The 115,343-nt window shown below is 64.0% G+C and carries 89 protein-coding genes, 1 tRNA gene and 7 pseudogenes (1 of these 97 running past the window's edge); 26 read left to right on the top strand and 71 right to left on the bottom strand.

Annotated features, from left to right (window positions below; translation table 11 throughout):
* Both ACXAJV_RS12070 and ACXAJV_RS12065 read right to left on the bottom strand, forming a co-directional pair.
* Nucleotides 1–550 carry the 5' portion of an ABC transporter ATP-binding protein gene (locus ACXAJV_RS12070; RefSeq protein ID WP_475085600.1) on the bottom strand. Its footprint begins 152 nt before the window's first position, so only the first 550 of its 702 coding nucleotides appear in the window; its start codon is at nucleotides 548–550; its stop codon lies off the left edge, out of view.
* On the bottom strand, nucleotides 547–939 hold the full coding sequence (locus ACXAJV_RS12065; RefSeq protein ID WP_475085599.1) for a ZrgA family zinc uptake protein: 393 nt from the start codon (nucleotides 937–939) through the stop codon (nucleotides 547–549). Before ACXAJV_RS12065 ends, ACXAJV_RS12070 begins: the two co-directional genes overlap by 4 nt.
* 299 nt (nucleotides 940–1,238) lie before the next feature.
* Here ACXAJV_RS12065 and ACXAJV_RS12060 point away from each other — a divergent pair, with 299 nt between their 5' ends.
* On the top strand, nucleotides 1,239–1,610 hold the full coding sequence (locus ACXAJV_RS12060; RefSeq protein WP_475085597.1) for a MerC domain-containing protein: 372 nt from the start codon (nucleotides 1,239–1,241) through the stop codon (nucleotides 1,608–1,610).
* Nucleotides 1,611–1,640: 30 nt separating this feature from the next.
* Here ACXAJV_RS12060 and ACXAJV_RS12055 read toward each other — a convergent pair whose 3' ends face one another.
* Complete coding sequence (locus ACXAJV_RS12055) at nucleotides 1,641–3,095, bottom strand: S41 family peptidase (protein WP_475085595.1); 1,455 nt, start codon at nucleotides 3,093–3,095, stop codon at nucleotides 1,641–1,643.
* A gap of 217 nt (nucleotides 3,096–3,312) precedes the next feature.
* Between ACXAJV_RS12055 and ACXAJV_RS12050 the strand changes: the two genes are divergently transcribed.
* The 3 genes from ACXAJV_RS12050 to ACXAJV_RS12040 all read left to right on the top strand — a co-directional run bounded on the left by ACXAJV_RS12050 (nucleotide 3,313) and on the right by ACXAJV_RS12040 (nucleotide 6,334).
* Entirely contained in the window at nucleotides 3,313–4,530 is a 1,218-nt protein-coding gene (locus ACXAJV_RS12050) for a helix-turn-helix domain-containing protein (protein ID WP_475085594.1), read from the top strand.
* Nucleotides 4,531–4,731: 201 nt separating this feature from the next.
* A complete protein-coding gene (locus ACXAJV_RS12045; protein WP_475085592.1) occupies nucleotides 4,732–6,009 on the top strand; it encodes an FAD-dependent oxidoreductase in 1,278 nt (425 codons plus the stop codon).
* Complete coding sequence (locus ACXAJV_RS12040; protein WP_475085591.1) at nucleotides 5,969–6,334, top strand: RidA family protein; 366 nt, start codon at nucleotides 5,969–5,971, stop codon at nucleotides 6,332–6,334. The genes ACXAJV_RS12045 and ACXAJV_RS12040 overlap by 41 nt, the downstream gene beginning before the upstream one ends.
* Before the next feature lie 27 nt (nucleotides 6,335–6,361).
* On the opposite strand, the gene ggt is transcribed toward ACXAJV_RS12040, so the two are convergent.
* The 7 genes from ggt to ACXAJV_RS12005 form a co-directional block, all read right to left on the bottom strand.
* Nucleotides 6,362–8,128, bottom strand: coding sequence for a gamma-glutamyltransferase (gene ggt / locus ACXAJV_RS12035; RefSeq protein WP_475085589.1), 1,767 nt, complete (start codon nucleotides 8,126–8,128; stop codon nucleotides 6,362–6,364).
* Nucleotides 8,129–8,165: 37 nt separating this feature from the next.
* On the bottom strand, nucleotides 8,166–9,407 hold the full coding sequence (locus ACXAJV_RS12030) for a dicarboxylate/amino acid:cation symporter (RefSeq protein WP_475085587.1): 1,242 nt from the start codon (nucleotides 9,405–9,407) through the stop codon (nucleotides 8,166–8,168).
* Between the two features lie 3 nt (nucleotides 9,408–9,410).
* A complete protein-coding gene (locus ACXAJV_RS12025) occupies nucleotides 9,411–11,012 on the bottom strand; it encodes an N-acyl-D-amino-acid deacylase family protein (RefSeq protein WP_475085585.1) in 1,602 nt (533 codons plus the stop codon).
* Nucleotides 11,013–11,021: 9 nt separating this feature from the next.
* Nucleotides 11,022–14,078: a TonB-dependent receptor domain-containing protein gene (locus tag ACXAJV_RS12020; protein ID WP_475085583.1), complete on the bottom strand. Its 3,057-nt coding sequence runs from the start codon at nucleotides 14,076–14,078 to the stop codon at nucleotides 11,022–11,024.
* 168 nt (nucleotides 14,079–14,246) lie between these two features.
* Complete coding sequence (locus tag ACXAJV_RS12015; protein WP_475085581.1) at nucleotides 14,247–15,167, bottom strand: LysR family transcriptional regulator; 921 nt, start codon at nucleotides 15,165–15,167, stop codon at nucleotides 14,247–14,249.
* An 80-nt stretch (nucleotides 15,168–15,247) separates the two neighbouring features.
* Nucleotides 15,248–16,123, bottom strand: coding sequence for an alpha/beta fold hydrolase (locus ACXAJV_RS12010; RefSeq protein WP_475085579.1), 876 nt, complete (start codon nucleotides 16,121–16,123; stop codon nucleotides 15,248–15,250).
* Between the two features lie 58 nt (nucleotides 16,124–16,181).
* A complete protein-coding gene (locus ACXAJV_RS12005; protein WP_475085577.1) occupies nucleotides 16,182–18,518 on the bottom strand; it encodes a TonB-dependent receptor in 2,337 nt (778 codons plus the stop codon).
* Between the two features lie 152 nt (nucleotides 18,519–18,670).
* Between ACXAJV_RS12005 and ACXAJV_RS12000 the strand changes: the two genes are divergently transcribed.
* A complete protein-coding gene (locus ACXAJV_RS12000; RefSeq protein WP_475085575.1) occupies nucleotides 18,671–19,396 on the top strand; it encodes a TetR/AcrR family transcriptional regulator in 726 nt (241 codons plus the stop codon).
* A gap of 251 nt (nucleotides 19,397–19,647) precedes the next feature.
* Here the strand turns inward: ACXAJV_RS12000 and ACXAJV_RS11995 are convergent, their stop codons facing one another.
* Both ACXAJV_RS11995 and ACXAJV_RS11990 read right to left on the bottom strand, forming a co-directional pair.
* The gene (locus tag ACXAJV_RS11995; RefSeq protein WP_475086000.1) at nucleotides 19,648–20,532 is read right to left on the bottom strand and encodes a formyltransferase family protein; all 885 of its coding nucleotides are present in this window, start codon (nucleotides 20,530–20,532) and stop codon (nucleotides 19,648–19,650) included.
* Nucleotides 20,522–21,457 carry a glycosyltransferase family 2 protein gene (locus ACXAJV_RS11990; RefSeq protein WP_475085573.1) on the bottom strand — a complete coding sequence of 312 codons (936 nt, stop codon included), beginning with the start codon at nucleotides 21,455–21,457 and terminating at the stop codon, nucleotides 20,522–20,524. Before ACXAJV_RS11990 ends, ACXAJV_RS11995 begins: the two co-directional genes overlap by 11 nt.
* 59 nt (nucleotides 21,458–21,516) lie before the next feature.
* Between ACXAJV_RS11990 and ACXAJV_RS11985 the strand changes: the two genes are divergently transcribed.
* Entirely contained in the window at nucleotides 21,517–21,945 is a 429-nt protein-coding gene (locus ACXAJV_RS11985; protein WP_475085571.1) for a GtrA family protein, read from the top strand.
* 26 nt (nucleotides 21,946–21,971) lie between these two features.
* On the opposite strand, the gene rffA is transcribed toward ACXAJV_RS11985, so the two are convergent.
* The 18 genes from rffA to ACXAJV_RS11895 form a co-directional block, all read right to left on the bottom strand.
* A complete protein-coding gene (gene rffA / locus ACXAJV_RS11980; RefSeq protein WP_475085570.1) occupies nucleotides 21,972–23,099 on the bottom strand; it encodes a dTDP-4-amino-4,6-dideoxygalactose transaminase in 1,128 nt (375 codons plus the stop codon).
* Between the two features lie 249 nt (nucleotides 23,100–23,348).
* Entirely contained in the window at nucleotides 23,349–24,431 is a 1,083-nt protein-coding gene (gene rfbB, locus ACXAJV_RS11975) for a dTDP-glucose 4,6-dehydratase (protein WP_475085568.1), read from the bottom strand.
* A 135-nt stretch (nucleotides 24,432–24,566) separates the two neighbouring features.
* The gene (locus tag ACXAJV_RS11970; RefSeq protein ID WP_475085567.1) at nucleotides 24,567–26,276 is read right to left on the bottom strand and encodes a hypothetical protein; all 1,710 of its coding nucleotides are present in this window, start codon (nucleotides 26,274–26,276) and stop codon (nucleotides 24,567–24,569) included.
* Nucleotides 26,277–26,866: 590 nt separating this feature from the next.
* Nucleotides 26,867–28,144 (bottom strand): 4-aminobutyrate--2-oxoglutarate transaminase, encoded by a 1,278-nt coding sequence (gene gabT / locus ACXAJV_RS11965; protein WP_475085565.1) that lies wholly within the window; start codon nucleotides 28,142–28,144, stop codon nucleotides 26,867–26,869.
* A 17-nt stretch (nucleotides 28,145–28,161) separates the two neighbouring features.
* Nucleotides 28,162–29,619, bottom strand: a complete 1,458-nt coding sequence (locus tag ACXAJV_RS11960) for an NAD-dependent succinate-semialdehyde dehydrogenase (RefSeq protein ID WP_475085563.1) — start codon at nucleotides 29,617–29,619, stop codon at nucleotides 28,162–28,164.
* A 66-nt stretch (nucleotides 29,620–29,685) separates the two neighbouring features.
* Entirely contained in the window at nucleotides 29,686–30,915 is a 1,230-nt protein-coding gene (locus tag ACXAJV_RS11955; RefSeq protein WP_475085561.1) for an MFS transporter, read from the bottom strand.
* Nucleotides 30,912–33,032: a serine hydrolase gene (locus tag ACXAJV_RS11950; RefSeq protein ID WP_475085560.1), complete on the bottom strand. Its 2,121-nt coding sequence runs from the start codon at nucleotides 33,030–33,032 to the stop codon at nucleotides 30,912–30,914. Before ACXAJV_RS11950 ends, ACXAJV_RS11955 begins: the two co-directional genes overlap by 4 nt.
* The gene (locus ACXAJV_RS11945; protein ID WP_475085559.1) at nucleotides 33,029–34,594 is read right to left on the bottom strand and encodes a sulfotransferase family protein; all 1,566 of its coding nucleotides are present in this window, start codon (nucleotides 34,592–34,594) and stop codon (nucleotides 33,029–33,031) included. Before ACXAJV_RS11945 ends, ACXAJV_RS11950 begins: the two co-directional genes overlap by 4 nt.
* Before the next feature lie 52 nt (nucleotides 34,595–34,646).
* Nucleotides 34,647–37,031 carry a TonB-dependent receptor gene (locus ACXAJV_RS11940; RefSeq protein WP_475085557.1) on the bottom strand — a complete coding sequence of 795 codons (2,385 nt, stop codon included), beginning with the start codon at nucleotides 37,029–37,031 and terminating at the stop codon, nucleotides 34,647–34,649.
* Between the two features lie 62 nt (nucleotides 37,032–37,093).
* On the bottom strand, nucleotides 37,094–38,014 hold the full coding sequence (locus ACXAJV_RS11935) for a carbon-nitrogen hydrolase family protein (protein ID WP_475085556.1): 921 nt from the start codon (nucleotides 38,012–38,014) through the stop codon (nucleotides 37,094–37,096).
* 148 nt (nucleotides 38,015–38,162) lie between these two features.
* On the bottom strand, nucleotides 38,163–40,004 hold the full coding sequence (locus ACXAJV_RS11930; RefSeq protein WP_475085555.1) for an aminotransferase-like domain-containing protein: 1,842 nt from the start codon (nucleotides 40,002–40,004) through the stop codon (nucleotides 38,163–38,165).
* Between the two features lie 219 nt (nucleotides 40,005–40,223).
* Complete coding sequence (locus ACXAJV_RS11925; RefSeq protein WP_475085553.1) at nucleotides 40,224–41,657, bottom strand: glycosyltransferase family 2 protein; 1,434 nt, start codon at nucleotides 41,655–41,657, stop codon at nucleotides 40,224–40,226.
* Nucleotides 41,648–42,331 (bottom strand): HEAT repeat domain-containing protein, encoded by a 684-nt coding sequence (locus ACXAJV_RS11920; RefSeq protein ID WP_475085552.1) that lies wholly within the window; start codon nucleotides 42,329–42,331, stop codon nucleotides 41,648–41,650. The genes ACXAJV_RS11925 and ACXAJV_RS11920 overlap by 10 nt, the downstream gene beginning before the upstream one ends.
* Before the next feature lie 10 nt (nucleotides 42,332–42,341).
* Entirely contained in the window at nucleotides 42,342–43,118 is a 777-nt protein-coding gene (locus tag ACXAJV_RS11915) for a YaiO family outer membrane beta-barrel protein (protein WP_475085551.1), read from the bottom strand.
* Entirely contained in the window at nucleotides 43,115–43,495 is a 381-nt protein-coding gene (locus tag ACXAJV_RS11910) for a response regulator (protein ID WP_475085550.1), read from the bottom strand. The genes ACXAJV_RS11915 and ACXAJV_RS11910 overlap by 4 nt, the downstream gene beginning before the upstream one ends.
* 82 nt (nucleotides 43,496–43,577) lie before the next feature.
* Nucleotides 43,578–44,537 (bottom strand): hypothetical protein, encoded by a 960-nt coding sequence (locus ACXAJV_RS11905; protein ID WP_475085548.1) that lies wholly within the window; start codon nucleotides 44,535–44,537, stop codon nucleotides 43,578–43,580.
* Nucleotides 44,534–45,400, bottom strand: coding sequence for a CsgG/HfaB family protein (locus tag ACXAJV_RS11900; RefSeq protein WP_475085547.1), 867 nt, complete (start codon nucleotides 45,398–45,400; stop codon nucleotides 44,534–44,536). Before ACXAJV_RS11900 ends, ACXAJV_RS11905 begins: the two co-directional genes overlap by 4 nt.
* A gap of 1 nt (nucleotide 45,401) precedes the next feature.
* Entirely contained in the window at nucleotides 45,402–45,761 is a 360-nt protein-coding gene (locus ACXAJV_RS11895; protein WP_475085546.1) for a hypothetical protein, read from the bottom strand.
* Nucleotides 45,762–46,009: 248 nt separating this feature from the next.
* On the opposite strand from ACXAJV_RS11895, the gene ACXAJV_RS11890 reads away from it, so the two are divergent.
* From ACXAJV_RS11890 to ACXAJV_RS11880, 3 genes are all read left to right on the top strand, one after another.
* A complete protein-coding gene (locus ACXAJV_RS11890; protein ID WP_475085544.1) occupies nucleotides 46,010–46,558 on the top strand; it encodes a heme NO-binding domain-containing protein in 549 nt (182 codons plus the stop codon).
* Nucleotides 46,559–46,722: 164 nt separating this feature from the next.
* The gene (locus ACXAJV_RS11885; protein WP_475085543.1) at nucleotides 46,723–48,207 is read left to right on the top strand and encodes a hybrid sensor histidine kinase/response regulator; all 1,485 of its coding nucleotides are present in this window, start codon (nucleotides 46,723–46,725) and stop codon (nucleotides 48,205–48,207) included.
* A 68-nt stretch (nucleotides 48,208–48,275) separates the two neighbouring features.
* The gene (locus ACXAJV_RS11880) at nucleotides 48,276–48,881 is read left to right on the top strand and encodes a response regulator transcription factor (RefSeq protein WP_475085542.1); all 606 of its coding nucleotides are present in this window, start codon (nucleotides 48,276–48,278) and stop codon (nucleotides 48,879–48,881) included.
* Nucleotides 48,882–49,278: 397 nt separating this feature from the next.
* Here ACXAJV_RS11880 and ACXAJV_RS11875 read toward each other — a convergent pair whose 3' ends face one another.
* Nucleotides 49,279–53,340: an Ig-like domain-containing protein gene (locus ACXAJV_RS11875; protein ID WP_475085540.1), complete on the bottom strand. Its 4,062-nt coding sequence runs from the start codon at nucleotides 53,338–53,340 to the stop codon at nucleotides 49,279–49,281.
* Nucleotides 53,341–53,568: 228 nt separating this feature from the next.
* Nucleotides 53,569–54,099 (bottom strand): annotated as a pseudogene (locus ACXAJV_RS11870) (IS6 family transposase).
* Nucleotides 54,100–54,448: 349 nt separating this feature from the next.
* Here ACXAJV_RS11870 and ACXAJV_RS11865 point away from each other — a divergent pair.
* The 4 genes from ACXAJV_RS11865 (at nucleotide 54,449) to ACXAJV_RS11850 (ending at nucleotide 58,776) form a co-directional block, all read left to right on the top strand.
* On the top strand, nucleotides 54,449–55,441 hold the full coding sequence (locus tag ACXAJV_RS11865) for a GlxA family transcriptional regulator (protein ID WP_475085999.1): 993 nt from the start codon (nucleotides 54,449–54,451) through the stop codon (nucleotides 55,439–55,441).
* A gap of 106 nt (nucleotides 55,442–55,547) precedes the next feature.
* A complete protein-coding gene (locus ACXAJV_RS11860) occupies nucleotides 55,548–57,473 on the top strand; it encodes an autotransporter domain-containing protein (RefSeq protein WP_475085539.1) in 1,926 nt (641 codons plus the stop codon).
* Nucleotides 57,474–57,503: 30 nt separating this feature from the next.
* On the top strand, nucleotides 57,504–57,884 hold the full coding sequence (locus tag ACXAJV_RS11855) for a YMGG-like glycine zipper-containing protein (protein WP_475085538.1): 381 nt from the start codon (nucleotides 57,504–57,506) through the stop codon (nucleotides 57,882–57,884).
* Nucleotides 57,885–57,909: 25 nt separating this feature from the next.
* Nucleotides 57,910–58,776, top strand: a complete 867-nt coding sequence (locus ACXAJV_RS11850) for an SDR family oxidoreductase (protein ID WP_475085537.1) — start codon at nucleotides 57,910–57,912, stop codon at nucleotides 58,774–58,776.
* A gap of 201 nt (nucleotides 58,777–58,977) precedes the next feature.
* Here ACXAJV_RS11850 and ACXAJV_RS11845 read toward each other — a convergent pair.
* From ACXAJV_RS11845 to ACXAJV_RS11835, 3 genes and pseudogenes are all read right to left on the bottom strand, one after another.
* Nucleotides 58,978–59,085, bottom strand: a pseudogene (locus tag ACXAJV_RS11845) (IS6 family transposase); the annotation flags it as partial.
* An 87-nt stretch (nucleotides 59,086–59,172) separates the two neighbouring features.
* Nucleotides 59,173–59,955 (bottom strand): SDR family NAD(P)-dependent oxidoreductase, encoded by a 783-nt coding sequence (locus ACXAJV_RS11840; protein ID WP_475085536.1) that lies wholly within the window; start codon nucleotides 59,953–59,955, stop codon nucleotides 59,173–59,175.
* Nucleotides 59,952–61,271, bottom strand: a complete 1,320-nt coding sequence (locus ACXAJV_RS11835; protein ID WP_475085534.1) for an MFS transporter — start codon at nucleotides 61,269–61,271, stop codon at nucleotides 59,952–59,954. The genes ACXAJV_RS11840 and ACXAJV_RS11835 overlap by 4 nt, the downstream gene beginning before the upstream one ends.
* Before the next feature lie 165 nt (nucleotides 61,272–61,436).
* Here ACXAJV_RS11835 and ACXAJV_RS11830 point away from each other — a divergent pair, with 165 nt between their 5' ends.
* The 3 genes from ACXAJV_RS11830 to ACXAJV_RS11820 are packed head-to-tail and all read left to right on the top strand — an operon-like array spanning nucleotide 61,437 to nucleotide 64,357.
* Nucleotides 61,437–61,940, top strand: a complete 504-nt coding sequence (locus ACXAJV_RS11830) for a MaoC/PaaZ C-terminal domain-containing protein (RefSeq protein ID WP_475085532.1) — start codon at nucleotides 61,437–61,439, stop codon at nucleotides 61,938–61,940.
* 33 nt (nucleotides 61,941–61,973) lie between these two features.
* Nucleotides 61,974–63,605, top strand: coding sequence for a class I adenylate-forming enzyme family protein (locus ACXAJV_RS11825; RefSeq protein WP_475085530.1), 1,632 nt, complete (start codon nucleotides 61,974–61,976; stop codon nucleotides 63,603–63,605).
* Complete coding sequence (locus ACXAJV_RS11820) at nucleotides 63,602–64,357, top strand: enoyl-CoA hydratase/isomerase family protein (protein ID WP_475085528.1); 756 nt, start codon at nucleotides 63,602–63,604, stop codon at nucleotides 64,355–64,357. Before ACXAJV_RS11825 ends, ACXAJV_RS11820 begins: the two co-directional genes overlap by 4 nt.
* Nucleotides 64,358–64,359: 2 nt before the next feature.
* Here the strand turns inward: ACXAJV_RS11820 and ACXAJV_RS11815 are convergent, their stop codons facing one another.
* The 9 genes from ACXAJV_RS11815 to ACXAJV_RS11775 all read right to left on the bottom strand — a co-directional run bounded on the left by ACXAJV_RS11815 (nucleotide 64,360) and on the right by ACXAJV_RS11775 (nucleotide 76,907).
* Nucleotides 64,360–66,228, bottom strand: coding sequence for a CocE/NonD family hydrolase (locus ACXAJV_RS11815; RefSeq protein WP_475085527.1), 1,869 nt, complete (start codon nucleotides 66,226–66,228; stop codon nucleotides 64,360–64,362).
* A gap of 10 nt (nucleotides 66,229–66,238) precedes the next feature.
* Entirely contained in the window at nucleotides 66,239–68,446 is a 2,208-nt protein-coding gene (locus tag ACXAJV_RS11810) for a TonB-dependent receptor (RefSeq protein WP_475085525.1), read from the bottom strand.
* A gap of 166 nt (nucleotides 68,447–68,612) precedes the next feature.
* Nucleotides 68,613–69,371, bottom strand: a complete 759-nt coding sequence (locus tag ACXAJV_RS11805; RefSeq protein ID WP_475085523.1) for a TetR/AcrR family transcriptional regulator — start codon at nucleotides 69,369–69,371, stop codon at nucleotides 68,613–68,615.
* 152 nt (nucleotides 69,372–69,523) lie between these two features.
* Nucleotides 69,524–70,357 (bottom strand): M55 family metallopeptidase, encoded by an 834-nt coding sequence (locus tag ACXAJV_RS11800; RefSeq protein WP_475085522.1) that lies wholly within the window; start codon nucleotides 70,355–70,357, stop codon nucleotides 69,524–69,526.
* Between the two features lie 4 nt (nucleotides 70,358–70,361).
* Nucleotides 70,362–70,889, bottom strand: a complete 528-nt coding sequence (locus ACXAJV_RS11795; RefSeq protein WP_475085521.1) for a TRAP transporter small permease — start codon at nucleotides 70,887–70,889, stop codon at nucleotides 70,362–70,364.
* A complete protein-coding gene (locus tag ACXAJV_RS11790; RefSeq protein ID WP_475085519.1) occupies nucleotides 70,886–71,887 on the bottom strand; it encodes a TRAP transporter substrate-binding protein in 1,002 nt (333 codons plus the stop codon). Before ACXAJV_RS11790 ends, ACXAJV_RS11795 begins: the two co-directional genes overlap by 4 nt.
* Nucleotides 71,884–73,161: a TRAP transporter large permease gene (locus ACXAJV_RS11785; RefSeq protein WP_475085518.1), complete on the bottom strand. Its 1,278-nt coding sequence runs from the start codon at nucleotides 73,159–73,161 to the stop codon at nucleotides 71,884–71,886. The genes ACXAJV_RS11790 and ACXAJV_RS11785 overlap by 4 nt, the downstream gene beginning before the upstream one ends.
* A gap of 18 nt (nucleotides 73,162–73,179) precedes the next feature.
* Complete coding sequence (locus ACXAJV_RS11780; protein WP_475085516.1) at nucleotides 73,180–75,357, bottom strand: TonB-dependent receptor; 2,178 nt, start codon at nucleotides 75,355–75,357, stop codon at nucleotides 73,180–73,182.
* Nucleotides 75,358–75,416: 59 nt separating this feature from the next.
* Nucleotides 75,417–76,907, bottom strand: a complete 1,491-nt coding sequence (locus tag ACXAJV_RS11775) for a M81 family metallopeptidase (RefSeq protein WP_475085514.1) — start codon at nucleotides 76,905–76,907, stop codon at nucleotides 75,417–75,419.
* A gap of 127 nt (nucleotides 76,908–77,034) precedes the next feature.
* On the opposite strand from ACXAJV_RS11775, the gene ACXAJV_RS11770 reads away from it, so the two are divergent.
* Genes ACXAJV_RS11770 through ACXAJV_RS11760 form a run of 3 tightly spaced genes read left to right on the top strand, consistent with a single transcriptional unit; the run spans nucleotide 77,035 to nucleotide 80,445 of the window.
* Nucleotides 77,035–78,195 (top strand): DmpA family aminopeptidase, encoded by a 1,161-nt coding sequence (locus tag ACXAJV_RS11770; protein ID WP_475085512.1) that lies wholly within the window; start codon nucleotides 77,035–77,037, stop codon nucleotides 78,193–78,195.
* Nucleotides 78,196–78,217: 22 nt separating this feature from the next.
* Nucleotides 78,218–79,645: a serine hydrolase domain-containing protein gene (locus ACXAJV_RS11765; protein WP_475085511.1), complete on the top strand. Its 1,428-nt coding sequence runs from the start codon at nucleotides 78,218–78,220 to the stop codon at nucleotides 79,643–79,645.
* Nucleotides 79,646–79,650: 5 nt separating this feature from the next.
* Nucleotides 79,651–80,445: a phytanoyl-CoA dioxygenase family protein gene (locus ACXAJV_RS11760; RefSeq protein ID WP_475085510.1), complete on the top strand. Its 795-nt coding sequence runs from the start codon at nucleotides 79,651–79,653 to the stop codon at nucleotides 80,443–80,445.
* 12 nt (nucleotides 80,446–80,457) lie between these two features.
* On the opposite strand, the gene dgcA is transcribed toward ACXAJV_RS11760, so the two are convergent.
* Nucleotides 80,458–81,438, bottom strand: a complete 981-nt coding sequence (gene dgcA / locus ACXAJV_RS11755) for an N-acetyl-D-Glu racemase DgcA (protein ID WP_475085508.1) — start codon at nucleotides 81,436–81,438, stop codon at nucleotides 80,458–80,460.
* Entirely contained in the window at nucleotides 81,435–82,451 is a 1,017-nt protein-coding gene (locus ACXAJV_RS11750) for an N-acetyltransferase DgcN family protein (protein WP_475085507.1), read from the bottom strand. Before ACXAJV_RS11750 ends, dgcA begins: the two co-directional genes overlap by 4 nt.
* Nucleotides 82,452–83,040: 589 nt before the next feature.
* Between ACXAJV_RS11750 and ACXAJV_RS11745 the strand changes: the two are divergent.
* A pseudogene (locus tag ACXAJV_RS11745) lies at nucleotides 83,041–83,624 on the top strand (transposase); the annotation flags it as partial.
* On the opposite strand, the pseudogene ACXAJV_RS11740 reads toward ACXAJV_RS11745, so the two are convergent.
* The 4 genes and pseudogenes from ACXAJV_RS11740 to ACXAJV_RS11725 form a co-directional block, all read right to left on the bottom strand.
* Nucleotides 83,574–83,699: pseudogene (locus tag ACXAJV_RS11740) on the bottom strand (IS6 family transposase); the annotation flags it as partial. The pseudogenes ACXAJV_RS11745 and ACXAJV_RS11740 sit on opposite strands and share 51 nt — an antisense overlap.
* A 153-nt stretch (nucleotides 83,700–83,852) precedes the next feature.
* Nucleotides 83,853–87,128: a TonB-dependent receptor domain-containing protein gene (locus ACXAJV_RS11735; protein WP_475085505.1), complete on the bottom strand. Its 3,276-nt coding sequence runs from the start codon at nucleotides 87,126–87,128 to the stop codon at nucleotides 83,853–83,855.
* Nucleotides 87,129–87,477: 349 nt separating this feature from the next.
* Nucleotides 87,478–88,323: a LytR/AlgR family response regulator transcription factor gene (locus ACXAJV_RS11730; protein WP_475085504.1), complete on the bottom strand. Its 846-nt coding sequence runs from the start codon at nucleotides 88,321–88,323 to the stop codon at nucleotides 87,478–87,480.
* Between the two features lie 12 nt (nucleotides 88,324–88,335).
* On the bottom strand, nucleotides 88,336–88,587 hold the full coding sequence (locus ACXAJV_RS11725) for a hypothetical protein (protein WP_475085502.1): 252 nt from the start codon (nucleotides 88,585–88,587) through the stop codon (nucleotides 88,336–88,338).
* A gap of 447 nt (nucleotides 88,588–89,034) precedes the next feature.
* On the opposite strand from ACXAJV_RS11725, the gene ACXAJV_RS11720 reads away from it, so the two are divergent.
* Complete coding sequence (locus ACXAJV_RS11720; protein ID WP_475085501.1) at nucleotides 89,035–90,117, top strand: FG-GAP repeat domain-containing protein; 1,083 nt, start codon at nucleotides 89,035–89,037, stop codon at nucleotides 90,115–90,117.
* Between the two features lie 154 nt (nucleotides 90,118–90,271).
* On the opposite strand, the gene ACXAJV_RS11715 is transcribed toward ACXAJV_RS11720, so the two are convergent.
* The 11 genes and pseudogenes from ACXAJV_RS11715 to ACXAJV_RS11665 form a co-directional block, all read right to left on the bottom strand.
* A complete protein-coding gene (locus ACXAJV_RS11715) occupies nucleotides 90,272–91,585 on the bottom strand; it encodes a PDZ domain-containing protein (RefSeq protein WP_475085500.1) in 1,314 nt (437 codons plus the stop codon).
* Between the two features lie 130 nt (nucleotides 91,586–91,715).
* Nucleotides 91,716–92,489 carry a LytR/AlgR family response regulator transcription factor gene (locus ACXAJV_RS11710; protein WP_475085498.1) on the bottom strand — a complete coding sequence of 258 codons (774 nt, stop codon included), beginning with the start codon at nucleotides 92,487–92,489 and terminating at the stop codon, nucleotides 91,716–91,718.
* The gene (locus ACXAJV_RS11705) at nucleotides 92,486–93,562 is read right to left on the bottom strand and encodes a sensor histidine kinase (RefSeq protein WP_475085496.1); all 1,077 of its coding nucleotides are present in this window, start codon (nucleotides 93,560–93,562) and stop codon (nucleotides 92,486–92,488) included. The genes ACXAJV_RS11710 and ACXAJV_RS11705 overlap by 4 nt, the downstream gene beginning before the upstream one ends.
* 180 nt (nucleotides 93,563–93,742) lie before the next feature.
* Nucleotides 93,743–93,901: pseudogene (locus ACXAJV_RS11700) on the bottom strand (IS6 family transposase); the annotation flags it as partial.
* Between the two features lie 54 nt (nucleotides 93,902–93,955).
* Nucleotides 93,956–94,651, bottom strand: a pseudogene (locus ACXAJV_RS11695) (IS6 family transposase).
* A 177-nt stretch (nucleotides 94,652–94,828) separates the two neighbouring features.
* Nucleotides 94,829–95,188, bottom strand: a complete 360-nt coding sequence (locus ACXAJV_RS11690) for a hypothetical protein (RefSeq protein ID WP_475085494.1) — start codon at nucleotides 95,186–95,188, stop codon at nucleotides 94,829–94,831.
* Nucleotides 95,189–95,228: 40 nt separating this feature from the next.
* Nucleotides 95,229–96,089, bottom strand: coding sequence for an RHS repeat-associated core domain-containing protein (locus tag ACXAJV_RS11685; protein WP_475085998.1), 861 nt, complete (start codon nucleotides 96,087–96,089; stop codon nucleotides 95,229–95,231).
* A gap of 34 nt (nucleotides 96,090–96,123) precedes the next feature.
* Nucleotides 96,124–96,575, bottom strand: a pseudogene (locus ACXAJV_RS11680) (IS6 family transposase); the annotation flags it as partial.
* Between the two features lie 106 nt (nucleotides 96,576–96,681).
* Nucleotides 96,682–97,257 carry a DUF805 domain-containing protein gene (locus ACXAJV_RS11675; RefSeq protein ID WP_475085492.1) on the bottom strand — a complete coding sequence of 192 codons (576 nt, stop codon included), beginning with the start codon at nucleotides 97,255–97,257 and terminating at the stop codon, nucleotides 96,682–96,684.
* 66 nt (nucleotides 97,258–97,323) lie between these two features.
* Nucleotides 97,324–98,232, bottom strand: coding sequence for an RHS repeat-associated core domain-containing protein (locus ACXAJV_RS11670; RefSeq protein ID WP_475085997.1), 909 nt, complete (start codon nucleotides 98,230–98,232; stop codon nucleotides 97,324–97,326).
* A gap of 3 nt (nucleotides 98,233–98,235) precedes the next feature.
* A tRNA-Ser gene (locus ACXAJV_RS11665) sits at nucleotides 98,236–98,325 on the bottom strand.
* Nucleotides 98,326–98,464: 139 nt separating this feature from the next.
* Between ACXAJV_RS11665 and msrA the strand changes: the two genes are divergently transcribed.
* The 3 genes from msrA to ACXAJV_RS11650 all read left to right on the top strand — a co-directional run bounded on the left by msrA (nucleotide 98,465) and on the right by ACXAJV_RS11650 (nucleotide 100,734).
* Nucleotides 98,465–99,118, top strand: a complete 654-nt coding sequence (gene msrA, locus ACXAJV_RS11660) for a peptide-methionine (S)-S-oxide reductase MsrA (protein ID WP_475085491.1) — start codon at nucleotides 98,465–98,467, stop codon at nucleotides 99,116–99,118.
* Nucleotides 99,119–99,207: 89 nt separating this feature from the next.
* On the top strand, nucleotides 99,208–99,882 hold the full coding sequence (locus tag ACXAJV_RS11655; RefSeq protein ID WP_475085489.1) for an HAD-IB family phosphatase: 675 nt from the start codon (nucleotides 99,208–99,210) through the stop codon (nucleotides 99,880–99,882).
* A gap of 120 nt (nucleotides 99,883–100,002) precedes the next feature.
* On the top strand, nucleotides 100,003–100,734 hold the full coding sequence (locus ACXAJV_RS11650; protein ID WP_475085487.1) for a DUF4386 domain-containing protein: 732 nt from the start codon (nucleotides 100,003–100,005) through the stop codon (nucleotides 100,732–100,734).
* A 53-nt stretch (nucleotides 100,735–100,787) separates the two neighbouring features.
* On the opposite strand, the gene serA is transcribed toward ACXAJV_RS11650, so the two are convergent.
* From serA to ACXAJV_RS11600, 10 genes are all read right to left on the bottom strand, one after another.
* Nucleotides 100,788–101,996, bottom strand: coding sequence for a phosphoglycerate dehydrogenase (serA, locus tag ACXAJV_RS11645; RefSeq protein WP_475085485.1), 1,209 nt, complete (start codon nucleotides 101,994–101,996; stop codon nucleotides 100,788–100,790).
* 119 nt (nucleotides 101,997–102,115) lie between these two features.
* On the bottom strand, nucleotides 102,116–102,643 hold the full coding sequence (locus ACXAJV_RS11640; RefSeq protein ID WP_475085483.1) for a peroxiredoxin: 528 nt from the start codon (nucleotides 102,641–102,643) through the stop codon (nucleotides 102,116–102,118).
* Nucleotides 102,644–102,727: 84 nt separating this feature from the next.
* Entirely contained in the window at nucleotides 102,728–104,536 is a 1,809-nt protein-coding gene (lepA, locus tag ACXAJV_RS11635; protein WP_475085481.1) for a translation elongation factor 4, read from the bottom strand.
* A 290-nt stretch (nucleotides 104,537–104,826) separates the two neighbouring features.
* Nucleotides 104,827–105,228 (bottom strand): F0F1 ATP synthase subunit epsilon, encoded by a 402-nt coding sequence (locus ACXAJV_RS11630; protein WP_475085480.1) that lies wholly within the window; start codon nucleotides 105,226–105,228, stop codon nucleotides 104,827–104,829.
* Nucleotides 105,229–105,259: 31 nt separating this feature from the next.
* Complete coding sequence (gene atpD / locus ACXAJV_RS11625) at nucleotides 105,260–106,699, bottom strand: F0F1 ATP synthase subunit beta (RefSeq protein ID WP_475085478.1); 1,440 nt, start codon at nucleotides 106,697–106,699, stop codon at nucleotides 105,260–105,262.
* 18 nt (nucleotides 106,700–106,717) lie between these two features.
* Complete coding sequence (locus ACXAJV_RS11620; RefSeq protein ID WP_475085477.1) at nucleotides 106,718–107,605, bottom strand: F0F1 ATP synthase subunit gamma; 888 nt, start codon at nucleotides 107,603–107,605, stop codon at nucleotides 106,718–106,720.
* Between the two features lie 32 nt (nucleotides 107,606–107,637).
* Nucleotides 107,638–109,170, bottom strand: a complete 1,533-nt coding sequence (gene atpA, locus ACXAJV_RS11615; protein WP_291890002.1) for a F0F1 ATP synthase subunit alpha — start codon at nucleotides 109,168–109,170, stop codon at nucleotides 107,638–107,640.
* A 4-nt stretch (nucleotides 109,171–109,174) separates the two neighbouring features.
* The gene (locus ACXAJV_RS11610; protein ID WP_475085476.1) at nucleotides 109,175–109,714 is read right to left on the bottom strand and encodes a F0F1 ATP synthase subunit delta; all 540 of its coding nucleotides are present in this window, start codon (nucleotides 109,712–109,714) and stop codon (nucleotides 109,175–109,177) included.
* A gap of 271 nt (nucleotides 109,715–109,985) precedes the next feature.
* On the bottom strand, nucleotides 109,986–110,708 hold the full coding sequence (locus ACXAJV_RS11605) for a TerC family protein (protein WP_475085474.1): 723 nt from the start codon (nucleotides 110,706–110,708) through the stop codon (nucleotides 109,986–109,988).
* Between the two features lie 219 nt (nucleotides 110,709–110,927).
* Entirely contained in the window at nucleotides 110,928–113,084 is a 2,157-nt protein-coding gene (locus tag ACXAJV_RS11600) for a primosomal protein N' (protein ID WP_475085472.1), read from the bottom strand.
* A 165-nt stretch (nucleotides 113,085–113,249) separates the two neighbouring features.
* Between ACXAJV_RS11600 and ACXAJV_RS11595 the strand changes: the two genes are divergently transcribed.
* Nucleotides 113,250–113,939, top strand: a complete 690-nt coding sequence (locus ACXAJV_RS11595) for a DUF484 family protein (protein WP_475085470.1) — start codon at nucleotides 113,250–113,252, stop codon at nucleotides 113,937–113,939.
* Complete coding sequence (locus ACXAJV_RS11590) at nucleotides 113,918–114,856, top strand: tyrosine recombinase XerC (protein ID WP_475085469.1); 939 nt, start codon at nucleotides 113,918–113,920, stop codon at nucleotides 114,854–114,856. Before ACXAJV_RS11595 ends, ACXAJV_RS11590 begins: the two co-directional genes overlap by 22 nt.
* Nucleotides 114,857–115,343 lie beyond the last annotated feature (487 nt).

Genomic DNA, 115,343 nt, shown 5'->3' with positions numbered 1-115,343 from the left:
CCTGGTCGAGCGCCGAAGTCGGCTCGTCCGCGATCACCAGGCCCGGCCGGCCGATCAGCGCCCGGGCGGCCGCCACACGTTGCTGCTGGCCGACACTCAACGCCGTCACGCGACGGGTCAGGCTATCGGCATCCAGCCCCAGCGCGTCGAGCAGGCGGCGCGCCTCGGTGTGCGCATCCGTCCCGTCCTGTTTCAATCGGGCAGCGCGCTCCGCCGAGAAACGCAGGGGCAAGAGGACATTCTCCAGCGGGCTGAGATAGGGCACGAGATTGAACAGCTGGAAGACGATACCCAGCTGCGCCGCACGCAGGGCGTCGCGCCGCGCAGGACGGTCCGGGTCCATGCGGGTTCCCAGAACGGAAATCTCACCCTCGCGGCAAGGCGTGATCCCGGCGATCAGTCCAAGCAGCGTGCTCTTGCCGCTACCCGAAGCCCCGGCGAGAAAAACCGCTTCTCCAGCCGCCATCTCGAACCGGCCGATCTCCAGCACCGGCGACCCGTCCGGCCAGGCGAAAACCAGGTCGCGAATGCGAACAGCCGGTACCGTCATGGAGCCAGGCGATAGTCCGGGGCTGACGACGTCAGATCGAAACCGGCCTGCCGGTCCGGCGACACCAGGACGGCCTCGATCGTCTCGAACCGTTCGAACACCTCGAAGACACCCGTACCGATCCGGCGCAGACGCTGGGGTTGCGCGCACTCGAAGCGGTAGGTCACCCGGATATCGTGATAACCGGTATCTGCGATCTCACCGCCCAGATAGGCGCAGCCCGCATCGCGATCGAGCCGCAGGACGACGCCTTCGGCCAGCAGGCTGGACCGGGCCTCGCTGACAAGGCGCGCCTCGACCGCATCGCGCGGCTCGCGTTCGAAACCGAAGAGATTATAGCCCGGCGTCTCGAACTCGGCCTCGACCCGTCCGCCGGCCTCGATGGCCACGCCCAGATGCCCGACACCGTGGACATGCGCTGCGTGTTCATCGTGCCCGCCATGATCCTCGTGATCATGGTGCGCATCGTGATCTTCATGTGCCGTCTGTGTGGCACCTGCGTCGGCCGTATGTAGCCCGAATGAGGCCATTATGACGCCGGCAAGCAACAGAGTACTCGGTCCCACTGCACATCTCCCTGCGAATTCGCGACGAGCGCCGTTGATCGCTCGCTTTTACGTTATTATGTAACATATCGCGTGCTCAAGGGGGCCGCTCATGTCTTTTTTGTCACCCGGGAGGGAAATGCATGCGCCGCAGCCAGGATGCCGTCGGGATTGCCCTCTCAGGACTGTGCCTCGTGCACTGTCTCGCCCTGCCCCTCCTCGTCTCTCTGGGACCGGCGCTGGTCTGGATGGAAGATGAGCGTATCCACCTCGCCCTGGCAAGCCTGGCGCTTCTCGTCAGCCTCAATGCCATGCGCAGCTGGCCGGGCGGCATGCGCGGCATCGCTCTGCGTGGCCTTGCGATCACGGGGCTGGCGCTGCTCTTCTTCGGCGCGCTGGCCGAGGTCTCCGAAATGACCGAACGCGTCATCACTGTCGTCGGCGCCAGCGGCCTGGCCCTGTCGCACGGCGCCGCCTGGATGATCTCAGCCGGCCGCCCCGCACACCGGCACTAGCGGCGCGATGAGTGCGACTAGGAGAAGGGCTCAGCGCCCGCTGCGCCCCGCCTCCTCGGCCATGACCGCTTCCATCGCCGGATCGCGCCCCGCAATGAACGCCATCCAGTCAAGCGGGGCGGAAATGTCGACATCGAGATCGTCGATGAGGATCGGGAAGATGTGCAAGCTGCCCCAGGCGCAGCGGAAAAACCCCGTACAGCCGTTCTGGAGATCGTAATAGCCGGTCGAATACCGCGCCCGGAAGCCACTGTTGGGCAATTCATAAGCCCAGCCTTCCGCCCAGAATTGCAGCCGGTCGCCGATCGGCTCGCCGACCAGAAGGACGCGGTCCGGCGCCGTCTCCTTGGCCGAGGCCAGATTGACGATCGCCGCGGAAAACGTATTGCCGCTTGTCAGCAGGTAAACCCGGCCATCCGGACCGACGAGTTCGGGCAAAGCCGCCATCATTTCATGGGTGATGGTCAGGTCGCCGCCGCCGCTGAAACGCTGATCAACGACAACCGCACGCGCCGGATGCTCGCTCAGCGTCTGCACAACCCGGCTGGAGAAGGCAGCAAGGCTCTCCTCCCCGCCATCGTCGAGATTGGTGCGCAGGGCGATGTAGACGACCCCGGTATTTTCAATGCGCTCCATCCAGTAGCCGCGCCCGGGCTGCTGAAGATAAAGCGGAAAGCCCTCCGGCTCCGCCGCCATCCAGCCGTCAGCGACATGGATCCAGGGCTGCGGAAGATCGCCGGGGAAGGCCCGCTCGGCATCCGGTGCAGCAGACTCGGCATCCAGCATTACTTGCACTGCGTCACCCCTGGCCAGCGTCAGGTCGAGCCGGACAGGCGCGTCGGCTTCACCGGCGTCGACCGCTGCCAGAAAATCCGGCGCATCGAGCAGCGCCGGAGCCTGGGTGAGATAGAAGGCATCGTTGCCGCCATAAGCTTCGCGGAAGCGGGCAAGGACGTCTTCAACCTCGCCCCCGTTGATCCGGTCGACACGGGCGCCGAGCAGCGGCTGCTGGCCGGTCCGGACCCTAAGAATGCGGATTTCGCCAGCCATATCCGCCATGCGGACGGGCAAGCGGGGGAAGCGCGCCACCAGGCGCGTGGCCGGCGTGTTGGAATGCCCGTTGTCGATTTCGGCCTGTGCCCGGGCGAGGCCCAGCATGAATTCGGCATCGGTCAGCGACCCCGCATTGGCTTCCAGATGTGCGACCCGGGCGTCGAACCGCGCCCGCATCTCATCGGTCATCGAGCGCTCATTGCGCCGGACATGATGGAAATGACGCAGGTCCTGCAAGCGCGCTTCGGCACGGGTTTCAGGCTCACCCTGGAAAAGCGGAGGAAGCGGGATCGGGTGAAATGCGATGATCGTGGCAATGATCAGCAGGATCGACCGGCCGAACCAAGCAGCGACCGCGACCGCTGCGAGCCACAGATACCAGGGGATCAGGCGAAACGGTGCCGTGATCAAACGCCAGAACTTGCGAAACATACCCGATACCCTCAACCGCGCCCGGAACAGTACAGCGAACCTGCCGCGCGGCGCATGCGGTCGCGATAAACTTGATGGAGACTTTCATCGCCCGACCGCCGAGAGCGCGATAAACTGCACCGGATTTTACCTCCGGCCTGGAAAAGCGCGTAGGCAGGCCGATGCCTTCGGACGGTCCGGAGGACGCGGCGGAGACATGCCGCGCCGGAGACATGCCATGCCGCACGCCGTACTCAGCACGCTCTACTTCATGGCATTCAGCCACGCCTTGCTGCTGACGGTCGTTCTCTGGCGGCGGGCGCCGTCCGGTTCACCGGCACGGCTGCTGGCTATCGCAATGGCGCTGCTGGCCTACAAGCTGTTCGAAGGTGGTGCGGTCCATTCCCAGCTCTATCGCTACATACCCCACCTGCTCGATCTGCTACCCAACATGGTTCTGGTGCTCGGGCCCGTTCTCTACGCCTATGTGCGCCGGATGACCGGGCAACGGGCCTTCACGGCCGGCAACTGGGTCCTGCATCTCTTGCCCGCATTTGCGGTCTGGCTGCTCAGTGCACCGGACGTGCTCCGCGGCGGCGACGTGAAGGTTACGATGTGGGCTGCGCTGCAGCAGGACCAGGCGCCCTATGGCATTTCAATGCTGCTGACGATCAAGCTGGTGGCGATGAAGGTGCATCTGGCGAGCTATCTCGCTCTGGCCTGGCGGCGCCTGGATGCGTTCGCACCTGCACTAGACCAGCTGCGAGCCGACAACAGCCGCAATGTGCTGCAGCGGCTGCGCCAACTGATGATCGCTTTCATCCTCCTGGAAGCGCTGTGGGTCGGCCTGTTCCTGGTGCAGCAGACCACCGGGCTGATCACGCTTGGCACGGTAGGCCAGGCCTGGCTGCTTTTCCTCTCGGCCATCGTTGTGCTGATAGCGCTGCAGGGTCTGCAGAAACCGGACTTCCTGATCACCGAGGAGGAGCGCGCGCTCACGGGGACCCCCACCCCGCCGGCGCCGGACCCGGCAGCGTCCGGAACCGGGGCCGGGGCCGGAGCGACGATCAAATATCTCCATTCAGCCTTGCCGGACACGGCGGCTGCAGAAGTCGCGGCCCTGATCGAACAGCAGCTCGAGGACGACGCCCTCTACCTCGACGAGGGCCTGTCCCTCACCAAGCTCGCCAAGGCGATCGGGCACAAGTCGCACACCGTGTCGCAAGTGATCAACCAGCACATGAAGAGCAATTTCTACCGGCTGATAAACAGCTATCGCATCCAGTACGCGCTGACCCTGATCGAGGACCCAGAGCGGCACTGGTCGCTCGAGCGGATCGCGATCGAGTCCGGCTTCACCAATCGCGTCACCTTCAACAAGGCGTTCAAGGAGCAAATGGACTGCACGCCATCGCAGTATCGCGCGGAACGCCGGACCACATCCGGGCAGGCCTGAGCAGACAGTCCTCCGGGGGGTATGCACCGGCGTTATGGCCCCCGCCCGAATATGAAGTGGCCGAAGACCCGGCGCGCTTTCTATGGTCGGGACATGCGTTAACTCCGTGCCGGAACGTACCATGCCTGCGTGCCCATGCCCTGACAGCCGGCCCACCGGACCGGCCCCTGCCCGCACAAGACAAGCGGGACCAAACGCGGCATGACGCGCACGCTGAAATCCGTGGCTATCATCGGGGCTGGCGTGGTCGGTGTTGCGACAGCCTATGCCCTCGCCAGGCGCGGGCTGGATGTCACCGTGATCGACGGCCGCGAGTCTGCCGGCCGCGGCGCGTCCTACGCCAACGGGGCCCAGCTGAGCTATCTCTACACGGATGCCCTAGCCAATCCCCGCCTGTTCCGCGACATGCCCGGCCTGCTGCTCGGCCGCAGCGATGCCTTCCGGATGCGGTTGAGCCTCGACCCGGACTATCTGTGCTGGCTGTTGGCCTTTCTGCGCAACTGCACCGCCGTCCGGTTCAAGCGCAATACGTTGGCCGCCCTGGAACTCGGTCTGGAGTCCCGGCTGCAGATGGCCAGCCTTCTGGCCACGCACGATCTTGATTTCGGCTATGCGGTGCGCGGCAAGATGCACCTCTATCACTCCGAAACCGCCTTTACCGCGGCGCGGCGCGTGATGGGGATGAAGAATGTCGGGCCAGCCGCCCAGCAGGCCCTGAGCTATGACGAAGCCCGCGCGATCGAACCAGCGCTCGATGCGGCGCCGGACCGCCCGGTCGGCATCATCTACACACCGGACGAAGCCGTCGGCGACTCGTTCCGGTTTTCCAGCAACATGCTTGAGCTGCTGCAGGCGCGTTACGGCGTGCGGGTGATCTTCGACGCGACCGTCAGCGAGGTCAGCACCACATCGGACCAGGCGCTTCTCTACACTGACGGTCAGGCTGTGACAGCCGACCTGGCCGTCGTGTGCGCCGGTGCCGACGCCCGCCGCCTGCTTCGCCCCTTCGGTGTGTCGATCCCGGTCATGCCGATGAAAGGCTACTCGTTGACCGCCCCACCCGGTGACGCGGCGCCGACGGTCAGCCTCACAGACACGACACGGCGGCTTGTCTTTACCCGGCTCGATGGCCGCATCCGCGTCGCGGGACTGGCCGATCTCGGCTGGCGCTCGGCCGATCCGGATCCGGACCGGCTCAACACGCTGTTACAGCACGCAAGGGCCGCGCTGCCTCAGGCGGCCGCCTTTGACGATGCATCAAGCTTCTGGGCCGGCCTGCGCCCGATGACGCCGAACTCATTGCCCTGCATCGGACAGGCGGGCCCGGCGCTCGCCTATAATGTCGGGCACGGCATGCTGGGCTGGACCCTGGCCATGGGATCCGGCGAGCGGCTGGCCCGCCAGATTGCACCCGATTTCGACCCGGTATCAGAAGGACATGCCGCACATGACGTCAAAACCCTTGCCGCCACCCCTTAGCCCTACACGTGAAGCAGCGGGCCTGTTGTTCATATCGGGCCAGTTGCCGCGCGGCGATGACGGAAGAATGGTCGCCGGCGGTATAACAGAACAAGCGAGCCGGGCGATCGACAATCTGGCGGCGGTTCTCGCGCGGCATGACATGACGCTGGACAATGTCGTGAAGACCACGGTCTGGCTGACCGATGCCGCACTGGCAGGTGAGTTCAACGCTGTTTATCGCGCGCGCTTCGCTGAACCCTTCCCGACCCGCTCGACGGTAGTGTCCGGCCTGCTGGCCGGCGATGCGCTGATCGAGATCGAAGCCATCGCCCACAAGGGCTGATCCCCGACCCTCCCGCCTGTCGGCGCCCTACCAGCGATAGCCTGGCAGGGTGCCGACATTTCTTACCCCGGCCGCCCGGGCGTCGGGGCGCCGCGGATCCGCCGCCCCCTCGAACACACCGTCCGCGATACGGATACACTGGGCGCTGCCGATCGTGTCGGAGAACTCGATCTCGTGGCCCAAGCTGCCCAGCAGGCGCAGCGTGTCGATCGACAGGCCGGGCTCCACTTCCAGCTCGTCCGGATACCAGTTCTGGTGAATGCGCGGCGCCTGCACGGCCTCGGCAATATTCATATCGTGGTCGATCACGTTCAGGATCACCTGAAGCACGGTATTGATAATGGTAGAGCCACCCGGCGTGCCGACGACGAGATAGGGCTCGCCATCGCGGAACACGATGGTAGGTGTCATGCTGGACGTCATGCGCTTGCCCGGCTCCAGCCGGTTCGCGACATTCGACTGCATGCCGCGCACATCATTGAGATGGGAGCGCAGGGCGAAGTTCTTCATCTGGTTGTCCAGCAGGAAGCCGGCCCCTTCGACCAGGGCGCCCGATCCGAAGGACGAGCCGAGCGTATAGGTGTTGGAGACGACATTGCCGGCGGAATCGGCGACCGAGAAGTGCGTGGTATCCGGGCTTTCGAAGGCGAGTGGATCGCCCGGCGAGACGGCACTGGCCGGCGATGCTGACGTACGCGAGACGTGGCTGACGCGTTCCTCGGCATAGGCCTTGGAGATCAGCGTCTCGACCGGCACCTGCACATAGTCCGGATCGCCCAGATACTGCGTGCGGTCGGCATAGGCCAGCTGCATCACTTCTGACAGCGTGTGCAGCGTTGCGGCACTGTTCGCGCCCATCGCCGAAAGATTGAAGTGCTCCAGCATGTTGAGCATTTGCAGCAGGGCGATCCCGCCCGAGCTCGACGGCGGCATGGTCACGACCTCATGGCCGCGATAGGTGGTGCGGATCGGTTCACGCCATTGCGCTTCATACGCCGCGAGGTCGTCCATCGAGATCAGCCCGCCATTGCGCTCCATGTCTGCGACGATGCGCCGGGCGATCTCACCTTCGTAGAAATCGCGCGGGCCTGCTGTCATCAACCGTTGCAGCGTCCAGGCGAGATCGGGCTGCACCAGCCGTTCCCCGAACTGATAGGGACGGCCATCGGCATGGAAGAAGGCGGCGCGGGCGGCATCGGAACTGGACAGGCGCCGCTCGCCCCATTGCAGGGCCTCGGAGAGATCCCTTGAGACGACAATACCGTCCTGTGCGAGTGACATAGCGGGTGCAATAAGGTCCGCCCAGGGTAACACCCCGTACCGTTCGTGCACCGCAGCGAAGCCGGCGACGGTTCCCGGGACGGCGGCGGCGCGATGGCCATAATTGGCCTCGTCATTGATCCGTCCCCGGCGATTGAGAAACATCTCCACCGTCGCATCAGCCGGTGCGGCCGAACGGTAGTCGAGGGCCAGGACCCGGTCTTCCTCGGCGATATAGACCAGCATGTAGCCGCTGCCGCCCAGATTGCCGGCGCGCGGCAAGGTGACGGCCAGCGCGAAACCGGTGGCGATGGCCGCGTCGACCGCGTTACCGCCCGCAGCGAGAATTTCCGCACCGACGCGGCTGGCGATCTCGTTCTGGCTGACCACCATCCCGTCCTCGTCGACGACCGGATGGACGATGCTGTCATAGTCGAGCAGCGAGGACTGGGCCGCCAGTGGCCCGGTCGCGGCCGGAAGGAGGGTCGCGGCACACAGGGTGGCGGTGCAGAGCGTGCGAAGAAACGGCATCATGGCGGTTGTCCCCTGGATTGTGGGTTTTGGTGCGCGGTTATTCGACCGGCTTGGCCCGGTAGACCTCTTCGTCGATCTCGCCTTCCCAGCGGCCGACGACGGTGGCGACGCAAAGGTCGCCGGTGACGTTGGTGACGGTGCGGGTCATGTCGAGAATCCGGTCGAAGGGCAGGATGAAGCCGACCACAAGGGCGATCTGCTCCGGGGTCATGCCGATCGTCTGCAGCACGGCGGCGATCAGGAAAAGCGAGGCGGACGGCACCGACGCCGTGCCGATCGACACCAGCGTGGTGGTCAGCGCGATCAAGAGATAGTCCTGCAGCTCCAGCGGAATACCGAAAGCCTGGGCCGCGAAGACCGCCACGATGGCGACGTAGAGCGCCGTGCCGTCCATGTTCACGGTCGCGCCCAGCGGCAGGATGGAGGAGGCGACGGCAGGCCTGATGCCCAGATTGTGCTCGGCCGCCGACAGGGTCGAGGGCAGGGTCGCCGAACTCGACGAGGTGGAGAAGGCGACCAGCTGGGCCTCGCGCACACCGCCCAGGAAGGGAATGACGGGCAGGCGGGCGAGGAATTTCACGAACAGGGCGTGCGTAATCACGATGTGCAGGAGGCAACCGGCCACCACGGTCACGGCCAGAACGAAGAGGTTGGCAAAGGCGCTGAGCCCGCTCGTACCCATCACCCAGGCGACCAAGGCGAAGACGCCGAAAGGCGCGAATTCCATGACGATGCCGGTGACGTTCAGCATGGTCTCGGCGCCGGCGTCGAAGGCGGATTTGAGCGCTTTCGTCTTTTCACCACCGATCAGGATGCCCGTTCCGGTCATCAGCGCGAAGAAGATGACGGCCAGGAGGTCACCCTGGGCGAAGGCGGCGAAGGGGTTTTCCGGCACGATCGCCAGCAGGCGCTCGGTCAGCCCGATCGGTTCGGACAATTGCTGCGGCGTCGCGCCTGACAGGTCGATCCCGTCACCCGGCCGCAGGCCGGCAGCCAGTGCCAGGCCCAGCAGGATCGCGAACAAGGTCGTTGCCAGATAGAGCGCGATCGCCTTGCCGCCGATCGAGCCGAGCCGTTTGGGGTCGCTCATCGCGGTCACGCCAGAGACCAGGGTGACGAAGACGAGCGGAATGATCAGCATCCGGATCAGCCGGATGAAGAGATCGCCCACCCAGCGCAGATGCTCGACGGCATCACCGGCGAAATAGCCGGCCACGGCGCCGAGCGCGAGGGCCAGAAGAATGCGTTTCCAAAGGACGATATTGAACCAGAAAGACAAGGTTTATTCCTCGCACAGATCGATATGGCTGGTGTCGCGCAGGACCGGCTGACCGGCCAGCGCGCCGGTGGTCGCGCCATTCTCGATGGCCAGCACGCCATTGACGAGCAGATAGCGCACGCCTTCGGACAATTCTTCCGGCGCGGCATAGCCGGCGCGCGGTGCAAATGATTGCGGATCGAAGACCACGATATCGGCGATATGGCCTTCACGCAGATAACCGCGCCCGGCGAGGCCGAACGTATCGGCAGTGAGGCCGGTGCTGCGCCGGACAAAGCGTTCCAGCGGCATCATCTCACCATCCACGACGAGATCGCGATAGGCCTTGGGGAAGGTCGCAAAGCGGCGCGGATGCCCGGTTGACCCGTCGGACGCCGTCACCACCCAGTCCTGACCGGCAAAGGCTTCGATATCCGCCCCGTCCATGACGAAGGACGCAACGCGGTAACCACCGGAGCGGATGATGGCAATCGCGGTTTCGACCGCGTCCTCGCCGCGCTGCCCGGCGACGGCCGCCAGCGTGTGACCGCCCAGCGCCGGGTCGGCCCCGCGCAATGGCCGGGTGAGCAACAAAGCATCGGCCCCGGCACGGCGGCGCAGATTGTCATGCATTTCGGCTACCAGGCGCGGCCGCACCTCAGGGTCGTCCAGCCGGGCCAGCAGACCCTCGCGGCCACCATCCAGCGCCCAGCGCGGCACCAGCGCATTGGCCAGACGCGTGCCCGAGGCGCGCCAGGGATACTGGTCGGCCGTGACACGAAGTCCGTTCGCGCGCGCCGCCTCGACCTGTGCGATCACGGCCTGACTCTGCCCCCAGACATCGGGACCCAGCGCCTTGATATGGGCGATATGGACCGGCGCACCGGAGCGTTCGCCGACGGTGATGGCCTCCTCGATCGAGGCCACAAGTCCCTGGGAATAGCTGCTCTCGTCGCGAATGTGGCTGTCATAGAGGCCGCCACGTTCGGCGGCGACGGTGGCCAGCGCCACCACTTCGTCCAGCGGCGCGAAATTCTGCGGGGTGTAGTGAAGTCCGGTGGAAAAACCGATGGCGCCCTCGCACATGCCACTGGCCAGCATGCGCTCCATGCGAGCGAGTTCTTCCGTCGTTGCCGTGCGGTTCTCTTCGCCGATCACGGATGTCCGGAGCGGCCCCAGACCAACCAGGAAGCCGACATTGGGACCGATGCCCCGCGCCTGCAGGTCTTCAGCCAGACTGCCAACGGCCGGTTCGCCGCCGCCATCATTGCCGACGACCACGGTGGTCACGCCCTGGAAGAGGATATTGTCGCTGCGGCGGCGGCCGGCATCATCAGCCGCCAGATCGGCCAGCGCATGCGTGTGCGGATCGATGAAGCCCGGCGCGACAACCAGCCCGTCCACCGCGATGACCCGGTCAGGTATCAGCCCGCTCTCGTCGAGCGCCCCCATGAACACGATCCGCCCGTCTTGCGCGACGATATCCGTAATCCGGCCGGGAGCGCCGCTTCCGTCCACAACGGTCCCGCCCGTGAAGGCAAGCGTCTGCATTGCTGCGGCCGGAGCAGCCGGGGCCAGGACGGCCAGTGCAAGAGCACCGGCCGCCTGAAGCGTCTTTGCAAGCATGGTTCTGCCCTAGAAGGACTTGCGGACCGAAGCGTAGAGGAAACGTCCCCGCGCCGAATGCAGCGTTCCCAGATAGTTGAACGTGCTGTCAGCGACGGGCGGCTCTTCATTGGTGAAGTTGCGCGCCCCGACCCGGACCCGGGTATTATCCAGCACGTCTTCACGGTCGAATGTGTACTGGACATAGACATTGCCATAATACCACTCGTCGACCTCGAACTGGGTACCGTCTCCGAGCGTCGCCCCGGTGTCCAGCACGGAACTGGTATAGCGGCCGAACAGGCCGGCACCCCAATTGCCGTTGCGCCAGGTGATCGAGGTCGTTGCCCGCCATTCCGGATTGCCGTCCTGGCGCAGCAGGCCAGCGGCACCGTCGACCACGAAACCGCTGAAGATATCGCCGGCATCCTGGGCATCGATAATGGCCTGGGCTTCCGGCGACGGTTCCTGGTCAAACGTGATCAGATGGGCTGCCGTGACGGAGACCCGGAAGTCGCCGAGCGGCGTGTCGTCGATATCGTAGAGAACGGTGACATCGACACCCTCGATCTGCCGAGGCAGGAGGTTCTGATAGGTGTCCTGTACCTCGATCACCTCGCCAACCGCGTCGAGACCGGTCCCGGCAAAGTCGGCGATATCGTCGGCGCTGGGCGCCTCGCGGATCACCGCCGGGTTGAAGGAGCCCTGGGTGCGCAGCAGGTAGTCATAGGCGAGATGGTTGTCGTCACCGAAAATGCCGATGACATTCTCCTGCTCGATATTCCAGTAGTCGACGGTGACAGTCAGATCACCGAAGCGACTATCCCAAAGCTGCGGCTGGAAAACAAAGCCATAGCTGTAGGTCGTATTGGTTTCCGGCTCCAGCGTGCTGGACCCTTCCCGCACACTGACCGTCGACTGAGCCCGCAGGCACTCGTCAACATTGGCAATACGACCAGCGCGCAAGTCGGCCTCGCAGAAGACATAGTCGAGCCGGGTATTGGAACGCTCCACGCCGCGCTCGTGGATCTGCGGCAAGTTCGGTGCCCGGAAGCCTTCCGAATAGGAACCGCGCAGCATCAGCCAGTCGGTCACCTCCCAGCCGATCGCCGCCTTCGGCTTCAGCACGTCGCCGACATCGGAATAATTCTCGTAGCGCGCCGCCAGCTGGACATCGACAGCCTGCATCAGCGGGATATTCATGTCGCGGCTGACCAAGGGCACCGAGAGTTCGGCATAGGAGGAGACAACCGAACGGTCACCGGAGGAGTCGGGCGTCGGGCTCGACCCGAGCACATCGGACCCGAAAAAGTCGCCGCTGATCGGGTTGGTGAAGGTGATCGTGCCGTCCAGGCGATCGTCGCGATCGTCCTCGAAGCCCTCATGCCGCAACTCGACCCCCAGCGCGACCCCGACACCGCCGCCCGGCAGCTGGAACAGGTCCGGACGCGAGGTCTTGAAGTCCCACAGGCCCAGCTCGGTGGAGTTTTCCCGCGTCACATCGACCATGAAGCTGTCGATCGTCGACTGCGGGTTGGGTGTGCTGTCGCCGTTGGAGAAGTCAGCCAGATTGCCGCCGTTGAACGGGTTGTAGGCGTCCGGCGTTTCCAGCGCGAGCGACTCCTGGAGCAGCGTGTTGGAGATGCGGTTGGTGCGGTCTTCCGTGGTCGCCTCGGACCACACCATCGCCGATTCCCAGTCCCAGGCGCCGAACGAGCCGCGCAGGCCCGCCAGCAGGCGGTAGCTGGTATTCTCGACATTGATGACCCGCGGCCCGGCATCGACGAAACGGTAGTCATTGATGATGTTGGCTACGCCCGCATCCGGGATATTCAGGCCCGGAAGACGGTTCGGATTGGCGCTGCCATCAGAGAAGGTCACCGGACCGAAGGGATTCCAGTAATTGCCCGCCGGCACGATGATGTCGGCCGCGCTGAGCGGCGAGGCCTGCTCGCGATGGGTCATGTAGTCGGACAGGTAGAGCCCGGCTTCGGCGAAGAATTCCAGGCCGTTGCCGAAATCATGGTTGAAGAAGGCGAAGCTGTTGAACCGCTCATTGTCGCCATAGATCCAGCGGTCGAAGTTGGAGTTATAGCGATAGACCCGGTCCGACGTGGAATTCTGGGTGCTGTTGTCGATGCAGAGCCCGGCGCCCAGATCGGCCAGACAGCCGGTCACGCTGTCCGGCTGGATGTGCCAGTAGTCGCCCGACGAGGTCAGAGCCCTGCCGTTCTGGCGGATGGTGGGCGTGTAGTTCCAGGTCTGGAACTCGCCGAAGGGCGAATTGGTCGAGCGATTGTCGAAATCGGTGTCGCCTTCGAAGGGCGTGCCCTCCACTTGCGGACGCGCATCATAGCTGGCCGCATAGTCGCGATCCGTTGCCGGCATGCCGGCACGATCCATATAGTCGATGAAAATCGACAGGTTGGACTGGCCGTTGTTGAAGTCACGGCCAAAGGCGATGCTGCCCTCGAGCTCGCGCAGCGAGGTGCCCTCGGAACCGCCATATTCGATCTCGGCGGTCAGCCCGTCGAAATTGTCGCGCAGGATCGTGTTCACCACGCCGCCCACAGCATCCGTGCCGTAGATCGCGGCGGCGCCATCGCGCAGCACCTCGACCCGGCGCACGCCGTTGTTGGGGATGGAGTTCACGTTCACCGTCGTCACCGGTACCAGGTTCTCGGTCTGATAACCCGGGTGCAGGACCAGGCGGCGCCCGTTCAGCAGGACCAGCGTATTGCCCGAACCAAGCGAGCGCAGATCGACCGAAGCGACATCACCGCGTGCGTCATTGACGCCGCCTGCCGTGCGGCCTTCCTGGAAGGCGACATCGCCGGCTTGCGGGATGGAGCGGAAGAGCTCGTCCATCGACGAGGCGCCGATCGCGTCGAGATCGTCCGAGCCTATCACGGTGACCGGCAGCGCCCCGGTGATCGGCGTGCCGGCAATATTGGAACCGGTGACGACAATCACTTCGGTTTCATCATCGTTCTGCGGCGGAGCCTCGGCCTCCTGGGCATGGGCCACCTGCGAAAACAGAACGGTTGAACTGAGCAAAATGAGTTTGGAAACCCGCCCGACGGTCATAGCAATCTCCCCTGCATGACGGCGCCGACCCGCTCGTCCCTGTGACGAGGCAGCGCCCTGACCGCAAAAGGTTTCAGATTATGACGCGCCCGTGAAGGCGCGCAGCCGTAGTCTGTTTTTGTGCGGCTATAGACGAAGGTTATGCCCTCAATGCGTGCTGCACGGCACTCAGTGCGCTGAGTGATTTCGCGAAATCACAGCCCGGAGCACTTCAAGGAAGCCACCGACCAGCTCCGCCTGGTTGGCCCGGTCGCCCGTACCCGTGTTGACCGAGTCCGCCGTTACGGCGTTCACCGAGTAGCGGATCGGGTCCTGGAAACGCAGAAGACGGATCTCGGGATCCTCGTTGAAGGCCGCCGTAAAGCTGTCGACGACAGCGACACCGACACCGTGCCGGACAAGCGACATCGCGACGTAGTAGGTGCGCGCAGTCACGACTTCCCGCAGGGAGACCCCCGCTCTCGACAGCTGATCACTGAACAGATCGCCGCACGGCCCGCTGTCTCCGAGGCCGATGAACTCCACCCCGTCCAGATCAGCGAGCGAAACACTGTCTCGTCCCGTGAACTGGTCGTGGCGGGCAACGAGCAGCAATTCGCTGCGACCGAGCTCCTGCGTCGAGAGGCGCGCATTCATCGGCGCCCCGTATCCGATCGCGATGTCGCACCCTTGCTGGAACAAGGCCTCGGCGATCTCGCTGGAATGCAGCGTATTGATCTCGAAGCTGACCTCCGGCTGGGTCTTGCGATAGGTCGCAATGGCCTCGGGCACGATGCTCAGCCCCAGCGACGGCAGCACCCCCAGACGGATATGCCCGCCCCGGCGCTCGCGAATATTCTTGGCCAGCTGGTTGAGCGCCCGGACATCGCCATAGACATCCTTGGCCTTGTCGAAGAGCTCGTGCGCCGCCGCGGTCGGGATCAGGCCGGAGCGGCCGCGCTCGAACAGGGGATAGCCCAGCTGGTCTTCGGCATGGCGCAGCACCTTGCTGACCGAGGGCTGGGATACATTCAGCTCGCGCGCAGCAGCGCTGATCGACCCGCAACGGTAGACGGCATGGAAAATCTCGATATGGCGCAGGCGTAACACGATGACGGGTCCGGAAGTTGGCAGGCGCCAATAGGACCGGGCTTTTGCGGGCCGGACAAGTCCGCCGCATGCAGATTGATCTAGTCGACCGCGTCGAAGAAGTCTGCCAGCGCGGTCCGGCAAGCCGGTTCAGACAGGTCGGGCGTGTGCCCAGCACCCGGGATTTCGCACGTTCCCACTGTGGACGCGTGCGCCGCCATGCGGTCGAGTGTTCCGGAGGACAGGATATCCGAGTTTTCGCCGCGCAGGACCAGCGCCGGACGATGCCGCGCCAGCTGCCGGAAATTCCGCCACATCACGACGCGCGCCAGCGGCATCAGCCAGGACGGTGCCTGCCCCGCCACGGCGGGATCATAGGTTGGCTGCAAGGTCCCGTCCGGCGCTTCGACGAACATCCGCGCCGCGAATTTTTCCCAGTCCTGGCCGGTATAGTGCGGGAAGACATCGCCCGCGATATGACGCGCATAGGCCACCGCCCCGCTCCAGTCGGAAACGGCGGGCGCGCTGGAGGCGTAGCCCGAGATCCGTGCAATTCCGGCCTTTTCGATCGTCGGGCCGATATCGTTCAGCACGGCACCGGCAAGGCGGGGCAGATGGGAACGCGCCATCTGCATCGCCACCATCCCGCCCAGCGAGGTTCCCAGAATATGGAAGCGCCCGAACTCCAGCCGGTCGGCCAGTGCAATGACGTCCTCGACATAGACCGGAAGCCTGTAGCGGCCGGGTTTGCCCCGCGCCGAACGTCCCCGTCCCCGCAGATCAACAGCAATCGTCCGCCGCCCGCGGCTCGCGAGCCACGGAGCCACATCTTCATAATCCAGGCTGTTGCGGGTCAGTCCGGGGATGCAGATCACCGGCAGGCGCTCGGCATGTTCAGGACCGTAGTCGCGCGCGAACAGGTCGAGCCCGTCCGCAGAGGTCCAGCGGATCCCGGCCGGTTCAGTCTTTGAAGGCATGATCAGTCCTGTAGCGGGACCGGCCGCCGGTTGGCATCGGCGGCCGGTCCTTTCGGGGTCAGTAGCGGTATTCCAGCGAGGCAAAGACCGTGCGCGGCGGTCCGTAGAAGCCGATGATGCTGTCGCCATAGGCCAGGCCGGGGAAGTAGTAGCCGCCCGTGCGATAGCGCTCATCGGTGAGGTTGCGGGCATGCAGCCCGGCGCGCCAGCGGCCGGAGCCGGACGTCCACACCGCGCTGGCATCGACAAGCGAGTAGCCCGGCTGGTCGATTTCAGGCGCCGGCGTCTCGAACATCGAGCTGTCGCTCCGCCAGGACACCGCCGCCCGCAGATCGAGCATGCCGCCGATCACATCGTCGGAGTGGTGACTGAGCGCGAGCGATCCGTTCCAGTCCGGCGTGTTCTGGAACTGGCGTGCATCGGAGACGTCGGCCAGCACATAGGCCGGCGGCGGCGATCCGTTGGGCACATAGGCCAGATACTCGTCGAACTCGGCATCGACATAGCCCAGCGCCAGATCAAGGCTGAACCCGCCGCCCAGACGGGCCTGCGCTTCCAGCTCGGCGCCGCGAATGGTCGAGGAACCGACATTGTCGATAAAGCTCACCAGGCCGCTGCCCACCGTATTGACCTGCTGGCTTGTCACCTGCTGGCCGTCATAGGAGGCGTTGAACACGGCAGCGGAGAAACGCACCCGGTCGTCGAACAGATAGCCTTTCAGGCCGATCTCCAGCGAGTCGACGGTTTCCGGATCATAACCATCCATTGTCGCTGGCGTTGCCGCGGCATCGCCGCGCATGTCGAACCCGCCCGACTTGAAGCCCCGGCCATAGCTGACATAGGCGTTCAGCGTATCGCTGATCCGGTAGCTGAACCCGATCCGCGGCGTGAATTCTTCAAACGTGCGCTCGGCTGTGTAGTCGGTGAGGATCTGGATCGGCGTATTGGGCGTGCCGGAAACCGGCGATCCCAGACCCAGATAGTTCGCCTTGAACACGCGGCCGGTCTTTTCGTCGCGCGTCCAGCGGCCGCCGAGCGTCAGCGTCCAGCGGTCTGCGAGATCGAAGTCGAACTCGCCGAACACCGCAAGCGATGTCGTATCGACATGCCCGCTCGTGCCCTGGGTGAAGTTGGGCGTCGGCGAGCCGGGAATGGCGGCCGCGCCGATGCCCAGCACCGTGTCATAGCCGCCGCTGGCATAGGCATCGAGATAGTAGACGCCCGCCACACCGCGCCAGCGGTCATGGTCGAACAGGAGCTGGAATTCCTGCGAGAACTGGTCATCATCATAGACCGTGTCCGGCGCCAGCACGTCGAGGATCGGCGCTGGCGTGCCGTCGAAGTCGATGCCCTCACCATGAGTCTCTCCATCGCGCCAGGCCGTCACGGTCTTGAAGGTGAGATGATCATTGATGGTCCACTCACCGGTCAGCGAGACGCCCTGGTTGATCACTTCATTGGTCTCGTCCACGCCCGCCCAGCTGTCATAGACATCGTCGGTCACCGGGAAGGCGCCGGCCGGCACATTGATCCCGAAAGGCGTCGTGATAGGCGGCGCACCGAAGGCGGCGGGGACGGGGAGTTCGCGATGCCCGGGATTGGCATTGCTGTCATCGTCCAGCCGGTCGGCCGTGAGGCGGAAGAACCAGTCCGGTGCCGGTTCGAACTCAACGGTGAGGCGGGCGGAGAAGCTCTCGCGATTGCCGATATCGGCCCCGTTCCACAGATTGGTGCCATAGCCGTCGCGCCGGTAGACCCCCAGCGCACCGCCCACGCGCAACCTGTCAGACAATGGTGCTGAGCCGGAAACGATCAGATCGCGCTGATTGTATTCGCCCAGATTGGTTCGTACGGAGAAGGTCGGCTGGTCGTCCAACCGCGCCGTAACGAATTTGATCGCCCCGCCGATCGTGTTGCGGCCATAGAGCGTGCCCTGCGGACCGCGCAGGACCTCGACCCGCTCGATGTCCAGGATATCCAGGATCGCACCCTGCGGGCGGGCGACATAGACATCGTCGATGTAAAGACCGATCCCCGGCTCGAAGCCCCACAGCGGATCCTGCTGGCCGATGCCGCGGATGAAGGCCGTCAGCGTGGAATTCGTTGCGCGTGCGACCTGAAGCGTCAGATTGGGCGTGTTGCGCTGGAGCGCGGTGATGTCCGTTGCGCCGGACAGATCGAGCGCCTCGGCGCTCTGTACCGTCATCGCGACCGGGACGTCGATCAGGCTTTCCTCACGGCGGCGGGCCGTGACGACGATGGTATCGACCGCGCGTTCACCCTCGCCGGCCGGCGCGCCCTCCTGGGCGGTTGCCGCCGCGCTCGCCAGCAATCCTGCCAGCGCCGCACACGACATCAAATAGGCCCGCAGGCGCGAGCCGGTCCCCTTGTTCATGCTCTCCTCCCTCGGCGCATTTTTGCGCTTGCCGGCGCATCGGCACCGGATCGGGAGACATACTCAATATATTTATTTATTGGTCAATAAATTTGTTGATCTGCAGGCTTGAGCCTTGGCGGAGCAGGAAAAACCGTGCAAGACGGGAGGCCATGAACAAGAGCATGATCGCAAAGCCGGACACAGGCACCGCGGACCCGGCCCGACGGCGACGGCGCCAGGCCGACCGGCGCGAGGAGTCGCGCGAACGCATTCTCGATGCCGCCGAAGCGCTCTTCGCCGAAGCCGGTCTGGAAGCTGTTTCAATGCGCCAGATCGCCACCGAGTCAGGCGTCGACACGGCTCTGATCCACTATTATTTCGGCACCAAGGCCGGTGTTATCGACGCTGTTCTTGAACGCCGCGCCGACATGGTGAATGCCCGCCGGACCGCATCGCTGGACGCCTATGCCCGCGAGCAGGCTGGACGGATGACCGGCCCCGGACTGGTGCGCGCCTATCTGGAACCGACCTTCAGCTTCATCCTCGACGGCACACCCGGCCATCGTCACTACGGCGCGCTGATCGCCCGCCTCAACAGCGCCCCGGTCCCCGCCGAGATCGGCCATGATTCCTCACCCTTCGATGCCGTAACCCAGCGTTTCGTGGAGTTGTTGCAGGAAGTCCGGCCGGACTGCGCGCTGGCCGACCTCTACTGGTTCTACCACATGATGTCCGGCGCCATCACACTGTCGCTGGCCCAGACCGGCCGCATCGACCACCTTTCCGGCGGGCTGTGCAACTCCGCCGATGCCGCAACCATCCTGGAGCGGATGTGCGAGGTCTTCGGCCAGGGGATCGAGGCCCTGCCTGCATCAATAGACAGGCCCTCCCCTTGAACGAAGTCGAGTCGGAGTGACGGCCCTTCCGGCTTGATCCGTCGGCAAAGACCAGGCTCGGACTGACCGGTCCCGGTGCGGCACCCGGAGTCGACAGGAAAAACAACCGCCGCGCCCTGAAGTTTGTGCCGCGTGGCAAGCGGCGTCTTCGCCGCGTTCTCAGTCCGCTCCGGGAAAATGTCGTGAACACGCGGCCAATAGGCGCTGCCAAAGACTCCTGCGCGCTCCGTACCAATCAGAGCGAAACGGCTTCACGGGCGCTCAAACCGCAGTCTGAGCCGAGGCGGCGTCCAGCGCACCCCGGACGAGTCTCGAATGTCGGTGAACTTTATCATGCCCTCCCCGCAGATCACGACCGGCCCATCATGATCAAGCGTCCAGACCTTGCCAGCGTCGCGGATCGCGAAATTCATCTCGCCCATCTCGATTGCATCGAGCACGGTAAGAACTTCGTCGCCACACCTGATCGCCGCCCCGCTATACGGGTGCCCCAACGCATAAACGCGGCGGACGATTTCCTCCGCGGGCATTGCCGGGTCGAGACCGAAGTCCAGCGAGTCGCGCCAAATACTGTGGATCGCACCCTCGTCGTTCTGCGGGACCGGCCTTATGGGCGCGCCCGCCGCGTCTGCAGCGAGGATCCGCCCGGCGAGGGCAGCCATTAATGCCGCCTGGCGGTTCAGCGCATCTGCAATCCTCATCGGATGGTCCACGTCGAACCCGTCCTGTAGAAGGACTGGCCCAGTATCAACACCCTGGTCCGGCCGCAGCGCTGTCACCCCAATCCGCGGCCGCCCCACAATCAATGCCGTCGCCGTCGGGGCGAAGCCGCGCAGATCGGGCAGAAGAGAGTCGTGAAAAACGACGACATCGTCTGTCGGCGCATTGATGAGATACTGCCAGCCAACAAAAAAGGTTCGGACGCCGGGCTCTACCGAAGGCCGGCGCTGCTCCGTCAACGCTACGGAATGCGCTTCGCAGAACGCAGCAATTTGGGAAAACGCTTCGGAGTAATCGTCTTTTTGAGCGTAGCTGAACACCCGAACAGGTGTTTGGCCCAACCGGTGCAGGTCCGTCAGGAAGGAAAGACCCTTCAGCCCCGCTGCGGCGACATGGAAGCGAGGATCACCGCTCATCGCGTCCAACAATATCTTCAACAAAAAAGTTCGGACGCCCTTTAGCCTCACGCATTGCCTGGCCGACATACACGCCGGTCACGCCAATCGCGGAAAGTATGAGGCCCGAGAACAACCAGACAGACACAATGATCGACGCCCAGCCCGGCACGGAAAACTCGCATACGAGCGCCACCGAAAAATAGCCGAGAGATACGAGTATCGACAAGCTTGCAACGACAAGCCCGACCCCGGCGATAATTCTCAGCGGCTGATCGGAGAACGACACGATGATGCTCATCGCCAGCGAAAATAGCTTCTTGAAATTATAGCTTGATTTGCCGTAGGCGCGCGCCTGGTGCTGAATATCGACGTCGGACTGCGTGAACCCGATCCACTGAATCGCCGCTGGGAAGTAGAGGTGGTTCTCATTCCACGACAGTAGCGCGTCTATGACCGAACGGTCGTAAACTCCGAAATTGGCAACCTCCGCCGAATGCCGAACACCGGTCAACGCGCTGAGCGTGGCATAGAAGGCCCAGGATACGAAGCGACGAAAAGGATTGTCCTGTCGCTGTTTACGTCTGGCACGCACCACGCGCGCGCCAGCCTCGGCTTCACGCAGCAGCCGCGGTATTTCCGAGGGCGGGTCCTGAAGGTCGCAGTCCATCACAACAACGCGGCGTCCCGATGTACGGCGCAGCCCCGCATAGATCGCGGCGTGCTGACCGAAGTTTCTCGAGAGACGCAGCGCGACAACTTCCCGATGAGCTTGAGCGAGCGATCTGGCCACATCCCACGACCCCTTGGGGCACCGATCATCGACGATAATGAGTTCGTAGCTCAGATTTTCTGCCTTCATCACGACATCGACCTGCTCGCGCAACTCGGGAAGCGACTGGGGGGAGCCGTATGCTGGCGTGACGATGGAAATATCAATTGACATGCATGCTCCTTAAACCAGACAAGCTCCCCTTGCTCGCAGCGTTCAAGGGCGAAGGGTAAATGCAAAACCGGCACCGGCTTATCCAAAGCGGCATCGTCACGCGAGCCGCCCGGTATATTATGGTTGGTGGCTCAGTCAATGCGGGTCTCTACGCACTGTATTTGATGCTGACGACCTGGGTTTTTCTCCCCCCCCTGGCCGCAACATCTGTCGTCTACGCGACCGGCGTCATTCTGACCTATCTGGGCAATGCGCTGTGGGCGTTTCAGCGTTCCAGATCACACCTGGACAGCGCCTGGCGCTATATCGCGGTATATTTTTTGGGATACCTGGTTCAGGCAGGTTCCCTCATCACCCTGACTGGACTGACGCCCGTCCCGCACCAGTTCGCTCAGCTGCTTGCAATGGCAGCCGCGGCGGCATCAATCTTTCTTCTGCTCAATTTCTGGGTCTTTGCCTCAACACAAACCCACACCGAGCAGGAATAGCGGCAAGGCGATTTGTTCAGAGGCCATCACCCCAAAGCCCCCCGAACGGCATCGATAGTCTTCTCGATTACCGCCTTCACACCGTAGTATACCGGGAGGCGCACCAGACGTTCGCTGAGCTGATCGGTCTGCAGCATCTGCCCGTGAACACGTCCGAACTTCCGGCCCGCAGGCGCCGAATGAAGCGGTACGTAGTGGAAGGGCGTCATGACACCGGCCTTCTTCATCGCGTCGATGAAGGCCGTCCGCTCCTCCATGCTGTCCAGCAACATATAAAACATATGGCCGTTGGACTTGCAGTGCGACGGCACCACGGGCAGACGGACGCGACCTTGCTGTTCAAGATCGGTGAAGGCCTCTCGATAGGCGTCACAAACGTCGAGACGATATCGCGTTATCGCCTCGGCCTGCTCCAACTGCGCATAGAGAAATGCCGCCACAAGCTCGCCGGGAAGGTAGGACGACCCCAGATCCACCCAGGTGTATTTGTCGATAGTGCCGCGGAAAAACTGGCTCCTGTTGGTCCCTTTTTCCCTCAGTATCTCTGCGCGGTGAAAAGCGGGCTCGTCTCGCAGGATCAACGCGCCGCCCTCACCTGACAACACGTTCTTTGTTTCATGAAAACTGAACGCCGCTGCATCAGAAAGCGTCCCAGCCTGCCGCCCGTGATACGTCGAGAACAGCGCCTGAGCAGCATCCTCGATCACAAACAGACCGTGACGCTCTGCAATCTCGTTGATCGTGTCCATCTCCGCCACCACCCCGGCGTAATGAACCGCAATAATGGCCTTCGTCTTGTCAGTGATGGCGCCTTCGACCAGGCTCTCATCGATATTCAGTGTGTCCTCACGAACATCCACAAACACCGGCACAGCCCCCCGCAAGGCTACGGCATTCGCTGTCGACACAAAGGTATAGGACGGCAGGATCACCTCGTCGCCCGGCTCGAGCTCCGCCAGCAGACAAGCCATTTCCAGCGCGCCGGTACATGAATGCGTGAGCAGCGCCCGTCCGCCTATTTGGCTGGAAAACCACGCATGGCATTTCTTTGTGAAGGGGCCATCCCCCGAGAGATGCCCTTGTTCAAGCACCTCCTTGAGATACTCCTCCTCACGCCCAACAGTGTTCGGAACATTGAATCGAATAGTGCTCACGTCATTCCTCTCCGGCCGACTGCGCCACGGGGCCAAAGTCAAAACCTTGTCAAACACGCGCCTTGTCTGCCCTGAAAAGGCTCGTTTCCGCACACATCAAAGACCCGTCCACAATCCTGCCCAGGCAATCCTGGGCTCAACTTAGATGTCCGGCGACTTGCAAGAGCCGGCAAAAGCGGGAGCCGCGCCTGTTGTGCGGGCCTGGTCTTGATCGAAACGGCGTACCGAGACGCTGACCAGGCCATACCTTCACACCCCGTCGCCCGCCGTACCCGCCTCGCCCTGCGCAAGGCCAAGGCGTTTTGCTCCACCGGTTTGCTCCAGCAAACCCCGCCACCATGCCTCATTATCAAGATACCAATTCACTGTATCAGGAAGCCCTTGCTCGAATGTGCGCCGCGGCCGCCATCCGAGTTCCTTTTCGATCAAACCGAAATCGATCGCATAGCGGAAATCATGGCCTGGCCGGTCGGCGACAAAGCTGATCAGGTCGGCATGCGGCGCTGCGTCGGGGTAGCGGGCATCCAGTGCAGCACAGATTGCGTGCACGACCTGCAGATTTGTCCGCTCGGCCTCTCCGCCAACATTATAGCTCTTTCCTGGGCGGCCCTTCAGCGCGACCAGAACGAGCGCCTCCGCGTGGTCGTCCACGTGAAGCCAGTCGCGGATGTTCTCGCCTTTGCCGTAGACGGGAAGCTGCAGACCATCGCGCGCCTTCGCGATTATCACCGGGATCAGTTTCTCGGGATATTGCCAAGGGCCATAGTTATTCGAGCAGTTCGACAAGACCACAGGCAGCCCGAAAGTCTCCCCCCAGGCACGCACCAGATGGTCAGAGGCGGCTTTCGACGCCGAGTATGGAGAACGCGGATCATAACGTGTGGTCTCGGTAAACGCGGGATCTCCCAACGAGAGCGAGCCGAAAACCTCGTCTGTCGAGATATGGTGGAAGCGGAACCGGTCTCGGGCTTCCCCCGCGAGACTCTCCAGATGCGCGCGCGCGCCCTGTAGCATGTTGAAAGTGCCGACAATATTGGTCTGGATGAAGTCGCCCGGCCCATCTATCGACCGGTCGACATGGCTTTCAGCAGCGAGGTGCATGACCAGGTCAGGCTTGTGAGCCTCAAAGACCGAGCGAACGCGATCGGTATCGCGGATATCCCCCTTCTCAAGACAATAACGCCCGCTTCCGGCGCAGTCCTCTACCGCTTCGGGCAGCGCTGCGTAGGTCATTGCATCAAGCACGACGACCTCGTGCTCAGTGCTCCGGATCAGCCGGCGCACAACTGCCGAGCCGATAAAGCCCAGACCACCGGTGACAAGAATTTTCATGGGGTCCCCCGGGAAACCAGACTACCGCGCCCGGCTGGGCAATACTGACGGCTGTGTTGCCCCACCCTGCGCGTTTTCATTGCTTTATCACGGCCAATTAGACCATTGCACTTTCGATGACCAGCCTACTCGCCGCTACAAGCCGCAACTGAATGCGATTTGGTGAGGCTCAAGCCCGCGATCGATCAACAAGGCTTCAAGAGCTTCACGTCCACTGCCCTGACCGAGCTGACGCGCACCGAAGTGTCCCGCCTCATAGAGCACCCATGGCGCATCGAGGTCCTCTCCCTGTGTCGAAAGCAAGTGAGTCAGCTCCGTCCCGTCTCCGTTCGGGCCGAAGAAGCTCACAATGCGGATGGGCCGCTCCTCCGTGAACCCCCCAGGACCATACGCCCAGAAACTCTCCCAAGGGGAGAAAGGGTCAGCGCATTGTTTTCTTTGTCCCGCATAGCCCACAACATTGTTGTCGGACGTGACAAACCGCAGGTAGCCCAGCGCCGGCCCCCTATGCGGGTAGAGATACGGAAAATTGCTCTCCGCAACAAGAATGAGCTGATCCTGGGGCCGGATATCAACGCCCGCCCGGATTGGCCCGACCGCTCCATAATGCAAATAGTCCGAGACCAGTTTGGTCCTTCTCGAAACCGTGTCGATGTGCTGCTCGATATGCGACGCCTTCTGAAACCCCAGAAGAAGCATGCCCACCAGAACCAGGCCGGCTGTAAACGAGAAACTCCCGGACGTCGGTTCGCGACCTGTCAGCGGCCAGGTTATTCGGCCAATGAACGCACTGGCGACATGGAAAAGAACTCCGGCAAAGCAGGCCAATCCGACCACCGGAATAAAGCTGTACCGGTTCGGAAAACCGCTACGCCCGACCGAGTAAATAACAATCGGGACGATATACAGCGCCGCAGCAAAGCCGACGACGGCGACCAACCAGTAGGCCTTGTGGCGGATCGATATGTATAGCGAGGCCAACCCGGCCATCCCGACAGCAAGCAGAAGCACCAACGCGCTGAACTCTCCACCTGGCAACACCGTGTCGATGGGCGCCGTGATGTTGGAAAACACGGCATTCCAGGGATCAGAAGCCCATTGAGCCCGACCAAGCGATGCCTGCTCACGGACGACCTTGACCGTCGCCGCAATCACGGACGCGAGGATCAGCGCACTTTTCAGGAGCGATTTAGGTCGAATGAAGAGCGCAGCCCAGAATATGGCCGGCGCAAGGAGTGCGCTGGAAAACATGCCGTCAGAAATACTGATCGCGATCAGCAAGGACGCAACAACTGTTGCAATCCAGCTGTCAGCCTTGCGCGAGAACGACAAGACCAGAACGCAGGCAAAGCAGAAGATCGCGTCGAAAACCACATAACTTAGATTGATGCCGACGAAGACTTCCCATTGACCGGCAAGCAAAAGCGGCAGGCCTGCACCGAGTGCTGCGGCACCGGAGGTGAGCATAAAGCCGCGCCTGAGAGCAAGATACGCAATCAGGAAGAGCGGTACACCACCCACAGCGATCAGAACCAGCCGCGCCACAAACGGCGAGACGTTCGCCATGATCTGCGCAAGGAAGTTGTCGACAATCAGGTGGCGGGTAACCGTCGCCCCGCCCCGCATCATCATGTGATTGTTGATCGCATGAAAGTAGGAGGTGACGTCATCATGCCAGAGCAGATAGAGCCCGGACACATAGTTCGCGTTGGCCACAAATATTATCAAAGAAACGATACCAAGCAGCCCCCAGTCCTCGCGCGTCAACGAGTCCGCATTGCTGTCATCCGCCGCGCCGAACGCGGCGAGACCGGAACCGCCCCGAAAGCCCTTTAACCACTGCATCTTAACTGCCCATCACCAAGTCGCGCCCCTCAGAAAGATGTAAAGCCTGTCCGTCTAGCGACGGCAAACTTCGCCATGCGACGTGTCTAGCCGGATTTACCCTGCTTTTGCCAGCTCCATCATTGCTCCCCGATTGGACAGCGCCTCGATTGCATGCTGACTGGTTGTCGCTTCCAAAGGCTGATCGGCGGTATGAGCCTGTCGCTTGGAAGCACTCCCCCGAAACAGCAAGGAGCGGGTCCGGCCGGACCCGCTCCCTTCTTTGACGCTTTGCTCAATTATCGTCCGGCGCTAAGCGGGACGAGGAGATTGCTCCGCGTGGAGTTGGCCTCGAACTCCCCGCCTCCGATGACGGACGCGCTGACTTCCGAACCGAACATCGCACGAGCGGCGAAGAACGGTCCGAACCGGTTCCACCGGGACCGCGCCGCCTCACCCGCCCCTCAAGACTGGCGTTCGTGCCATGACCTGCGTGGTGCCTATGGCAAAGTCCGGAGCCTGTCTCTCACCGCGCCGTCCGGTTACCGCAGGCGTACACGCCTTGCGGTGACCGGTATCTTGAACGCTCGACACCCGACACAATGAAGCGATCAGCCTGCTGTGGCCTTCAGGGCCTCAGAGAACACATCCAGACCCTCGTCGAGTTGTTCCATGGGGATCGTCAGCGGTGCCAGGAAGCGGATGACATTTCCCCGCACACCGCAGGACAACAGGAGCAGGCCGCGTTTTCGGGCTTCGGCCACCAGCGCTGCGGTTCTCGCGGCATCCGGCGCACCCGCATCACCATCCACGACGAGCTCCACCGCCGTCATCGCGCCCAGCGTCCGGACTTCGCCGACACCTCGGTCTGACTGACGCAGGGCCTCGCAGTGACGTACGATCTTGTCGCCGATCTCGATCGCGCGCTGACACAGGCTTTCGCGTTCGATTGTCTCCAACACGGCCAGGCCGGCAGCACACCCCAGCGGCGAACCGCCATAGGTCCCGCCCAGCCCTCCGGGGCCGGCGGCATCCATGATCGCCGCCTTGCCGATGACGCCGGAAATCGGAAAGCCGCCGGCCATCGCCTTGGCGACCGTCATGAGATCCGGCTCGATGCCGGCTTGCTCCACGGCGAACATCGCCCCGGTGCGCGCGAAACCGGTCTGGATTTCATCGGCGATCAGGAGGATGCCGTGCGTGTCGCAGAGGCTACGCAGGGCCTGCATGAAGGCCGGCGATGCCGCATAGAAACCGCCCTCGCCCTGCACCGGCTCGATGATGATGGCCGCGACCCGCGAGGCTTCGATGTCGGACTTGAAGAGGCGCGCGATCGCATCCAGCGAGGCGGCTTCGGAAATGCCCAGATAAGGAGCCGGGAAAGGCACGTGGTAGATGTCTGACGGGAAGGGGCCGAAACCGGTCTTGTAAGGCACGACCTTTCCGGTCAGCGCCATGCCCATCATCGTGCGGCCGTGAAAACCGCCGGAGAAGGCGATCACGCCGGGCCGCCCCGTTGCTGCACGCGCAATCTTGATCGCGTTCTCGACTGCCTCGGCACCCGTGGTCAGGAAGATGGTCTTCTTCGGCGTGTCGCCGGGGGCCAGCGCATTGAGCTTTTCGGCCAGCGCCACATAGGGCTCATACGGCGTCACCTGGGCGCAGACATGGGAGAAATTGTCCAGCTGGGCCGCCACGGCGGCCTTGATGGCCGGGTGATTATGCCCGGTATTGGTCACCGCAATGCCGGCCGCAAAATCGATATAGCGGCGGCCTTCCGCGTCCCAGATTTCGGCATTGCTGGCGCGTGTCGCGAAGACCGGGTGCATCATGCCGAGACCGCGCGGAATGGCGGCTTCACGGCGTTTCCAGAGCGTTTCGTTGTTCATGCGTGTGTGCCGCCGGATTAAGCCGACAGGCCTCCCATCAAGGTGTATTTCATATCCAGATAGTCATCGAGGCCATGGCGCGACCCCTCGCGGCCAAAGCCGGATTGCTTGACGCCGCCGAACGGCGCGGCGGCCGAGGACAGGATGCCCTCATTGACACCGACCATGCCGTAGTCGAGCGCATCGCTGACCCGCCAGGCTCGGCCCAGATCGCGGGTATACAGATAAGCGGCCAGGCCATATTCGGTGTCATTGGCCATGGCGATGACGTCAGCCTCGTCATCAAAGCCGATCAGCGGCGCCACCGGACCGAAGATCTCCTCCTGCATCACGGACATGTCCGGCGTCACGCCATCCACCACGGTTGGCGCATAGAAGAGATCCCCGGCGGCATGCTTGGCTCCGCCTGTCACCAACCGCCCGCCCTTGGCCAGTACATCCGCGACCAGACGTTCGGTCTTGGCAAAGGCGGCCTCGCTGATCAGCGGACCGATCTCCACACCCGCCTCGTCACCGCGGCCGACCTTGAGCGCCCTCACCCGCTCCGCCAGACGTTCGGCAAAGGCTGGCCGGATGGCATTGTGGACGAAGATCCGGTTGGCACAGACGCAGGTCTGACCGGCATTGCGGAACTTGGACGCCATCAGCCCTTCGATTGCAGCGTCCAGATCGGCATCATCGAACACAATGAAGGGCGCATTTCCGCCCAGCTCCATCGACAGGCGTTTTACCGTCGGCGCGCACTGGGCAATGAGCTTGCGGCCCACCGCGGTCGACCCTGTGAATGAGAGCTTGCGAACCGTTGCGCCGGTCGTCAGCACACCGCCGATCGCCGCCGCATCGGTACCGGTGACAACATTGAAAACGCCCGCCGGAACGCCGGCGTCCACGCTCAGCCGGGCGGCAAACAGCGCCGACAGCGGTGTTTCCGCCGCCGGTTTGGCGACCAGCGTGCAGCCAGCCGCCAGCGCCGCCGCGGCCTTGCGCATCAGCATGGCATTGGGAAAATTCCACGGCGTGATCGCTGCACACACGCCAACCGGCTTGCGGGTCACAAGGATGCGCTTGCTTTCGGAGGGGGCGGGAATGATTTCGCCATAGACCCGGCGGGCTTCCTCGGCGAACCAGTCCAGATAGGAGGCGCCGTAGAGTATTTCGCCGCGCGCCTCGGCCAGCGGCTTGCCGTTTTCAAGGGACAGCACCAGCGCGAGGTCGTCCGCCTGTTCCACCATCAGGTCGCGCCAGTGCCGCAAGCGGGCCGCCCGCTGGTCCGCCGGAAGGGCGGACCAGGCCGCAAGCGCCGCGGCGGCGGCATCGATCGCGGTCTGTGTTTCCGCCTCGCCGCAATCGGCGACCGACGCGATCACACGTCCGGTGGCGGGATCGTACACATCGAAACGACGTGCCGTAGCCGCGTCACACCATTTTCCATCAATGAAGGCCTGCGTCGGCCAGTCCGGGCCCACATCCAGCATGGAACTATCCCCTGTCACTGCTATGGGGCCAGATTGTCGGCTTGCACACCCGCACGATAGGGCCAGTTATGCGCGATCCGTCGAACCAGTTTCCAGGTCCTGCTCGCTTGCCTGTCCACGCGCCTCATCGAGGCGCCGTGCCGGCCAGAGCATGAAGACCAGGCTGAGGAACAGACCAAGGATGGCGACGTTGACCAGCATGCCAAAGCCCGCCCCGCCCCCGAGAATGCTCCCCGCAATCATCGGCCCGGACGCCAGTCCCATTTTCGAGATGAAGCCGGCGAAGGCTGAGGCCCGCCCTGCGGCATCGAACTCGGCCGTCATACCGAACAGGTAGGCGATAACAAAACCCCAGGTAATGCCGGTACCGCAATTGGCGATCATATAGGCGGCCGGATGACCGCTGAAATGGAACAGCGCCGTGCCGGCAAAGGTCAGCAGCATGGACGCCCCCAGCAACCAGAACCGGCCAAAACGCAGACCGCACACCATCACCAGGAGGGGCCCCGCCAACGCGACCCAGGTCGCCAGACCCAGCGCGGTCGACACGTAGGACCGGTCCAAGCCGTAGTCGATGCCCAGGCGGATGATATAGGCGAGCAAGCCCATATTGGCCGCCTGGAACAGGAAGATCGCCACATAGGTCAGCGCGAGCGGCGGCCAGTCGATGCGGCTGCCCGCCTGCTTGTCAGTCTCGCGCGGCGGGTATTCAGCCAGGAAAGGCAGCATCACGAGCGTTGCGACGCTGAACAGCGCCAGGGCGATAAACAAGGCCTGCGTTCCGAAGACCGGTGCCAGCGGCGGCAGGACCATCACGGCAAGCCCGCCCAGGCCGAACTGCACGAAAAGCAACATGCCGAAGGTCCGGTCCGGATTGGCGGTGCGGGCAATAACGGCGAAGGCCGTACCGGTGAGCACGCCCCCGACAACCCCATGGGCAAGGCGCACCGGCAACAGCACCTCGAAACTGGCAATCCAGATCGAGGCTATGTCCACGGCAATCAGGATGACAAGACATATCCAGGCCATACGCCGCCACGGCCAGCGCTTCACCAGGAATACGGCCGCCAGAGCCCCGATGGCCGCACCGTAGATATTCGCCGACCCGATTTGACCGGCCTGCTCGTCAGACAGGCCAAGACCACTGACGAGACCGTCGACGATGGCGGCCATGATGTTGACGTAAAACAAGCCCGCCGTTGCCAGGAAGGCCAGCATGACCGCCGCAATCAGCCCGTCGGGCGCGGCCGTCAGATGCGGGAAGGGCATGCGCGGCGTCTGGCTGTGAGCGGTCATCTTGCGTCCTCGCAATAGGGTTGGATGGCATGGGATGCGACGGCTGCGCGCCGCCAGGCGAACTCGCGGCCGTCGCTGACATAGGCATAGACATGACCATTGGGGATCAGTGCGAGGGTTATGCCGCCATAGCCGGACAGCGCCGGGATCCACACGTCCGACGCGCAGCCCAGCGCCGGACCGGCATTCCAGGCCCAAAATCCGTTCTGATAACGTTGGACATCACTTCCGGCGGTCAGGCCCCGGTCGGCCGGATCACGCTGCAGCGCCGCGGCCAGCATAGCCGGATCGGCCCATGCATCCCCCGCGACCTGACCACCCTCCTGCAGGAAGCGGCCCAGCCGCATCATGTCGTCTAGCGTGAGGGTCAGCCCCCAGCCGCTGACCGGTTGGCGGGTTGCGTCATAGCTTCTCCGCGTGCTGTCCATCAGCGGCGACAAGCCCAAGGATCGCCACAGCGGCACCAGAAGGTCGTCGTAGAAGTCGGCATCTTCCCGGCCGCTCTGCACGCTCCAGTAATTCTGCATCGCCGCACCCAGAACATAGGTGTCAGTGGTGTGGTAGACCCAGCGCTCTCCCGGTTCGGCCTGACGCGGATGTTGGCGGCAGGCCAGATCGATGCGTTCCGCATGAGTCGAACGGGACATGAATTCCCATAGCTCCGGCGCCCCTTCATCAGCATCAAAGTCCGCCGACGTGTACAGCCCGGTGGCCATATCCAAAGCGTGCTCGAAAGTGACGCCGGCCCAGCGCTCCGCGTCACACGCATCGACATGATCCGAGATCAGCGCCGAGCGGGCGCCAGGGTAGAGCCGTTCCAGGCGCATCAACGCGAGACCAGCCACGACAGATTTAGCGAGCGAATAGGACGGCAGCGCCAAATCTTCACAATAGGGATCCAGCCCGAACCGCGTGTCACAGCCGCCAGCATAAACCGTGTCATCGATGAGCACGCCGAACACGCTCATCGCATCCGGTGAAACTTCGAGCGGCGAACCGAATTCGGCTTGATCATCTGGAACGAAATTGGCGGACAGTTGCGCAATATCGCGGCGCTCCAGGCGCACATCACCACGCGGCAGATCGGCCGGCATGTCCATCTGTTCGACCGCGACATCCAGACGGGTCCAAAGGTCGAACTGGAAATAGGCACACGTCTCGGCGCCCATCTGCAAGACGCCTTGCGTCTCTCCAGAGACCGTGTCTGCACTGACCGCGAGCCAGCCCGTGTGGATGCAATTGGCATTGCGCTCCTGCAGGGCGACCGGGAAACGCGCCTCCCAACCTTCAGGCTCCAGCCACACGCGCCCTGGCTGGACCACCCACTCCCAGTGTTCGCTACTGCCCGGGCGGGGCCCCCTTTGCAGCGGCAAGGCGCGCCCGCCCTGGCTGACCCAATCCAGCTGCAGCGCCGGAATGGCGGCAATGCCGGGCTCGGCGCCGTAGTCGAACTCGTCATGGACAATCCGGTAGCCATCCGGTGCGTCCCGGCCCGCCACGTGGATACGGGCGGCGATCGCCATTCGGGGTGGCTCTGCGTCAGCCGGAGCTGCAAAGGCTTGCGACGCCAGAGGTGCCGTCAGCGCGCCGGCGTCTTCGGGAATCCCCGGAGCCAGGCCGGTCAGCGGCCGGGACCAGCTGACTTGAAGGTTATCAGCCCAGCACGTGTCATTGCTGGCATTGCCATCGACGCGGAGACGAACCGCGATCCACGGGCGGCCGGCAGCGTCGGCAACCTCCGCCGCAACACGATGCAGGCTGACAGCATCGTCCAGGCCATCGCCGATCTGGCCCATCAACGTCCAGGTCTGTCCATCAAGCGAGGCTTCAAGGCGACAGGCGTCCGACCCTTCCAGATCATCGGCGGCAAAGCTCACAGCCACGCGTACCTGCATGGCGTCTTCCGGCAATGCGACAACCGTCGCCGCCCAGGCATCGCGCTGAAGCCGCAAGGAATGGTTGCCAGCGTATGCCGTCAGGCGGATATCGCCCCGTCCGGGGTCGCCTCGCCACCGCTCGCCCAAGCCTGACTCGAAGTCCTCTTCGAAGCCAGACTGGGCCCAGACCGGCTGCCCCAGCAAGGCGACCACCGCGAAACAAAGTACCAACAGCCTCATGAGTCACCCAATTGGCGGGCCAGCGGAGCGAGCTCTTTTGCGTATCGCCGCCACAGCCCGACCGAACTGCTGTAGAGCGGCTGGCGGACCTGCGCCGCGCTGTGTGTAGCGGACGGGCTGGCATTGCGATGGAAGTCGAGACAGGCCGGCTCGAAGGCCACCCCGACGGCCTCCAGGAGGCGGCGGGTCTCGCCCTCCTGATCGGCGATGATGTCCTCGTACCGCACATCGTGGATGCGGCCCGGCATCACGGCGTGCCAGTGCGCCATCAAGCGGTCCTTGGCCTGCATGTAGGCGGCCAGATCGGCGAAATCGTAGGAATAGGGATACCCCATCCGGAACAGCGCCTTGTACAGCGAATAGGCATTGTCCATCGGGTCGCGGTGGACATGGATGATGCGGGCGCCGGGAAGGGCCGCCGCAATCAGCCCGATATAGAGGAAGTTCGCCGGTGCCTTGTCGATGAAGAAACGGGCATTGCCCCGCCGTCCGGCAAGACGTGCGAGATAGGCCTGTCCCAAAACCGCCGGGTCCAGCGACGCGGCGGCATCGACCAACTGCGCCTTTCCGCCAGCCTGCCGGCACAGCCCGGTCAGGGCGAGCGGAAAGTCATTGAGTTCACCCAGGCTCTCGATATCGCTGTGTGCGCTGAGGATACGATCCGTCAGCGTGCTGCCGCTGCGCGGCAAGCCCAGGATGAAGATCGGACCTTCTGTTTCAACACCTGTCCCGGCCCCATCCAGCCAGGTCCGGTCGAACCGTTTTGCAAGCGCTTCCATGATCGCGACGTCGCCACGAACATCGTAACGCATCATGGCGCGCCGGGCGTCCGCCCCGGCCTTCAGGGCTTCGAAACTTTCGGCGTCTCGGCCGAGATCCTCCAGCTCCTTGGCAAGCGCAAAATTCAACTGCACCGGCGCCAGCGCGGTGCGATGCGGCGCCCGCAGCATGCGGCGCAATTCATCGACATGATTGCGGGCGGGTGTCTGCTTTCGCACAGTCGAGCGATTGTAGTACGCGTCGTAATCGTGCGGAGCGCGCTGGATAGCGGTGTCGAAAGCCTGCTCGGCCTCGTCCAGCCGGCCCACGGCAATGAGGTGTGTGGCCCGCGCATAGTAGAGCTCTGCGGCGGACGGTTTCAGCGCCAGCGCCTCGTCGAGGCAGTCCAGCGCCGCATCCGGATCACCGCACTGGCCCAGCCCCTCTCCGATCCGGGCCAGCCAGTTGGCATCCGCGTGTGCATCGGTCTGCATCGCCCGGAAGGCGGCCGCGGCCGCCTTCACCTGCCCGAGATGGACAAGGGCTTCGGCATCCATCAGCCGTGCCAGGGGAGAGGCCGGGTCCAGCTGCAGCGCCGCCCCCAGCGCCTCGCGCATTCCGGCATGATCGCCGGCCATCTGAAGGCAGCGGGCCAGCGCCAGCCAGCCATCGATAAAGTCGGGAAAATCAGCCGTCAGCGCCCGCGCTTCGGGCAGGCCCGCATCCAACCGGCGGGCCCGCAGGGCTTGGTCGATCCGGGCGAGCCGGGCTTTCGGGTCAGCGGAAGAAATGGCGGCATCCATCTTCAGAAGTCGGGGCGGGGCGGTCCGGCCGGACCGCCCCGATCCTATCCGATCAGAAGGTATAGCGCAGGGTCGCGCCCAAGGTTCGCGGCAAGGCAATCATTTCCTTGTTGCCGTTGCCGAAATAGCCCTCGCCCGGAGCCGTGCCCATATAGGCTTCGGTAAACACGCCGGTGACGCCTTCCTCATTGGTGATGTTCTTGACCCACAGCGACAGGTCCAGATTTTCGCGCGACAGCGTGGTGGTCAGATTCCAGATTGAGAACCCGTCCAGCGGCACGTTGAAGGTCGGCGAGGTCGACACCGCATTGCGCGTCTCCGACTGGTAATAGCCATCGAGGCGGGTGAAGGAGACCCAATCCCCGAGGCTTCGGGTGTAGTCGAAGGACCAGTTGAGCTGATGCTCTGGCGTGCCGGGCAGCATCGCGCCTTCCAGCGCGATCGGCAGAGCCGGTGCCGGCCGGTCGGGCGCGTGGAAATCGGCGCTCAGCTCGGCATCGATATAGGCGTAGCCGAGCGCATAGTGCCAAGCATCCCCCACAAAGCCCTCCAGCGAGGCCTCCAGACCGTAGGTGCGGGCCGCATCGCCATTCTGCACGGCGAAGAAGCCCCAATTCGTGGTCGAGGTGTTGAATTGCGGGTCCGACCAGTCGACGTAGAACAGGCTGACATCATAGATGAAATCGCCATGATCCCCCTTCACCCCGATCTCGTAGTTGATCACGGAGTCCGATGAATACATCTGCCAGCGCGGGTCCTCGGCATAATAGCCGGAAAGCGGAACCGCATTGGCGCCACCCCGGCGGTAGCCTTCGGAGATGGTGGCATAGAGCATGTCCAGCTCACTGAAGCGCCAGGAGCCGTTCAGCTTGAACAGGATGTCGTCCTCGGAGGTTTCGAAATTGGCGTTCACATCCGGGAAAAGGCCGGTCCACAAGGGCAACGCCATGAAGGTGTCGTTCTCGGACTCATTGTCGAAATAGCGGCCGCCGAAGGTGATATCGAGATCGTCAGTGGCATGCCAGGTCAGTTCGCCGAACAGGGCTGTTTCGGTGAAATGCTCGGTCTGGCGATAATCCCAGTCCTGGTCGCCGCTGACTGCACCGGCCGCTCCCGGAAGCAGGGTATCCCACCAGTTCTTGAAACCGACCAGATAGCTCTGCTGGGTCATCTCGCGTTGCTGGCTGCGATAGAAAGCCCCCACGACATAGTCGAAATTGCCACCATCATCCGACACCAGGCGCAATTCCTGGATCACGGCTTCGTCGGCATAGGAGCGCACAGCCTGAGCCATCGGGCGCGGGTAGTTATAATAGAAGCCCAACCAGCCGGCCTGGGCGTAGAAGCCGGTGTTTTCGCTGATGCTGTCGCCGGAATGGTCGTAGTGCGAGGTCGAGGAGGTCAGGGTCGCAAAGCCCAGATCCACTTCGGCCTCCAGCGAGGTCATGTTGATGTCGCGGCTGGACGGCTCCAGCTGGATCGAGCCGTTCTCATACTCGTCATAGGCATTGCCAAAGCCGTCAAAGCCAACGGTTTGCTGCCGGCGGCCGCCGACTTCGTCAGACTGGCGCGCATGCACGATACGGATCGACGCATTGTCCGTCGGTTCCAGCAGGAGCGTGGCCCGACCCATCCAGGTGTCGAACGTGTCTGCATCTTCTTCGACACGATACGAAGCAGCCGGGTCCAGCACGCCATTCGGCGCGACCGGAACGCCATTCGCGTCGAGTTCGTAGAGATTCACATAGTCGGTGATGCCCGGATAATCACCGAAACTGCCCACAAGACGCAGCGCCGCGCGCTCTCCCAGAGGGATATTGAGCACTGCATCGGCGGCAACACCAAAATCGTCCGACCCGTTGACGTGTGACAGCGAGCCGGTGACCGAGCCGCCAAACTCACCCAGTTCCGGGTCTCGCGTGATATAGCGGATCGTGCCACCCAGGGCGCCGGAGCCGTAAAGCGTGCCCTGCGGTCCGCGAAGCACTTCCACACGCTCCAGATCCCGCAGTGCGAAATTGGCGAAGATCGGTGTGTCATTAACATAGGTCGAGACCGAGGCGACCGACGAGACGGCGTAGTCGCCGAGTGCATTGCCGTCGACTGCAAGCCCCCGGATCCGCGCCGCATTCATCGTGCCGGAATTGCGTGCACCGCGGTCCACCACGGCCACCCCCGGGATGGAGCGCAGCAATTCCGCCTCATCCAGTATTTGCCCAGCCTCGATCGCAGCTCCGCCGACTGCGGAGATATTGTAGGGGACGTCGGACACGGTTTCCTCGCGACGCGTCGCCGTCACCGTAATCACATCCCGCCCTGTAGAGTTTTCCTGGGCGAGCGCTGCGCTGCCCAGTCCGGCGGTTGCGAGCGCTGTTCCGCCCATCAGCAGGGCCATCAGCCCGCCTTGTGTCGAGATTTTCATATCTGTCTTGCCCATGATGCTCCTCCGGCCCGAGCCGGTCCCCTTTTGTTTCCGCGGCCCTGTCCGGCCGCCCGTCACTAGTCGATGATCGTCAGCCTGGGCTTGCGATCTCCTCCCGCGTCCACCGCGTTTTCGGGTGGGTTATTGCGTTGCTTTTTCGGCATTTCGAGCGGCCCCATCGCCTGCATTCCCTGGCGCCGGGCGCTCGCGGTCTCGTGCAACGGGAAGCTGACATCGCTGTCGCGGAAGCTCTTGAGCACCTGGCCCAGCCCTTGCCAGCCCCGATCCCGCATGCGGCTGACCTGGTCGAGATCAAGATCGAGGGCGATAACTTCGCGGCCGGCGCCGGTTTCGCAGATCACATCGCCGCCTGGGCCATATACGGCCGACCGGCCCACGCCGAGATCGCCCGCCATGTTGATGTCGACGAAATAGCATTGGTTGATCGCGGCGTTGGCCCGCGCGATCGACAGTTCGACATCGCGATCAATCGTGTTGGTCATGGTCGGCAGGAGGATGACTTCAGCCCCCATGCCGGCCAGCGTCCGGATCATTTCCGGGAACCACATGTCATAGCAGATGGCGATACCGACCCGGCCCGCACCGGGGATGTCGAACACGACATAGTCGCGGCCCGGCTCAACCCCCGCCTCGTAGGGCAGAAACGGGAACATCTTGTCGTAGCGGGCCACGACCTCGCCAGACGGATTGAAGACCGGGGTTGTATTGAAGATCGCGTCGCCACGGCGCTCATAAAGGGAACCCGGCACCAGCCAGAGACCTGTCTCCACAGCGAGCGCAGCCAAACGTTGTTCGGTCTCACCGCCCGCAGGCTCGGCGCGATCCAGGCTGACCCCGTGAACAGCAAGCTCTCCGATCACAACCAGATCGAGCCAGGGGAACCGCTTCGCCACGGCGCGCACTTCGCGCTCCACCAGTTCCAGATTGCCTGTCGAACCAGCGGCCAGTTGCAGAGCAGCGACTCCGAGTGATGCCATGAATCTGTTTCCTCCCGCGGCCTCCCGCAAGCAGGCCCTATTTATTCAGTGACGGGAGCATGACAGTCGGGTCGGGCCGCGGTTAGAACCAGTTGATCGCGCGATATAGGGCCAGATTAGGCACAAAACTCGCCCTGATGAGGCCAGGTCACACTGTTGAGGACGCTGATGCCAGTACGGCTTTATCGACGACATGCCCTGCCTGATCGAGCCAAAGCAGAAGATCGCCCTCGATCGCCACGGAGAACCCGAGCACTTCGCCGAAGGCCCAGTTTCGCCACTGGCGCACCCATTGGTCTCCGTCCACCCACCAACGGCCTGCATCGCGATCTTCTCCGGCATAGCCGGCCTGGCCGGTCATGCGGCCGTCCGGATGCAGCTCGATCGTGCAGGGATCGCCGTAGACCGTCTTGTAGAGCAGGGTCGCTCCGGCGAGGCGGTCGTGCAGGTCCACACCGGCGAGCACGTGGAAGGATGGATGATCGTCAGACCCCGCTTCGGCCAGAGCCCGCATCGCCATAGACAGCTCCGCAATACCCTTGCGGATCGCCGGCGCGGCCAGCGATGTGACGCCCAGCCGGAACATGGTTTGTGCCTTGGGAGTCTCGGCAAACCAGTGGTCGGCTGGTTCGATCAGAATGCCACGGGCTTCCGCTGCACGGATCACTGCCTGTGCATCCATGCCTTCGGGGCCGCGGACCCAGTAGGAGGTTCCCCCTTCTACCGGTGCGACGGCTATGGACAAGGGGCGGTAGTGGTTCAGCGCATCGCGCAAGGCGATCAGCCGCTCAGCGCAAACCCGGGTCAGGCGCCGCATCATGGCATCGTAGTGCCCAAGCGACAGGAAAAAGGCTGCCGCGCGCTGATTGTTGGGGGACGGCCGGCGCGTCGTCAGGTCGCGCAGCCGGCGGGCCTCGGCGATGATCTCTGGCGCTGCCACCATATAGCCAAGCCGCACGCCCGGTGCGAGCACCTTGGAGAGAGACGCGACGTAGACCACACGCTCTCCGCCGTCGAGACTGCGCAGCGCCGGAACCGCGCTGCCCAGATAATTCATCTCGCACTCGAAGTCGTCTTCCAGGACCATAAAGTCCCGGGCTTCAGCCATGTCCAGCAAGGCCCTGCGACGATCCTGGGACAAGGTCACGCCGGTCGGACGCTGACGGCTCGCGGATACGCAAACGAGTTCGCAGCCTTCGAGCCTCGAATCGACGAGAATTCCCTTGTCATCCACGGGTTGGTGGACCAACTCCGCTTCTCGCATGGCCAGCAAGGCGCGCAGCTCCGGAAGGCCGGGCTCCTCCACTGCGACACGGCTTGCCTTGTTGACCAGCAACTGGGCGGCCAGGAACAACGCCTGTTGTTCTCCAACCGTGATCAGCAGCTCGTCCGGTCGCGCCGTAATTCCGCGTCTCGGCAGCAACTTGGTCCGGATCTCTTCGACAAGCGCCGGATCATCGACCTCGCCATTGTCCAGGGACCACTGATCCACCTCCGAAGCTGCCAGGGCCAGCCGGCTGGCTTCGCGCCATTCGGCGATGGGAAACAGCGAGCGATCATACCGGCCTTCAATGAAGGGATAGCGGAATTTCTGCCAGTCAGGCGGACATTGAAACCCGGGTGAACCGCCCGTCTGCTTTGGCAAGCGTCGCGCGATCGCGCTGGAAAGGGCTGGCGTCCGCGTCTTGTTCGGCTGTGAAGGGGCGACCAAGCGACGGGCCTGGGCGGCCTCCGGCACATATAATCCGGATCGCTCACGCGCTTCGATATGGCCTTCCGCGATCAGCTGCTGATAGGCCAGGAAAACTGTGTTGCGCGACACATCCAGCTCGCTCGCGAGCTTGCGGGACGAAGGCAACCGCTTTCCGGGCGGAAACACCTCCGCGTAGATCGCTTCGATCACCCGCCGCCGGATCTGCTCCTGCATCGACATCTGGCTTCGCTTGTCGATCCGGAAGAGCGGAGCAAGTGATTGGGAGTGTTTGGCCACGGCGCGTCCGGTCCATCCAAGATCGCCCTCATCTCACAAGAGAACCTTCTGGCCAGCAAGCCTGTTCCTGCATCCGGCAGTCGCGGCGCGGCATTGCCGGCCATCGAAGCACGGGTTGACGTGCCGATCGCGACGATCTGGGACAGGGGTTGCCAGACTCACGCGGCCGCGTCTGCCCGACGATGCGGCTGGTCGTTTCCCGCCCATGCGCAGATGCGGCTACGAGCCGGTTTCCGTCGTTTCGAACGCCAGGCGCTCGATATGCCCCCAACCGCGACTGCCAATGAGGAAATCGATGGTTCCGGCAAAGCGCCACAGATTGCTGAGCTGCCGATAGCCGAAATTCTCGATCGCCGCCGCGAACAGCAATTGCGCGATCGCCTTCAGCGAGGCCGTGCGCCGCAACTCGATCTCCTGCAACAGGATGGCGGAGGCCGACAGGAAGAAGCCGAAACTGCACACCAGGGCGAACAGGGCTGCAAACCAGCTCCAGGAAATATGACCGGTCACAGCGAGCATCAGCGCCAGCGCATAGCCCAGCACTTCCAGCGTCGGACCGACCACATCGATGATGATCATGCTGCCCAGGCCCAGGGTTCCGGGAACCCCGTAATCGGGCCGCAGCGCCGCATCGCGATGCCGCCACAGCGTTTCCAGCGCACCCCGCTGCCAGCGGCGGCGCTGGCCGGCGAGGTCGGACAGGCGCTCCGGAACCTGGGTCCAGCAGACCGGTTCGGGGATGAAACGCACCGCGGCCGGCCAGTCATTGTCACGCCCGGCCCGGTGCAGGCGCACGATCAGTTCTGCATCCTCCCCCACCGTGCGCGGATCATAGCCGCCGACCTCGACCACGCGGCTGCGGTCGAACATGCCGAAGGCGCCGGAGACGATCATCAGCGCGCCCAGCTCGCTCAACGCGAAACGCGCCACCAGGAAGGCCCGGAGATACTCCAGAGACTGGATCAGCGGCAGGAAACGCCGCGGCAACGCCGCCTTTTCCACAGCGCCGTCCCGCAGGCGGCACCCATTGGCGACCCGCACCGTGCCGGCAACCGCGGCCGTGTCCGGATTGTCCAGAAACGGCTGGCTGGTGCGGATCAGCGCATCCGCCTCGAGCAGGGAATCGGCGTCGATCGCACAGAACAGCTCGCCGGAGGCGTAGGCAATGCCGGCATTGAGCGCGTCGGCTTTGCCGCCATTCTCCTTGTCGATCACCCAGAGCGGGATCGCGCCGGCACCCTGATAGACACCGCGAACGCGGCCGAACGCCAGACGGTCGGAACAATCCCGCTCGGCGGGCTTGAGGTCAAAGGCCTTGATCAACCGCTGCAGCGTGGCGTCGCTCGACCCGTCATTGATGACGATAACCTCGTAGTTGAAATAGTTCTGCCGCAGCAGGGCCCGGGTGCAGTCGACCACGGTCTCCGCCTCATTGTAGGCAGGCGCGAGGATGCTGACCCGGGGGGCGTTGCGGCCGATCAGCCGCACCATGCGGTTGGCGTTCGGCTCCAGCTCGCGGCGCAGCAGGGTGATCGCGGCGATCGCGATCAGCACCGCATAGAGCACGTCCTGGAAAACGGCGCTGCCGATGATGAGAAAAGTGACGGGAAAGGTGATGTCGGGCCAGGTGAAAATCGTGCTGATCAGATCCATTGGACCACTCCCGATTGCGAAGCTTGCGGCGGCTGCTCGGCAAGCTGGGTGAAGGCGCGGCGGGCAGCATCGCGCACCCGCCAGGACGGATCATCGACCATTTCGGCGATCCGGTCGGTTGCGCCGGAGGCGCGTAAATCGGCAAGGCCGGCCAGCGCCAAACAACGGCATTCCGGGTCAACATCTCGAAGCGCTACGAGCAGGGTCGAGATCGCGTCGGGGTGGCCGAGCGAGACCAGGGCCCGCAGCGCCTTGCGCCGGTCTGGCAGGTCAATCGAACGTGCCAGGACATTGAGTTGGGGAATCGACAGGTTCAGCCCGCCATCACCGCCGGGGATCCGCAGCCTGGCTGGCTGGTGACTGCTCGGAGAGAGCTTCCCGTACTTGTCCGCCAGCTGACCGAGGGCCTCACCTTCGGTCCCGGCCAGAATCTCCGCCAAGCGCGCGGATGTATGCGCCCAGGCGCGGGCCGACCGGCGGCTTTTCACACGCGGCAGGGGCGCGCCTGAAGCCACGTGGTCGAGCAGGCAGGCCGTCCGGTAGGCGTCGCGGCTGGCCCGCACGGGCTCGCGCCAAGCCTGGAAGACAACGACCACGGCGGCGCTGGCGATCAGCATGATCCCGAACGCCCCGAAAACGGCGGCTGCCATCCAGATTGCTTCGACCGTTGTCATGATACTGGCCTCAAAATCTCTGCCGCAGGGACAGCGTCAGCTGCGTGCGCGCATAACTGTCCTGGCGGTCTTCATGGGTGAGCGTTCCACCGACCTCGCGGCCGGCACCGAAACGGCGGCGCAGACCGGCCTCGAAGCCGCGCGTGCGCGCCACACGGCCGGCATCGACCTCGGGCGCCCAGCTGATGCCGCCGCGGATCCGCCAATTCTCGCCGAGTGCAGTGTCGGCACGCATCGCCAGACCGCCTTCCCAGCGCCCGCCGGCGCCGCGCACAAAGACCGGAGCCACGGAGAGCCAGGCGTCGCGAGCGCGGGTATAGTGAACCAGGCCGGGTGCCAGCACGGTGACGGCCCCCTCGCCATAATCGGCAATCCGCATGCTGAGATCGAAATCCGTACCGCCGGCCCCTTCGGCCGGACGCCAGGCCGGACGCGTCCAGGCCAAGCGCAGATCGACGTCTTCGCGAAAATCGCCGCCGAAAGCGCTGCCCAGCGCCAGGGAGCCGGTCCCGCCCGCAATCCGGTTCTGCAATCCGACCTGGAAATAGGTGTCTTGCATACCGAAGCGGCGGTCGTGTTCGACACGCCCCCAGACCAGGCGGCCGGCCTCATTCCGGTACCCCAGCTGAGCGGACGCGGCGGACCAGTCCCCCAGCGTCGTGCGCGACAGCGCGGAATAGCCTGCGGCAAGATCGGCCGTCCAGCCCGGCGCGGGCTGTGCAGACGCGGGTCCGCACAGACACGCCGTGGCCAACATGCCGGCCTGGATGCAAGAGCGCAGGCTCATGCCGCGACCTTCTGGCGGGACAGCGCCCCGGCAATGCGCGCGACCAGTTCGCGCGGCTGGATCGGCTTGACCAGGCAGTCATGCGCACCGCCTTCCAGGGCAGCAACCGTTTCGGACTCGCTGACATAGGGCAGCAACATCATCACCGGCACATCCGCCGTGGCCGCTTCGGCCTTCAGACGCGCCAACACTTCCAGTCCCCGCATGTCCGGCAGGACCATATCGACCAGGATCAGCTTGGGCCGGGCCCAATCGACCAAGTCGAGTGCCGAGCGGCCGTCGACGGCCGTCAGCACGGAATGGCCGTGCATGGTGAGACGGTGGCAGAGCAACGTGGTCATCAGCGGTTCGTTCTGGACGATCAGGATCGGTTTCATTGTTTTTCCTCCCGGAGGGATGGTTGAAGAAAAAGGGCGCCGGGCTCGAGGACAGGGGGATGGCCCGGCGCCCTTCACCGGCTCAGTCGACGTCGATGCTGACGGAGTTGCCGATAGCGGCAGCCGTCGCAGCGGCTTCGGCGCCGTAGCCGATCGTCGCGTTGAGCACGGCCAGCTGGCCGGCGGTGTTCCACTGGTTGACCGAGCTGGACACATTGCCTGCAATGGCGCTGTTCAGGCTGGTCAGGCTGTAGGAGTTGCCGATCGAGGCCGCCGTCGCGGTGGCTTCGGAGAAACCGGCGAGCGACCCGTTGAGCTCGGCGACCATCGTGCCCGAATTGCGCTGGGCCGCGGCGATGGAGCTGCCACCCGGCATTTCGACCGACAGGGAGTTGCCGATGGACGCCGCCGTCATGGTGGCTTCGTCCAGGTCGCGGACCACAGCGTTGAGCTGGCTGGTCATGCCACCACGGTTGTTCTGGTCCGTGGTGATATCGATCAGCGAGGCTTCGGATGCGACCGAGGCCGTGTTGCCGATGGAGGCGACCGTGGCAGTCGCCAGGCGAACATCGCCGATCGCGGCGTTGGCGCGGGCGGTGGCGTTGCCCTCATTGCCCTGGGTGAGGTCGGCGGAAACATTGGCCGCAGCGTCCAGGGAGTAGGAGTTGCCGATTGCCGCGGCTGTTCCCGTGATGTCGTCCATGGCGCCGGAAACGAGGTTCATCACCGCGTCCTGGTTGCCGCCATTGAACTGGCCGGTGGCGTAATCCACCGCATTGGATGCAGCATCGCTGGCACCACCGAGATCGACATTGGCATCGACCAGGCTGTCACCGCCCAGATCAACGGTGGCGTCGAGGACATCGGTGCCGCCCAGATCGACACCCGCGTCGATCAGGCTGTCACCGCCGACATCGACGGTGGCGTCGGCGAGACCGCCCAGGCCCAGATCGACGTCGATGAGCGGATCGGTCGTTTGGGCGAAGGCCGCAGGACCGGACAGGACCACCACAGCGGTGGCGAGCAGAACAGACCGTTTCATGAGTTATCTCCTGGATTGAAGGTCTGGTTGGAAGCAGGGGCACCGGTAATGGCGGTCCCTGCGGCGGAACAGGTTTGCGCGGCGGTGCCGGCAAGGCCTGAGACGAGGTCGAAAACAGCGCTTTCGACAATCGTTCGGATGGCGGTGTGGACGGGCTCCTGGACGCGTTCGCCCAGACCGATGTCCAGCGTGGTGTCACCGATGAATTCGAAGACGCCAGCGCGGATCTCGTGACCGCGGATCACCTTGCTCTGGCTGACCACATCGATGACCCTCAGGTCGGTGGCATCCACCAGGCGCAGATCCAGACCGACCGTCATCGCATAATGGCGACGGCCGCCGACAACCGGCCCGATGCGCGCTTCGGCGACACCTGAATGCAGGTTGAAGTTCAGCTCGGTGATACCGCCCAGCACGATGTAATCGCTGCCGGCGATCGATCCGGCGAACACCCGGCGATAATCCTCGGTCGGCACGCCGTCGGGACCGATCAGGCGGCTATTGGCGTAGTCCAGCTCGAGCTGGGCGACCCGCGTATCCAGCCGTTCGGCCAGCGGAAAGCCGGCGCGCGCCAGGGCGGACATCACCATCAGGGCAGCGCCCTGGGTGGCCACCGTCCCGTCCAGGGAGGAGAAGCGCCCGGTCAGGTCGCCGACCTCGCCGACCGCAATACGCGGGCGGCCGGCGGCGGCGGTGCGGGCCAGGCAGTCCAGCCCGCCGGAATAGGCGGTGGAATTGTCCACGACCTCGGCGCCATTATAGGCTGCCATGCGGTCGTGCAGATCGCCGGCCGTGCTGGCGCAGCCTGCCGTCAGCAGGGCGAGCGCCGAAACGCCGGCAGAGAGGGGGGTCGACCAGCGCATCCTAGCCTCCCGCGCCGGACGGCAGCTGGCCGATGATCGCGGTCTGGTCGCCCATATTGATCTGGGTCGTATCCAGAATGACGGTGTTGTTGTTTCCGGTAATGGTCACGCTGACCAGATTGCCGATGGCGGTGGCCTGCCCCTGGGCAGCGCGCTGGCCCCAAGAGGGCATCAACCCATCGGAAAATCCGGATGTACGCGTCGTGGACGATGTCGTGAACTGACTGGCACCGGACGCGACGACCCGATTGCCATAACCGTCCTGCTGGAACGCCATCGACTGGTTCATGGCAAAGCCGGAGTCCATGCTGACCGGCGCGGCCACCTGGAAGGCGGCGAGGGTGATACTGGCGAACGACATCCCTGTCTCCTCGGATCGTTTGCAACTTGATCCTGAGACTGACGGGGAAAATCGCCGGCCGATATTGACCAGGCGGTAGGGCCGGAACGGCAGATGGAGGAGCGGACCTGTCCTTTCGGTCAGGGTGCCTGACCCTTCGGGCGGCACGGCGTGCACAACCGGCCAGATCGCACCCTACCTGTCCGAATGGTCAGGTTGTTTTCACAGGCCAGCCGGGGAGAATGCCGCGGGTTTTGCGAGGACATGTCATGAAGGGTGTGGTTTTCCGGGAATTTCTCGACCATGTGGAAACCGGCTATGGCGAGGCCATGGTCGACCGTCTGCTCGACGAGACGGACCTGCCATCCGGCGGCGCCTATACCAGTGTCGGCTATTACGATCATGAGGAAATGCTGGCCCTGGTGGGCAAGGCGGCCGAGCTGACGGGCAAGCCGCCGCGCGACCTTCTGGTCGGGTTCGGCCAGAGCCTGTTCGGCACGCTGATCGCCAGTCATGCCCAGCAGGGCGTGGCGCACCCGTTCGACCTGTTCGAGCGCATACACGGGGTCATCCACCGCGACGTCCGCAAGCTTTATCCCGACGCCGAAGTACCGGAGATCATTGTGGCCAGCCGGGATGGCGAGCACCGGATCGATGTTGAGTACAGCTCCACAAGGCCGATGGCCGACCTGTGCGAAGGCATGATCCTCGCGACGCTGGACCATTACGGCAAAGCCGCCGATTATGAGATCGTACGGACCGACAATCCCGATGCGCGCCTGCGCGAGGCCCGCTTCCAGATCTCGACCAGGACCTGACCCTGACCAACCCCGACGCCGAAATCGCCCGCCTCAAACGCCGGCTCGGCCGCGAGACCGCGGCGCGGGAGGAGGCCGAACGCCTGCTTGAGGAGAAGTCCGCCAGCCTGTTTGCGGCAACCGAGCGGCTCAGCGAGGAAACGGCGCAGGTCCGCCGGCTCAGCGTGGCCATTGACGTCTCTGCGGACGGCATCGCCATCACCGATGCCGACGGTCACTACACCTATATGAACCCTATGCATGCCAGCATGTTCGGCTATGGCACGGTGGAGGAATGCCTCGGTCATCACTGGACGGAATTTTACACAGAGCCAGTGCTGGCCGCGTTTCAACGCGATGTGCTCCCCGCCTTCACCCGTGACGGCTACTGGCGGGGCGAAGCCACCGGGCGGGCGAAGGACAGTTCGCCGGTACACCAGAACCTGTCGCTGACGGCTCTCTCTGATGGCGGCATCTTGTGCTCCACGCGCGATATCGCCATCACCAAGCGGCGCGAGGCCCAGCGCGAGCAATTGCAGCAGATGCTGGCCGATGCGGAACGCCGCGACGCGCTGGGCCGCATGGCCTCCTCCGTCGCGCACGACTTCGCCAACATCCTCACCACGATCAACGCGTCCGCCCGTCTGCTCGGCGACAAGGCGACGGCACATTCCGCAGACACGCTGATCGGCCGCATCCTCACCTCCTGCCGCCAGGCCAATGCGTTGGTCGATGATCTGATGACCTTCGACCCGAACCCGGTGCGCGAAGCCTGCGCCATAGATGAGATCGTTGGCGATGTCGGGGAGATGATGGCCAACCAGTTCGGCTCGGCGCAGACCCTCCGGGTCGAGCGCGGCGACCGCCGGCTGGTCTGCGAGACCGACCCGACCCTGTTTGCCCGCCTGGTCGCCAATCTGGTCAAGAATGGCCGCGAAGCCCTGGGCGAGACCGGCACCGTAACGGTGTCCGCATCGCGCATAGAGGCGGAGACGCCGGTCGATCTGCCGTTCCAGCCGGCCGCAACACTGCGGCGCGGCGAGTTGCAAACCTATCCCGCCGCCCGGCTGGTGATCCGGGACGACGGCACCGGCATGCCACAGGAAGCCCTCGACAATGCCTTCACCCCTTTCCAGTCTACCAAGGGCCGGGGTCGAGGCCTGGGCTTGGTCACCGTCGACGCACTGTTGACCGGCCAGGAAGGTCAGGTTTCGGTCTATAGTCGGCCGGGACAGGGCACGATTTTCGTGCTGGACCTGCCGCTTCAGGAGGCCGTCTATGAACCGCTGGCCCGCACGGAAGCCGGTGATACCGAGATTCATGCGAGCGGTGCGATCGTGGTTGATGACGACGCGCTGCAAGTGGAATTTGTCTGTGCGGCGATCCGCCAGTGCGGCTGGGATGCCGTCGGCTTCACCGACCCGACCGAGGCGCTCAAAGTGTTCCGCGCCGCGCCGAAAGCCTTCGGGCTTGTCGTGACGGACCGCCGCATGCCGCAGATGAGCGGCGATGACCTGGTGAGGGCGATACTGAACATCCAGGCGGGCACGCGCATCCTGATGTGCTCCGGTGCGCTACAACCGCCCTTGCCCGCAGGCCTCTCCGGCACACTTCCGAAGCCGGCCGCGCCGGAAAGCATCAAGCAGCTCGCGGGGCCGCCACCAGAGTAAGTCGCCTGCGGGCTTTCGCCCGCCTCATGGATTTGCCACCTTTCCGGCCAACAGACAGGAAAACACGAATGAAGATCCTGATCGCCGACGATCACGACCTGGTGCTCGATGCCGTGCGCTCACTGCTGGAAAACGACCTGCCCGACGTCGAGGTCGAGCTGGCACGCTCCGGGCACGAAGTCGAGGAACGGCTGGGTCAGGGGCAACGCTATGACCTCGTCCTTCTGGACCTGCGCATGCCCGGTATCGCCGGGGCGCAGGACGTGAAGGAGCTGATGAAGCGGCATGCCGATCAGCCGACGGCCATCCTCTCGGGCATGGCCGCGCGCATGGAAGTGCAGATGCTGCTGGAAAACGGAGCCCGCGGCTTCATTCCCAAAACCATGCCGGCCGACGGGCTGGTCGCCGCGGTGCGGCTCATCCTGGCCGGTCAGGTCTTCTCGCCCATGCAGCAGGACGCGGAGGACGGACAGACCTCCGCCTCGCTCACACCGCGCGAGCGTGAAGTCCTGTTCTGCCTGCAGCGCGGCGAGTCCAACAAGGAAATCGCCCGCAGCCTCGACATCCAGGAGACCACCGTCAAACTCCACCTGCGGTCGCTGGCCTTGAAGCTGGAGGCCCGCAACCGCACCGAGGTGGTGGTCAAGGCCATCCAGACCGGCCTGCTGGCGTGAGCGGCCCTCTGCCAAGCGATCCCGTCAGAAGGGCAAGCTGAGCTCGAACCCGGCGCCGCGGACACACCGTGGCCTGGCTTGGTCGGTGCAGTGCCAAAGAAATCCGCGGTACTGTCAGACCAGCGCGGAGAGGGCTCGATGGAGCGGGCGTTCGCCGATCAGCCTTGCTGAAAACCGGCCGGGACCGCTCCACCTGAACCGCGCCATCTCTTGCGCGGCGTCGATGTCGCGTTCGTTGAACAGGCCTTCGGCGTTCCGGAGCAAGAACGGGAAACGGGCATACACCAACACCGGGCGGATGATCTCGCGCGGGGCCTTGAAGTCCCGGAGGGGACATTCACGGCGGCTATGAAAAGCCCCTCCCCCTCAAGACCTCGCGTCTCTGACAGAGCCTTTCCTACCCCCCGAACGGCAGTCGTATCTCGAAGCGAGCACCGCTGGCTTCAAAATCGTCCTCGCCAATGCCGGAAATATTGACTTCGAAGCTGGCCACGGCGCCGTTGCCGAATTGACCGCGAACACCCAGCCCGGCATCCGCCCGGAACTGACCTGTGTCGAACATGCGGCCTGTGGCATCCATCAGGGTTGCCGGATCATAATCAAAATTGGCATTGAGCTGTCCATGAAACTCCCAATAACCGCCATCCGCCTTGTCTGTGCGATAAGCGACTTCTGGTCCGACCGTCAGACGGCCGATCGAGACGGACTGTTCCGGGATCGCCACGCCGAGACTGTCGGTATAGGCATCCTGGGTTTCCTCGAAATGGCTAAGCGAAGCGCTTGGCCGGACCCGCCAGGGGCCGTCCGCCCACTCGCCTGAAATATTGGCGCGGACAAGATAACGGTCGGTCTCGAAACGGTCAGTATAGAAACCGAGCGGATTGATATCATTGTCAGACTGGCCGAACAGAGCCAGCACATCGACAATGATTCCGCTCTCCAGTTCGCGTGCGGCATAGGGGCCTGCCATCCAGCCGGCACCATCGATCTGAGCCGGGGAGACACCGCCCGCAGCGGTCGCAACGGTTTCCTGAGTTTCGTCCATCCAGTCGTGTTGCACCATGAAGCCGACAATGGTGTGGTCATCTAGGGCGTAGTCGACGCCCAGTTGCACAATGCCGAATTCACTTTCTGCGCCGTCGCCGGCCCGGTTGTCGGAAACGCTGGAATAGTCTGCTGCGAACCAGACATCGAAGCGTTGTTCGTCATCAGTCGTCTCGCCCGGCATTCTCGGAGCATTCGCCTTGGCATGGTTGATCATGCCTGAAAGGCTGCCATTCATAGCCACACGGACTTCGCCGCGTGTCGCATCAGCGGAAACACTGCCAGGTCGCATCGCGTCCCGGCCGCGCAAACGAGCGGCGATGTCAGGCTGGGCACTGACAATCCGGTCGCCGCGACGAACGAGATAATTGTTGATTGCCCGCGTCGTGGCCAAGCGCACGGCTGCATCGTCACGGGAGTTCGCAAAGGTACAGACGATGGTCTCATTTGCATCGAGATCAACGTCCGCGCGCCCTGCGGACAGGTCAATGACCGAGCCCCCGTCCGTATCACCGGTACAAGACAGGCTGTCGAGTTCCCAACCGGCAGGCAGGCTCTGAGTGATGTCATACGTACCGAAACGTTTGGTGAAGCTGGCCGACGATGCCGCGCCGCTGGCGGTGACGAGGCTGAGCCCGTTCAGGTCGCTATCCGCCGAGGCATAGGTGAAAGTCGCATTGCCTTGCGTTCCGCCCGGCGTCGTGGCGACGATCTGGATCGAGCCAAAGCGCGGCGCGACGGTCAGCGTGACCGGGATGGTGGCGATGGTTGCCGCCGGGGTCGTGCTGGATACGGTGATCGTGCCGTTATACGTGCCGGCGGCAAGCTGGTCAGCGGCGGCGGTGAGGCCAATGGTCAGGTTCAGTGAACCGCTACCCGGGATTGTACCGGAGGCGGGTGTTGCACTGACCCAGTCCACATCGGCGGCAGTGGTATAGCCAATGGCCTGGCTGCCCGGGTTGTTAAGGGCGACCTGGCTGCTGATGCCGGTTGGATCGACGACTGCGCTGCCCAGATTGAGCGAGCTGTTTGTGGTTGGGAAGACGACGTCCAGACTGGCATTGGCGGCTGTCGATGCGTTGCCAGCACCGTCCTGTGCAGCGTTTGCTGCGAGGGTGATTGTCAGTGTGCCCACCGTGTCCGGCGTGATCGTTGCCGAATAGGTGCGGGCATTCGTGGCGGTAAAGCCGGAGGCCGCACCATTGGTGACGGCGATGTCGGACGCGTCGAACCCGTTGACATCCTCGTCAAAGGTAAAGGTGGCGGTGAAGGCGCCTTCCACGGTCTGTCCGGGCAGGCCGATGGTCGGGGTTGGCGTGCTACTGTCAGATGTGAAGCTCAGCTGCGCGGCAGCCGTGCTCTGGTTGCCAGCCGCATCCTGCGCTGCGCCGGCGGCGACATTGACCGTCACCTCGCCATCTGCTGTTGGGGTGAGGAGGGCGGAGAACAGGGCTCCTGAATCACCTGCGAAAAAGTCCGACAGCGTGCCATTGGTGACAACGAAGTCGGTAATCTCGAAACCGGTAACGACTTCAGAGAATGTCGCGGTGACTTCAACGGGGCCGGACAGTGGATCAGCTATCAGGCCGCGTGACAAAACGACACTCGGCGGCGTTCCATCGAAACGGGTTTCGATCTGGTTTGAAACCGTGCTCTGGTTTCCAGCCGCATCCTGAGCCGCCGCGGGTGGAATGATGACCGCGACCCGCGCCTCTACCCCCGGAGTGATGGTAGCGGTGTAAACCGTGGCAGACGCCGCATTGAAGTTCGAGGCTGTGCCGTTGATGATCTGGAAATCGGAAACATCGAAGCCGTTTACCGGCTCGGAGAATGTCGCCGTGACCTGGAAGGGCGCCGTGACGAAGGCACCGACCGTAGAGGTCAGTGTAACATCCGGCGGTGTCGCATCGGAGACTTTCGTAACGCTGAGCTGGGTTGCAGCGGTGCTGTTATTGCCCGCCGCGTCCTGTGCCGCATTTGCGGCCACGTCAATCGTCACCTGGCCATCTGCCGCGGGCGTGATAACGGCCCTGTAAGCGCCGCCACCAGCCGATACGAAGTCAGAGGCCGCACCATTGCCGACCGAGATGTCGCCTACGGTAAACCCGGTGACCGTTTCCGAGAAGGTGAAGGTGACTTGGAACGCTCCGCCGACCGTCTGGCCTGAATCTGAGGTGATGACGACGGCAGGAGCGGTGGCGTCATAAGTGACCGACAACTGTGTCGCCGCCGTGCTGGCATTGCTGGCGCCATCCTGCGCCGCCCCGGCCGCGACATCGACAGTCACCGGACCGTCCGCCGCAGGCGTCACGGTCGCCGAGTAGACGCTGGCCGAAGTCGCGGAGAAGTTGGACGCAACGCCGTTTGCGATCGACAGATCGCCGACTTCAAAGCCCGTCACATCCTCCGAGAATGTGGCAGTAACCGTGAACGGCGCGTTGGTTGGAGACCCGGACGACGACGCAAGCGTCACGGTCGGCGAGGTCGTGTCGACAACATTGTTGACCGTATAGGTCTGGTTTATCTGGGTGGGTGTCGTATTCGCCAGAGCATTGCTGGCAGTGTCCTGAATATTCTGACCGCCCGAAAAGCCGAGAGATACGACCGTGTTGACGAGACCGGCGAGATCGCCCCCTGAGACTGTCACGTCATAGGATGCCGCGGTATTTTGCTGGACATTGGTCGGTGTCGCGGTCGAACCGGACACGGCAAAGTCGGCCGCATCGACATTCTGGACATCCTCGGAGAACAACACGCGCCAGGTCAGGGTATCGGCGTCAGTCGTTTCGACAGCCGGATTGTTGCGCATGACTGCGGCGACGGTCGGCGGGGTGATATCCGCCGGTGCCCCGCCGGGGCAATCGGCGTCCAGCGCATTCATGTCGAAGGAATAGGTCGCGATGACCTGCGGCGAGCTGAGGTCCATCGTGTCACCGCCGTCGAAATCAAACGCGGCTGTCCCATGATTGGAGTCCCAGATCACAGCGGTGTAGGGCCCGGTTGCAGGCGTTGCGACAATGCGGGTGAACGCGTTCACATTGCTCGTTTGACCAATGGCGGTGCTGTGTGTCGTGCCCGACCCGGTGTGGCGCGAGACAACCGTATTGTTGCCATCAAGGTGATAGATCTGGACGAAGTCCTCGCCATTCGCATCGTCTGTTGCGCCCGTATATTGGGCCGATGTTCCAAATGTGGTGGGCGAGGCAGCCGTGCAGGCACCATCGAAGGCGAACTGGACACGGCTAATGGCGGCATTGCCGGCCGCTTGCGCCGGCGCAACAAGGCCGGTCACGGCCAAGGAAGCGATCACCACAGCGCCCAGCGCCTTGCGCCCACGGCCGACCCAGGCTGACGTTGAAAAAGCCGCTTCCAACGCACAGGAAGGCCCATACGCGTGCTCGCGATTATCTGACATGCATACCCCCAACGTGGCTGTGTCCGCAGCCACCCAAACAACAAGCACGACCTCACCACAAAGGGGCACGCACTTCCAATCAGTTAACAATTTATTGCTTCGCCAGCTCCGTTTGGCAAGTGTGAACGATGGCGCGAGGCGAAACGGACGGTCTCGCATGACGGAATCCATGCCCGCTTCACGCCACGAGTTGATTAGTTCGGTGGAGCGCTTTTTCTTGAAGTCGGATCATGAACAGAGGCGACGTTCAGGGTTGAAGTGATTGCGTATCGGGCCGGATGGCGACCAACTTCTGCCGGCTTCGCATTGATCGAAGCCCGGTCATGATTTTGCCCTGGTGCCGCAACAACGTTAGGGTTTTCAGCTCGGCTGCTGAGCCACACCCCCGTCTGCCGCTGGCTTGTATTCCCGAGATTCCGAAGCGCGGACCTGAAGCTGCGCAACTTGTCGGTCACGACCGTTTCAGCGCCGCCTCGCGATCTCGAAATTTGGTGACGAAAGCTTCGAGCCCTTCGCCCTCGCGATCGACTGCGTGCGATAGGTAGTGGAGCTCACCCTTGATCCGGACGAAAACCTTGTCGAGGTGCCAGGCCCGGTTCGAATACCCCCCGTTCTGAACCCTGCGCTTTCGGCTCGACTTCGCGAAGACCGTCACAAACCGGTCCCTCCAGAACCGAACCGTCCATGCGTGATATCGATCCCGCGCTCGTGAAGCAGATCCTCGACGTTCCGAAGCGACCGCGGGAACCGGACATACATTATAACCGCAAGACGAATGCCCTCGGGCGAGGTTTTGAATTAGCGGAGCGCGTTGGTCGTCCCAGCAGCGTGGACGCGAACCAGACAAGAGAGCGTTTAACCTGGCACTACCCCTCGCAAGCCGATGACTTCGAATCAAGCCTTTAAGAACCCGCATAAGGTGCATAGCCCGAGACATCGCAACTCCCGGGACACAAGCGCAAGGCCACCCCTTGACGAAACCCTCCGAGATATTGGCGGGAAAGGTGGGGTCATTGCCCTAACGGTCGCCGTCCGAAACTCGTAATGTCTGACCATGACAAAGGATCGAAACATACACACAGACGCTCGAACACCGCGCCAGGTCGTGATGGTTGTCTATCCAGATGCCCATATCCTCGATGTGGTTGGTCCGCTTGAAGTGCTCACCGGCGCCAAGCTGTTCCTGCCGGAAGAAACTCGACCCTATGATGTCCGTGTTGTCGCTCATAAAGCTGGCAAGGTTTCCACCACAAGCGGCCTGACGATCGAGGCCGATCAGTCGTTCGAAGATGCAGCGCGCGATACACGAGCGATTGACACACTCATGATCACCGGTGGCCACGGTACGGTTCGGGCGCTGGAAGACAAATCCCTGCTCGACTTCGTCGCGCTGGCCGCGGCCCGCTCATCCCGAATTGTTTCGATCTGCACCGGCGCCATGATCCTCGCCGAGGTTGGCCTGCTCGATGGCAAGCGCGCGACAACCCATTGGTGGTGGTGCCCCATCCTGTCAAAGAAATACCCGAAGGTTCAGGTCGAGGCCGATGCGATCTATGTCCGTGACGGGAACACCTGGACCTCTGCCGGCGTCACCACAGGCATGGATCTAGCCCTCTCTCTGGTCGAGATGGACTGGGGACATGACGTCGCCCTTCAGGTCGCCCGCTACAATGTCATGTACATGATGCGCCCGGGCGGGCAGTCGCAGTTCAGTGCCCACTTGGTAGCGCAGAAGGCCAAAAACACGGTAATCAACAATACGCTTACCTATGTCCTCGGCCACCTGAAAGATGGACTATCCGTCACCGCGCTCGCGGCTCGCGCGGCAATGTCCGAGCGCACATTCGCCCGAAAGTTCAAGGACGAGACCGGCATGACGCCGGCCGCCTATGTTGAAGCGGCACGAGTACAGGCCGCGCGTGTCGAACTTGAACAGTCTGATACCGGCGTCGAACAGATTGCTTTGCAGACAGGATTTCAGAGCGCCGAACGGATGCGACGTGCCTTTCAAAGGCATGTCGGCGTCTCGGCCTCGGATTACCGTGAGCGGTTCCGGCCAATCGCCTCGCCCATCACGCAGACTTCGGAGGGGGATGAATGATCAGATGAGTCCAGCCCTCTAACGGATAAGCGCGCCCGCGCACCAGAAAATCTCAAATAATTCCCAATCTTGACAACGGCCCACCCGGACCGAACAGGAGAGTTTTATGCCGAAATTGCTCAAGGCGTGTGCCCGCTCGCACACATTGTCCCTCGCCGCCACCCTGATGACAGGCGTCGCCGTTCTCGCCTTCTGTCCCATGCCCGCTCACGGGCAGGCCAATCGAAATGCAGGCGCCGGCCATTACTATTTCTTTGGTGACAGCGCCACCGGCCAGGGGAATTACTCCGCAATTCTCGGCGAGCAGGGCGAAGACCATTCGCCTTACTCCTCCAACAACGGTTTTCAGCGCGAATCCAACGGTCTGATCTGGGCGGAAATGCTGGGACGGGACGTCGATATCGTGCTCGACCCGGACGCTGACTCGCCGAACCTCAATTTCGCGATCTCTGGCGCTCACATGACCCGTGGAGGCGACCTCGCTGAATACGGAATCGAAACCGGCGTCAGAACCCAGACCGAGCTGTTCGGCGCTTTAGTCGACAATGGCTCGCTTGCCGTCGGCGACAATGATGTCGCCTTCATGCTGGCTGGCGCCAACGATTATCTGGATCGGTTGCAGGAGAATGATCCTGCAAACGAAATCATGGCCGACATTGCCGAGGCCACCGGTGCGAATGTTCGAGCGCTGGCAGATGCCGGGGTGAAGACAATTATCCTTTCGGAAATGCAGCCCATTCAGTATGCGCCAGAATTTGCCAATGCACCTGAAGTCCAGATCGCACTTGCCGATCTCGTTGACGACACCAATTCTGCCATGTTGGCGGCCGTCGCGGACGCAGGCCTTCCCACCGACGTCAATGTCGTCACCATGAAGTATGGCGACATGGTCGCTTACATGTCCGATCATGCAAGCGCACTTGGATTCACCGATGTAACAACCCCCTGCTTCGACAGCGAGACAGATGAAATCTGTTCGGAGGCCCCGGATGTTCAGAACGGACATCTCTTCTTTGATGACCTGCACTTTACCGAGCGGGCTCACCGCCTCGAAGCGCAGTGGTGGATGGCAACGCTCGCAGGGGCGAACGGTCAGGCCGCCCGGCAGACCGCCCGCCTGCCACGCGTCGTCTATGAACAGGCCGATCAGCATCGCAGGTTTGTCCGGCCCGGCACATTTACCGATGGAACAGAACGGTTCAGCGCGTGGCTGGCACCGGTCTCTTCATCACTTGACCTGAAGGCTGACCAATCTGCCCCCGCGGCGCGCTTGTCGCTTGAGGGCGCTGCATTCGGCGTGGAAAGACGGTTTTCCCGGCATTTCCTGATTGGCGGGGCGCTCTCGGCTGGCGAGACGGTGGCCAGTTTTTCCGATGGCGGTCGCTATCGCCTCGAAGGCGGGGCGCTCTCGCTCTACGGTGCACTGGATCATCAGACCCTGGGGCGCGTCAGCCTGACAGTAACAAAAGGCGGCCATGAAGTGAGCGAGATCGTCCGCGCAACCGGCGTCGATCTCCTGTCCGCCAGTGGACAAACAGACACCCGCTACTGGGATATCGAACTGGCAGCGCGGTCGACGCATGTCCTTGGCCCCATCGTGATTGATCATGGGCTGGCTCTGTCGGCAGGTCGCATCGAGGCCGATGGCTATTCTGAAACCGGTGCGGATGGTCTGGCCCTCAGCTTCGAAGATCAGGCTTTCAACTACCGCCGCCTGTCCATCGATGCGGAGGTCCGCGGCCCCACCTTTGAACTGAGTGACAGGGTCGTCCTGACGCCGCTGGCGGACGCCGAATATGCTTGGCAGTTCGGTGATGATGACTACGGCGTGACCTCCCGTCTGACCGAAAACACGGCCCAACCCGTCACGATTTGGAGTGCCGCTCCGGACGACAGCCGGTTCTACGCCGGCCTCGGCGCTGAGCTTGGAATCGACGGGCGCTGGTTCGTCTCGGCCCGATACGCCCGGCAGTGGTCAAGCGACATCGACCATGCCGATGAAGGCGCGCTCACGGTGCGCATGACGTTTTGATCCCGACCCATACCCTGAAGAGGCACCTCCATGACCCATTTCATCTCCACGACAGCGGCCATCGCCAGTCTCGCCCTTGCAGGCTGCGCCAATACCGGCGCGTCCTATGATCCCATCGCGGACGGCGCCGTGAGTGAGACTTATGCCGACGACCTGCAAAGCTGTCAGCAACTCGCCACTACGCGCGGTTATGCCAATGACGACACGAAGACGAGTGCCATGATTGGCGCCGGTCTCGGGGCACTCGCCGGGGTCGCCGACGATGATGTCAACGACACCGAAGGCGCCATCACGGGAGCTGTGGTCGGCGCCTTGGCCGGGGGCGGCGCAGGCGTGATGGAGACGCACGAGCAACGTCGCCAGATCGTCATCAATTGCATGATGGGGCGCGGCCACCGCATCGTCGGCTGACGCCAATCACAAGAGAGAACCGGATATGAAGACCAAACGTTCATCCGTCCTGATCGCAGGCGCGACAGGCTATCTGGGCCAATACCTGCTAAGGGCCTACACCGAGGCCGGATACACGGTGAAAGCCCTGGCGCGCAGCCCCGAAAAACTAGCCCCGAGCGACCGCTGGATTGATGAGGTTTGTGTTGGTGAAGTGACCAAACCCGAAACGCTCAAGGGCTGCTGCGCAGACGTGGACCTTGTCGTCTCTGCTGTTGGAATTACCCGGCAGAAAGACGGCCTCACTTATGACGCGGTCGATTTTGGGGGCAACAGAAACTTGCTCGATGAAGCAATCTCGGCCGATGTCAAACGCTTCGCCTATGTACACGTGTTGCATGCCGAGAAACTGCCGGGCGTCGCAATGGCGAAGGCGAAAGCCCGATTCGCGGCCGAACTGGAAAGCGCGCCAATCCCATCAACAATCCTGTGCCCCAGCGGATTTTTCTCCGATCTTGAAGCCATCTGGCATATGGCGGAAAGGGGCCGTGTCTACCTCTTTGGCGACGGCGAGTCCTTGATCTCGCCGATTCACGGCGCAGACTTGGCCAAACTCTGTGTTGAAGCCACGCAAGCGGGCCTGCCTTATGTGGATGCGGGCGGGCCAGAGGCATTGACCCAGAACAAGATCGCCGAGCTGGCATTCGCTTCTCTCGGCATGGAACCCCGCATCACCCATCTGCCGCTCAGGCTCGCACGCACCTGTGTCGCCGCCGCCAAGGTGTTCGGCTTTGCATCTACTGTCGGGCCGATCGCTTTTTTTCTTGCCGCTTCAAATATCGACATGAGCGCGGCCCCATACGGCTCCCTGGACCTCGGAAGTTATTTCGAACGCCTCGCGCGCTGCAATTGAACGGCCGCTTCTGCTAACCCGTCAAAGTCGATATGATCATGCGCGTTTGGTCTCAGAACCGGTGAGCTGGTGCGAAGCCACGACAAATTCAGGAGAAATTTCGGAGTTCAGGGCCCCAGACCAGAATTCGGGATCTGGGTGGCGGTGGTGGGAGACTAACGCGGACGGGTCTCGGAATGGTGTGTTTTCCCGTTTCCCTACGAGCAGGTCCTCCACGATCTGAAGCGACAGCGGAAAGCGGACATACATCATCACCGCCAGGCGAACGACCTCTGGCGACGTTTTGAAATATTTGAACGGGTTACCCATACGCGGAGGCTACGAAACCGCCACCCCAGTCACAAGGCGAGGTTCCTCTGACACTGTCTGGTCATCGGACCTCCGAGTGTTGCAGGATCAGTCCTTGTGCATCACGCCGGCGGCCAGGAAACCCCCGTCAACGGCCAGCACATGACCATTGATGTAACCGGCTTCGCGGCTGGCGAGAAACAGGGCGGCCGCGGAGACTTCCTCCGGCGTGCCGTAGCGATCGGCCGGGATGGCCCGGCGATAGACCTTGCGGGTGGTGTCGCTGTGCATGCGCGCCACCAGTTCGGTCTCGATGGCGCCCGGCGCCAGCGCGTTGACCGTGACACCGGCAGCCGCCAGCTCGACGGCGAGGACGCGGCTGAGCATGATCACGCCGCCCTTGGCCGCGCCGTAGGCGGCCCGGCCGGTGCCCCCGGCGATGCCGGCCGTCGAAGCCAGATTGACGATCCGCCCGTAGCCGGCCTCCGCCATGACCCGGCCGGCCGCCCGGTTGATGGCGAAAGTCCCTGTCAGGTCGGTATCGATGACGCGCGACCATTCCGCATCGGTCGTTTCCAGAAACGGCCGTTCGATGCCGATCCCGGCACTGTGGACGAGAATGTCCAGACGGCCATCCCCGGCCTCAAGGCATTGTGCGACCACCGCATCGCAGCGGGTACTGTCGGTGACGTCGAGTTCGACGCCGTCCACGGGGACCGACGTCAGGGCCTGAAGTTCGGCCACGGTCTCGCACAGGCGGTCCGAGTCGCGGTCCGCCACGATCAGCCGCGCCCCGGCGCGGGCAAGATCGCGCGCGACGGCACGACCGATACCGCTGGCACCGCCGGTCACCAGTGCCGTCTGGCCGGTAAAGTCGGCGATCAGGGTCATGAAACTGGATCTGCGGCGGCGGGCCGCGGCGTGCCGGCCCGGTATTGCAGCACGACCGGCACACTGAGCAGGGCCAGCGCCGAGGGGATCAGGGCCACGGCGATACGGATCCAGAACAGGGCGCGGTCGGACTGTGCCTCGGCACCGGAGACGAAGCCGCCGATGCTCAGGACCAGTCCGACCACGAGCGGGCCGAGGGCAAGTCCGCCCTTCTCGACAGCCGTCCACACACCGGTAAAGGTGCCGGCGGCATCGCGGCCGTCCTCGCGAGCGTCATGGATGATGTCGGTGAGCATGGCGAAGGGCAGGAGCTGGAGCCCGCCGAAGCCCATGCCGACCACGCCGGTCATGGCGATGACCAGCGTCCAGTCTTCGGGCCCCGTAGCCAACCACAGCCCGGCCAGGCCGACGACCGTGATCAGCGCCGCGGCCAGATAGGCCGGCACTTTTCCGGTCAGGCGCGAGATCGCCGCCCAGGCGAACATGGACAGGATGGTGCCGCCCAGCAGGGCGAGAAAGACGGTCGAGATCGCCCCTTCGCTGCGGCTGGCGATCTGGGTGACGTAGAAGGGCGTCGAACCGGTGAACACGCCGAGGCCGCCGAGCTGGATGATGTAGGCCAGCGCCAGCATGCGGAAGCGACCGTCGCGCAACGCGTCGAGGAAATGGGCCTTACCGGCGGTCTTGGGCGCGGCAATCACCGGGGCCCGGGCGGTGCCGAAGAAGGCGACCAGCATGGTCGCGGCGCATGCGCCGCCGAGCACCCAGGACATGGCGGCAAATCCGCCGCGACCGCCGCCGAACGCCTCCAGCAGGGCCGGCGCCGCGGCCGATCCGGCCAGCACGCCGGCCATCGCGAAACTCATCCGGTAAGCCATGATCGAGGCCCGCTCGTCTGGGTCCGCGCTCATCTCGGCAGGCATGGACAGATAGGGCACGGCGAACACGGTGTAGGCCGTAGCGCTGAGCACATAGACAATGGTGACGTAGAGGAAGTTCCAGCGCTCGCCCGGCAGGTCCGGTGCGCTGAACAGGAAGACGAAGCTGAGCGCAGTCAGGATGGCGCCGGCCAGCAGATAGGGGCGCCGGCGCCCCAGCGGGGAGCGGGTCCGGTCGGATACCCAGCCCATGAAGGGATCGGTTATCATGTCCCAGACCCGGGGCAGGAAGACCGCGAGACCGGCCAGGGCCGGCGAGACCGAGAGAATTTCGGTAAGATAGTAAAGCAGGAGGACGCCGGGCACCGTGAGATAGATTCCGGTGCCGATAGAGCCAATGCTGAAGGCCAGAACTATACGTCGGGGCGTTCTCTGCACTGCGTCCTCCCGGAATGGCCCCGGACGACTGGCGGCCGCTCAAGGTGGGAGAGAACCTTGAATGCGTCCAGACCGGACATCCGCCGCCCCTGTCCATTGACTAAAACTGAAAATGACGCCAACCTCATATTTAGTCAATACGAAGCTTCCGGACAGGATGTGAGCATGAGCGAAGCCGCACGCGAAATCAGCACCTTCTCCAACTTCGCCGCGGGCGACGAGGTCGGAGTGTCCGCTTGGATACCGGTCGACCAAACCATGATCTCGGACTTCGGACGGGTCACGATCGATCCCGATCCGATGCATATCGATCCGGACTGGGCTGCGGCCAACGGTCCCTATGGCGGCACCATCGCCTTCGGCTTCCTGACCGTCTCCCTGCTCACCCACATGCTGCACGACGCGATGGGCAGCGATCCCCAGCGCGCAACGGGCGAGAACGGGCATTTCCTCAACTACGGCATGGACTACATGCGCCTGCTCTCGCCGGTGAAGGTGGGCAGCCGTGTGCGCGGCAGGTTCAAGGTGCTGGAAACGCGGACCGACGCGAAGGGGCGCGACATCGTGAAATTCGGCTGCGAGATCGAGATCGAGGGCGGCGAGCGCCCCGCACTCGTTGCCGAATGGCTGTCCATCTGGATGCCGCCCGAGGCCGCAGCCTCCGCCTGAGCCCCTCCCTCACGCCATCCGGATATCCATGCCATGACAGCACCGTCCCGTCCGCCGCACACGCTTCCGCCGACCTTTCCGCGCATCAGCGACTATGTCGCCCACTACGCCGAGCACACGCCCGCCGCCGAGGCCATGGTGCTGGACCATGAGCGCATCAGCTATCGCGTCTTCAACGACCGGATCGATGCTCTGGCCAGGGCGCTGATCGCGGCCGGCGTGAAGAAGGGCGACCGGGTGGCGACGCTGTCCACACCCAGCCCTGACTACTTCCTGGCCTTCCTGGCCACGGCGTCGATCGGTGCGATCTGGGTCGGCATGAATCCGCGCTATCAGCTGGAAGAACTCGCCTATGTCGCCGGCGACAGCCAGCCGGTCATCCTGCTCGCCCGCTCGCGGATGGACGGGCGCGACTATGCCGGAGACCTGCTGGAGCTGAAGGCGCGCACACCATCGATCCGGCAACTCGTGATCTTCGAACGCGACAGCAATCACATACCGGACGGTGCAGTCGCATTCGGGGACTTTCTGGAGGCGGCCACGTTGATTTCCGGTGACGCCCTTGCCGCGCAAAGGAACGCAAGCGGCGGCCGCGATGCGTGCATGATCGTCTACACGTCCGGCTCGACCGGGAAACCCAAGGGCGCGCTGCTGCATCATGAGGGGATTGTCGGCTTCAGCGTCGAACAGCACGGCATCTGGCCCATTCGGCCCATGCGCGCACTCAACTATTTCCCGATCAATCATATCGGCTGCGTGGTCGACGTCTCGACCCCCACTCTCACCGCGGGCGGCACGATCGTGTTTCTCGAGCACTTCTCGCCACGCCGCTCGCTGGAGCTGATGCAGGACGAGAAAGTGTCCTTCTGGGGTTCGGTGCCCAGCACCTTCCAGCTGCAGTTCGCCGATCCCGAATTCGACAGATTCGACCTGTCCGCCGTGCAGATGATCATGTGGGGCGGGGCGGTGATGCCACGCGAGCTGATCGAGCGCCTGCTGAACTACAATGTCCCGCTGGCCACGAATTACGGACTTACCGAATCCGGCAGCGCCATCACGATCGTGCCGCCGAGCCGCGATATCGACCTGTTGTCCGCGACCGTGGGCTATCCCTTCCCCGGCACCGAAGTGCGCCTGGTCGATCCGGACGGCAACACCGTTACCGACGGCCAATCGGGCGAGATACTGGCCCACTCGGTCTACAACATGCTGGGCTACTGGAACCGGCCCGAGGCCACGGCGGAGACGCTGCTGCCGGGCGGTTGGCTGGCGACCGGCGATATCGGCCGGCGCAATCCGGACGGCAGCTACTCCATCGTCGGGCGGGTGAAAGAGATGTACAAGTCGGGCGGCTACAACGTCTATCCGCGCGAGGTGGAGACCGTCCTGGAAAGTCATCCGGCCGTCGAGATGGCCGCCGTGGTCAGCACCGCCGACCCAGTCTGGCAGGAAGTGGGTGTCGCTTACATCCTGCCCGGGGGTGATCTCGATCTGGACGACCTCAAGGCCTTCTGCCGCGGCCGCTTGGCCAATTACAAACAGCCCAAGCGCTTCGTTGTTCTCGACGAACTGCCGCTGCTGCCGATCGGCAAGGTCGACAAGGTTGCGCTGAAGAAGCGGGCCGCCAACGACTACCGGCCGGCGGCCGAAGGAGCGACGGCATGAGCCCGGTTCTCTACGAGACCGGCGGCCGCGTCGCGCGGATCACGTTGAACCGACCGGCCCGTCTCAACGCCATCAACGGAGCCATGCTGGACGGACTCAACGCGGCGCTGCAGCAAGCTCATGACGACGCGGAAACAGACATCATCCTGCTCGCCGGATCGGGCACCGCCTTTTGTTCCGGCGACGACCTGGTCGAGCTGGCGTCCAACCCACCCCGGCGGGAGGGGCTGGAAGTCGCAATCGACCGGTTGCAGACAATCACCCGACTGATCATGTTCGGCCCGAAAACCGTGGTCTGCGCCGTGCGCGGCTGGGCAATCGGCGGCGGCGCCTCCTGGCCGCTCAATGCCGACATGGCGATCTGGAGCGAAACGGCCGGCATCCGCTTTCCCGAAGGCCTGCACGGCCTCTTTCCCAGCGGCGGCGCAACGGTCCTGCTGGAACGTTTCTGTTCGCCGCACCGGGCGAACGAGATCCTGATGCTGGGCCGACCGCTGAAAGGGCCCGAGCTCGTCCGCGCTGGACTGGCCACCGACCTGGTTCCCGCCGCCGATTTCGACGACCGCGTCTCGGCCTGCCTGCAAGGGCTCCTGGCCCTGCCGGGCGACACGCTGGCCCGCTACAAGACGGCGCGCATCGCCTCCCTGCGCGATCCGGTCGAATGCGCGCTTCAGGCGGAAACCCGTCAGCTGGCGGACGCGATCGATGCCCTGATCGCGTCCGGCCAATTCCCGGATATCAAGAGAGCCTGAACCTACTCGTCCGACCAAGGCCGCATCGGTACGGAGACGCGGCTGGCGGCCTCGCCCCCGCGCGCGATCTCGAACACCTCGTCCTCGCCGTTGGAATAGCGCCGGAAGTAGGAGGCGTCGGTCCCGGCGATGGCCACGCGTAGCCGGTGGCCTGCCTCGATCCGGGCCGCGACGGGGAAGAGCGCAAACTCCACCGTCATCTGCTCGCCGGGTACGACCGGCAGGGCGTCCTCGCGGCGATAGGAATGCGGGGCGGGGCCCATGTCGTAGGGCAGGGTCTGCGGATCCGCCGGTGCCCGGTGGATGGCGCGGAACTGGCCCTCGGTGAGATAGGTCACGCGGCCGTCCGGCGCGACATCTTCGAGATAGACGTGGAAGACGGGATCGTCGGTCGCGGTGGCGACGTGCAGTTCGATCACCGGCGTGCCGGCGACCTCCATGTCCGACTCGAAGGCCGCCGTATCGAAGACGATCAGCTTGCCGTCTTCCTCGCGCCGGTCGGGATAGGCCGGCGCGGTGCCGAACTGGGTGGACCAGCGGGTGCGGTCGCCCGACTGGGCGGTGAAGTCGACATTGTAGACATCGACGCCGGTCTCGTCCGGCCGGGCGGTGCCGAGCGTGTTGCCGGCGGCGAGGAAGAAGTCCATCTCGGCGACGCCCGCCGGCGGCCAGTCCGCCGTCTGGCGGTATTCGCCAGCACCCATCACATAGTAGTGGATGATGCGGTCGTCGTATCCGCTGTTCATGATGCGGCTGTAGAAACCGTCCATCACGGCGAACTGGTCGGCCGGGCCGGGACGGGGTTGCTCCACGTCCGGCAGGAAGGGATCGGCCAGCACGCGGTTGGAGTGGTCATTGCCGGTGAGCCAGATTTCCATCGGCACATCCGGTGCCGAGCGCCAACGCGCCAGCGCCGCCTCGGCGGTGCCGCCATCGACCCAGCTGCCCCAGACCTGGGCCGGCGTCGCCTCGCGGCGGATGCCGTCCAGATGGGCGGCCGGTGCCGACTGAAAGAAGACATAGCCGTTGAGCCCGGCGTCGTCGTGGAACTCCATCTGGATATAGTCGTCCGGAGCCCAGCGCTCGCGCCCGGCCAGCGCCTCGCGCAACAGGGCATAGTCGTCATCCCCGTCTACCGGCGCCAAGATCGGCCAGAGCGGCGCGCAGTCCTCGGCCCGGGCCAGGCAGTCATAGTCCTCGCCCGGCCGCGGCGAGCGGCCCTCGTCGGCGGCCTTGGTCGCCCCGCCCCAGTTCTGCAGGAACCACTCATTGGCTACGCCGCCGGGGAAGAAGAGCTGCAGGAAGACGTCGAAGTCCACCTCGCGGATGATCGCCCCCTTCAGCGCCGGCGCCGGGCGGCTGGTGGCGATATCGGCCGTGTCCGCCATGTAGGACGTGCCCTGGGCGAAGACATTCCCGTCCGACCATGGCTGTGCCGCGATATGGCCGATCAGCACGTCCATGTCCGCGATTTCCACCGGCCCGATATCCACCCGCCGGGGACCGAAGGAGGAGGTCGAGCCGCGCGTATCGACCGAGGCCAGCACGTAGCCAGCCTCCACGAAGCGTTCGAAGCTGCGGATCATGCCCTCGCGCCCGTAGCGGGTCTGCACCAGGATTGTCGGACGCGGGGTCTCGGGCTCGACCCCGCCGGGATAATAGAGGCTCATGGCCACGCGGACGCCATCCGCCATCTCGACATAGTACGACCGGTCGGAGCGTCGGACCTCGGCCTCGGCGGCCAACTGTGCCGCGTCTTCAGCGCCCTCGCCCGCCGGCTCCGTGCCCGGGGAACAGGCCGTGAGCAGGAGGACGAGAGCGGTCCCGGCCAGAAGGCCGGAGGTGCGGCGGGTGCGAAGATGGCTCGGCATGGGATATCCCCTAGTAGCGCAGGTTCAGGCTGACGCCGACGGTGGCCGGGTCGTTGAGAACGATGAATTTCTGGCCGACCACGTCCTGGTTGGACAGGTCGAACAGACGCTCCTTCACCGTCTCGTCGAAAATGTTCCGGCCCCACAGATTGATCCGCCAGCGGCCATCCGACGATTCCAGACCGATATTGAGGTTCACCAGGGCGTAGGCATCGACATGGCCGTCCTCCTGGTTGTCGACGGTGAGATAACTCTCGCCGCGCATCAGCACCTCGCCACCCACAAACCAGTCTGTACCCGGCGTCAGGGGCGCCCGGTATTCAGCATTCAGATTGGCCGTATAGTCCGGCGCCCGAGGGATGTCGGCAAGCGGTGCGCCATTGGGCAGCGTGCCCTCGTCGAACTCGGCCTCCAGCAGCGCGGCGTTGAAGCCGAGCGTCAGGTTCTCGGTCGGCTGGGCAAAGATCTCCAGTTCCAGTCCCTGGCTGTGGGCCGCGCCGGCGTTGACGATGATAGGATCGTAAACGGGCGTCGCTGGATTGTCGCCTGCGACCTGGATATCGCTCCAGTCCATATAGAAGGCCGTGACATTGGCCTGCATCAGCCCGTTGAACAACGTCGTCTTCAGGCCGGTCTCGTAATTCCACAGGGTTTCCGGATCGAAGGAGATGCCGTTGGCATCGCCCAGTGCATCGTTGAAACCGCCGCTCTTGAAGCCGCGGCTTACGGTTGCATAGCCCATGACGTCGGACGTGAAACGGAAACGCACATTGGCACTGGGCGTGAATTCGGCCCAGTCGTCCTCGGCGGAGACGGCAAAGTCGCCACCCAGCAGCCCGACCGGATCGGACTGGGAGTAGTCGATCGACTTTTCCTCGGTCGTGTAGCGGCCGCCCAGGGTAAAATCGAGCCGATCGGAAACGTTCCAGGTGCCCGCGCCGAAGACGGCAATGCTGGTCGTGTCCATGGCCGCATCCGAGCCGGCCCGAATACCGGCCAGCGACGGCGCGCCGAGCAGCGTCATCAGGTCGCCGCCCAGCTCGATGAAGCTGAGATTGTTGGTTTCCTGCTGGTAGTAGTAGACGCCGCCGACCCAGTCGAAATCGCCGCTCGACCAGGACAGGCGCAGCTCGTTGGAAAAGCGCGAGACTTCCTCGGGATCGCCGTCATAGGCCCATTCCAGCGCCGACCGGTCGGTGTCGGTGCGGTTGGCATAGTCGTGCGTGCGGTAGGCGGTGATGTTCACCAGCTCCACATCGCCGATCATAGTCGTGAAATGGGAGGCCACACCCCAGGCTTCGGACCGCTCATAGGTGATGTCGTCGGCATAGACATTGCGGTCGAACGGGTCGGCATTGCGCGGCAGGCCGTTCAGATCCAGCACCGTCGTGAAGGTGGTGGCGGGGTTGTAGTTCAGCGTCTCGAAGACCAGCGAGTCCTGATCGACCTCGCGATAGTCGGCGCTCAGCCGCCACTCGGCCCGGTCGCCGATATCGAACAGTATCTGGCCGCGGGCCGACCAGGAATCCTCGGTGTTCACCTCCTCGTCGAGCACGACATTGTAGGACGTGCCGCCGCGCTGGTTGCGCACGAACGCAAGCCGGCCGGACACCCGGTCGCCGATCAGCGGACCGCTGACCCCACCGCCGATGCGGCGGTGGTCGTAGTCGCCGATTTCCGCTTCCAGATAGGCCTCGAACTCGTCGGTCGGCCGGGCCGTGGTGTAGTGGATCAGGCCGCCGATCGTGTTGCGGCCGAACAGCGTGCCCTGCGGACCGCGCAGAACCTCGATCCGCTCCATGTCGAACAGGTCGATGGTGGCGCCGACGCCTTGGCCCAGAAAGACCTCGTCGAGATAGAAGCCCACCGCGCCGTCGGCGCCGGCCGAGCCGGAACCGCCGATCACGCCGCGCAGGGAGGTCGGCGAGAGTTTCTCGTCGCCGTAATTGCCGTAGGCGAGGCCGGGCGTGCGGATCGCGACGTCGGCAATGTCTGTGATGCCGGCCCGCTCGATCATGCCTTCGGTAAAGGCGGTGACGGAGATCGGCGTCTCCTGGATCGACTCCTCGCGCTTGCGGGCGGTTACGACGATCGTCTCGATGCCGCCGCGCGCCTGCGTGCCGACCGCGGCATCGGCGTCCTGCGCCGAGACGGTCCCCGCCGCCACGGTCAGGGCCAAAACGCTCGCACCCGCGAGCCCCGTTTTACCACAAATCATCCCCTGCCCTCCTCCACGCATTTTATGAAACTGTCCTCAGTTTCGTATTTTGGGGAGCAGTTTTCCCTGCTGTCAATGGGGGATTTCCAAGCCGCGATTTCGGGCATGAAAATGCGGCGCCGGCGCAACGATGCGCCGGGCAGAAAGACACGTATCAGGGAAGAATTTACGCTTGGCCGCGTGCCGTCTCTCGCGGTTTGAACTCCAGCGCAGTCAAAGACTTGGCGAGCCCTTCAAGACCTTCTGGCAAGTCAAGCCCAGGGTAAAGGACCCGGAACCAGATGACCGAGAGCGCCTTCGCCAGATCGTCGGCCTCGGGCGCCGCCTTTTCCAGGAAGTCGACGAAATCCGTATCCGGATAGACGACGACCCGGCGCATGATCTCGTCCATCATCGAACCCAGAGCCCAGACTGCGAACAGCGCTGCGCTTGGATCGGCCGAACCGTCGGGATGATTCTTCACCACGCTGCGTGCGACGCGCTCGTACCAGGCGCGGTTGGTGGAATGGACCAGACGGCTGAAATCGCCGTCCTCGTCGCTCATCTGGAAGACGCTGCGCATCAGGCCTGCGTTGGCCCGCACGGTTTCAATCCAGCTGGCATTGGCGTAGTGGATCGAGTCGAAGGGCCCGTGACCGCGCGCCCCCTGATTGGTGCCGACGAGTTGCATACCTTCGAGGAATTCACGCAGCACGGTCAGCGCCACATCCTTCTTGTCCTTGAAGTACATGTAGAAGGAGCCGTCGGACGACTTGGCCGCCTTGGTAATGTCGCTGACCCGCATCGCATGATAGCCGGTCCGCTCCAGCACGCGCGCCGTGGCGAGTTTGAAACGTTCGCGGGTGCGCTCGCCCTTGCGCTTGGGCGGCTCGTTCTTCAGGCGCCGCGCGAGCTGCGCCTTGTAGCTTTCGAGTGTGGCTGCCATCACTTCCCGCTTGTTCGCCCCGCCTGTTCGTCATGCCGCGCGGCGCGGTTGTCTTGGCCGGAACAGGTATCCGGGCAGATATGAGGTTCGCTTCATAACCGCTTTCGGCACCTCATGACAAACGGCACCTGCGCCGCCGTCGCGTCGGCCGGTCAGAACAGCGCGCCCTTGGGATCGTAGGCCGCCACGAAATACAGCATCGCATTGAGCTCCAGCACATCGCCCGCCCGGAAACGTACCGTATGCGCTGTCACCCGCTCGACGATCGGCAGATAGGCTAGCAGTTCGGCGGCTTGGCGCCGTTTCAGCGTCAGCTCCACCTCTAGCGGCGGGCGCGGCAGGGCCGAAAGCTCCGCCGACGGCAGGGCCCGCACGGCCTCTTCGGCGGCGGCCCGGATTTTCGCGCGGCTGGCCGCCGGGGTCTGCGAGCAGGCCGAGCTCGCACCAAAGGCCGCCTTCGTGGTCACCGTCGCGGTGCCAGGCAGGATATGCTGCACATGGCCGATATAGGCATCGTCGCCGGTAGCCAGCAGGACAGGCACGTCGAAATGCGCGGCGATGGCGGCGTTGAGATCGGTTTCCGACCAGCTGGCGCCGTTCACCGTCACCTCGGCGATCAGCCGCCCGCTCATCGTGTGGGCGAGCACGCCGTCCGTCGATCCGGCCCCGGCATGATGGCCGATGAAGGCCATGCCGTCGAACCGGCCCTGTTCGATGCCCTGCATCATCACCAGCGGGCGCGGCCAGCCCTGGACCAGTTCGACATCCTCCGGAAAATCCGAGATCAGCAGGTTGCGGCCATTGCCGTGACTGTCGGCAACCACGATCTCACCAGCCCCGGCGGCACGGGCGCCCTCGATCGCGGCCAGCACTTCCCCGGTCATCAGCCGCCGCGCCTCGTCATGTCCCGATCCGGACGGCTGCAGCTGGTCGATATCGACCACGCCGGCCACGCCCTCGATATCCGCGCAGATATAGATCCGCATGGCGCTACCCCTCGTCCGCAACGGCACCGCCGCCTGCGGCGCGCAGTTCGAAAATCGCCAGTTTCAGCACAGCCTGGATCATGACCAGGCCGGCATAGAGCGGCAGGATCCCCACCACGATGCCGAGATTCCAGTCCAGCGCCTCGGTATGACGCGCCGATGCTCGGGCAACGAAGCCGAGCGAATTCACCAGTAGGACGCCAAGGAAGACGGCGATACAGGCGCTGCCCGACCAGGCGCGCAGGCGGCGGAGCCAGAGAGGGTGTCGGTCGGTAACCTGGACCAGCACCGGGTCGGCGTCCTGGTGAAAGGCCACCACCCCGCCCAGAAGTCCGCTCCACACCATCGCATAGCGGGCGCCCTCCTCGGTCCAGGACGGCGCATCGGAGAAGCCGTAACGGCCGACGATCTGGATGAAGACCAGTCCCAGCATCAAAACGAGAAACCCGGCCGCACCGGCCCAGACGATACGGTTCAGCGCCCCGGCGGTCCGCTCCAGTCCGGCTGCGATGCCGTGCGCGGCGGCGCTCATGCCCGTGTCTCCCGTGCCAGCGCGACAAAGCGCTCGACCGCCTCCGGCGGTGCCATACGCGGATAGGCGGCCCGCACGCGCTCCGCGAAGGTGCGGCGCAGGGCGGGACCCGGTTCGATTACCTCGATATCGATCTCCGCCAGCGCCGCCATTTCCCGATCCCGGCCATTCAGGGCCCAGTCGCGATTGGCCTGATGCCCGGCCGCCACGGCCCGGTCAACGACAGCGCGGCGCTCCGGCGTCAGCGTCTCCAGCCAGCGCACCGACAGCATCACGGGCCGGTGAGCAGCGCTCATATTGAGGTCGAGGAAATAGCCGATCTGCGAGCCATGTCCGAACAGGACTGGCGCCAGCGGCGGATTGAAATAGCCCTGGGCGATACCCGTCTGCAGCGCCTGGGGCACCTCTTCCCAGGCCACCTGCACGCCCGAGGCGCCCAACGCCTCGATCATCAGGAGGTCGAGCCGACCCATCGCCCGCAGGCGCAAGCGTTCCACATCCGCGATCTCGTGGATCGGGGTGCGCGCCGTGAACAGTCCGCTCATCCCGCCCAGGAGAGCCGCATCGGCGAAGACCAGCCCCGCCGGATCGAGCTCGCTAGCCAGCCAACCGCGGAAGGCCGGCGCCGCGATGAAGCGCTCGAAATGGCCGATATCGTCGAGCAGGAAGGGCAGGCCCGGCGCGCGATAAGCGTCGGAATAGGCCACCAGTTCCGTGATGCCGGCGTCATTGGCGTGAAGCAGGCCCAACCCCGTCATCTCGGTGCGGTCCGGCTCGCTGCCAAGCGCGGAATTGGCCGAGATTTCCACGCTCATCCCGGCCGCGTCGAGCGTGCGCGCGAAAGCGTCCATCCAGATCCACACGCCGTTGACCGGCGAATTCGCCGCGCCGGCCAGCGCCGCCAGCACGTCGCGCCGCGGTCCCGGAGCTCCGCAGGCCGTCACGGCCAGCGCCCCGCCGGCGGCGAGCACCGCCCGGCGTGTCCGGTCCCGGCTCATGCCAACCCCAGGGCGCGTGGCAGCGCCAGGGTGAGGTCCGGCGTGAAGGTCAGGAAGAGCAGGATCGCGATCTCCAGCACGATGAAGGGCGCGATCGCCCGCATCAGCCGCCAGTAGGACGCCCCGGTGACCGAGGAGACGATCAGGACCGCCCCGCCAAGCGGCGGCGTGATCAGCCCCATCGTGATGGCCAGGCAGATCATCACGCCCAGATGCACCGGATCGGCACCCAACAGGTAGGCCGAGGGCGCCAGGATGGGCGCGATCAGCAGGAGGGCGATCTGCGTGTCCAGGATCATGCCGCTGACCAGGAAGATGCCGACGAGGATGATGAGAAAACCGTCCAGCCCCACGCCCAGCCCTTCCGTCCAGGCCCGCACGAGATCCGGGACGCCCATCAGCGAAGCCAGGAAGTTCGCGGCCGCACCGGCAACCAGAAGGGAGAAGATGGCGCCGGTCAGCCGCGTCGCGCCGCCGATGGAATCGCGCAGCATGGGCCAGTCCAGCGTACGGTAGACGGCTGCGGCGGCCAGCGCGGCCAGCACGGCCAGGGCGCCAGCCTCGGTCGGGGTGACCAGTCCGAAGACGATGCCCGCGAGGATCACTACCGGCATCAGGAGCGCCGGAGCCGCCTGGACCGTCGTGGCGATGGCCGGCGGACGGCGCTCCGCCGCCGGGTGCTTGCCGGCATGAGCGAAGAGAGCATTGGCCCCGAACAGCCCGGCAGCCAGGACGAGGCCCGGCACGATAGCCGCTGCGAACAGGGCCGCCACGTCGACGCCCATGATTGCGCCATAGAAGATCAGGATGATGCTGGGCGGAATGATCGGGCCGATCATCGAGGAGGCGGCCGTGATCGCGCCGGCATAGTCCGCCGTGTAGCCGCGCTCGCGCATGGCCGGGACCAGCGTCGTCGACAGCGCCGCGGCGTCCGCCATGGCCGATCCGGACACGCCGGCGAAGAAGAGCGAGGTGGCGATGTTCACATGGCCCAGCCCACCGCGAGCGCGGCCGACCAGAAGCGCGGAAAAATCGATCAGGGCGCGCGTCACCCCGCCCCGGTTCATCAGTTCGCCCACCAGAACGAAGAGCGGCATCGCCATCAGGGCGAAAACGTCGAGCTGGGAAAAGGCGCGCCGGGGCAGGGCGGCGAGAAAGGCCTCCTGCCCCAGCGCGGGGAAAGCGATAATGCCGGCCGCGCCGAGTGCCCAGGCCAGACCCGCACCCGCAGCGATCGCGACCAGGGGCGCCAGTATGGCGAGGGGTTTGAGCACGAGGCGCGGCTCCCGGCGCTAGAAGCGGCCGCGCAGTTCGACACCCCAGGTCTGCGGGGCACCGAGCGCCTGGATCTGCTGCCCCGGAATGATCACGCCGGCACTGCGGCTGACCGCATAGGTCTCGTCGCCGATATTGCGGCCCCACAGCATCACGCTCCAGCGATCGTCCTGGAAGGTGAAGCCTGCGCGGGCATTGATCAGCGTCACATCGTCCTGGCTGTAGTCCGGATTATTTTCCGGGCCGAAGAAGAGCGAGCTGCGATAGCTCAGGTCCGCATGGGCGATGAATTCCATCCCTTCGGCCACCGGCGCGTTGAAGTCCGCGGCGAGGGAGAGCGTATGATCCGGCGCCTGCGGCAGGTCGTTGCCGGAATAGTCGGCCCCGGCCGAAGTCGCGTTGGTGAAGTCCTCGAACGTGGCGTCCAGGAAGCTGTAGGAGCCGGAGAAGGACAGAGCGCCGGTGACCTGCCACAGCCCCTCCAGCTCGATGCCCGACGCCTCGGCGGTCGCGGCATTGGAAGTGGTAAAGGTCGGCACGCCGCCGATATTGATCAGCTGGTTCACCTGAAGATCGGAATAGTCGAGCCAGAACACCGAGCCGGCCAGATAGACCGCGCCGCCGGCCAGCGTGGTCTTCACACCCGCCTCGTAGCTGTTGACGAATTCGGGGTCGTACTCGGCATTGTCGTTCGGCATGATCGAGAAGACGTTATAGCCGCCCGATTTGTAGCCCCCGCTGTAGGAGGCATAGACCAGCCAGGTCGCATTGGGTTCCCAGTTCAGCGTCACCGACGGCGTCAGCTCGGCATCAGAGCGCGAGAAGCTGCGCTCCGGCTGGGTCGGGGCGAGCAGCTGGAAGGGGTCGCCGAGCTGGCTGTGCGTGACTTCCTTCTCGTCTTCGGAATAGCGCAGCGCGCCGGTCACGCTCACCGCATCGGAAAAATGATACGTGCCCTGTCCGAACACGGCATAGCTGGTGGTCTCCAGATTGCCGAAGATGTCGGCGCTGACCTCGGTGGGATAGATGCCCAGATCCGGACCGATCACCGCGTTGGAGATCGTGTCGAAGGTCTCGTGGCTGAAGAAACCGCCGACGATGTAGTCGAACACGCCGCCGGCATCCGAGGTGAAGCGGATTTCCTGCGAGAACTGGTCGTGATCCTCGCTGATGCCGGAACGCAGCTGGTTGAGGATGGTGAAGTCGTTATCGTTGGAATTGAACCACTCGAAATTCCGGAAGGCGGTGAGCGAGGTCAGCACGCCGCCGACCAGATCCCAGTCGGCCTGCAGCGACACGCCCCAGACATCGCGCGTCTGTTCCGAGCCGAAGTCCTGCGCCACCCGCCGGTCTTCCGGATCGGCGTCGGCCAGCGGGCTGCCGGCCAGCACGCCATTGTCGAGGATTTCCGACGCACCGCCATTGGTGTCGTTCGACGCCATGTCGGCGCGGAAGGTCAGCTGCAGCGTCTCGGACGGATCCGCCACGAAGGTCAGGCGTGCGCCGAGCTCGTCCTGGTCGTCCAGCTCGGTGCCGGTGAAGGTATTGTCGGTATAGCCCGCCCGCGTCTGCGAGGACACCGAGACCCGCGCCCGCGCATTCGGCGTGAAGATCACGTCGCCGGCGGCGTAGAGGCTCAGTGCGCTGTAGTTGCCGGCGGAGATGATACCCTCGAAACCCGGCTCGTCGCCGGGGCCCTGGGTGATCATGTTGAGCGCGCCGGCGATGGTGTTCTTGCCGTACAGCGCACCCTGCGGACCGCGGATCATCTCGACCCGTTCCAGGTCGTAGAGATTGGTATTGATGGTCGTCGGGCGGGCCTGGTAGACGCCGTCCACAAAGACGCCGACCGACTGCTCCACGCCCGGATTGTTGGGATTGGACGAGATGCCGCGCACGGTAATGATCGTCGAGCGCAGGCCGTTGCCCGTATTGATGTAGACGTTCGGGAAGACCGAGGCGATGTCGTCGAGACGTTCCACGCCCCGCTCCTCCAGCTCGGCCGCGCCGAGCGCGCTGACCGAAGCGGACACGTCGAGGATCGACTGCTCGCGCCGCTGCGCGGTGACGACGATCACATCGGCCGATGCACCCTCGTCGGACTGGGCCTGGGCCGCGGCGGTCGCCAGGCCGGCCGCGAGGACCGCGCCCGCGGCGGTCGAGATCAGTTCCTGTTTCCAAGTCGTACGGCTCATGGTCATTCCCCCAAGAAAACCTGCTGCGAAACCCGCTTAAACGAAATATGAGATCAGTTTCACTTATTTTGCAAATCTGTCAACAAACTTGCCGCCGGGCGGATGTGGTCCAGCGGCCAGATCGGCCTGGGCAAGCATGAAAAGGGCAGGCCGGAGAGGTCCGGATTCATCGCGGTGGGCGAGCCGATCGACAGGATTCGATCCGCCAGCGGCGCAAAGGAAGCGCGATAATGTGTCGATGATTTCAAGAGGATGATGCGGTAGCCGGCCGGGTCAGCCCCGGTGGCCGTGAACAGGCCCGGCCAGAGCGCTTCGCGGCGCGTCCCGCACAGGATGACGTCGGCGAATCCAGTGGCAAAGCGCGCGACCGGTCCCACCGGCGGCCCGGCGGCGGCATCGCCCGGCCCACGCTCCACCCGATCGGCCAGTCCCGCGACGACACCGTCCACCGCGACCGGCTCACCTGAAAAGCGCGACATCTGTCCGCCGATGCTTAGGGTCAGGCGCGCACCCTCCCCGGCATCCAGGCAGGCGGCCAGCGCGACGGGATCGTGGAACAGCGCCGCGCCGATGCCCGTGAGGCCCGCATCGCGCAGGGCAGCCAGCACGTGTGTGGCATCGCCATCGCCGCCCCCGCCGGGATTGTCCGATGCATCGGCGACGACAATGCGTTCGCCGGGACAGGCTGCAATCTGCGACATTCCCTCATCGATCGACAGGGGACGTTCAGCGGCCAGTTCGGCGAGGCCGGCGAAACGATCCGCCAGCGCCAGGACCGTGTTCGCGGCCCGGTCCGGCTCACCATCGGCGTAGGCCAGGAGTTTTGCGCCATTGTCGGCGCTGTCGCTCCAGGGAAAGCCGTGGATCAGCGAGACCGAGAGGATGCCGCCCGCGCCGGTTTCCGCCTCTTCCATCGACCGGACGAAGCCCTGCATGGGCTCACGCGTCGTGGCGAATCCGCCAAGCGCCCGGCAGGCCGCCACCGCGGCGACCGGACGGGTCTGCCCCCTGGCGGCCGCATGAGCCAGGTCAAACAGCTCACGGGCCCGTTCGGCGACATCGGTATGGGGGTATTCCTTGTAGGCGTGCAGCAGATCGGACGCGGCCAGCATGGCCGGGCTCAGCGTGGCGTGAAGGTCGAGCAGGCCCGCGATCACGGCATCATTCCCGGCCACGGCCCTGATCGCTGCGAGAAGATCGCCCTCGCAGTCGGGCAGGCTCTGCGCCGCCATCGCCCCGTGCAGATCGAGCAGAACCAGATCGACGGGGAGCGCCGCGCGAAGCCCGTCGAGCAACTCCTGCCGGAGCGCGGCATAGGCGGCATCCGTCACCGGCCCGCCCGGCACGGCATAAGCCACGGGGCCCCGGAAGACCTCGAGACCGGCCTCGCGTGCCGACGCGACCAGGGCGGCACAGCCGGGATGCGTCAGCGCGCAGACCGGCGCCTCGCCCGCCGGCGCATAGGCTCCGGCGCGGAAGTCGTCGAGCGTCGTGGCGCGCGCGACAAAACTGTTCGTTTCCGTCCTAAGAGCGGCGACGTAAGTTCTCATGTGGCGATCCTGACAATTTTATGAGGTTGACGTCAATTTCATTTTTTTTCACTCTTCCCGGCGAAGACGGCCCACCGGGGGGCATTGCAGACGGACCCAGTTGTCCATGCGGGAGACCATGACACCCATGAAAACGAACCGAACCCTGTTATCGATCGCCCTGGCCGGCGGCCTGGCCTTCGCCTCCGCCGCCTGCGCCCAGGGCGCGCCGCGCGCCCGGGATCTGGGCATTCCGCTGGAAGGCGAGACCGGCCCGCTGAATGCCATCACCGACGTGGCCGGCATCGAGGTCGGACACCTCACCCTGCACGAGGGCGACGCACATACCGGGGTCACCACGATCTTCCCGCGCGGCCGCGCGGCCACGGATGGCGTCGCTGCAGGCGTCTTCTCCTTCAATGGCACCGGCGAGATGACCGGCACGCACCTGATCGACGAGTTCGGCGCCTTTTTTGGCCCGATCGCGATCACCGGCACGCTGGGCGTCGGCGCCGCTCGCGACGGCATCCTGCAATGGACCGCGCAGAATTTCGACGACCCGACAGTGCGTTTCAGCCGCGTCCTTCCAGTCGTGGCAGAGACCTATGATGGCGGGCTGAGCGATGTTTGGAGCCTGCCGCTGACACCGGAGCACGTGGTAGAGGCGCTCGATGCCGCCCAGAGCGGACCGGTCGCGGAAGGCGCCGTCGGCGGCGGCACCGGCATGGTCTGCTACTACTTCAAGTGCGGCATCGGCACGGCATCGCGCATCGTGCGCTACGGCGAGGATATCGCTTTCACCGTCGGCGTGCTTGTCCAGGCCAATCACGGCGTGCGCGACCAGCTGCGCATTGCGGGAACACCCGCCGGCCAGGAGCTCGACGATCTGATGCCGCGCCGCGCCAATCAGGCCGATGCGGCCGGCGAGGGCGACGGCTCGATCATCATCGTGATCGCCACCGACGCGCCCCTGTTGCCCGACCAGCTGCGCCGCCTTGCGCGCCGCGCCACAATCGGCCTGGGCCGCACCGGCGGTCAGGGCGATTCCAGCTCCGGCGACATCTTCATCGCCTTTACCACCGCCAATCCGGTGACGCTCGGCGCGGGCGCGCCGCTCGACTACCAGAGCATTCCGGGCGAAGCGCTCGATCCGCTGTTCGACGGCGTCGTGCAGGCTACCGAGGAAGCCATTCTCAACGCGCTCGTAGCCGGCGAGGACACGATCGGACGCGGCAATTCCCAGGTCTACGGCCTGCCCCACGACCGGGTTCGCGAAATTCTCACCCGCTACGGCCGGCTCGACGACTGATCCAGACGAAGGACACCTTCCCATGATCCAGACATTCGCCCTTCCCGCTGCCGTCACGGCCTTCGCCGCGGGCAGCCTGCTCGCCGGCTGCGCCACGGCCCAACCCGCCGCGACCACAACCGACATCCAAACAGACGCCATTGAGGCGCTCGTCGCCGACGCCCAGTCCTCGGCACCCTATCCGGGACTCGCGGTCTCGGTGCGCCGCGGCGATACGATTATCTACGAGGCCGCCCATGGCGAGGCCGATCTCGAACAGCACACGGCCGCCACGCCCGACACGGTTTTCCAGATCGGCTCGATCACCAAATCCTTCACCGGCCTGCTGATCGCCCAGCTCGCCGCAGACGATCTGGTCGATATCGACGCGCCCATCTCCACCTATCTGCCGGACTATACCGGCCCGGCCCGCAACGTGCCGGTGCGCTATCTGATGAACCACACGGCCGGGCTGGTGAACTACACCGCCCTGCCGGACTTCCCCCACGGTAGCCAGCGCACGGTTACCCGCGAGCTCATGCGGGACTATTTCGAGGACGCGGACCTGATGTTTGAGCCGGGCACGGCCTTCTCCTATTCCAATTCCGGAACCTATACGCTCGGCCTCATCGTCGAGGCGGTGACAGGGCAGAGCTATGACACGACGATCGCCGAGCTCATCCTTGAGCCGCTGGGTCTGGACCGCACCTATTATGCGGGCTACGAGCCCGTGATCGAGGGGCGCGCCGAGGGCTATGTCGTCGGCGAGAACGGCTTCCTGAACGCCCCGCAGCTCGACCCGCTCGTGCCCTTCTCTGCCGGCGCGCTGCTGTCGACCGTGCAGGACATCCAGGACTATATCGACCAGGTGCACCGCCAGAACGTTTTCGGGGACGAGGTCCGCGACCTGCTCTACGAACAGGCCGAACTGGACGACGACACGCTGGCCTATGCGCTCGGCGCGCTGATAATCCGCGACTGGGAAGGCCACCGCAAGATTGCCCATGCCGGCGATATCGACGGCTTCGCGGCCTACATGGCCTATTATCCGGAAGACGACATTTCCATCGTGGTGATGGGCAGCACGCGTGACGTCGCGCCCACGCCGGTGGGCCTGGAACAGAAGATCGCTCGCATCGTCTTCGACCAGCCTCGGCCCGCACCGTCAATGGCGCCGCTGGCCGACAGCGAGATCATGGCCATCGCCGGAAACTATGATGCCAGCTACATGCGCATCGGCATCGACCGTATCGGTATTCTGCCGCGCGAGGGCGGGATCGCCTTCCGCATCGGCGGTGTCGATGCCCAGGGCCCGGCCATCCCGCTACTTCACCTAGAAGGCCGCACTTTCCTGGCCGCCCATGACGACGAGATGGTGTTCAGCTTCGCGCCGGACGGCGGCACGCCGGATGACCTGACCGTCGACTGGCTGGGCGGCGGCATTCCCTTCGTCCGCGCGACCGGGGAGTAGGCGGAATGATCGACGACGACGAGAAGGCAGACTACGCACGCGACGGTGTCTGCGTGCTGCGCGGCGCCTTCGCGCCGGCGTGGATCGAGACCGTGGCCGAGGGGGTTCGCCAGGCGCTCGACGCGCCCGGCCCCCACGGCGAACGCTACGGCCCCGCAGGGGCGGAGCGCTTCTTCGGAGATCTGGACATGTGGACGCGCCTGAACCCGTTCCGGGACTTCGTCATGAACTCGCCCGCCGCGGAGATCGCCGGCCGGATAATGGGATCGTCCACGGCCACCTTTCTTTACGACCAGATGCTGGTGAAGGAGCCGGGCAGCCAGCAGCGCACGCCCTGGCACCAGGACCAGCCCTACTGGGCCGTCAGCGGGTTCCAGGTTTGCTCGATCTGGATGCCACTGGACCCGGTGCCCCGCGAGGTGTCGCTGGAATTCGTCCGCGGCAGCCATCGCTGGGAGCAGACCTTCAATCCCACCCATTTCGCAGACGGCACGCCCTATGCCGGAACCGGCCTGCCCAGCCTGCCCGACATTGAGGCGGACCGGTCGGCCTATGACATCGTGTCCTGGGATCTGGAACCCGGCGACTGCGTGGTGTTCCAGGCGATGCTGGTGCATGGCGCGCCGGCCAATCCCAGCGCCGGGCGCCGGCGGGTCCTGTCGACGCGCTGGCTGGGCGACGATGCGCGCTTCTGGCGGCGCGCCGGCGAGATCGCCGTACCGACCACCCTGCCTGATCTGGAAGACGGGGTGCCCTTTTCCGGACCTCTGCACCCAACGGTGTGGCAGGACGACGCCTAGCCCCGGAGCCGTCTAGCCCCAGAGAACAGGCCGGGGCGGATCCACGCGGCCGGCCTTGTAGGTCAACCCAGTCGGCCAGTCCTGCGCCAGAAGGACGGGACCGTCGATATCGACGACGTCGCACAGACAGCCGACCACGAAGCTGGGCGCCATCGCCAGCGAGGTCCCCATCATGTTGCCAACCATCAGACCGAGGCCCGCCTTGCGCGCCTTGCGGGCCAGGTGCAGCGCCTCGGTCAGCCCGCCGGTCTTGTCGAGCTTGATATTGATGCGCTGATAGCGGCCGCGCACGGCATCCAGCTCGCCCGAATGCAGGCAGCTTTCGTCGGCGCAAAGCGGCACTGGCGGGACATAACCGTCCAGAGCCGCATCCTGGCCGCGCGGCAGGGGCTGTTCGAGCATTTCCACGCCCAGGCGCGCCATGGCGGGCGCCACATCGCGAAGCTGTTCGATCGTCCAGCCTTCATTCACGTCCACGACCAGAACCGCGTCGGGCCGCACGGCGCGGATCGCCTCGATCCGTTCGACCGGGCGGTCGGCGTTCAGTTTGACCTTGAGCACCGGAACCGGGCCGGCCCGGCGGGCCTTGTCCGCCATCATTTCCGGGTCCGGCTCCAGACCGATGGTGACGGCAGTGGTCAACGGCCGCGACTCGACGCCGGTCAGCGCCCAGATCGACCGTCCGCTCCGCTTCGCCTCCAGATCCCAGAGCGCACAGTCGAGGGCATTGCGCGCACCACCCGGCGGCAGCGCCGCCTGCAACGCGTCGCGCGTGATGCCGTCCGGGTACGCGGCGATGAACGTTCGCGTCTCGTCCAGAATGCTCTGCGCCGTCTCTCCGCAATAGAAGACGCCCTCGGCCTCACCCCGGCCGCGATGGCGCCCCTTCTCGGCCGTGACGATGAGTGCATGGGTGGCATCGAAAACGGCGCTGGCGATGCGGAAAGGGGCCTTCAGCGGAAACCGGCGCAGCTCTGCGGTCAAGCGGATCACGCCTCGCCCCTGCCCTGCAGTAGCCGGTCGGCGATCGCGCCGCCGCCGGTGCGGACCGGATCGATGACCGGCAGACCCAACCGAGCCGCAGTCTCCACGATCAGCACCTCTGCCGCCGCAGCGTCCAGGCCCGCAGTGTTCAGGCTGACCCCTGCGCAGTAACAGCCCGGACTGGTCAGTCGGGCTGCCTCCAGATTGCGGGCAATCGCGGTCTTCAGGTCCGGCGTGGGATAGCCGTCGAAGAATGCGATCTTGTCGCGGCCCGCCTGGTGGCAGAGCACGATAGCTTCCGGTTGCGCGCCGTGCAGCAGACCGAGCGACACACCTGCATAGGCGGGATGAAAGAGCGAGCCCTGCCCCTCGATCACGTCCCAGTGATCCGTTCCAGCCGCCGGCGCCAGCACTTCGGCGGCCCCGGACATGAAATCACCGATCACCGAGTCGATGGCAAAGCCGCGGCCGGAGATCAGCACGCCGGTCTGGCCCGTCGCACAAAAATCCGCATCAACGCCGCGTTCGCACAGGGCCCGCCAAAGGGCGAGGGCCGTATATTTCTTGCCCACGGCGCAGTCCGTACCGACAGTCAGCACACGATGCCCCGGACGCGGCCGTCCGGTGCCGATCGGGAGGTCCGGCGGCGGGTCGCGCAGGTCCGTGAGTTTGCAGCCCGTCGCGTCGGCCTGGGCACGCAGCGCGCCGTGCGCGTTGAGCCGGATATGCAAGCCCGCGGCAATATCCAGGCCAGCTTCGAGCGCAGCGCGGAACACGTCGAACCAGCGGTCGTCCATTGCGCCGCCCGGGCTGGCCGTGCCCACCACGAGCGTTTTCACGCCCGCAGCCCGCGCGGCCTCGATCGTCATGTCGGGCAGGCCGAGATCGACAGTCCCGGCGCTCAGGCGCAGCTGCCCCGCACAGCGCTCCGGCGCCCAGTCGGCGACCCCCGCCCCGGTCTTGGCGATCAGGCGGTCCGGCGCATCACCGAGGAAGATGAGATAGGGGGGTAGGACATTCATGCTGGCAATCGCTTTGCTATCCACGCCCACAGACGGGCTACATTGTTAAATATGATGTCAAATTCATTTTTATACAAGCGTTCAGAACGCCTTGCACGACGCGCCCTTCACAAGTGGACGTTTGCGAGCCGCCCGCGCTGTAGAAACGCTCAAAGAGGTGCAGGCGAATTTCAAATTCTCGGCCCCGACAGCGCGCTTCTCGTATTTGCCCCTGTTCTTGGCCATGAAACAGGGAAAGCCCGTACCCGGACCGCGCAAGTTTGCGATTTGAGACTGGGGCTCTTTTTGGGGGTTTTCGGACATGCTCGTGCGGTCTCAGAACCGGTGAACGGTTGCTAAGTTACGGCAAGTTGGGGATGAATTTCGGGGTTCAAGGACCCAGACCGGAAACCGGGGTCTGGGCGAAATGGCGGTGCTGTCAGACAAAAACGGACCAGTCTCAAGAGATCGGAACTGCCCCTATCTCAGACCACGAGCTGACGCCATTCGACCAAAGCTCAAAGACGGTTCTCCTTGAAATCGGATCGGGTGAGCTGCTGCCGGTTTTGAGGACACCGAGTTAGGGTGTTTTTGGAACCGGAGATTTGGAATGACACGACGACATTTCAGCCGCGAGTTCAAGCGGGAAGCGGTGCATCTGGTGGTGGATCGTGGGGTAAGCGTCGCCCAGGCGGCGCGGGATCTGGATTTGCACCAGACGGTGCTTCGAAGGTGGATCCAGCAGTATCGGGATCAGGCTGATGAAGCGTTTCCCGGGCAAGGCAAGATGACGTCTGCCGATGACGAGGTTCGGCGGCTCATGCGGGAGGTCGCACGGCTGAAGGCCGAGCGGGACATTCTAAAAAAAGCAGCGGCCTACTTCGCCAGGCACCCGCTGTAATGTTCCGGTTCATCGCGAAGCACCGGGGGATATGGCCGGTCAGTTGGATGTGGGGGGCGCTCGGTGTCTCTCGAAGCGGCTTCCATGCCTGGCTGAGCCGACCGCCCAGTGCGCGAGCCAGAAGCGATGAAGCGCTCGGTGCCCGCGTTCGGGCCAGCTTCGTGTTGTCAGACCGGACCTATGGCGCTCGCCGCGTCTGGCGTGACATGCTGGCAGACGGCATCTCGGGCGGCCTGCATCGTGTCGAGCGGCTGATGCGGGAGCAGGTCTTCCACGTGCCGCAGCGAGAGCGTAAAACGAACAGACATCATCACCGCTAGGCGGATGATCTCAGGCGACGTCTTGAAGTACCGGAACGGATTGCGCATCGGCAAAAGCTACGAAATCACGACGGCTCGCTCAGTTTCATTTTCCTCTGACAACGCCCAGGCTTCGCCTCCGTCACTCGGGAGAGCCCCGAAACACCGGACAGGAGGGGACGGACTATTGTCCGCCCCCCTCCTTGTTGGTTCGCAGCTGGATCAGTAGCGGTAGTTCACACCGATAAAGCCGCGGCGTCCCCAGAAGTCGAAATTGTCGTAGCTGGTCGACGACCCCAGCCAGCGCGCCGGCTCTGCGTCGAAGACATTGACGACACCGGCCCGCAAGACGAGGTTCTCGTTGGCGATGTAGCGCAGAGACAGGTCGTGCTGGTTGAACGCGCCGGTCGTCGTGTAGCGGAACTCACGACTGTCGGCATTCTCGCGCCAGGTGTCTTCGTCGATGATTTCCTGAGAGGACTGCCAGTCCCAGTTCCAGGTCAGGATGAGGTCTTCACGCGGCGTCCAGGACAGGGTGGACAGCATGCGAAGATGCGGTTGCCCCGGATCACCGTCATTGGCGGATTCCTCGCCCGGGAAGGCGAAATTGTAGAAGTCGTTCTGCTCGATCAGATAGGTCCCGCGCAGCGACCAGTCAAAGTCGCCAAAGCGCCCGGTCTCGAAAGCGTAAGACGCGGTGAAATCCACGCCGCGGGTTTCAAGCCCGGCATAATTCAGCGCGCCCTGGGTGAAGGTGTAGATGCCGTAGGCCGGTTGTTGCGGGAGATCCGCCTGCGGAACGGCAGAGCGCTGGAAGGTGGCGCAGGCGCCGGGGTTGACCTCGCCCACAGTCGGGCCTGCGGCGCCGACGCACTGGTTAAGCGCCTGCTGGATCGTCACCGAGGCGATCACATTGTTGATCTCGATGTCGAAATAGTCAGCCGTGAAGGTGAAGTCCGGCAGCCAGCCCGGCGTGTAGGCCGCACCGAATGTGTAGGAGGTTGATTCTTCCGGTTGCAGGTTCGGATTGCCGGAGTTGAAGCCCGGAATACCGGAGATGTATTCGATGATCGTACCGGTGTTGGCCGTGTCCGTCCCCGGATCATAGCCTGCCGGCATGGTGGCCACGCAATTGGCCCGAATGGCGGCCCGGTCGGCAGCGCTCTCGCGTGCACGAATATCGTTCGCATCGCACGGGTCATCAAGACCATTGCCGAAGGTCTGGGTCGCCGGCCCGAAATTCTCTTCCAGATTCGGGATGCGTGTCGCTTCGCCATAGGTTGCGCGGAAGAAGAACTCACTATTCAGCCGCAATGAAGATTGCAGGCTGAGCGTGTCGACCTCGCCTACAGTGGTGTAGTCGGAATACCGATAGGCGCCGCTGACTTCAGCACTCTGGATGCCAAAACGGTCAGACAGCAGCGGTACGCGGATCTCGGTGAAGAGTTCATTGGTCTCGTACGAGGCTTTCGGGAAATCCGGCCCCGTATTCAGGAACAGAGTGCGGCCGGCTGTGTCGCGGTCGCGGCCTGTCCCTTCGCTCTCCTCGCGGCGGAACTCATAGCCCAGAGCAATACCGATCGGGCCAGCGCCGAGCAGGTCAAAGGTTTCCGCAGAACCGTAGGCGACGAAGTTCTGCTGTTGGTTAATATTGGTCACCTCGATCGAGGCCAAAAGATACTCGGCCTGCGCCGCCGTCAGGCCCTCACGGCCACCGCCGCCGGTCGCATGCTCATGGTCGGCATCGGAACGGAAGTCGGTGCCGAAAATATTGATTGGCGTACACTCCGACACTGCGGCATCCGTCGAGTCCGGTTCCTCGCGCGTGACCCGGCAGACGATATCGCCGCCATCGAATACGGCATCTGCGGCGTAATTGAATCGGTCGATATCGACGCCGGTTTCGAGATTGGAATTGTCCATCCGGCCGAACGTGTAGGACGCTTCCCAGCTGATATTGCGCAGGAAGTTGAAGTCGGGCAGTTCGCCGTTCGCACCGAGCACATAGCGTTGAAGTTCACGATTGTTCAGCTGGGAACGAGACGGACCGAAAATGCCCAGAAAGGCGCGATTGTCGGGAACCACACCGAGAACCGGGCTCGGATCGTTTTCCGTCGGCTCGCCGTACACGGTGCGCATATTATTGTCGATCAGCGCCGCAACACCGTTCTGAAGCGCATAGGCATTGTCGGTATAGTCGAGATAGAAACCGGGACCGGTGTAGTAGGAGCCGACATCCCAAAGCGTGATTTGCCAAAAGCTCGACTGGCCGGAGTCGAAGGTCTCTTCTTCGACGTACTTGGCTTCGCCGAAAAAGGTCAGTGACGGCGTCGCGTCGAAATGGAACCCGGCCTGGAATCGCGCGGCCTCGGACCGGGGACTGCGTGACCCCTGGCTGAACTCGGTTCCGACGTTGAGCCCGTCGCCGCCCGCGCTCACACGGCGGTTATGACCACTGCCTGCCTGTAGATACCCAAAATCATAGGCTTGGGGCGTTCCGTCCGCGCTGAAACTGAAAACCTTGTCTGAATCAGAACGCACCGGCCGGCAACCCGCCGGAATTGTCCCGAGCACGAAATCACACCCGAAGAAAGGCGTATCCGGATCACTTGTCGCACTGCCCTGCGCGCCACCGGACAGGACCAACACGCCACCGCGCGCGAAGTAGGCATCACGCCGGTCGCGGACCAGGACATTGTCGAACACGCCGTCATTCGGAGCGGTGGTAGGGTCGGAATCCATTCCGAGCAGGCCCCAGGACTCCCGGCGCCAATCCATATCGAAATCGAGAACTTCGTCAGTCTCCTGGTGTTCCGCGAACGCGTAGACATTCAAGCGATCATCCAGGAAGTTCCCGCCCCAGGCGGCGGATATCCGGTTATTGAGCTGACCATCCTGGTTGATCATGGCCATTGTCGCATCGACTTCGAAGCCTTCGAAATCATCACGCAAGATGAAGTTAACGACGCCGGATACAGCATCCGCGCCATACACCGCCGACTGGCCGCCGGTGATCACTTCGACGCTCTCGACAAGCAGGGTCGGGATGGTGTCGACATCAACAGACAGGGTGCCCGGATTCGAGCCGACATGACGGCGCCCATCTACCAGCACCAGCGTGCGCGACGCGCCAAGGTCGCGCAGGCTCAACAGGGACAGCCCGCCATCGTTCAGGTTCGAACCGGTGGTGTCTTCCGGCACGACGGAGCCCTGCAGGGCCGGCACGTCAGCCAAGTAATCGACAACATTTGCCTGCCCGGACAGAATGATGTCGTCTCCCCTCAGCTGGATCAGTGGCGCCGGCGCGTTGGCGACCGTTCGCGCAATCCGCGAACCGGTCACGACGATACGGTCCTCGCTTTCGGAATATTCGTCTTGCTCGGCGTCGGAGGCCTGCTGGACCTCCTGCGCATACACTGGCGACAGCCCCAGGCTCAGACCGGTCAGACCGGCCAGAAACGTGGAGTTCAGCCAAAGGAGTTTTGATGATTTCGTCACGTGTCATCCCCTCGGCGCACAATTGCGTGCGCAGCTCTGTTGATCAGATCAGGCCCGCCTTGGGCCATTCCTTCGCCGGGCTCAGACAGCCAAGCCTCGGCCGGGGATTACTGGCTGAAGCGCCGAACACACCGGAATTCCAATGTGACTAGCGCCCAAACCCCGTGACCTGGGCGCTTGAAAGGTCACGAACGACAGCAGAACAGAACAAACAACATGCGCCGCAACGGGCGCACTTTCTCATCGCCTGCCCAGTCGTTAAGCCCTGACAAAAAAGGGACTTGGGCAGCCGGACCCGCCCCGTGTTCGCTACGAACACGGACGGTCAAAGTCGAGCGGCTGAAAGAATCTAGAAGCTGTGTTCAACCGCCGGGACACGCCCGGGCGCGGCTTCGCGAGACGACCCATCATTCGCGACAAGCCGGCCCGTTTGCAGAAAGTCGAGCACACGGCGTCGGTATTTGCGGCCGACTCTCGCATCGTCGCCATTGCTGAGCAAAAGCACGTCGGCGCCCTGGCGGCCGAGTCGGCTGAGCTCGACATGATCGACATTGACGATCGCGGAACGATGGATGCGCAAGAAGCGTGACGGGTCCAGCTTCTCTTCGAGTTCAAGCATCGAGATCCGGTGCAGCAACCGCCGGTCCCGCAGATTGAAATAGGCATAGCCCCGCGCTGCCTTCAGCCAGAAAATCTCGGACTGACCGACCCTGACGGACCCGTCCAGGCTAGGCAGCCAGAAATCGCAATATCCGGATGAGGATGTCCTGTCCGGCAGCTGACGCCGCATGTTTTCCAGCGAGGCTTGCATTTGCGACATGCGCCGCAGCGAGGTGCGGCGCTGTCTTTCCTCGACCAGGCGGCGCGCGCATTCCGAAAGCCGCGCCCCGTCCACAGGCACAAGAAGAAAATCGATCGCCTCGAGGTCGAAGGCCAGCATGGCGTTCGCCGCGTGCGGGCTCCAAGCGACCGTCAGAGTGTTCGAATTGCGCGCCTCGGCCAGGCTGAGCGCTTCTCCCAGGGCCTCGAAGCCGGCGTCAACAAACAGGACATCGGGGAATGTGTGGGAGAGCGCGCCCTCAAACTCCGCCAGGGAACCGGCGATGACCACGAGATTGAGCCCCGAACAGTTGTCCAGAGCCCGGGCAAGCTGCCTGCGCCCTTCTCCCCGGGCGCCGAGAACAAAACACTGCATGGCCTAATCCTTTCAGCGGACGCGGTTGTCTTTTTCCTCCGGCCCCGAAGGGCCCGACGAACGCTCTTCCAGCCGGTGCGCCCAGACCATCAATCCGCAAAAGATCGTGGACGCGGGCAAGAGTGTGACCACATGCGACATGGCTAGATTTTTGATAAAGACGCCGAGCATCGACCAAGCTATCAGGCCCGCCAGCAACACCAGTCCGGCGCACAGCCGTATCAAGCGCGGCGAAGGGTGGGAGGATCGGGGCTTCGTCATCATTCGAGTCTCCGCTGCGAGTCTGCCGAAGGCGCACGCCGGGCGCGTCATCAAAGCCGACGGCGCCACCCGAATCCTGGCTAACGCGGCGGCCCGGCGGCCAACAACCCGTTTGCGACAAGGCCCGCTTGATCGCATTTTTGACGTATTTGCGACAAAGCCCTCAGAAGCCGCGAGCAAACAGCGCGACCAGAAGGACCGTATGAGCCCAGCGTGGCCGCTTCGGGCCAAGAAATCGCCATCGCCAAGGCCGGAGAAGGCGAAGATCACCGAGAATGCACGAGGCGCCAGGTCATTCGTCGGCGTGGAGATTGTCAGGGCCGCCACCCCATTGCCGTCGCGATTGTGAACACTTCGTCACGACAAGACAGGTCTTGTCGCTTTCCATTCGCCTACGCATCCTGCGCATGAGAGGCTGGCCGTGACATGCTGAACAAGTAGGACGACTTCATGCCGATCATCTTCACCTCCGCACTCATGCTCTCCCTGGCGCCCGTGGCCGAAACCGAAACCCGGACAATGGATGTCGAACTCGCCGACCTGACCGGTGACGGCCGGCTCGAGCTCGTCCGGGCCGTGGAAGGCGGCCGCAATCAGGTTCTGGTCCAAACGGAAACCGGCTGGGTCGCGTCCGAAACGCTGACCTTTGACGATGACGGATCCGACAGCGAGGACATCGCCCTGGCCGATCTGGATGGCGATGGCCGTATCGACGTCGTCTTCGCCAATGAAGACACCCTGACCCAGCAATTGTATTTCAACCGGGGCGAAGACGGTTTCGAGGCCGCATTCGATCGCCTGGCATTTGCCGCGCGGTCCAATGCGGTCATCGCCGCCGACCTTGATGCGGACGGCGATCAGGACCTCGTCTTCGGCGATTCCGGTCCGATCATCTTTCTCTGGAATAACGGGGACGGCGCCTTCCGGATGGAACGGGAAGCGCATCCCAACCACCCTCACCCCGTACAGGATATCGAAGCCGGCGATGTCGACGGGGACGGAGATCTGGACCTTGTCATCGCAAGCGAAGGCCCCAACCGCCTTCTGATCAATGACGGATCCGGCGATTTTCTGGCCCGGGAGGCCGCATTCGGGCCCGAGATGGCCGGTGAAGAGACCCGCGAAGCCGATTTAGGCGATCTGGACGGAGATGGCGATCTGGATCTCTATTTCGCCAATGTCGGTTTCCGCACCCAATCCCAGTCCGGCTCGGTCGATCGCGTCCTGTTGAATGACGGGCAGGGCGTCTTTTCCGAACTGGCAGGCGCCCTGCCGGCGCGCACGGCCCATTCGCTTGATATCGACTTCCACGATCTGGACGGCGATGGCGATCTGGACGGGATCCTCGGCGCATCCTTCGGTGGCGGCGTATGGACCCTTGTCAATGACGGCACGGGGCATTTCAGCGAAGGCCGCGCCCTGGCCGGCCCACAACTGGACGCACTAGACACGGAAGTCCTCCCCGGCGCAACAAGCATCTATGTCGCCGCCTTCCGCTCGGCCGATGAAATCCTGCCGATCAGCGAGCCGTAGACGGCCGCGTGATGGAGACTGCCATGGACCGCTGGCGGGTCCGGTCAGCCGCAGGGAAGGGGGGCCGTGCTGACGGCGATCCATGCCCCGTGCTCGGCGCCATCATGGCGCCAGCCGCAGCGATCCGGAACTGGCTGTTCGAAAAGCCTTAGCCCTAACTGCCACCGGCGGCGAGCATGGTCAGCCAGTCGGCGGCCCGCGCGTGGAAGCTGAAGTCCGGCGCCTGGCTATCGGGCCGGCGCCAGCCATGATCCACCCCGTCGAGCACTTCAAAACGGGCAGCGCCGGGCGAATTGCGATTGACGATCTGTGCAGCCCACGCATGGTCCTCGCCGGTTGCGACCGTGTCGAACTCACCGTGCAGGGACAGGAGCCGGCCATCATAGCGCTCCCAGGCCGCGCGGACGGGCGCTGAATTCATCTCGCGATGAAACGTCAGGGAACGACCGGAAAACGCATCGAGAGACCCATAGGCGTTTTCGAAGGCCGCGAGGGCTTCGGGGGCATCATCGCGGATCCGGGCGGGCGAGTGTTCCAGTAAAATCGCTCGCGCGAGCACCTCGCGGAACGCATCGAAATGACGATCCGCTACGTCAGCGCTCGCGGTCGGACTTTCCCATTCTCGCAAACGGAAATTGCTGATGAGATAGTCGAACCAGGGCTGCACGCCGGCGCCCCAGGTCACAATCCCGGCAAGAGGCGCGTCTTGCGCCACCAAAGGCGCCTGCGCCCCGCCCAGCGAGACGCCCACGGCATAGATGCGCCCGGAATCGATGCCGCGGCGTCTGGCGAAGGCCGCTGTAGCGGCCGTATAGGCCTCGACCTCTATGTCAAATCCGCCGTCCCGGCACGCCTCGCCATCGCTGTCGCCGATACCCGGCTTGTCAGCGAATGTGACGGCGAATCCGGCGTCAATCAGGGCATGGAAAAGCCGTCCGCGCGGATGGTCCGGCCCGCCGATCATGTCGATCGACTGACACGGAATACCCTGCAGATAGACCACGCCCGGAAGCCGCCCGTCGCGTTCCAGATCCGATTGGCGAGGCGTCAGGGTCACGGTCCGGATGCGAAGGCCGGATGGCGTGACGACGAAACCGTATTCAACGTCTGCGCCCTCAACCTGCGCGTACGGCATGATGCGCGGCGTCACCCGCAGATCGAGGATGCCGCCATTACGGCTGATGCGCACAGCGGCGGGCTCGCGATAGCTCAGCTGGTGCGTCGCGGCCTGAACGTCGGAATAGTCGCGGATCTCGATTGAATTGATCGCGAGCAGGCGGTCTCCCTGGCGGACACCAGCACGCCACGCGTCGGTCCCCTGTCCGACAGCCGCAATCACCATGCCGTCGGCAAGGGGCGCGAGCCTGAGGCCCAGCGTCCCGCGGCGCGGTAGTTCTATGCCGGCGGTCGCGCCGACACCGGCTGACAGGCAAGCGGCCAGCAATCCGGTCAATATCTGCGTCTTCATCCGTCACTTCTCTCTTCATCGCCCGGACGAACATCCGGGCCGGCCGACCCTCCGACTAGCCGAGACGCGGCGTGCTCGGGCGGATTTTGCGACGAAGAGGACAAGAACCACGTCCGGGTTGCGGGCGGGCTCATCCGGGCAGTCTTCGCATGGCGAGCTTCAGGGCGCTTTGATAGGCAGGGCCGATGGGCACCTCATCGCCCGATGCGATGGCGACCGCACTTGGCCGTCCGTCGACGGCGACCACCGACTGGATCTCCCGCAGGTTCACGAAGTAACTCCGGTGGATGCGCAGCATGACACTCGGGTCCAGCTGCCGCTCGACGTCTGCCATCGTGCGCCGGATCATGTATTTGCGGTCCGCCGTGTGCAGGATCACATAGTCGCGCGCCGCTTCCATGAACCGGACGTGTTCGATGGGAACCCGGACCCGCCGGTCGCGCTCCTTGATCCAGAAATCATGGATATAGGAGCCCTCGCCGCGCTTGTCGCGCAGTCGTTCGAGGACCTGACCAAGCTCCTCGGCACGCTGGGCCTTCCGCACCAGGCTCGTCTGCTCCTGCGCCCGCGCCATGGCTTCGGAGAAACGCTCGCGCTTGACCGGCTTGAGAAGATAATCCACCGCCCCCAGGGCGAAGGCCTGGATCGCATGCTCGTCATACGCGGTCACGAAGATCACATGGCAGCCAGCATTCGCGGCCGCCTCAGCAACATCGAAGCCCGACATGTCAGGCAGGTTGATATCCAGCAGCGCGATGTCGATACCGCCCTGCTCCAGCATCTGTTGCGCGGCGCCCCCGGTATCGGAGACGAAGACTTTCGTCACACCGGTTTCAGCCCGGGAGAGGCGCTCGATCCGGGCGGCCGTTACCGGCTCGTCTTCGCAGATCAGCACTCTCATCATCCACTCTCCTTGCGCCGCGCCGGCAGGGTCACGATCACGACCGTCCCGCACGGTTCGGCATCGCCCAACTCCAAGGCGGCGTCTTCACCGTAGTATCGCACCAGCCGGTCCGTCACATTGCGCAAACCGACACCCGAGACGGGATCGGCGCCCGGTCCAGGCCCGTTATCCCGCACCCGCATGAGCAGCTGACCGCCCTGCCGCCCGGCGGAGATTGTGAGCGCCAGCGGACTGCCGTCTCTCGGCCGCCCGTGCTTGATGGCATTTTCCACCAGGGGCTGGAGCAGGAGGCGGGGAATCTCGCAGCGCGCGGCTTCGGGCTCGATGTCGAATTCAGTCGTCAGCTTCTCGCCGAACCGGAACTGCTCGATGGCGAGATAGTCCTGGAGGAAGTCGATCTCCGCCCGAAGGCTGGAGAAATCATGATCGGCTTTCGACAGGACGGAGCGAAACACGGTTGCAAGCCGCTCCAGCATTTTCAGCGCCGGCTCGCGCCGCCCCTCGTCGACAAGGGCGTGCAGGGTCGAGAAGGTATTGAACAGGAAGTGCGGCTGGATCTGGTAGCGTAGCGCCGCCAGCTCCGCTGTTCGCGCAAGGGCTTGCGCCTCGGCCAGACGGCGCCCCTGGCGTTCCAGTTCAACCAGGGCGACCATCACGCAGACCAGCGCGCTCCAAACCAGAAAAACCGTGTAGAGCCGCAGCGCATGCCCCAGAAACGAGGTCCAGGTGAGGATGTGGTAGGGCAGGTTGAAGCGTTCGTAGAACTGGACTGTATCGACGAGTTCCAGAGCCGCCGCGCCGAGCATCAACGGGAGCTGCATCAGCAGAAAACCCGACAGGCGGCTGAGCCGGCCGGGGCCCATCAATCCCGCCAGGACCAACATGATGACGAGCTGAAGCACTGTCGTCACGCCAAGGCCGATGAAGTTCTGGTAGGGCGGCGCGGCCGCGACCAGCCTCAATGGCGTCACGATCAGGATATGGGCCGCCAGAACGAGCAGCCCGACAATCAGGGCAATACGCAGTTCCGCAGCCGGACCCGCCAGTCCGATTCTTTGAGCATGAGGCGTCATGAGCCGACTATAAGACAGGCAAATCGTGCGAGCAGCGGGGTTTCCTCGCGATTTCTGTCGCGCTTGTCGCATTTGGCGCCGAAACGCGACGCATTCGGTCCAGTCGCAATCTGCCTGCTTCCGGGACGATGGTGTCAGACAAAACCGGACTGGTCTCGAGTGTCCAGATTTGAGCCTAAATCAGGCTGCAATTTGACGCCTCTCAGCCAGGACGGCGGAGCGGTTTGCTTTGAATTCTTCGCGGCTGTAAAAGTGACGTTCGAGGTTGAAGTGGTTGTGGACAGATGACTGGATGGCGGCGAACTTCTGCAGACTTTTCGCTCGCCTGAACTTGCCCATCGGTGCTGTCAGACAAACGCGGACTGGTCTCAAGAGATCGGAACTGCCCCTATCTCAGACCGCGAGCTGACGCCATTCGACTAAAGCTCGAAGACGGTTCTCCTTGAAATCGGATCGGGAGTAAACGTGGCGTTCGAGATTGAAATGGTTGTGAACTGAGGATTAGACCGCGGCGAACTTCTGGAGACTTCGCATCGACCTGAACTGGTTCATGCCTTTCTCCCGGCGCCGCAAGGGCTGATGCGAGTTTTCAGCCCGATTGTTGAGCCACCTCCCGGTCTCCTGGCGGTTTGCATTTCCGAGCTTCCGAAGCGCGGATTTGTAGCTGCGTAATTTGTCGGTGACGACCATTTTCGGACGGCCATACCGCTTCATCGCCTTGCGCAGAAACTTCAATGCTGCCTTGCGATCTCGACGTTTGGTAACGAACGCTTCGAGCACTTCGCCTTCGTGATCGACAGCGCGCCAGAGGTAATGAAGCTCACCATTGATCTTCACAAAAACCTCGTCGAGATGCCACGCCCAGTTCGAATAGCATCCATCTTGAACACGGCGCTTGCGGATCGACCTTGCGAAGAACGGGCCAAACCTGTTCCACCAGAACCGCACCGTCTCGTGGGTAATGTCGATACCGCGCTCATGGAGCAGGTCTTCCACGTGCCGCAGCGAGAGCGGAAAACGAACATACATCATCACCGCCAGGCGGATGATCTCAGGCGACGTCTTGAAGTACCGGAACGGATTGCGCATCGGCAAAAGCTACGCAATCAGGCCTGCCGGCTCAAACCCATTTTCCTCTGACAGTGCCGTCACAAGCACCGCGCCAACAGGCCGGACACATGACCGCAACCCGCAACGATCAAAAATCGCTCAAATCAACCCTTGCGCAGAAGGGGCCGTCCACACGTGACACTGCCGTTTTGCTAATCACCGGATATAAGTTTTGCTAATCAGATGGCCGTCTGGACTGAAGTCATATCTTGCACCAGGGCCACATGCTTGAGCTCGTTCAGCACCCATTCTGTCGGCTTGTTCAGATTGAATGCCGCGCATCTCAGCGCGCAGAAACATCACATGGATGCCTTGTTCACTCCTAGAAACAAAAATTTCGAAGCAGCCGATGTCCTCCCGCTCTAAGAAGAAATCCCGGAACGCAGTTTCAACAATCGGAAATTCGGAAGCGGGAAGCGACCCTATCACACTAGCTTCGCCATCTTGCGTAGCACAGGCAGAGCCGCCGGATGCACTCACCAGCACTGCCGCACAAATTCCAGCAAATTTATTCACGATCCAACTCCCCATGCTGGTGGATGCCCTCAACTGAAAATTACTGATTTGGCGGCGTGTAGACACGATACGCGCCACTGGGCGTTCCTAAGTGAGACCTGAAAGTCTCTCCATACTGGGCTCGACTGGCAGAGGTCCTAGACGCGTAATAATCCGCGTTTTGGATATCGCCCACTTGCGCACCAGGCGCTGCATTGGCCGGAGTAACCCCGGGCGTTGAAGAGAAATTTTCGCTGTCGAATTGGTCCATCTGTTGCCGCTGCGCTTGGGGCAAACTCGGGTCGACCGGGGAAATGTTGCCGTTCGAATCCACGGTCGAATAGTCGGCATGCGCATGCCAAACTCCGACAGTAGTGGACGCGCTCCCCGTTTGACTTACAGAGTTCCCATTTCCCGAATTGCTTGTTGCGTAGTACTCGACAATCTCCAACGTATCACCCTCAAAATGTTCGATGGTGGTTACTTCGCGCTCAATTGTGCCACCCAGCTCCACATTGCCAGCTATTGACGCCGGGTTTTCGGATCGCACCGCATCTTCCCCAGCTTCTTCTGGAGTCGGGAAACGATCCCCCGGTGCGGTATACATCCCTGTCGGGTCTGTCGCATTGAGGGGATTATTTCCGACATAGGCATACCGGTTGAAGTACGCCGGTCCGCCGCTTGCGAACCCGACGGGATCCGAGGAGAGGAAGCGTCCGATGGCGGGGTCGTAGTAGCGGGCCTGCATGTAGATGAGGCCGGTATCGGTGTCGGCGATGTGGCCGGTATAGCTCTCGCCATTGTCATTGGCCGCCGGCTGCTGACGCGCCTCGCCGAACGGCGTGTAATCCTCCCGCCACAACAGTGTGCCCGAGGCGTTGGTCGCCGCAACCGGCGAGCCGAGATGGTTTTGGACAGAGATAAATGGCGGTGCTGTCGGACTAAAGCGGAGCGGTCCCGAGTTCGCGAAGCGCTGACTCGTAGCTTCTCAGCTTATCGGTCACGACCACTCCTGGATGGCCATATCGCTTCATCGCCTTGCGGAGAAACCGTAGCGCTGCCTTGCGATCTCGGCGTTTAGTGACAAACGCCTCTAGCACTTCGCCCTCGTGATCGACGGCGCGCCAAAGGTAATGACGCTCACCGTTTATGCGGACGAAAACTTCGTCCAGGCGCCAGGCCAGTTCGAATATTGCCCGTTCTGAACCCTACGCTTTCGGATCGACTTCACGAAGACCGACCCAAACCTGTTCCACCAGAACCGCACCGTCTCGTGGGTAATGTCGATACCGCGCTCATGGAGCAGGTCTTCCACGTGCCGCAGCGAGAGCGGAAAACGAACATACATCATCACCGCCAGGCGGATGATCTCAGGCGACGTCTTGAAGTACCGGAACGGATTGCGCATCGGCAAAAGCTACGCAATCAGGCCTGCCGGCTCAAACCCATTTTCCTCTGACAGTGCCCCCAGTTGAGCTGACCGTGGCGGAGGCTACGATTCCGCTCGACCGCGCTCAGCGCGTGTTTAATCTGACACTGCCGTAGCGGTTACTGGCCGAATCCCCCGCTGCCACCACAATATTCCTACGCCATCGTTGCGAATGTGGGAGATAAACAAAGAACAGATAGGATGCCGATAGAAGCGTTAATCCAATCATAGAAATAACGAACTCAAGGTCACGAAAAAACAACAACGAAACCACGCGCCCAATAAAATACCCGGCCACAGCGGACGGCAAAAAAGAAAAATTATATAAAACCGGGATCAATACAAAAAAACCACTTTTACCCAGGTCATGGAGTCGGCGAATATTCCAACAAATTGCCGAATAGCCATAAATGACCATCCCAACCGGCAACAGCGCCCCCAAAGTCAAGTTCACCGCAGTCGGGAAAGTCCAACCGGCCACGTTAGCAACAGCCACCACACCCAGCGGCCCAAAGAAAAACGACAATGCCACGAGCCAGAAAAACCTGTCGCCCGACTCTTTGTGGGCGGCGACTCCCTCTACCGACAAAAGCGGCCCTGTACGACCAAAAGGAGTAAAAGCAAATCGCGCTCGGCTCGGATCAAACGCACCGTTCCACATCGTGCCCCCCTTTAGCGACGGCGAGCCCGTGAAAGCGACTGAATGACACCCTCGGCATGTCGTGGCTCATTGATCTTCAAGGTCCACGATCTGCTCCGCGCCAACGCTGCGAAGCGCTTCGACCGCCGCAGGGTTGAGCGTATTGACAAGCCCTTCCGCGATAGCCGCCTGGCCCACCGGACTGTTGGCCATTGCTCCGGAATTTTTGAGACCGCCTCGTGCAAGTGGCCCCAAGGTCTCTGACAATATGGAACGCCCACCAGGTGCTGCGGACGTGAGAACACGACCAGCGCCTGCTCCTAGCAAGGAGACACTACCGCCCACCAATGCATCACCCGCAACTGTTTGAGCTGTATCAATCGCTTCGCCAAAACTATCTGGCGCAGATCCATCGAACCCATACCTCTCACCTGCAGTCCCATCAGCGTACGAGGTTGCAGCTCTTTCACCCACATTCGAGAGGGCTCCCGTAGCAGCGATTGTTAACAGTCCCGCTCCGGAACCAATAGCGAAGCCGACCGCTCCTCCTTCAACTACATTCGCTCCGAAACCGGTCCAAGTAAAATTGCCCTCTCGGTTCGCCTTCCAAGCATAAGCGCCACCATTCACGATTGCACCAATTCCGGCTCCAATGCCACCCGTGCACAAGTTAGCACACTCCCCCGTCGTGTCTGTCGCATTGAGCGGATTATTCCCGACATAGGCATACCGGTTGAAGTACGCCGGTCCGCCGCTTGCGAACCCGACGGGATCCGAGGAGAGGAAGCGTCCGATGGCGGGGTCGTAGTAGCGGGCCTGCATGTAGATGAGGCCGGTATCGGTGTCGGCGATGTGGCCGGTATAGCTCTCGCCATTGTCATTCGCCGCCGGCTGCTGACGCGCCTCGCCGAACGGCGTGTAGTCCTCCCGCCACAACAGCGTGCCCGAAGCGTTCGTCGCCGCAACCGGCGAGCCGAGATGATTTTGGACAGAGATAAATGGCGGTGAGGGTGGGATTCGAACCCACGAGACGGTTCCCCGCCTACACGCGTTCCAGGCGTGCGCCTTCGACCACTCGGCCACCTCACCGCAGGAGGCGCGGACTATACCCATCAGTGCGCATTCGGCAAGGACTGAGTCAGCAGGTCCGGCGGTGCCGCTGCACAGGCTGGCAATCGGCGCGCGAACGCCTATCTTTGCAGGGCAAAGCGCGACCCTGGAGCCCGCCATGTCCGACCCTGTCTGGAAGTCTCAGATCATCCCCGCCGAGCGTGCCCTGCCCGGCCGCCCCGGTGCCATCGCCACCGCGCCGACGCATTTCATCACCGGCCGGGACCTCAAGGCCGATGTGCCTGAGGGGATGCAGGAAATCGTGCTGGGGATGGGCTGTTTCTGGGGCGTGGAGCGCCTGTTCTGGCAGACGCAGGGCGTATGGCACACGGCGGTCGGCTATGCCGGCGGCAGCACGCCCAATCCGACCTATGAGGAAGTGTGCTCGGGTGGTACCGGCCATGCCGAAGTCGTGCGCGTGGTCTTCGATCCGGCGCAGCTGTCGCTGGACGATCTCCTGAAAGTTTTCTGGGAAGGTCATGACCCGACCCAGGGCATGCGCCAGGGCAATGATCAGGGCACGCAATACCGTTCGGTCATCCAGACCCTCGACGCGGCCCAGATCGACGCCGCCCGCGCCAGCCAGGCGCGCTATCAGGCCGAACTGGACCGTTCGGGGCTCGGCGCAATCACGACCGTTATCGAACCGGCCGGCGAATTCTTCTATGCCGAGGACTATCACCAGCAATACCTGGCGAAGAATCCGGACGGTTATTGCGGTATCGGCGGCACCGGCGTGGTCTGCCCGATCGGAACCGGCATCCCGGCCTGACGTTCCTATTACGCGGGCCTGTTGCCTGTGCGGGCGGTCTCGTCGAGGCTGGCATAAGGCGCTGACAACTCGAACGACAGGACATTCGCTTGCAAAGACTGATCGCCTTTGACGTGGATTCGACGCTGCTGCGCGTGGAATCCCTGGACACGGCCATCGAGGCCGCGCTGGCGGCCTTGCCGGACGCGGCCGAGGCACGCCGCCGCCTGCACGAGATCACCAATGCCGGCATGACCGGCCGCATGGCCCTGCGCGACAGCCTGGAAGCGCGGCTGAAACTGGCAGCGCTGGACAGGAGCGGGGTCGGCGACATGGCCGAGCGCCTGCGCCAGCGCGTCACGCCGGGCATGGCGCCCCTTCTGAAGAAGTTGCGCGCGCGCGGCGACCAGATCCACGCCATCTCCGGCGGCTTTGCCGACCTCATCGAACCGGTGCTGGGCGATCTGGGTTTCCAGCGCGGCGATATCCACGCCAACCGTTTCGTCTGGCAGGACGACCGGGTGGTGGGACTGGACATCGACAGTCCGCTCTCGCGCAATGGCGGCAAGGCGGAGGTGCTCGACCGGATCGCTGCAGCGAGTGCCGAGACGATCATTGTCGGCGACGGGATGACCGATTTCGAGGCTTTCGAGAGCGGCGCGGCCGACCGTTTCATCGGTTTCGGCCTGATCGCGCGGCGCGATGTCGTCGTAGCGGCGTGCGAGTATTCCGGCGCCGATTATGTGCGCACGGTGGACGGCCTGGGCAAGCTGCTGGGGGTGTGACGCACGCTCCGATCGACGTTTTATTGTGCCCTGTTTCGCCGATTCCGAAATCGGCGAGACGCCGACAGGCGGTCGGGTCAGGCTGACGGCAGACAAGTCGAACCAGCCAACGGAGTCCGCATGACCGCCGCTTCAATACCCCGCCATCCCGTCACCCTCGCCCGCCTTTCGGGGCTGGCCTATCTCGCCATTATCCTGTGCGGGCTCTTTGCCCAGCTGGCCGTACGAGGCGTCCTGATCGACTGGCAGGATGCCGGTGCGACCGCCGGCGCGATCCGCGACCAGAACACGCTCTTCCGCCTGGGCATCATGGCAGACCTGCTTGTGTTCGGCCTCGACATCGTCCTGGCAGTGACCTTCTACCGGCTGCTCTCACCGGTGGATCGCGGTCTGGCGCTGTTCGCCCTGTCGGCGCGGCTGGTCATGTGTGCGGTGATGTGCGCGAACCTGCTCGCCATGATCGCACCGCTCGTACTGCTCGGCGAAACGCCTCTGGCCGGACAGCTCGACGGCCCGACCGCCGAGCTTGCCGCGCTCGCGGCGCTCGAGCTGCATAGCGAGGGCTATGTTCTCGGCCTGATGGTGTTCGGCCTGCACGGCGCTGCGCTCGGCGTGCTGCTGTTCCGGTCCGGCTATTTTCCGGCGGTCCTGGGCCTGCTCGTGGGCGTATCCGGGCTGAGTTACTTGACGCTCGGGATCGTCCATTTCGCGCTGCCGACGCTGACCGGGGCGGGAAGCCTGCTGCTGCTGACGGCCGCCTTGCCCGAATTTGCCTTCACGGCATGGCTGCTGCTGGCCGGGCTGAGCCGCAAAAAGTGGGACGCCGCCCTGACTGACCGGGCGCCGGTCTAGCGAATGCGCGCGGGCATCCTGCCGGTTGGGGCCGGCACGATGCCCGGACGCCCCTACGGCCGGATCAGCCTGGCCCGGATCGAGCCTTCCAGCGCGTTGACGCGGTCGAGGAAATCGTCCGGCAGCGGACCTTCCAGATCGGACACCACATAGCCCAGCCCGTTGCGCGTCTCGAGGCGCTGGGCAGCGATATTGGCCGAGGTCGAGGAGATCGATTCGTTGAGGCGTGTCAGGAAGCCCGGCGCATTGGCGTGGAAGCTCAGGAGGCGCACCCGGCCGGCCTTGATCTCGCCCGGCTCGATCTCCGGCACATTCACCGCGCCTTTCGTCGAACCCTGGGAGAGATAGCGCGCCAGCTTGCTGGACACGTCCTCGCCGATCGAGGCCTGGGCCTCCAGCGTCGAACCGCCGATATGCGGTGTCAGGATCACATTTTCAAATCGTTGCAGGGGCGAAACGAAGGCTTCGTCCTTGGAGGCCGGCTCCTTGGGGAAGACGTCGACCGCCGCACCGAGAAGAGCGCCGCTCTCCAGCGCGTCCGCCAGGGCATCGATATCGACAAGGTCGCCACGCGCCTGGTTGATCAGGATGGCGCCCTTTTTCATCTTCGCGATGGCGTCGCGGTTCATGATGTTGCGGGTCTGCTCGGTCGAGGGGACGTGCAGCGTCACCACGTCGGAGATTTCCAGCAGCTCGTCCAGTGAGCCGCAGGAGCGCGCATTGCCGTGCGCCAGCTTGGGTTCGATATCGTAGAAATAGACATGCATGCCCAGAGCGCTGGCGAGCACGGAGAGCTGGGAGCCGATATTGCCATAGCCGACAATGCCCAGCTTCTTGGCGCGCACCTCATGGGAGTCGGTCGCCGACTTCTGCCATTCGCCGCGCTTGGCCGCTGAGGAGCGGGCGGGAATGCCGCGCATCAGCATGATCACGGAAGCCAGGGTCAGCTCTGCGACCGAGCGCGTATTGCCGAAGGGCCCGTTGAAGACGGGGATGCCGCGCGCCTCGGCCGTGTCCAGATCGACCTGGTTGGTACCGATGCAGAAACAGCCCAGCGCCTGCAGGCCTGGCGCGGCGTCGAAGGCCGCCTTGTCCATCCTGGTGCGCGAGCGGATGCCGGCCAGCCGTGCACCGGACAGCCGGTCATGCAGATCGGAAACGGCCAGGGCGGCCGCATGTCGCTCAATGGGCAGACCGGCGGCCTCGAAGGCGCGGTCGGCGAGCGGGTGCACATTTTCAAACAGGACGACAGTGTCGGACATGGCGGGGTTTCCTGAGGATCGGTCGGGGTTAAGTTAGGCGTGCTGCGCCGCAGCGCAACATGCAAATCCCCTTATGTCCACAGCCCGCGGCGGCGCCCCGCCAGGCCCGTCGTGCAAGACTATTCCGCGTTCAGCGCCCGAACCGCGGCAATCGTCCGGTCGACATGCTCATAAGGGTTCATTTCCGACCAGGTGAGGGCAATCGTCGAATTTTGATCGATCACGTAGGATGTGCGCGACGTCCAGCCCGGACGCATCAGAAGGCCGACTTCATAATCCCGCATCATCCCGTCGGAGACCGCAAAGACCGGGAAGGCCGAGGCGCAGTGCTGGGTGGAGAAGTCCGCGAGACGATCTGTATTGCCGGCGGTGATGCCGATCACCTGCGCACCCTCGGCCTCGAACTGGTCGATCGCCTCGGCAAAGCTGGCCGCCTGGGCCTCGCAGCCCGAGGTGAAGGCCGCCGGGAAGAAGAAAACAACGACCGGTCCGCTCTCGAGCGCCTCGGCGAGATGGAAGCTCACCGCTTCGCCGGCCTGGAAGCCCTCAACGGTGAAGTCCGGCGCGGTATCGCCCGGTTCAAGCTCGGCGAAAGCCGGAGCGGATATGGCGGCGATGGCGGCAAGGCCGGCAATAAGATGACGCATGGGGATCCCCTCCTCGGATCGAGACAGTGTCGCCAGACAAGATGAGGCGTTTGGCGGCCGGGACAAGGCCCTGACCATCACAAGCTAGTCATCGTCCATCTTCAGCGCGGCGATGAAAGCCTCCTGCGGAATTTCGACCTTGCCGAACTGGCGCATCTTCTTCTTGCCGGCCTTCTGCTTGTCCAGCAGCTTGCGCTTGCGCGAGGCATCGCCGCCATAGCATTTCGCCGTCACGTCCTTGCGCAGGGCCGAAAGCGTCTCACGGGCGATGATCCGGCCGCCCAGTGCAGCCTGGATCGGAATCTTGAACATGTGCCGCGGGATCAGATCCTTCAGCTTCTCGCACATGGCCCGGCCGCGCACATCGGCGCGCGCGCGGTGGACCACCATGGAAAGCGCGTCGACCGGCTCGTCATTGACCAGGATCGACATTTTCACCAGATCGCCGATGCGGTCCTCGATCCACTGATAGTCGAAGCTGGCATAGCCCTTCGTGACCGACTTCAGACGGTCATAGAAGTCGAAGACGACCTCATTGAGCGGCAGCTCGTAGACGACCAGGGCGCGGTTGCCGGCATAGGTCAGCTCGGTCTGGATGCCGCGCCGGTCCTGGCACAGCTTGAGCACGCCGCCGAGATACTCGTCCGGCACCAGGATGGTGGCCTTGATCCACGGTTCGGCAATGCTCTCGATCTTCATCGGATCGGGCATGTCCGCCGGATTGTGGAGGTCCATCTCGCTGCCATCGGTCATTTTCAGCCGGTAGACCACGGAGGGCGCCGTGGTGATCAGCTCGATATCGTATTCCCGCTCCAGCCGCTCGCGGATCACCTCAAGGTGCAACAGCCCCAGGAAGCCGCAACGGAAGCCGAAACCAAGCGCGGCCGAGGTTTCCATCTCGAAGGAGAAGGAGGCATCGTTGAGGGCGAGCTTCTCGATCGCCTCGCGCAGGTCCTCGAACTCGGCGCTGTCGACCGGGAACAGACCGCAGAATACCACCGGCTGGGCCGGCTTGTAGCCGGTCAGCGCCTTGTCGGCGGGGTTGCGGTCGTCGGTGACCGTATCGCCCACCCGGGCATCGCGCACCTGCTTGATCGAGGCGTTGAGATAGCCGATCTCGCCCGGGCCCAGCTCGGCGATACTTTCCTTCTTGGGCCGGAACACGCCGACACCGTCGACCGGGTAAGCCGCACCGGTGCCCATCAGACGCACCTTCATGCCCTTTTTCAGCGTACCCTCGATGATCCGCACCAGGCAGATCACGCCGAGATAGGGATCATACCAGCTGTCGACCAGCATCGCCTTGAGCGGCGCGCTCGGATCGCCGGTGGCGGGCGGCGGCAGACGCTTGACGATGGCCTCGAGCACATCGGGCACGCCCAGGCCGGTCTTGGCGGAAATCTCGACAGCCTCGGAGGCGTCGATACCGATCACATCCTCGATCTGCTCCTTGACCCGGTCCGGCTCGGCGGCCGGCAGGTCGATCTTGTTGAGCACGGGCACGATCTCGTGGTCGACCTCGATGGCCTGGTAGACATTGGCCAGGGTCTGCGCTTCCACGCCCTGCGAGGCGTCGACGACCAGCAGCGAGCCTTCGCACGCCGCCAGCGAGCGGTTGACCTCATAGGCGAAGTCGACGTGGCCGGGCGTGTCGATCAGGTTGAGAACGTAGGTCTTGCCGTCCTTGGCCGTATAGTCGAGGCGCACGGTCTGCGCCTTGATCGTGATGCCGCGCTCGCGCTCGAGCTCCATCGAGTCGAGCACCTGCTCCTTCATCTCACGCTCGGTGAGCCCGCCGGTGACCTGGATCAGCCGGTCGGCGAGCGTGGACTTGCCATGGTCGATATGGGCGACGATGGAGAAATTTCGGATCAGGGACGGATCTGTGCTCATGGCGCGGGCACGTAGCATTCAAAAGGGGTTTGGCCAAGCGGGATGGGCTGTTGAGTTGCGAGGCTTCCCCTGCGTGAGCGGGGGAAGTGGCCGAGCCCGGCCTTGGGGCGGGTGAGGTCGAAGGGGGCAAGTCTGCGCGCTGACGCGCTCTGCGCCGCTTCGCGCCGCCCCCTCAGCCCGCTACGCGGACAGCTCCCCCGCAAGCGGGGCGAGCCCTTCTGCACCCCCCCCAAACGAAAAAGGCCGCCCCGAAAGGAGCGGCCTTTTCAGATTCTTGCGCGGGCGACAGTCTAGTTCGCCAGAACCACCTGCATCGCCTCGTACTTCTCGACAAGACCTTCGGCGTGCTCGCGCTCTTCCTCGGTCTTGGCCACCGCGACGTCCTCGCGGGCATTGGCCAGGTCCTGGGCGAGCTTTTCGGCGTCGATCTCGGAAACCGGCACGGCTTCTTCAGCCAGGATGGTCAGGCCGGCCGGTGTCACCTCGGCGAAACCGCCATGGATGAAGGTGCGCTCGACCGAACCGTCATTCATCACCGCGATGGCACCCGGACGGATCACCGACATGAAGGGGGCGTGATCCGGCAGTACGCCGAAATCGCCCTCTTCGCCGGGGACCACGACCTGGTCCACCTGGCCGGCAAACACCCGGCGCTCCGGCGAGACAAGATCGAAATGGAGTTTGTCAGCCATCAGGCGTGTCTCCGGTTAGACCGAAGCTGCGTTATGCAGCTTCCGCGGCCAGCTTCTCGGCCTTCTTCACAGCGTCTTCAATGGTGCCGACCATGTAGAATGCCGCTTCCGGCAGGTGGTCGTACTCACCGTCGCAGATCGCCTTGAAGCCCTTCACGGTTTCCGCAACCGGCACCTGGATGCCCGGGAAGCCGGTGAAGATTTCAGCCACGTCGAACGGCTGCGACAGGAAGCGCTCGACCTTACGGGCGCGGGCCACGGTCAGCTTGTCCTCTTCCGACAGCTCGTCCATGCCCAGGATCGCGATGATGTCCTGCAGAGCCTTGTAGCGCTGGAGGATTTCCTGAACGCGGCGCGCCGTGGCGTAGTGCTCTTCGCCGACGATGCGCGGCTCGAGGATACGCGAGGTGGAGTCGAGCGGGTCCACGGCCGGGTAGATGCCCTTTTCCGAGATCGCGCGGTTGAGAACCGTGGTCGCGTCCAGGTGGGCGAAGGTGGTGGCCGGGGCCGGGTCGGTCAGGTCGTCGGCCGGCACGTAAACGGCCTGCACGGACGTGATCGAACCCTTGGTGGTCGAGGTGATCCGCTCCTGCAGAGCACCCATGTCGGTGGCCAGGGTCGGCTGGTAACCCACGGCGGACGGGATGCGGCCCAGAAGGGCGGACACTTCGGCGCCGGCCTGGGTGAAGCGGAAGATGTTGTCCACGAAGAACAGCACGTCCTTGCCTTCCTCGTCGCGGAAATACTCCGCCTGGGCGAGACCGGACAGGGCGACGCGGGCACGGGCGCCCGGCGGCTCGTTCATCTGGCCGAAGACCAGGGCGCAACGCGAACCTTCCGTGGAACCGCCATGTTCCTTGGGATCCTTGTTCACACCGGATTCGATCATTTCCCAGTACAGGTCGTTACCCTCACGGGTCCGCTCACCCACACCGGCGAAGACCGAGTAGCCGCCGAACATCTTGGCGATGTTGTTGATCAGTTCCTGGATCAGAACCGTCTTGCCGACGCCGGCGCCGCCGAACAGGCCGATCTTGCCGCCCTTGGCGTAGGGGCAGAGCAGGTCGACGACCTTGATACCGGTCGGCAGGATTTCAGCAGCCGTGGCCTGCTCGTCGAAGGACGGGGCCGGACGGTGGATCGGCGCGCGCTGCGTGTGGGCCACGTCGCCGGCTTCGTCGATGGCTTCGCCGGTGACCGACATGATGCGGCCAAGCGTGCCCGGTCCGACCGGAACCGTGATCGGCGAACCCGTGTCGGTCACTTCCGTACCGCGCTGCAGGCCTTCCGTCGCGTCCATGGCGATTGTACGGACAGTGTTCTCGCCGAGGTGCTGGGCGACCTCGAGGACGAGCTTCTTGCCGTCATTGGTGGTTTCCAGGGCGTTGAGGATGTCCGGCAGGGTGCCTTCGAACTCAACGTCCACGACAGCGCCCGTGATCTGGGCAATACGGCCTTTGGATGTGCTCATAGCGGGTATTCCTCTCGCCTAGAGGGCCTCGGCGCCGGAGATGATCTCAGTCAACTCCGTGGTGATCTGCGCCTGACGCGTGCGGTTATAAACAAGGTTCAGTTTGTCGATGAGTTCGCCGGCATTGCGCGTGGCGTTGTCCATCGCGGCCATCTTGGCCCCCATCTCGCCTGCCACGTTTTCCAGCAGGGCGGACAGGATGACGGTATCGGCATAGCGCGGCAGCAGCGTGTTGAGGATCGTCTCCTCATCCGGCTCGGCTTCGTAGATCGCGCCCTTCAGGTCGGGCCGTTCCACGCCCTCGTCGATCGCATCGATCGCGGGGATCAGCACTTTCGCGCGCGGCTTCTGCGAGATCACCGACACGAATTCCGCCGAGACCAGCTCGCAGACATCGAACTCGCCATTCTCGAACATGATGCGGATCTTTTCGCCGATCCGGCCCGAGGTGGCGCTGCTGATAGTCTTCTCGCCCGACAGGTCGATCCGCTCGACGATGAGCTTGGCGAACTGGCGCTTGAGCTGGTCGCCGCCCTTCTTGCCGACGCAGATCAGCTTGACGGTCTTGCCTTCCGCCTGCAGCGCCGTGATGCGCTCGCGGGCCTTCTTCACGATATTCGTGTTGAAGCCGCCGCACAGGCCGCGATCGGCCGTCATCACGACCAGAAGATAGGTTTCCGACTGGCCGGTCCCGACAAGCAGCGGCGACGCGCCCGGCGTGCCGGCCATGGCGGCCGACAGATTGGCCATCACCGCAGACATGCGCTCGGCATAGGGACGCGCGGCCTCCGCGGCTTCCTGCGCCCGGCGCAGTTTTGCCGCGGCGACCATCTGCATCGCCTTGGTGATCTTCTGCGTCGACTTGACGCTTTCGATCCGGTTTTTCAGGTCCTTAAGGCTCGCCATAAGGCTCTCCTAGCGGTTGGTCTCGATCAGGCTCACGCGAAGTGTTCGGTGAACTTGTCGAGAACCGCCTTCAGCTTGCCTTCCGAGTCGTCGGTCAGCTTCTTCTCTTCGCGGATCGAGGAGAGAAGGTCGGCGTGCTCGGCGTGCAGGTGACGCAGCAGGTCGGCTTCGTAGCGGGCGATGTCCGACACGGCCAGGCCGTCCAGATAGCCACGCGTACCGGCGTAGATCACGCAGACCTGCTCTTCCATCGACAGCGGCGAGAATTGCGGCTGCTTCAGGAGCTCGGTCAGGCGCTGACCGCGGTTCAGCAGCTTCTGGGTCGCGGCGTCGAGGTCGGAACCGAACTGGGCAAAGGCCGCCATTTCGCGGTACTGGGCCAGTTCGCCCTTCATCTTGCCGGCAACCTGCTTCATCGCCTTGGTCTGGGCGGCAGAACCCACGCGCGACACCGACAGACCCACGTTCACGGCGGGGCGGATGCCCTGGTAGAACAGGTCGGTTTCGAGGAAGATCTGGCCGTCGGTGATCGAAATCACATTGGTCGGGATGTAGGCCGACACGTCATTGGCCTGGGTTTCGATGACCGGCAGGGCCGTCAGCGAACCATTGCCATTGGCGTCGTTCAGCTTAGCCGCGCGCTCCAGCAGACGGGAGTGCAGGTAGAAGACGTCGCCCGGATAGGCTTCGCGGCCCGGCGGACGGCGCAGCAGCAGGGACATCTGGCGATAGGCGACGGCCTGCTTGGACAGATCATCATACACGATCAGGGCGTGCATGCCGTTATCGCGGAAGTACTCGCCCATGGCGCAGGCGGTGAACGGTGCCAGGAACTGCATCGGAGCCGGGTCCGAAGCGGTCGCGGCGACCACGATGGTGTAGTCCATCGCGCCGTTTTCCTCGAGCGTCTTCACGATCTGGGCGACCGTGGAACGCTTCTGGCCGACGGCGACGTAGATGCAGTAGAGCTTGGCGCTCTCGTCATCGCCTTCGTTGACCTGTTTCTGGTTCAGGATCGTGTCGAGCGCGATCGCGGTCTTGCCGGTCTGGCGGTCACCGATGATCAGCTCGCGCTGGCCGCGGCCGACCGGGATCATGGCGTCGATCGCCTTGATGCCCGTTGCCATCGGCTCGTGCACGGATTTCCGCGGGATGATGCCCGGTGCCTTCACGTCGACGCGGCGGCGCTCGGCAACATCCTTCAGCGGACCCTTGCCGTCGATCGGCTCACCCAGACCGTCCACGACACGGCCCAGCAGGCCCTTGCCCACGGAGGTGTCGACGATCGAGCCGAGACGCTTGACGGTGTCGCCTTCCTTGATGCCCCGGTCGTCGCCGAAGATCACACAGCCGACATTGTCGCGCTCGAGGTTCAGGGCCATGCCCTTGATGCCACCCGGGAACTCGACGAGCTCACCGGCCTTCACCTCGTCCAGGCCGTAGACGCGGGCAATACCGTCGCCGACGGACAGCACGCTACCAACGTCCGAAACCTTCGCTTCGGAACCGTAATTCTTGATCTGATCCTTGAGGATCGCAGAGATTTCTGCGGCACGGATGTCCATGGACCTAGGCCTCTTTCATCGCATTCTTCATCCCGTCCAGCTTGGTGCGGAGGGAACTATCGAACATGCGGGAGCCGACCTTCACGATCAGCCCGCCCAACAATTCGGGCCGCACATCCGTGCGCACCTCGATCTCGCGCCCGAAGGCACCCTTCAGCGAAGCCGCCAGGGCCTCGGTCTGTTTCTTCGTCAGCGCCGCTGCCGTGGTCACGTCGGCGGTCACCACGCCGCGGTCGGCCGCAGCCAGCGCAGCATAGATCTTCGCGACAGCGCCCAGCTCGCCCGCGCGGCCATTGCGCGCGGCCACGCCGAACATGTTGCGGGTCAGCGTGTTGAACTTGGCCTTCTTCGCCAGCTCGGCCAGCACGCCATCCTTGGCGTCGGCCGGGTGCAGCGGCGAGGCGAGCGCCTCGGCCAGTTCCGGGGATTCCTCAAGCATCGCGCGGAAAGCCGACAGGTCGGCTTCCACCGCGTCAGCGGCACCCGAGGTCTTCGCCAGCTCGAACAGGGCAGTTGCGTAGCGTCCTGCCGCGTTGGCTGTCATGGCGTCTTCGCCGGTCTTCACCGTGACGTCACTCTCTAGCTGGATGGCACCCGTAGATCGCCGGAATGGCGCAAGTGCTTGTTATTCAACGATTTCCACAAACGAACATACGGTGTTGCACCGCACGTTCCCGTGGTTCGGCGCTGCGATAGCACAGGCATAGGGGCACAGCAAGCCACTCACACCGGGCGTTTCAGCGCACGGACAGTGTTTTTCGCGCGATACCCGTCCTCTGTGCGACGCACATCGGGCCCTCAAAGGGCGAACGCCCTTATGGCGCCCCCTTCCGCCGCGCCTTTTTCGCCAGGATGTTCATCGTCTCGACGAACAGCGAGAAGGCGATGGCGAAGTAGAGATAGCCGCGCGGGATATGGAAATGCAGGGCGTCGGCGACCAGTGCGACACCGATCAGCAGGAGGAAGGACAGGGCCAGCATCTTGGTGGTCGGATGCCGCTCGATAAAGCGCGACACCGTGCCCGAGGCGAGCAGCATGATCGCCATGGCGATGGCGACCGCCGTGATCATCACCGGCAGATGGTCGGTCATGCCGACCGCCGTGATCACACTGTCCAGCGAGAAGACGATGTCGATCAGCACGATCTGGAACACGACCGCCCCGAAGGCCGCCGCCACCGGATTCTCGTTATGGGCGCCCTCGCCCTCCACCGAATGGTGGATTTCCAGCGTTGCCTTGACGATCAGGAAGAGACCGCCACCCATCAGGATCACATCCCGCCAGGACACGTCGAAACCGGAAATCGAGAAAACCGGCTCCTCCAGATGCGCAATCCAGACCAGGCCGAACAGCATGATGACCCGGAAGATCAGCGCCAAGCCCAGCCCGAGCGCCCGCGCCTTCGGCCGCTGGGCTTCCGGCAACCGCCCCGCCATCAGCGCGACGAAGATCACATTGTCGATCCCCAGCACGATTTCCAGAAAGGTCAGCGTGGCCAGCGAGAGGAAGACTTCGGGAGTTAGCAGGGCTTCGAGCATGATCGGTCCGTGAGTGGCATCCGGCGCATACTCGCAACTGGCGCCACCTTGTCCAGCCTGCTGGCCGCTCTCCGGACCGTCATTCCGGCGAAAGCCGGAACCCAGATCGCGAAACCGGGTGACGCCAGACCTCGCACCGCTTCATCCGATGATCTGGATCCTGACCTTCGTCAGGATGACGGTGCTGAGGGCTACAGGTGTCTGCGCAGAACCCGTTCCTCAAATAAAACTATACGGCTCCACATCGATTGACACCCGCACCGAGGACGGTGTCTTCACCCGTCCTGCCCAGGCGCGCAGATAGGCGGAGATATCGACCGTCTTGTCGGCGCGCACCAGGATGCGGCGGCGGTGCCAGCCGCGCACCATCGCCCGCGGCGGTTCGGCCGGCCCCCAGATCTCCACCCCGTCAGTGACCGGCGCCGCAGCGGCCCAGTCGGCAGCAGCCTTTTCGACATTCGCCGGGTCCTGGCTCATCAACCCGATCGCGGCGAGCCGGCCAAAGGGCGGCAGGCCCAGCGCCTCGCGCGCCATGAATTCCATGTCGAGGAAACGGTCGCGATCGCCGGCAATCAACGCCTGGATCGCTTCGTGCTCGGGCTGATGGGTCTGCAACAGCGCCCGCCCCGGACGATCCGCGCGGCCCGCCCGGCCGGCCACCTGGACCAGGGTCTGGAAGGTGCGCTCCCCGGCCCGCGGATCGCCGCCGGCCAGGCCCAGATCGGCATCCACCACGCCAACCAGGGTCAGATTGGGGAAGTTGTGGCCCTTGGCGGCAATCTGGGTACCGACCAGGATGTCGATCTCGCCCTTTTCCATTGCCGCCACGATCTCGGCGCCACGCTGGGTGTCGGAGGAATAGATCTCCACCCGCGCCTCGGGAAAGCGCCGCTTGGCCTCCTCGGCCACCCGCTCGACACCCGGCCCGACACTGGTCAGCGAATCCTCCGCCCCGCATTCCGGACAGGCTTTCGGCTTGGGCATGGAAAAGCCCGTGACATGGCAGACCAGGCGGCCGGTATAGCGGTGCTCGACGAGGTAGGACTGAGTGTCCGGCGACACCATGCGGTGACCGCAGGCGCGGCACAGCACCAGCGGCGCATAGCCCCGGCGGTTGAGATAGAGCAGGCTCTGCTCGCCGCGCGCCCAGGTCTCGGCCATGGCGGCCACCAGCGGCGGCGACAGCCAGCAGCCACTCTCCGCCGGGGTCTCGCGCAGATCGATCGTTCCGATCTCCGGCAGGATGGCCGCGCCCGGCCGCGCAGGCAGATGCACATACACATAGCGGCCGGCCTGCACATTCGCGAGGCTTTCCAGCGAGGGCGTCGCCGAGGCCAGCACCACCATCGCCCCTTCCAGCTTGGCACGGACAATGGCCAGGTCGCGGGCCTGGTAGGCCAGGCCCTCATCCTGTTTGTAGGTCGGGTCGTGTTCCTCGTCGACGACGATCAGGGCGAGTTTCATGAAGGGCAGGAACAGCGCCGAGCGCGCACCCACCACGATCCGCGCCCGCCCCTCGGCCACCTCGCGCCAGACCCGGCGGCGGTTTTTCGGCCCGGCGCCGGAATGCCACAGGGCCGGTTTCACGCCGAAGCGCTTTTCAAAGCGCGACAGAACGGCCTCGGTCAGCGCGATCTCCGGCAGCATGATCAGGATCTGGGCTTTCGGGTCGCGGCGCAGCACCTCGGCCACGGCCTCGAAATACACCTCGGTCTTGCCCGAACCTGTCACCCCGTCCAGCAAGGCCGACTGGAATCCGCCGGCCCGAACCAGGCGGCGCAGCACGCCGGACGCCTCGCCCTGCATGGCGGTCAGATCGAGCCCGGCATGATCGGGATCCGGCTCGTCGAAAGGCGGATCGACCAGGCGTTTTTCCTCGGCCAGTGCGCCGGACTTGGCCAGACCTTTCACCACCGAGGCCGTCACGCCTGCTTCACGCGCCAGATCGGCCGCTGTCGCTTCGCCCAGCGCCGCAGCCGCGTCGAGGACGCGCTGGCGCGCCTCCGTCATCCGCCCCGGATCGCCATCGCCCGGGCGGTAGACCGTTTCAGTCGGCGAGGGTTTCAGCGCATCCGTCGCGCGCAAGACCGAGCGCAGCACAATCCCCGGCGGCTGCACCAGATAGCGCGCCAGCCAGTCGACAAAGCGCCGCGTGCCGCCCGGCAGGGGCGGACCGCCGGTCGCGCTGTCGAGCGGTTTCAGCTTGCGATCCGGATCGTCCGGCTTGATGGCCCAGACCACGCCGCGCGCCAGCCGCTTGCCCAGCGGGGCCAGCACATGATCGCCCGGCTGCACCTCGACATCGTCCGGCACGACATAGTCGAAGGCTTCCGGCAGCGGCAGCGGAAACAGGATGGCGGCGATGCGGCGTGACACGGTCGGGCTTGTCCTCGATTCCGGCCAAGCTTAACCGCCCCCGCCCGGTTTGCGACAGTCCCGGCAGCTGCACCGCTGTGGAGTGAGCCGACGCTGGCAGACGGGTTTGCATTTCGGAAAGGGAATACGCCAAAACTGGCACGCGAAACGGGCAGGGAGCCAGACATGACCGGCAGCGCAGACCAGGATGACGACCTCCGGCTCGATGCGGCCTCCGTGCGCGCCTATCTGATGGAACATCCCGATATCGTCCGCGAGGATGCCGAGCTGATGGCCCTGCTCGCCCGGCGCGGCGCGGGCAGCGATGTCGTCGATCTCGGCTCGGCCGCACGCGAGAAACTGCTCGAGGAGGTGCGCCAGCTCAAGGCACTCAATGCCGGCATTGTCGAGACCGCGCGCGCCAATCTGGCGACCCAGTCCCAGATCCACATGGCGGTCCTCGCCCTCCTGGAAGCCGACAGCCTCACCGCGCTGGACCGCAAGATTTCCGGCCGCCTGACCGGCGCGCTCGGCGTGGATGTCTGCCGTATCCTGATCGAAGGGCACGCGCCGCTGCGGGCTGGCGAGTCCATTCTCGGCGCCTCCGAAGGCTTTGTTGGCGATGTGCTGGGCCAGAAGGTGGAACGGCTCGGCCCGGTCGATACTGAGATCGCCCATGCGCTTTATGGCCAGCAGGGGGCGCGGGTGAAGAGCGAGGCCGTTGTACGGCTCGACTTCCACGGCCAGGACGGGCTGATGGCGCTGGCTGCGCGCGATGCGCACCTGTTCGAGGCCGGACAGGGAACCGAACTTCTCAACTTCCTCGCGCGCGCCATCGAGCGCATGATCGTGCAATGGCTGCATCACACGCGCTGACCCTGCCCCTGGGCGCCGCACTGGACGCCTTCTACGCCCATCTCGCCGGCGAGCGCCGTCTCGCCGCCCGCACGCTCGACGCCTATCGCCGCGATCTGGACGGGTTTGCCGAATTCCTCGGCCTGCATCTGGGCTGCGCGCCTGCCCTGTCCGACCTCGCCACCCTGCGCGCAAGCGATTTCCGCGCCTGGATGGCCGATCGCCGCCGCGGCGGCCTGTCGGCCCGCTCGCTGGCCCGGGAGCTTTCGGCCGTGCGCACCTTTTTCGGCTATGCCCGGCGGCGCTGGTCGCTGGAAAACGCCGCCCTCTCCCTGATCGAGGGGCCGAAATTCGCCCGCTCGAAACCCAAACCAGTGAGCGAGGAAGCCGCTCGCGATCTCATCGCCGAAACCGGTCATCACGACGGGCGCGATTGGGTACAGGCCCGCGACAGCGCCATCCTGCTCCTGCTTTATGGCTGCGGTCTGCGGATCTCCGAAGCGCTCGGCCTCACCGGCCGTGACCATCCGCTGGGCGAGACGCTACGCATTACCGGCAAGGGCGGCAAGATGCGCGTTGTGCCGGTCCTGCCTGCCGTGCGCGAGGCCTGCGCGGAATATGCGCGTCAGTGTCCTTTCGATCTGGAGCCCGGCGCCGCCCTGTTCCGCGGCACGCGCGGCGGCGCACTGGGTGCCCGCAGCGTCCAGGCATTGATGAGCGATCTGCGCGGCCGGCTCGGCCTGCCCGCCAGCGCCACCCCCCACGCCCTGCGCCACGCCTTTGCCACCCACCTTCTGGCCAATGGCGGCGATCTGCGCGCCATCCAGGAGCTGCTCGGCCATGCCAGCCTCTCGACCACCCAGGTCTATGCCGACGTCGAAACCCGCCGCCTGATGTCCATCTACGACCAGACCCACCCCCGCGCCCGGCGGGGCTAGTGCGGTACGCCTCTCCCCGTCTGGGGAGACGGTGCCCGCAGGGCGGATGAGGGGCGCGCGTCAGCGCTGAGAAGAGTCTTGAGTGGGCCGCTATGCGGCCGCCCCTCACCTCTTCGTTGCTTTCAACAGGCCCCCGGCCTGTTGAATTCGCTTCGCGAACCGCGCCTCAGCCCTCTCCCCGGTCGGGGAGAGGGGGGGGGCAAGGCCGCAACCATCACCGCCACCCTGACGAAGGTCAGGGCCCAGTTCATAGGGCCGGGTGGCCGCGAACGCGCACTTATCCCGCACATCGCCGACATTCGGTATGAGCCCACTTAGCCAAAATTCCGCTTTACGATCTGGGTCCTGACCTTCGTCAGGATGACGGTGGTTGGGGCGGATATCGCAAACTTATCCCCACCCTCTCATTTGCCCTTACCATCGCAGACGGTTTCCGGGATGGGAGGCATGAGCTCAGTCCCTTGTGCCCGGGAGCGTGCGGAGCTCG

This window comes from Maricaulis sp. ABE4_448 (genome assembly GCF_056160825.1).
The sequence above is the reverse complement of the archived record's forward strand: the minus strand, read 5'-3'. Positions and strand labels throughout refer to the sequence as shown.

Bases quoted from the DNA above. Each gene is read 5' to 3' on its own strand.
- ACXAJV_RS11995 (WP_475086000.1), bottom strand. From the start codon at position 20,532: ATGAGCGGTGATCCTCGCTTCCATGTCGCCGCAGCGGGGCTGAAGGGT.
- rfbB (WP_475085568.1), bottom strand. From the start codon at position 24,431: ATGAAAATTCTTGTCACCGGTGGTCTGGGCTTTATCGGCTCGGCAGTT.
- ACXAJV_RS11950 (WP_475085560.1), bottom strand. From the start codon at position 33,032: ATGAGGCTGTTGGTACTTTGTTTCGCGGTGGTCGCCTTGCTGGGGCAG.
- ACXAJV_RS11620 (WP_475085477.1), bottom strand. From the start codon at position 107,605: ATGGCGAGCCTTAAGGACCTGAAAAACCGGATCGAAAGCGTCAAGTCG.
- ACXAJV_RS11905 (WP_475085548.1), bottom strand. From the start codon at position 44,537: ATGAAACGGTCTGTTCTGCTCGCCACCGCTGTGGTGGTCCTGTCCGGT.
- ACXAJV_RS11895 (WP_475085546.1), bottom strand. From the start codon at position 45,761: ATGTCGTTCGCCAGTATCACCCTCGCCGCCTTCCAGGTGGCCGCGCCG.
- ACXAJV_RS11705 (WP_475085496.1), bottom strand. From the start codon at position 93,562: ATGACGCCTCATGCTCAAAGAATCGGACTGGCGGGTCCGGCTGCGGAA.
- ACXAJV_RS11850 (WP_475085537.1), top strand. From the start codon at position 57,910: ATGAAGACCAAACGTTCATCCGTCCTGATCGCAGGCGCGACAGGCTAT.
- ACXAJV_RS11910 (WP_475085550.1), bottom strand. From the start codon at position 43,495: ATGAAACCGATCCTGATCGTCCAGAACGAACCGCTGATGACCACGTTG.
- ACXAJV_RS11780 (WP_475085516.1), bottom strand. From the start codon at position 75,357: ATGAGCCGTACGACTTGGAAACAGGAACTGATCTCGACCGCCGCGGGC.
- gabT (WP_475085565.1), bottom strand. From the start codon at position 28,144: ATGAACAACGAAACGCTCTGGAAACGCCGTGAAGCCGCCATTCCGCGC.
- ACXAJV_RS11860 (WP_475085539.1), top strand. From the start codon at position 55,548: ATGCCGAAATTGCTCAAGGCGTGTGCCCGCTCGCACACATTGTCCCTC.
- ACXAJV_RS11800 (WP_475085522.1), bottom strand. From the start codon at position 70,357: ATGCGGATCTATATCTGCGCGGATATCGAGGGCGTGGCCGGCGTGGTC.
- ACXAJV_RS11890 (WP_475085544.1), top strand. From the start codon at position 46,010: ATGAAGGGTGTGGTTTTCCGGGAATTTCTCGACCATGTGGAAACCGGC.
- ACXAJV_RS12045 (WP_475085592.1), top strand. From the start codon at position 4,732: ATGACGCGCACGCTGAAATCCGTGGCTATCATCGGGGCTGGCGTGGTC.
- ACXAJV_RS11720 (WP_475085501.1), top strand. From the start codon at position 89,035: ATGCCGATCATCTTCACCTCCGCACTCATGCTCTCCCTGGCGCCCGTG.
- ACXAJV_RS12055 (WP_475085595.1), bottom strand. From the start codon at position 3,095: ATGTTTCGCAAGTTCTGGCGTTTGATCACGGCACCGTTTCGCCTGATC.
- ACXAJV_RS11935 (WP_475085556.1), bottom strand. From the start codon at position 38,014: ATGGCATCACTCGGAGTCGCTGCTCTGCAACTGGCCGCTGGTTCGACA.
- ACXAJV_RS11590 (WP_475085469.1), top strand. From the start codon at position 113,918: ATGGCTGCATCACACGCGCTGACCCTGCCCCTGGGCGCCGCACTGGAC.
- ACXAJV_RS12000 (WP_475085575.1), top strand. From the start codon at position 18,671: ATGAACAAGAGCATGATCGCAAAGCCGGACACAGGCACCGCGGACCCG.
- ACXAJV_RS11650 (WP_475085487.1), top strand. From the start codon at position 100,003: ATGACCGCCGCTTCAATACCCCGCCATCCCGTCACCCTCGCCCGCCTT.
- ACXAJV_RS11970 (WP_475085567.1), bottom strand. From the start codon at position 26,276: ATGCAGTGGTTAAAGGGCTTTCGGGGCGGTTCCGGTCTCGCCGCGTTC.
- ACXAJV_RS11880 (WP_475085542.1), top strand. From the start codon at position 48,276: ATGAAGATCCTGATCGCCGACGATCACGACCTGGTGCTCGATGCCGTG.
- ACXAJV_RS11840 (WP_475085536.1), bottom strand. From the start codon at position 59,955: ATGACCCTGATCGCCGACTTTACCGGCCAGACGGCACTGGTGACCGGC.
- atpD (WP_475085478.1), bottom strand. From the start codon at position 106,699: ATGAGCACATCCAAAGGCCGTATTGCCCAGATCACGGGCGCTGTCGTG.
- ACXAJV_RS11855 (WP_475085538.1), top strand. From the start codon at position 57,504: ATGACCCATTTCATCTCCACGACAGCGGCCATCGCCAGTCTCGCCCTT.
- ACXAJV_RS11940 (WP_475085557.1), bottom strand. From the start codon at position 37,031: ATGGGCAAGACAGATATGAAAATCTCGACACAAGGCGGGCTGATGGCC.
- ACXAJV_RS11790 (WP_475085519.1), bottom strand. From the start codon at position 71,887: ATGAGCCGGGACCGGACACGCCGGGCGGTGCTCGCCGCCGGCGGGGCG.
- ACXAJV_RS11955 (WP_475085561.1), bottom strand. From the start codon at position 30,915: ATGACCGCTCACAGCCAGACGCCGCGCATGCCCTTCCCGCATCTGACG.
- ACXAJV_RS11795 (WP_475085521.1), bottom strand. From the start codon at position 70,889: ATGAGCGCCGCCGCGCACGGCATCGCAGCCGGACTGGAGCGGACCGCC.
- ggt (WP_475085589.1), bottom strand. From the start codon at position 8,128: ATGATGCCGTTTCTTCGCACGCTCTGCACCGCCACCCTGTGTGCCGCG.
- ACXAJV_RS11825 (WP_475085530.1), top strand. From the start codon at position 61,974: ATGACAGCACCGTCCCGTCCGCCGCACACGCTTCCGCCGACCTTTCCG.
- ACXAJV_RS11875 (WP_475085540.1), bottom strand. From the start codon at position 53,340: ATGTCAGATAATCGCGAGCACGCGTATGGGCCTTCCTGTGCGTTGGAA.
- ACXAJV_RS11900 (WP_475085547.1), bottom strand. From the start codon at position 45,400: ATGCGCTGGTCGACCCCCCTCTCTGCCGGCGTTTCGGCGCTCGCCCTG.
- msrA (WP_475085491.1), top strand. From the start codon at position 98,465: ATGTCCGACCCTGTCTGGAAGTCTCAGATCATCCCCGCCGAGCGTGCC.
- ACXAJV_RS11730 (WP_475085504.1), bottom strand. From the start codon at position 88,323: ATGCAGTGTTTTGTTCTCGGCGCCCGGGGAGAAGGGCGCAGGCAGCTT.
- ACXAJV_RS11610 (WP_475085476.1), bottom strand. From the start codon at position 109,714: ATGACAGCCAACGCGGCAGGACGCTACGCAACTGCCCTGTTCGAGCTG.
- ACXAJV_RS12020 (WP_475085583.1), bottom strand. From the start codon at position 14,078: ATGACCGTCGGGCGGGTTTCCAAACTCATTTTGCTCAGTTCAACCGTT.
- serA (WP_475085485.1), bottom strand. From the start codon at position 101,996: ATGTCCGACACTGTCGTCCTGTTTGAAAATGTGCACCCGCTCGCCGAC.
- ACXAJV_RS11820 (WP_475085528.1), top strand. From the start codon at position 63,602: ATGAGCCCGGTTCTCTACGAGACCGGCGGCCGCGTCGCGCGGATCACG.
- ACXAJV_RS12040 (WP_475085591.1), top strand. From the start codon at position 5,969: ATGCCGCACATGACGTCAAAACCCTTGCCGCCACCCCTTAGCCCTACA.
- ACXAJV_RS11725 (WP_475085502.1), bottom strand. From the start codon at position 88,587: ATGATGACGAAGCCCCGATCCTCCCACCCTTCGCCGCGCTTGATACGG.
- ACXAJV_RS12025 (WP_475085585.1), bottom strand. From the start codon at position 11,012: ATGCTTGCAAAGACGCTTCAGGCGGCCGGTGCTCTTGCACTGGCCGTC.
- ACXAJV_RS11765 (WP_475085511.1), top strand. From the start codon at position 78,218: ATGATCCAGACATTCGCCCTTCCCGCTGCCGTCACGGCCTTCGCCGCG.
- ACXAJV_RS11810 (WP_475085525.1), bottom strand. From the start codon at position 68,446: ATGATTTGTGGTAAAACGGGGCTCGCGGGTGCGAGCGTTTTGGCCCTG.
- ACXAJV_RS11865 (WP_475085999.1), top strand. From the start codon at position 54,449: ATGGTTGTCTATCCAGATGCCCATATCCTCGATGTGGTTGGTCCGCTT.
- ACXAJV_RS11715 (WP_475085500.1), bottom strand. From the start codon at position 91,585: ATGAAGACGCAGATATTGACCGGATTGCTGGCCGCTTGCCTGTCAGCC.
- ACXAJV_RS11990 (WP_475085573.1), bottom strand. From the start codon at position 21,457: ATGTCAATTGATATTTCCATCGTCACGCCAGCATACGGCTCCCCCCAG.
- ACXAJV_RS11815 (WP_475085527.1), bottom strand. From the start codon at position 66,228: ATGCCGAGCCATCTTCGCACCCGCCGCACCTCCGGCCTTCTGGCCGGG.
- atpA (WP_291890002.1), bottom strand. From the start codon at position 109,170: ATGGACATCCGTGCCGCAGAAATCTCTGCGATCCTCAAGGATCAGATC.
- ACXAJV_RS11595 (WP_475085470.1), top strand. From the start codon at position 113,250: ATGACCGGCAGCGCAGACCAGGATGACGACCTCCGGCTCGATGCGGCC.
- ACXAJV_RS11805 (WP_475085523.1), bottom strand. From the start codon at position 69,371: ATGGCAGCCACACTCGAAAGCTACAAGGCGCAGCTCGCGCGGCGCCTG.
- ACXAJV_RS11760 (WP_475085510.1), top strand. From the start codon at position 79,651: ATGATCGACGACGACGAGAAGGCAGACTACGCACGCGACGGTGTCTGC.
- ACXAJV_RS11830 (WP_475085532.1), top strand. From the start codon at position 61,437: ATGAGCGAAGCCGCACGCGAAATCAGCACCTTCTCCAACTTCGCCGCG.
- ACXAJV_RS11920 (WP_475085552.1), bottom strand. From the start codon at position 42,331: ATGACAACGGTCGAAGCAATCTGGATGGCAGCCGCCGTTTTCGGGGCG.
- ACXAJV_RS11605 (WP_475085474.1), bottom strand. From the start codon at position 110,708: ATGCTCGAAGCCCTGCTAACTCCCGAAGTCTTCCTCTCGCTGGCCACG.
- ACXAJV_RS12010 (WP_475085579.1), bottom strand. From the start codon at position 16,123: ATGCCTTCAAAGACTGAACCGGCCGGGATCCGCTGGACCTCTGCGGAC.
- ACXAJV_RS11945 (WP_475085559.1), bottom strand. From the start codon at position 34,594: ATGGATGCCGCCATTTCTTCCGCTGACCCGAAAGCCCGGCTCGCCCGG.
- ACXAJV_RS11750 (WP_475085507.1), bottom strand. From the start codon at position 82,451: ATGAATGTCCTACCCCCCTATCTCATCTTCCTCGGTGATGCGCCGGAC.
- lepA (WP_475085481.1), bottom strand. From the start codon at position 104,536: ATGAGCACAGATCCGTCCCTGATCCGAAATTTCTCCATCGTCGCCCAT.
- ACXAJV_RS11640 (WP_475085483.1), bottom strand. From the start codon at position 102,643: ATGCGTCATCTTATTGCCGGCCTTGCCGCCATCGCCGCCATATCCGCT.
- ACXAJV_RS12050 (WP_475085594.1), top strand. From the start codon at position 3,313: ATGCCGCACGCCGTACTCAGCACGCTCTACTTCATGGCATTCAGCCAC.
- ACXAJV_RS11915 (WP_475085551.1), bottom strand. From the start codon at position 43,118: ATGAGCCTGCGCTCTTGCATCCAGGCCGGCATGTTGGCCACGGCGTGT.
- ACXAJV_RS11770 (WP_475085512.1), top strand. From the start codon at position 77,035: ATGAAAACGAACCGAACCCTGTTATCGATCGCCCTGGCCGGCGGCCTG.
- ACXAJV_RS11675 (WP_475085492.1), bottom strand. From the start codon at position 97,257: ATGTGGAACGGTGCGTTTGATCCGAGCCGAGCGCGATTTGCTTTTACT.
- ACXAJV_RS11775 (WP_475085514.1), bottom strand. From the start codon at position 76,907: ATGAGAACTTACGTCGCCGCTCTTAGGACGGAAACGAACAGTTTTGTC.
- ACXAJV_RS12060 (WP_475085597.1), top strand. From the start codon at position 1,239: ATGCGCCGCAGCCAGGATGCCGTCGGGATTGCCCTCTCAGGACTGTGC.
- ACXAJV_RS11710 (WP_475085498.1), bottom strand. From the start codon at position 92,489: ATGATGAGAGTGCTGATCTGCGAAGACGAGCCGGTAACGGCCGCCCGG.
- ACXAJV_RS11630 (WP_475085480.1), bottom strand. From the start codon at position 105,228: ATGGCTGACAAACTCCATTTCGATCTTGTCTCGCCGGAGCGCCGGGTG.
- ACXAJV_RS11925 (WP_475085553.1), bottom strand. From the start codon at position 41,657: ATGGATCTGATCAGCACGATTTTCACCTGGCCCGACATCACCTTTCCC.
- ACXAJV_RS12005 (WP_475085577.1), bottom strand. From the start codon at position 18,518: ATGAACAAGGGGACCGGCTCGCGCCTGCGGGCCTATTTGATGTCGTGT.
- ACXAJV_RS11960 (WP_475085563.1), bottom strand. From the start codon at position 29,619: ATGCTGGATGTGGGCCCGGACTGGCCGACGCAGGCCTTCATTGATGGA.
- ACXAJV_RS11985 (WP_475085571.1), top strand. From the start codon at position 21,517: ATGCAAAACCGGCACCGGCTTATCCAAAGCGGCATCGTCACGCGAGCC.